This window comes from Aminobacter sp. BA135, assembly GCF_050859125.1.
In the GTDB taxonomy this organism is placed as follows: Bacteria; Pseudomonadota; Alphaproteobacteria; order Rhizobiales; family Rhizobiaceae; genus Aminobacter; species Aminobacter ciceronei.
In genome coordinates this window covers 227,221-342,563 of the sequence record NZ_CP139573.1, presented here as the reverse complement: position 1 = coordinate 342,563, position 115,343 = coordinate 227,221, and the positions used below count along the sequence as shown (strand labels likewise).

Sequence of the window (115,343 nt, the reverse complement as noted above, 5' to 3'; positions counted from 1 at the left end):
CGACATCTTCCTGGCCTTCTCGACCGCCAACCCGCAGCCCATGGCGCACCGTGCGCCGGCAAAGCTGAGCCTGGAGGTCGTTAATGACGAGAAGCTGGATCCGGTCTATGCGGCCACCGTCGACAGCGTGGAGGAAGCCGTGGTCAATGCTATGCTGGCAGCCGAGGATGCCGGTGGCACGGCCTTCGATCGCTTTCACATCCAGGCCATGCCGCATGATCAGTTGGTCGCTGTGATGCGCCAGTACGGTCGCATGAGATAGCAACAGCGACGGGTGCAGTCGTCGTCAGACGAACCCGCGCTTGCGCAACTCGGCTGAAACCTCGTCCCAACTGCTGCAGACGGCTGATGCGCCCGCGGCCATGAGCTCCGGGCCGTGGCTGTCATGGGTGTGGCCGCCGCCGATATAGCCGATCGCCGTCATGCCGGCTGCTACCGCGCCCTGAACGCCATAGCGCGAGTCCTCGATGACGACGGAACGGTCGGTCGCGAAGCCCATCTTCTCTGCGGCATAGAGGAAAATGTCGGGCGCCGGCTTGCCGTTCTTGACCATCGACGAACTGAAGATCGAGGGGCCGAAATAATGCGCGAGGCCGGTGACCTCGAGGCTGTGGTTGATGCGCTCGACCGACGAGGACGAAGCGACGCAGCGGGCGACCTCCAACCTGGACAGGAACGCGACGATATCAAGCGTCGATGCCAACTGTTCGGTGAACAGAGCCTTGGTCTCACCCCAGATATCGTCGGTGGCGTCGTCGGGCAGCAAATGGCCGGTGAGTTGGTGGATCTTGGCGATGATGTCGGTCTGCTTCATGCCGACGCAATGCGAAATCACCTCTGCCTCGATCTTGAGCCCGTTCTTGGCATAGGCGCGCACATAGGCAAGAGCGGCCAGCGGTTCGCTGTCGACCAGAACCCCGTCGCAATCGAAAATCACCAGGCTGTCGTTGGGCAAGTCGAACTCCAGGAAGATATGCGGCGCTCAGGCCGCGGTTTGTCGAAATGAGGCTGCTGCGGCCATGCCGCGCCAGCCGCGATGGTTTAAGATCTAGTCTCGGCCGATCGCCTCGGGCCGCGCTGAAGCCTGAAGCGCGCGCTGCATGGCGCTGCGCTCTTCAGGCAGGTCTGGAGCGAGCCAGTTGGGCTCGGCGCCAAGGAAGCGGTCGAGATAGGCGACAGCATAGCTCGGCATCTCCGCCGTGTTCTCCTTGTAGGACCACCAGGTCCTGAGGTCGTCGGCGCAGGCGTCGAGGGCAGGGGCTTTGCCGAACTCCTGTTCGAACAGCACGGCAATCGAGCAGACGCAGAAGTTCGTGTAGACGAAACCCTCCGGCCAGAACCTTACGACTTCGGGAACGGCATGCGCCGGTGTCGACGCGTCCTGAGGCCCCGCATTGTCGACTTGCACCGGCGCCTGCTTGATCAGTTCCTTGAGCGCGAGGCCGGCGGCGTAGACGATGAAGTCGGCGCGGTCGAGCTGTGCATACGATTTTTGGGCGTTTACGATCTCGACCCAGTCGAGGAAGATGCGCGTCAGTTTCTTCTCGTCGATGTCGAAGCGGATGCCATAGCGGGCGGTGATGGCACGCGCACTATTGCGGAAAGTCGTGCGGAACCAGCGCAACTGCCTGAGCCTGTGGCGGAGGTCGGGCACTAGCGCCAACTCGTTCTTGAAGATCAGGTCCATCGTCGCAGTGCTCCTGCCCTGCCCGAAGATACCATCGGCAGGCGAAATGCCCAATGCCGCTGTGGATCGAAACCACCATGCGGAGGTGTCCAAAGTTATACATATTGACATTCGTAAAGACAAATGTTCTTTGATTGATATGTGAGCGGCTCAGCATATCGCCGCTCCGGAGGACTTCGGGAGGAAGAGCCTTATGGCAATCTGGCAGTGGGGACTGCTGCTTCTGGGCGTCGTCTGGGCGCTCCAGTCGCTTGGCGTGTGGATCCAGATGCGGCACTACGCCGATGTCTTCAAGGGCATCACGGCCAAGTACCAGGATGGCTATGTCGGCGCCGGAAATTGTCGCGGCCGCCTCGGCAAGGGGACGATCGCGCTGATCGTGGTCACGCCGGACCTCAAGGTCCAGCGGCTGCTGACCATGACCGGGCGTTCGGTCTTCGCCAAGTTCAAGCGTCATGAAAATCTGGAGGGAATTTCCCTCGATCAGCTCCGGTCCAATCCCGCTGTACTGGGAGAGGGGGAAGCCGGTGTGGCGGAAGCCGTGAAGAAGGCGGTCGAACAGGTCGATCGCACACGGCTCGAGCCAAAGGGGTCCGGTCTGGCCGGCCTCAAGCCAGTGGGTACGTAGGGACCTGCACCTTCGGGCGCGATCTCTTGGGTGAGGATATCAAGGAGGAGAAATGTCAGTCCTATCTATGTTGGCGCAGCACGCCGACATGGCCGTCCAGAACCTGCACGTCGCGGGTTCGATGGCCACGGATGCTGCAATTCACGGCAAGCTCGCCGTCAAGGGAGCAACCAATGATCTCGTCGTGCTCGCCCAGGCGAGCGGCGACCTGACCGTTGAGCAGTTCAAGGAAAAGCTCAACACCGTTGCCCAGGAGGAGCAGCTCGGCTGGCTCACCAGCATCGGCAAATACTTCATCGGCATCTTCCAGAAGGGCGGCGAGGTTTTCGCCGGCTTCGTCACCGGCATCATCCCAACGCTTGTCGTGCTGATGACGGCCTTCTACGCGCTGACCGAACTGGTCGGCGAGGAGAGGGTGCATGGCATTGCCCGCGGCGCCGGCCGCATCGCGCTGACCCGCTACACGGTTCTGCCGTTGATCTCGGTGTTCTTCCTGACCAACCCGATGGCCTACACCTTCGGCTCGTTCCTGGAAGAAAAGCACAAGCCCGCCTTCTACGATGCGGCGGTGTCCTATGTGCATCCGCCTCTCGGCCTGTTCCCGCACATCAATCCGGGCGAATATTTCGTCTGGGGCGGCATCCTCGTTGCTCTGCTCGAGCTCGAGAAGAAGGGCGCTGTTCCCGGCGGCTACCACATCCAGGTCGCCATCTGGTACGCCATCGTCGGCCTCGTCGTCATCCTGCTCAAGGGCATGCTGACCGAGCGCATCACCGCCATCATGGCGCGCCGCCAGGGCGTCGAGCTGTAAGGGCGGGGAGGGGCACATGGCCAAGTCTTACAAGGCAGTAAAGATCTCCCGCGGCAAGAGCGGCTGGGGTGGTCCCCTGGTCGTCCAGCCGACGGACCAGCGCAACAAGGTCGTCTCTGTCACCGGCGGCGGCATTCATCCGGTCGCTGTGCGCATCGCCGAGATGACCGGCGCCGAAGCCGTCGACGGCTTCAAGTCGCCGCCGGTCGAAGGCGAGATGGCGGTGGTGGTCGTCGACTGTGGCGGCACCGCGCGTTGCGGGGTCTATCCGCGCAAACGCATCCCCACCGTCAACCTTACACCGGTGGGGCAGGCGGGTCCGCTCGCCCAGTTCATCACCGAGGACATCTACGTGTCGGGCGTCAAGGAAAGCGACATCACCATGGCCGACGGTTCGGAAGCAGTGACATCGGCAGGTTCTGCCTCCAACGCGAACAATGCCTCGTTCGCGACGGCGGCAAAGGCAGTCCCCGTTCCGACCAATGATGGCGGGTTCATCAACTTGATCGCCAGCGTCGGCCGCGTCATGGGCCGCGTCGTCAACATCTTCTTTAATGCCGGCCGCCGTACCATCGACCAGGTCGTCCGCAACGTGCTGCCGTTCATGGCGTTCGTGACGATGCTGATCGGCCTAATCCTCTACACCGGCATCGGCGACGTGCTTGCCCAGCCGATGGGACCGCTGGCCAACAACATCGTCGGCCTGCTGGTCATCTCGGCCATCTGCGGCCTGCCGTTCCTGTCGCCCATCCTGGGACCAGGTGCTGTCATCGCCCAGGTCATCGGCGTGGCGATCATCGGCCCGCAGATCGCCAACGGCACGATCTCGCCGGCGATGGCACTGCCGGCGCTGTTTGCCTACAACACCCAGGTCGGCTGCGACTTCGTGCCGGTCGGCCTGGCCCTCGGCGAGGCCAAGCCGAAGACCATCGAGATCGGCGTTCCCGCCGTTCTGATCAGCCGCCAGATCATGGGCCCGGTGTCGGTGCTCATCGCCTGGGCGGTCAGCCTGGTCGTGTTCTGATACCCTTGCCCGGCGGCACATGTTGCCGCCGGGCATCTTCCATCGCCGGTTGAGGCCGGCACCAAACATCGTCCAGGCAGGCATATCGGCCTGGATTCCATAGAAAGGCTTCGATCATGTCGGTTCATCTCAAGACGCACATCACGGCAATCGGACCGGAAGTGGCAGAGCTGGCCGAAGGCGGCGTGCTGATCCTGTTCGCTGACGGCGCTCCGCCGGAACTGGCCGAGGTGTCGGTGCTGCATAAGGCCGAAGTCGGGCCAAGCGACGCGGCCCCCGCCGTCGGGGCGTCAATAGCCATTGGCGAACTCCAGGGCACCATCACCGCCATGGGCGACAGCGCCTGGAACAAGGTGCGCGAGATCGGCCACGTGGTCATCAATTTCAACGGCGCTGCCGCTGCCGAGCGGCCAGGCGAAATCTGCGCCTCGGCGGTCGAAGGCGAGGTACTGGTCGCGGCTCTCAAGGCCGGCGCTGCCATTACCATCAGCCGCTGATCGCCGCGCGCTACGCCGTCCATACTGAACTGGAACAAGAGACCTGCCTATGGAACGCTCGACGATCGTCAGAGTGCATGAAGGGCTGCATGCCCGGCCCGCGACCCGCTTCGTCAAGCTCGCCAAGAGCTTCGAGAGCGAGGTCGAGATCATCAAGGATGGCAAGTCGGCCAGCGCCAAGAGCGCGGTCAAGCTGATGCTGCTTGCCGTTAAGGAAAACGACGAGGTCACGATCCGCACCAGGGGTGCCGACGAGATAGAGGCGGTGGAAGCACTGGTCGGCTATCTCGAGAACCCGCTCGCTGGGCTTGCCGAGGAGCAGGCACCGGCTGAGCCGGATGCTGCCGCTGCCGCTGGCGTGACCCTTAACGTCGAGCCGACCAAGCCGGTGGCATTCGAGGAAGAGGTATCGGGTGCATTGAAGGGTGTTGCCGCGAGCGAGGGCTATGCCGTCGGTGCCGCCTTCGCGCACTTCCCTCCGGAGATCAAGCCGGAACGCCGGACGCTTTCGGTCGGCGACATCAACGCTGAACTGGCCCGCTTCGCGGAGGCCGTCGAAGCCGTGCAGGTGCGCATGAACGCCTCGCTGGCATCGGACACGCTGTCGGCTAACGATCGCGGCATCATCGCTGCGCTGCGCGATATAGCGGCTGACGACGAGCTGCGCGACGAAGTGGTCGCCACCATCAACACCGGCAGCGACGCGGTCACCTCGGTCATCGGCGCCGCCGCCAAGATTGCCGCGCAGTTCGGTCAGGTCGACGACCCCTATCTCAACGCCCGCGCCGATGACGTGCACGCGGTCGGCCGCCAGATCTGCCTGGCGCTGCTCGGCCAGGCCGACCTCAGCCTCGACGACATTCCCGAGGGGGCGATCCTGATCGCCGAGGACATCGGCGCCTGGGACCTGGCACGCGCACCGCTCAAGCGCATTGGCGGCATCGTCTGCGGCCATGGCGGAGCCACATCGCACATCGCCATCATCGCCCGCGCCCATGGTATTCCTGCCGTGCTCGGCATGGGCGCGCAGGTGCATGAACTCGCCAAGGCACGCGAGATCGCGCTCGATGGCCATCGTGGTCATGTCGTCGCCGACCCCGATGGTGCGGTGCTCGACCGTTTCCGCGCCCGTATCGACGACGCCGCCCGCGAACGCGAGGCGCTGAAGGCATTCCGCGACACCACTCCGCGTCGCGCCGACGGCATGGTCATCGAAGTGGCTGCCAATATCGGCTCGCTGGAAGAGATAGATGCTGCTCGCGAGGCGGGGGCCATGGGTGTCGGCCTGTTCCGCACCGAGCTTCTGTTCATGCGCCATATGCACCTGCCATCCGAGGACATGCAGGCTGAGACCTATGCGGCGCTGGCCAAGGCCTTCGCGCCTCACCCTGTTATCGTGCGCACGCTCGACATCGGCGGCGACAAACCGATTTCGGGTATCGAGTTTCCCCTGGAGGAGAACCCGTTCCTCGGCTGGCGCGGCATTCGCATGTGCCTCGATCGGCCCGACATCTTCAAGCCGCAGCTGCGAGCGCTGTTGCGCGCAGCCGTCCATGGCAACGTCAAGGTGATGCTGCCGATGGTCGCCGACGTGTCGGAAGTGCGCGCGACCCGTGTGCTGATCGAAACCTGCAAGTCCGAACTTGCGGCGGAGAAGATGGCCTACGGCGAATTCCAGCTTGGCGTCATGATCGAGACGCCGGCTGCGGTTCTGATTGCGCCGGCGCTGGCGAAAGAAGTCGCCTTCTTCTCCATCGGCACCAATGACCTGACCCAGTACATCATGGCTGCTGACCGGCTTAACCCAACTGTCGCCAAGCTCAACGACGTGACCAATGTCGCTGTCATGTCGGCGATCGAGATGACGGCAAGGGCAGGGGTATCGGCGGGCATCATGGTCGGCATGTGCGGCGAGGCGGCCGGGCGGCCAGACCTGATCCCAGAGTTCCTGCGCATGGGCCTTACCGAGCTCTCGATGAGCCCGGCCTCGATCCAGCGCGCCAAGAAGCGGATAGCCGAGCTCGGCGCCTAGCCGGCTCAGGGCAGATGCGCGAGCAGCACCCGGAAGACGGCGCCAAGCTCCTTGATGGGTTCGGCGCTGTCGAGTGCGCGCAGGATGCGCTCGCGGCGAGCGTCCGTCGCCAGACCGGTGGCCTCCAGCAGGTCGGCGTCACTCATGCCCGACGGCGACAGCGTCAAGATTGCAGAGGCAAGAACCATCGGCGCAAGCGGCACGAGAGCAGGGGCCATAGCCTCGTCGCAAGACAGGGGCTGGCAGGCAAGCAGTTCGACAAATGTTGCGGCGGCAAGGTCGGCGACAGCTTCAAGCCGGTTCTCCGGGCTCGCCATGTGCATGGCGGTGAGCAAACCGCCATGCTTCTTGCGGACAGCCAGATGCGCCTGGCTGAAACCTGCTTCGTGAAGCGGCAAGCTATCGCCGGCTGCCTTTCGTGGCATGGCCTTGAAAGCTGCATAAAGGTCGCGGCGGAACAGGCGCTCGCCCTCGACCGAGCGTCCGTTGGCGAAATAGGTGTCGAAGCCATGCAGCCGGGCGCTGTCACCAGTGCGCACCATCGGCAGCAGTGTGCGCGAAACCGTTTCGGCGACCGTCAGCGTGTCGTCGACCACGCTTGCCGCACGGCCCAGCAGACGCTCGATCTCGGCCGGCGGCGCAAACGGCTCGGCCATCTGTGGCCGGCGTGGTCCGCCGGGATTGTCGTGGCGGCTCGCGCGGACAAGATGGCGCATATCGCGGAGGCGATCCTTGATGTTGACGACAACATCTTCCGATAGACTTCTCAGCATCTCGCGCATTCCCTGGCTGCCGCTGCGGCTCCCTGACAAAGCCGCAGACTCAAGGCATTGCAGCACTGTTTTGCACGGGGTGCAATTCAATCGCGACACCTCGCCGCTTGACCTTGCAGCGGTTCCTTGAAAAGTGATGTGAACTGAAACGGGGGGAGTGGCGTGAGCAAGGGTGTCAAAGGGTCGGTTGGAAAATCGCGTGCCGCCGAGACACCTCAGGATGTCGAGGGTTCCCCCACCGACAGTCGGGCCGACCGCCTGCGGGTCCGCGCCGCCTGGATGTACTTCATCGAACAGATGACCCAGAACGACATCGCCGAGGTTCTCGGCGTCGGCCGCGTCACCGTGGTGCGCATGCTGGCCGAGGCGCGCTTGCGCAACGAGATCAAGATCGCCATCGAAGGTGACCTGTCCGACATCGTACGCCAGGAGCGGGCGCTGGAGCAGAAGTTCGGCGTGCAGCGGGCGATCGTCGCACCGCTCTCCGGGGAGGGCGCCGATCCGATCCCGACGATTGGAGCGGCAACCGGCGCTTATCTGTCCGAGGCGATGAAGTCGGGCATGTCCGTGGGCGTCGGCTGGGGCCGCACGCTGACCGGCACCTTGCCTTACATCAGCGGCAAGCCACTCAATGATTTCCGCGTCATCTCGCTGCTCGGCGGCGTCGGCGTCGCACGCCGTACCAACCCGGCCGAGTTCGCCTGGCGCTTCGCCCAGGCCTTCCAGGGCGATGGCTATCTCATTCCGGCGCCTGCCGTGGTCGACAGCATCGAGACCAAGCGTGCGCTGATCGAGCGCTGCGGCCTGTCCGAGGTCTTTGCGCTGGCCGATTCGCTTGATGCGGTGCTGGTCAGCGTCGGCGACATCGCTTCGGCCTCGACCTTTTATCGCGGCGGCTTCCTGACCGAGGCCGAGCGCGAAAAGCTGGCTGCCAAGGGCGCGGTCGGCGATCTTCTGTTCCATTTCTTCGACCGCGCCGGCAAGCTTGTCGACCATCCCATCAACCAGCTCGGCATGTCGGTCGATGTCGACCGCATCCTGCGTGCGCCGTTACGCATCCTGACTTCGGGTGGCTCAGACAAGATCGACGCGCTGCTCGGCGCCATGAAGCTGGTCAAGCCGACGGTGCTGATCACCGATGAACACAGCGCAAGGCGGATGATCGAAGCGCCCTGAGCCATAAATGCCTGCCGTGCTTGCCATCCCCCGGTGTGGCCTGCATGATCTCGCCCGGCGGCTTGCTCGACGAGCCGACGGACGAACCGGATAGCTTTGCCATTGGAGGTCCCATGCCTGATTTCAACCCGGAGAATGTTCGCTCCCTGGTCAGCAAGGTCATGAGGGCGTCGCCTTCCGACGTCAGGCTTATCGCGCAGCGGCTGCATGACCACGCCGTCGAAGAGCGCATGTCGCCCGAGGCGGCGAGGGCTTTCGTCACTGAGCTCGGCTATGGCAGCCTCGAAGCCTTCTGCGCCGATATCGGCCTCCCCGGCCATATCGCCGAGCGCTGGGGCCGGTTCGGCGTCTCAGGCGAAATGCGCCAGGTATTCACCTTGCTTGCCGCGCAGCGCCGGAAAATGGCCGAGGCCATCGCCGAATTCGAGGCCATGACCCATGTCGGCATCGAGGATTTTCTGCGCGAAAGAGGGCTGCTCTAAGCTGCTGCCGCAGGCCTCAGGACAGCCAGGTCAGCGCGGCTGCGCTGTCGCTGTCGGTGATCAGCACATTGGCGTTGACGGCGGCAAGGGCGGCGCGAATGGCCGGGATCTTGCGCTTGCCGCCGGCGGCAAGCACCAGGTTCGGCACGGCGCTGACGGCCGCGAGATCGATCGCCATGACCCTGTCATTGACTTCGTGGTCGATCATCCTGCCGTCGGCGTCGATGAAATAACACAACATGTTGGCGACAGCGCCCTTGGCCTTGAGCGGGGCGACGAAGGATTGTGGCGATGCCGTGGCGGAAGATGGTGGCGTTTGCCGACATCTCTCCGACGGTCAGCAGGGCGACATCGGCCTTTGCCGCGCGTTTGCGCACGTCGAGCAGTTCCGGCTGGGCCCACAACAGGTCCCGCAGCTCGCGGCTGTGGGCGATGACCGGCGCGGTGATCTGGTAGCTGTCGACGCCAAGCGTCTCCGCAACTTTTGCCGCCACCGCCGACGGGTTGACCCATTGTGAGTGCGGCAGGCTGCCGACCAGGGCGACAACGCTCGCGTTCTTGAGCTGCCGGCGGTTGAGAAAGCCGATGCTGGAGTGAAGCGTCGCCCCGCCGCCGATCGCCAGCGTCATGCCGTCCTGCATCTGCTGGTCGAGATAGAGAGCCACCGAGTGGCCGATCGCCCGTTCCAGGTGTTCGTCGGCGGTGGGTGTCGGCACGACGATCGCGGCATCGAGGCCCCAGCGCTTTTCCAAAGCTCGCTCGAGTTCGACCTGCCTGGCGGTCTGGGCGTTGATTGTGGTCACCACCACGCCGTCGGCCGTGCAGGCGGCGAGCGTGCGCATCACCTTGACCCGGCTCACCTTCAGCTTGTCGGCAATCTGCTCCTGGGTCAGACCTTCGACATAGTACAGCCATGCGGTCTTCACCGCGAGGTCGGACGAGACCATGGCGGCACCTGGCTCGACCGGCATTTCCTGCTTCGTACGCATTCCTTGTCCGGTCTCCCCTCGGCGCCACAACGATTCTGGAGAATGGCTGTTCTGCAGTCTGGCGCAAGGGCCGGATGCCGGTTCCTAAGCCTGTTTTCATGCTCCAAATTTCGCAATGCAGCATGTTCATTTGTATTTGACACACAACAAATGATCATATCATAAATGTGTCAGCGTAATGTCACCCAAGTGTCAAACGCGCTGTGTAGGGAGGTCGTGGCACGCGGATCTGAAGCCGACTTGCCATTAGTGGACACAACAGGAGGTTTCATGAAAACGACATTCGCCAGGATGGCCGCAAGCCAGTTCGCCTTGGCAGTGGCGCTCTTTGCCGGAGCTGCCAGCGCTGAAACGTTGACCCTTTATACGTCGCAGCCGGAAGCTGATGCGACCAAGACCGTCGAGGCCTTCAAGAAGGTCCATCCGGACGTCGACGTGCAGGTCTACCGCTCGGGCACCAGCGATATCCTCGCCAAGCTCGCCGCCGAGTTTGCCGCAAACAGCCCGCAGCCGGACGTCCTGCTGATCGCCGATGCGGTCTCGATGGAACTGCTGAAGAAGGACTCTCGCCTGATGGCCTATGCCGAGGCCAAGCTCGATGGCTTCGCAGCGGACTCCTATGACGTCGACAAGACTTACTTCGGCTCCAAGCTGATCACGACCGGCATTGCTTACAACAGCGCAGCTGCCGAGAAGCCCGAGCATTGGGCCGATCTTGCCAAGCCGGCTTACGCCGACGGCCTCGTTATGCCGAGCCCGCTCTATTCCGGCGCCGCCGCCTACCTGCTCTCCGGCTTTACCGGCAATGCCGACTATGGCTGGGACTATTTCGACAAGCTGAAGGCCAACAACACCATCTCGGTTCGCGGCAACGGTGCCGTGCTGAAGTCCGTGGCCAGCGGCGAGAAGCCCTATGGTATCCTGGTCGACTTCATGGCCATGAATGCCAAGGCCAAGGGCTCGCCGGTCGAGTTCGTTTTCCCGTCCGAGGGCGTGCCTGCCGTCACCGAGCCGGTGGCCATCCTTTCGACGGCAAGGAACGTGGCAGGCGCCAAGCAGTTCGTCGACTTCATTCTCTCCGATGACGGCCAGAAGCTGGCTCTCGATCAGGGCTACCTGCCGGCCAAGCCCTCCGTCGGTCGGCCTGCCTGGCTGCCAGAAGGCGTCGAGGTCAAGGTCATGAACTTCGACGTCAAGGCGATCGTCGAGAAGATCGAAGCCGACAAGGCCAAGTTCTCCGGCCTGTTCGGCGGCTGATCGTCCGACCCGGAAGGCCTATCGGCCTTCCGGGTCCTTTCTCCAGATTTGAACTGGCCGATGTGCCAGTATCGCGCGGCATCCTTGTTAGCGAGTGCCGCCCTGCTTTCCGGAACCCGAAAATGTCTGTCAGGCTGAAACAAGGTCGCGGCCAGGAATGGGCCATGACGGTGGTGGTTGCCGCACTCATCGTGTTGCTGTCCATCCTGCCGATGCTACGCCTGATCCAGGAGATCCTTGCTCCCGGCGGGACGCTGTCCACCGCAGCGATCAGCGCCGGACTGACCAATGCGACGACCTGGGTCGCCACCGGCAACACGCTCGTGGTTGGCTTCTTCGGCACAGCTCTCGCCGTGATCCTGGGTACCTCCGTCGCGCTGCTCGTCACCCTCACCGACGTGCGTGGACGCAGCGCCTTCGTGCTCTGCTACGTCATGCCGCTGATGATCGCCCCGCAGGTGACGGCACTCGCCTGGCTGCAATTGTTCGGCCCGGCCAGCCCGCTGCTCAAGATGCTCGGCATCGCGCCCCCGCTAGGCAGCCGCAATCCGCTCTATTCGCCGGAGGGCATCATCCTGCTTCTCGGCGTGCAGTATGGCCCGCTGGTCTTCCTGCTCGTGCGCGCCGGTCTGCGCAAGCTGCCGCGCGAGCTGGTCGAGGCTGCCCGCGCCAGCGGCGCCGGCTGGTTCACCGTGCTGCGCACCATCGTGCTGCCGCTGATGACGCCGTCGGTCGTTGCGGCTGCGGCTTTGGCCTTCGTCTCCTGCGTCGGCAATTTCGGCATCCCCGCCTTCCTCGGCATCCCGGCCAACTATCTGGTGCTGCCGACGTTGATCTACCAGCGCCTCGCCGGCGGCGGCCCGGCCGTGCTCGGCGACGCCGCCTTCCTGTCGGTGCTGATCGGTCTCATCGCCATGGCGGGCATCCTCGCCCAGGAAGTGATGAGCCGGCGCCGCGACTACCGCATCAGCTCGACTTCGCTTGCTGCCGAACCCTACGAGCTTGGCAAGTGGCGGGTGCCGGTACAGGTCGCGATGTGGTGCCTGATCGTGCTGATTCTGGTGCTGCCGCTGTTCGGCCTGCTGCTTTCGTCGCTGGTGCCCGGCTATGGCATCCCGCTCACCGCTGCCACCGCCACGCTCGACAATTATCGCTTCGTGCTGTTCGAATATGGCGCCGCCAGGCGCGCTTTCCTCAACAGTTTCGCACTGTCTCTCTCCGCAGCCGCCTTCGCCGTGCTGGTCGCCATCCCGGTCGCCTATCTCGTCGCCTGGAGCGGCAAGAAGTGGGTCAAGTACCTGAACCTCGCAGTCGAGTTACCCTATGCCCTGCCGGGCGTGGTGCTGGCGATTGCGTCCTTGCTGATGTTCCTCAAGCCGATTCCGTTCACCGGCATCCAGATCTACAACACCGTCTGGATCATCCTTTACGCCTATCTCGCACGCTTCCTGGTCCTGGCGCTCAGGCCGACGATCTCCGGCTACCACCAGATCGACCGTGCGCTCGAGGAGGCGGCGCGGGTCGCCGGTGCCAGCCTGTTCACGCGCATGCGCACCATCATCTTCCCGCTCGTCGCACCGGCGGCCCTTGCCGGCGGTCTGCTCATCTTCATGACCGCACTCAGCGAGCTGACCGTCTCGGCGCTGCTGTGGTCATCAGGTTCCGAGACCATCGGTGTGCTGATGTTCTCTTTCGAGCAAGGCGGCGATTCCAACTACGCGTCGGCGATTTCTGCAATCACGGTAGCGATTACCTTCGTCCTGATGCTGCTGGCAAATCTGCTTGCCGCCCACCTACCCAGCGGAGTGCTCCCATGGCGGGACTGACCATCAACGGCGTTACCAAGACCTTCGGTGATTTCGACGCCGTCAAGGATGTCTCCATCGACGTCAGGGACGGCGAGTTCCTCGCTGTTCTCGGGCCATCGGGTTGCGGCAAGACTACGCTTCTGCGCCTCGTCGCCGGTTTCGAGAACGTCACCTCGGGCGACATCCGCATCGGCCGCGAAATCGTCTCGACCGCGCAAGGCTGTGTTCCGCCGGAAAAGCGGCGGGTCGGAATCGTCTTCCAGAATTACGCTTTATGGCCGCACATGACGGTTGCCGAAAACATCGGCTATTCGCTGAAGGTCGCCAAGGTCGATGCCGAAACGCGCAAGCGCCGGGTCGAGGATGCCATGGCGCTGGTCGACCTCAAGGGTTTTGGCGACCGCCGCCCCGCCAATCTATCGGGTGGCCAGCGCCAGCGCGTCGCGCTCGCCCGCTGCCTGGTGGCGGCACCGTCGCTGGTGCTGTTCGACGAGCCGCTGGCCAATCTCGACGTCCATCTGCGCGCGGCCATGGAGGACGAGTTCGCCGCCTTCCACAAGCGTACCGGCACGACGATCGTCTACATTACCCACGACCAGGCCGAAGCCATGGCGCTGGCCGACCGCATCGCCGTCATGGACAATGGCCGCCTGGCCCAGCTCGCGGCTCCTCGCGATCTCTATCGTGAGCCGGCCAACGAGATGGTCGCGTCATTCATATCAGAAGGCATCGTTATCCCGGCCAAGGTGCTGATCCCGGCTGAAGGCGGCCATGTCAAAGTCGATGTGCTCGGCCAGGAGGTCGTGGTCCGTTGCCGTGGTGACGAGACGCGATGCGCCGAAGCCAAGATTTGCTGCCGGGCGCCTGAAATCTCGGCAGCCGCCCCTGACGAGCCGGGCATCGACGGCACGGTCAGGCGCGCGGTCTACAAGGGCGGCGTGGCGCGCATCGAATTCGCCCCCGATGCCGATCCTTCGGTCGTGCTGCACTTCGAACAACCCGATCCCAATCCCTTCGAGGCCGGCGCCAGGGCCCGCGTCCGCATCGCTTCCGGCTGGCTCATCCCGGGCGGTGCCTCAGCATGAGCATGCGCATCGACCTCTGCGGTGGTTTCGGTGAGAAGGGACGCACCAGTGTCGCCCTGTCAGGCGGCGACCGACGCATACTGCTCGACGCCGGCATCAAAGTCGGCGCTTCCGGCGCGGAATACTACCCGGTGCTTCCTGCTGATGTCGGCGACATTGATGCGGTGCTGATTTCCCACGCCCACGAGGACCATGTCGGGGCGCTGAGCTGGTTGCTGGCGCAAGGCTATCGTGGTCGCATCTTGATGACGGCCGAGACGCGGGAGGAAGCTTCGGCAACGCTCGATGCCTATGCCGAGCCGGATGATTTCAAGCGCTTTCCGCTTCCCGAGGAACAGATAGAACTTTTTGAGCCCGGCGACAGCCTGATCATCGGTGGGTTGACGATAGCGACGGGCCGCTCCGGCCATGTCGTCGGCGGTGTCTGGTTCGCCGTCGATGACGGCAGCCGCAAGGTCGTCTATTCCGCCGACGTCGTGCCTGACAGCAGCGTGTTCGTCATGGATTCGATGCCGCGTTGCGACCTTCTTGTGTTCGATGCGTCCTATGGCGCCGATCCGGTCAGCGGTACGGCACGTGCGCAAGCCATCGCCGAATGGGTCGCGGCCCGGCCCGGCGGCTGCCTGCTGCCGACGCCGCTTTCCGGCCGCTCGCTCGAGCTGATGGCCATTCTCGATGGCCCCTTTGCCATCCATGCCAGCATGCGGGCATCGCTCGCCGTCCAGATCGAGGCCAGGGCGGCTCTTCATCCGACGATGGTCCCCCAGTTGCGGCAGCGTCTGGCCAAAGCCATTGACTGGCATGACGGCGATGCCTTGCCGGCCTGCCCGTTGCTCGCCGACGACGGCATGGGCAAGGCCGGGCCGTCGGCGATGCTTCTGCCGCTGGCGGACGCTGCCGGCTATCCCATCCTGCTCTCTGGCCACCTGCCGGCCGGTTCGCCGGGCGATGTGCTGCATGCTGCGGGTCGCGCCGACTGGATACGCATGCCGACGCACCCGACATTGTCGGGAAGCCTGGCCATCTGGGAAGGCGCTGGACGCCCGACAGCTTTCGGCCATTCTTGCCTGCCGGGCATGCTCGCAGAGCTTGCGCCCCACATGCCGTCGCTGCGCACAGGCCTGCGCACCGGCGACAGCTACACTCTCGCTGCTTGAGGTCCGCCATGAGAATCCTGATCTGCAACGACGACGGCGTCGCCTCGCCGGGCCTTGCCCGCCTGGTGGCGGCGGCAGAGACCATCAGCGACGATGTCTGGGTCGTCGCACCTGAGCGCAAACACACCGCCGCGGGGGCCTCTCTGACCATGGCCGAGCCGCTCACCATGCGTCGTACCGCCGAGCGCTGGTACTCGTGCTCGGGTCGCCCGGCAGACTGTGTCGTGACCGCCATGACCTGGCTGCTTGCCGGCGACGGCAGGCCCGACCTCGTGCTCGGCGGCATCAATGACGGCCGCAACGTCGCCGAGGATCTCGCCTACTCCGGTACGCTTGGCATTGCCCGCGAGGCGAGCTTCTGGGGCGTGCCGGCGATCGGCTTCTCGCAGGTCAAGTCGCCGGAAATCCGTGCCGGCGACGATGCCTGGCTCGGCGGCCTGATCGCCGGGCTCTGGCGCAGGCGGGCTGATTGGGTGCTGGAGGGCCATTGGCTCAGCATCAACCTGCCGTCGTCGCTGCCGGCCGAAATCCGCCAGCCAAGCGTCGGTCGCGACAAGATCGCCCGGCGCTCCGAGGTCGTCGAACAGGATGGCGACCGCACCGTGCTCGTGGTGCCCCGCGGCCGTGAAAAAACGACCGTCGAGGGTGATGAGAACAGCACTATCGACGCCGGCTACATCACCATCAACCGCATCAACTGGTTCGGCGAGACGCGCCTTGCCGAGGGTTTTCTGAGGGCGCAATAGGTCGACATCGAGGGGCGTGCGGTTCGTAGCGAGGTCACAGTCTCCGTCGCGCCAACAGCAAAAATATCGCCAACGCCCCGCTCATCAGGCCCAGTGCCAATGGCAGGCCCTGATGTCCGATCAGTTGCATGGTGAGGCCGGTCGCGGGCGACCCCAAGATGCCGCCGACGCCCCATGCCAGGGCGAAGCCTGCATTGCCGGCAATCAGCATCTGGCCTGAGAACCGCTCGCCGAGTTGGATCAGCGCCATCGTGTAGATGCCGAATGAAGCGCCGCCCCATATGAAAACGATCGGCCAGACCAGCCACGCATCGAAGACCAGCGGCAAAAGCAGGCAGCCGGCCAGCGACGCCAGGGCACAAAGCAGCATGGTGCGCGTCGCGCCAAACTGCTCGGCCAGCCGCCCGAGCAGGATCTGTACCAGGGCGTTGCCTGCAATGAAGCAGGTGATCAGCGACGCGATCCTGCCTTCGGCGCTGCCAAGTGCTGTGCCATAGATGGCAAACAGCGAGATGAAGGTCTGCTCGAAGGCGGCGGCGGTGAAAACCGCGAACAACAGCAGTGGCGCGCGTGCGAAGAAGCCGCCGATCGATGCGACGTTGCCGTCATGCTGCAGCTTCGGCATGCGCGGCACGACCGCAAGGACGATCAGGCCGCAGGCAAGGAATGCCGCGACGCCAACCATGAATGGCGGCCAGCCTTCCGTGCCGACAAGGCCCAGGGATAGCGGGCCGATGGCGAAGCCGCCCGAAACGATCGATGAATAGAGCCCCATGATGCGCCCACGACGGGATGCAGGGGTGATCGTCAGCAGCCAGGTTTCGCTGATCACGTAGAGCGGATTGGCGAAGAAGCCGAGCAGGAAGCGCAGCGGCATCCAGGCCCAGGCATCCTGCAGCAGGCCGATCGCCACCAGCGTGGCCGCTGCCAGCAGCGAGCACAGGATCGCCAGCCGTGCCGCGCCGACACGAGGCGTCAACGCTGGTATGACCGGCGAAGAGACGATGAACCCCAGCGGCGTCATCGCCGCCGACAGGCCGATCAGGCCCGGCGCCGTTCCCTTGCGTTCGAGGATGAAACTGAGCAGCGGATAGGTCAGTCCCTGTGCCACAGCAAACACCGTGACGGTTGCGATGACACCCGCCATTGCGGCCCATGGGATTTCTCGCTCAGATGTCGCGCTATTGCCCGTCATGCTGACCTCGAAACAGGACAGGGCGGCTCTGCTGCAGGTGTGTGGGGAACTGGCGGCCAGATGTCATCGGTCTTCCTCACGCCTGCCAGAAGTGCTTGGCGATCTCGGCCTCGACCTGTGGTGTCGTCAGGCCGATATCGTCGATCAGATGGGGGTCGGATCTCAATTTCTGCTCGAGTTCCCAGCGGAAACGTATGCGCCAGCGCCAACTGGCCATAGTGCCTGTCAGGGTTGCCCGCGTTGCGCAAGGCGAGCCGGATGTATTTGCGCAAACATCATTCATAACAACCTCCGCCCGGGTTGAGGGACGCTTGTCCGTCGATCTGGATGAGGCTGACTTCAACAGAAGACGAATGGCGTCGTCCTTAAGTCCCGCCAAATAGTTCCAAAAACTTCCAAACCGGCTATAGATGCGCTGCATGAAGGGAGTGCGTTTCGCCTTTGGTCCGTTCTTGCTTGATCCGGATGCCGGAACGCTGCTCCGGAACGACGATCCCGTAGCCGTCAGCCATCGCGGGATGAAGCTGCTTGCGGCGCTGGTCGGGCGGTCGCGCGCGATCCTCGGCAAGGCCGAGTTGATGGATGCGGCCTGGCCCGGTACCACGGTCGAGGAGGGCAATCTCACCGTCCAGATCGCGCAGCTCAGGAAAATGCTCGGTCCTAAGGCCGACGGCGGCGAATGGATCTCCACGGTCCCGCGCGTCGGCTACCGCTTCCTGGGCAGGGTCGAGCAGCTTGGCGAAGCCGGGCGAAAACCCTTGCCGCTGCCCGACAGGCCGTCGATTGCCGTGTTGCCTTTCGTCAATGTCGGCGACGGTTCAGAGCAGGGGGCTTTCGCGGACGGCCTGACCGAAGACCTGATCACTGACCTGTCCAGGGTTCCAGGCCTGTTCGTCATCGCGCGCAACTCGTCCTTTGCCTACAAGGGGAGGGCGATGGATGTGCGCACGATCGCAAGCGAGCTCGGTGTGCGCTACCTGCTCGAGGGCAGTGCCCGGCGCGCTGCCGGGCGGGTGCGCATCAACGTCCAAATGGTCGATGCGGTGAGCGGCGATCATCTCTGGGCGGAGCGCTTCGACCGCAGCCTGGAAGATATCTTCGCCGTGCAGGACGAGGTCACGGGCAAGATCGTCGAGGCGTTGCTTGGCCGGTTGCGCACCCCGCCACCGCGCGTCCGCCCCAAAAACCTCGAGGCCTATGATCTGTGCGTCCGGGCACGCAAGCTGATGGACGATTCACCGCAAGCGGCGCGTGAAGCGCATCTGATGTTGTCGCGCGCGATCTCGCTCGATCCCGGTTACGCCGAGGCCCATCGCTGGCTCGCCATGAACCATTGGATGGGATGGGTGCACAGCGGCGGACCGGCGGAAGCCGGCCGCAAGGACGCTTTGGACCTGGCGCGCAAGGCTGTGGCGCTCGATCCCGGCGACGCCGGCTGCTGCTGGGTGCTGGCATATCTGCTGGCCTACGACAAATGCTTCGCCGAGGCCGATGCGGAGTTCGCCAGGGCGATCGAGCTTGACCCGAACGAAGCCGACACCTGGGCTGCACTCTCCGACATCGCGATCCTTGCAGGACGGATCGAAGATGGCCTCGCTCACATCCACAAGGCGTTCCGGCTCAACCCGTTTCCGGCAGGCTGGTATTATCTGGTGCTTGGCCAGGCGCAGTATGCGGCCCGGGACTACGAGGCTGCCGCCGAGACGCTGCTCAAGGACGAGACCTATCGCACGAGCTCGCGCCGTTTCCTGGCGGCAAGCTTGGCCCAACTGGGCAGGCTCGACGAGGCACGTGCGGAAGCTGAACTGTTTCTTGTCGGCAACCCCGACTACACCACCCGCCACTGGGCCGCGACTGAGCCGTTCCGCGACGCCGCCACGCTTGCGCATTTCGTCGACGGTTTCTGCAAGGCGGGGCTTCCCGAGTGAGGCGCAAGTAGTTACCTGTCGCAATGTCGTCTGGCAAGTTCCATAAGATAGATTACGCGGCAAACTCGTGTAGCCGCAAAGTTAAAATGTCCTGTTTCCGCAAAGTTGGAATGTCACACTCCTTGCGTCTGACCGACGCCAAGGAGATTGCGGATGGGATTGATTGCGATGAGTGAACGCGATCTGCAGCGGATCGAGGTTTTGTCGAAGGTGGTCGACGGCCGCATGACGATGGTTTCGGCTTCGCATGTCCTGGGCTTGAGCACGCGTCAGGTTCGACGGCTGTTGGAGCGGATCCGGACGGATGGTGCGGCATCGATCCGGCACAAGGCGATCGGCCGGCCCTCGAACAACCGGATTTGTGACGGCGTGCGCGACTATGCCGTGGCGATCGTGCGCGAGCGCTATGTCGATTTCGGTCCGACGCTGGCCGCCGAGAAGCTGGCCGAGCGCGACGGGCTGACGGTGTCGCGCGAGACCTTGCGCCAATGGATGTCGGAGGCCGGTCTGTGGCTGTCGCGCAAGCAGCGCCGGACGTTTCATCAGCCGCGGTTGCGGCGCGAGGCCTACGGTGAACTGGTGCAAATCGATGGATCCGAGCATCGTTGGTTCGAGGATCGCGGTGCCCCATGTTCATTGCTGGTGTTCCTCGATGATGCGACCGGCAAGCTGATGCAGTTGCGCTTTGTACGCTCGGAAAGTGCGTTCAGCTATTTCGAGGCGCTCGCGTTCTATCTGAAGGCGCATGGTGCTCCGGTCGCCTTCTATTCCGACAAGCATTCGGTGTTCCGGGTGGCGAAGAAGGATGCCAAGGGCGGCCAGGGCATGACCCAGTTCGGGCGGGCACTTTGCGAGCTAAACATCGAGATTCTTTGCGCAAATTCCAGTCAGGCCAAGGGACGGGTCGAACGGATGAACCGGACGCTACAGGACCGTTTGATTATGGATCTGCGCCTGGAGGGCATCTGCGGGATGGACGACGGCAACGCTTTCCTGCCTCGGTTCATGGAGGGCTATAACCGGCAGTTTGCCATTACCCCTGCCCGACCTGATGATCTGCATCGGTCGCTGAGCCTCGCGCCGGATCGGCTGCGCGACGTCCTGTGCAAACGTGAGCAGCGCTATGTCGGCGCGCAACTGACCTTCTCCTACGAGCGCCAGCGGATCATGCTGGACGAGAACGAGGTGACGCGCGGACTGGTCGGGCGCTATGTCGAGACCTACGCCTATGCCGACGGCCGGCTGGATGTGCGCTGGAAGGGGCATTCCCTGCCCTACCGGGTGTTCGACAAGGATCAGCGGGTGACGCATGCGGCGATCACCGAGAACAAGCGGCTTTCCGATGTGCTGGCCTACATCAAGGAGCGCCAGGACGAGCGGCCGGCGCCGAAGGTGAAGACCAACAGCGAGAAGAATGGCTACAAACCGCGGGGTCGCAAGCCGGGCAAGCGGAGGGATTTCATGAAAGATCCCGCGATCATTGCTCGGCGGCGGCAGGCGCTTTCCCAGCAAAGTGCGGTGGAGCAAGGATAAACTTACCCGGCACGGCTCAATGGAGAGTGAGTTCGGATTGCATGTCGGAGTCTAGCTTTAAGCAGGCAGGCCACAACGGTGTCTTGTGGTAGGTTCCATCCTGCCAAATCGTCAGCCCCTCGCGATCTTCGTGCAGCAATCCCAGCCAGCACAGCGGTCGAATGATATCGTAGCGGAGCGCCGACCTTTCCGCCCAGGTTTCGACAGTCATTTCTGCTGGCTCCGGGTACGATTCGCTCGGATATAGCTCGTTCGCCAGGTCGTCCAACGAACAGCCCGTTTCTGCTTTCATATTGATAAGATTGAGAAAGACGTGCCACCAACGCATCCGATTACGGACGGCCTCCTGCGTCTGCCCGTAATGGATATAAGCATAAAGATAATCCGTCGCGATCAGATCGAAGAAGGCCTGCGGTCTCGCCAGAAAGTCTCGGCCGCGTTGGGTTGGTACCAGTACGTCCTTTCGCCGCCGCAGAAGCCGCAAGTACTTGACCATGTCACGGACGACCAAAAGCGGCGGCATATCGGCTTCGTTGAGAACCTTGTTGATGCTGTATAAGTCGTCCGACGTGTAGCCGGGCCAATCGAACTGAACAGCGGCCCAGTGGACGAACTTGCGGTTCATCGCCCCCGACGCGGTCAGGCCGATGCCTCCCTGGGTCTCTGCGTAGGAAACAGTCTTGGTCATGCCGCGAAGCAGCGGCGACAGCGCGGCTACATCGACATCACCCATCAGCTTGATTTCCGGAAGCACCGCGAGATCCTGCCCCTGCACATTCAGCTGCCTGCAACATCTACCAGGAACGCAATAATTGGAACTGAGAAAGCTAAAGCCGATGGGTGTCTCTCACCCGCCCCGCTCTGCCCTTGCAACCCGGACCAGCCGGTCAGAGCGGGGCTGATTGTCGTGCCGTGTGGCAGCCTGAAGTGACATTTCAACTTTGCGCCAATGCGGACATTTCAACCTGGCCGCCACAACTCGTTTGATGTTGCCAGGGTGGTGGCCGCTGACGGACATTCGGCCACGCCGCCTGCCATTGCGAGGCGTCCGGCGCGTGTCTAGGGCAGCCTGGTGAGCACCACGTCACGGCCGCGATCGCTGTTGAGCACGATCGCGTCGCTCCTGATGCGAACACTGTAGAGCCACGGCAGCACCCAGGGCGCGATACGCCATTGGTCGTGGATGTCGGTTTCGCTTGGGCGAGCGAGATACATGTCCGCATCGCATGCATCGAGCGAAAGCCGTGCCGTGCCAAAAGGCGATGTCACGCGCATGCTCCAGCGGCCGTCAACATTTTCGATGCTTGCGGTCAAACCGCTCTCTGTGCTGCTGTACGTGCCAGACGGGTAGCTCCCGGTTTGCCTTGGTGCTTCCACCCGTCGATAGCGCCTTGAACGGCCGAACGTTTCGGTTCGTATGGATCCGTCCGCTTCCAACCAAAAGACAAATGCCGGCAGCGAACCACGGGCATGGAACTTACCCACTTCCGGTTCCTCCAGTGCCGAGACGCCCATGCTGCCGACGATTGCCGGCAGTCCGCCCGACTCCTCGAGACCAAAGACGCGGCCGCCATCGTCGGATCGCCAGAACCCGTAACGGGTCTCGAGGGATGCAATGCCTTCTGGCGAGAGCAGGCCGCCGGGGCTGCGGCCAAGCACGATGTCGAGCACGTCGCGCGCGAGCCCAAACGATGAAAAATCGTCGTGGTTGGACAAGACGATGATCGAGATGTCGTCCGAGGTGTTGCGGAAAGATTCCGAACGCGAGCCGGCGATCCAGCCGCCATGGCCGACGAGCGGGACGCCCTTGTGGCACGTATTGACGAGGCCCAGCCCATAGGGCGACGCAACGCCGTTTATCGTCACATAGGGCTTTCCCATGCGCTCGATCATCTCGGCTGTGCCAACCTTTGGCTCCCGCAGGTTTTGCTGCCAGATGATCATGTCCGCCAAGGTCGACACCAGGCCGCCTTCCCCGCCGATCGCAATGCCCCAGGCAGATTTGAGCCACTGGCCTTGTGGGCCTCGCCGGTGATGATCCGCCAGACGGGGACGGATTTCGTCATCTCTCACCATCAGTTGCGTATCAGTCATCCCGAGGGGGCCGCTGATGTAGTGCTCAAGCGCCTCGTTGAAATTCTTGCCCGTTACCTTCTCGATCAGTTCGGACAGCAGGAGAAAGTTCGAATTGCTGTAGAGGAGGTCTGTCAGGGGTTCAAAATTGAGCCCCAGTTGCCATGCGACGATCGCCTTCGCCGCCGACCTGGAGGACGGCGCGGTGATTGGAATACCAGCCATGATCATCGAATCCAGGATGTCGCGAATGCCGCTGGTGTTCGATGCCAGATGGCCAAGCGTCACCCGGCTGCCCCAATCGGGCAGCCATGGAAAGTGATCTCGTATGCCGTCTTCTGCTTGAAAAAAAAAATCACTCTCCAGCATGAGGATCATCAGCACGGTGAACTGCTTGCTTTGGGACGCTATTCGCACAACCGAGCGGTCCGTCAGCGGCAGTCGATGGGCCAGGCTGGCAAGCCCCCTCGCCCGTTGATAGACAAGGCGGCCCTTGTGCAGAACAGCTACGGCGACGCCGGGGCCGTCGGGCGATGCTGCCTCGGAGATACATGCATCAAGCAATGCGACTTCGGTTGATCCGAGCGATCCCGAACGCTGAGAAACAGACATTTGATGTTCCGCTAATATTCCGCGACAAGAAGCCTGTCCCCGTGAGGAACGGGGACAGGCGGGTCCCTTACTTCTCCAGCGACACGTTCCAGAACGAGGCCCAAGGAGACGGCCAGAAACCCTTCAATCCGGGCGCCTTGGCCGAAAGTGCGCTAAAATTTCCAACCTTGATTATTGGTGCTTGCTCCATGATCAGCGACTGCACGGTGCCAAAAGCAGCAACGCGCTTCGCCGGATCGGCGGTGCCTGTCAGCGCCGTCATCGCATCCGCAATTTCTGGCGTGCTCCACCAGCCGACCGCCGTTGGAGAAAAGATATTGATCAGCGCCGGCTCAGCCAAGAACGGGCTGTGCGTGATGAAGATGTCCCACAATTCAGGATTCAGGATGCGCTGGGTCAGTGTCGCCCAATCGACGACCTCCATTTTCACGTCGAAACCAGCGAGCTTCAGGTATTCTGCAGCGACCAGCGCCATCTTGTAATGAAACTCGTACTGGCGACTGGTCAGAATCCGCAGCGGCGTCGGCGTCGTCAGCCCGGCGTCGGTGAGCAGCTTCTTTGCTGCATCGGCATCGCCGACATCATAGTTGCCCTCAACACCGACGTTGCTATGCCATTGGTATCCCTCCGGATACATTGCGCCCTCGACAGCAAAGAATTTCGGGTCGCCAAAGGCGGCAGCGAGCATATCGCTTTCGCTGAGGGCCGCCTGCACGGCCTTTCTCACCTTTACGTCAGCAAGAACGCCTTGCTTGGCATTCATGCGCATCATCAGCCAACCGGAGTTCTGCAACAGAACCGCCTCTGACTTGCTGTCGGCGAGCCGGCCCATTTGTTCGACGGGCAGCGAGTCCGTATATGCAAATTGCCCCGCAATGGCCCCTTCGAGACGGGTGGAGGCGTCCGGTGCCGGAACGAACCTGATCTCGTCGAGATAAGCGATCCTCGCACCAGCATAACCGGAGCCTTCCTCGGCGCGCGGCTTGTATTTGTCAAAGCGCGTCAGCTGGATGTATTGATCCGGCTTGCGCTCCTTGAGCTGATAGGGGCCGGTGCCGATGACCTCGACCATCGGGTCTGCCTGCTTTTCGCTGGGCAGCATGATCGCGGCGGAATTGTTGAATGCAAGCAGAGCCGGCAGTGCTGAATAGGGCTTGGTCAGGGTGATACGAATTGTCGACTGATCGACAGCCTCGATCTGCTTGACGGTCGGAGCGATCTGCTTACCCCGGCCTGCGAGCTTCATCCAGCGGTCCAGGGAAGCGACGACGTCTGCGGCGTCGAACTGGGTGTCGTCGTGGAAGACGACGCCCTGGCGCAGCTTGATGGTGTACACGGTCCCATCGTCGCTCACCTCGGGCAAGCTCTCCGCCAGCAGCGGCGCGACATTCCAGTTCTTGTCGAAGGTAAAGAGCGTCTCGAAGATGTGCTGGCTGATCATGCCGACGAGATCTGTCGACGTAACCATCGCGTCGAGCGTTGGTGGCTCTCCAACCGTCGCGACATTGATGATGCCACCTTTGGTTGGCTCCGCATAAGCCGCAGATGCGGTTGAAAGCGCGGCCAACGCAGAAACAACAGCCAGTCTCATCGTCATAATGCCAGTCCTCCCAGACTTCCAGTGTAATGGAATATATTCCATATTTTAGAGGCTAGGCTTTTGTCGGTTGTTGTCAAACCTTTTCTGCCGATCCAGTGGCATTGATGCTTGGGCCAATGCACGTCGATCCCTCTTCGCCGAGCTACTTCGGGGCGCGAAGGTTTGCCCGGTTAGGATCGGCCCTGATGGCATAGAACAGCGTGCCCACGCCCACACGGCCGTGAAGCTTGGCGTTGCGCTTCGGTTGTGGAGCGGCGCCGCGTCAGCGGTCCCTGATCTGGTGGAGCTGATGCCTGGACCGCGGCTGGATCTCGATATCGCTAGGCGACATGGCCTGCGTCTGGTCTTGCTGCCATGACCGAACCTGCCGAGATATATTGTATATATATACTTAAATTCATGTGCATCTTAAAAGCAACTTCGTGAATAGATGATAGTTTGATAATTGATCACCTCCGTAGGTCGCATGGGGGTGCGGTGTGGTCGTGTCAAGTATCTTTCCCGAGATGCAACAGACTGGTACGAATGGCTCAAAAGTACGGACTCTCAATTATTCAGTCTCAGGTGATACGGACTCTGATAGCTTTAAATCTTGGCAACAGCTTCTGGCGTCGCTGTTCAGGGTGACGCGGCCGTTTCATCGGCGAGAGCATGGTTTTTTCGCCTCGCTGACCGTTTACCACCTAGGCTTGGCGCTGGTTCTGCACGGAAAGAGCGATGCCGTGCGTTACTCGCGATCCGATGCCTGGACCCTGCGCGATGACTTGGATCATCTTTTCATCCATGTCTGCAGCCAGGGCGGCGGCCATCTCAGGCGCGCCGGCGAGAACAGGCGGCTGAACCATCTCGATGTCGGGATCGTCGACCTGGCAAGCCCGCTCGATTTCGTCGCCTATGCCAGCGAAAGCGTAAGCCTTGTGTTGCCGCGATCGCTCCTGTCGCCGACCACCGGCGAACTGGACAGGCAGCATGGCCGCATTCTGTTGCGGGACACCCCGGTTGGCGGTCTGCTTGGGCAGCACATCGTGACCCTGTGCCAGACGGCGCCACGGCTATGGCTCCACGAGGCGGTGGCGCTCGCTCGGGTGACGGCGAACCTGGCCGACACATGCCTGGGCATCGGCGCCGTCTCGTATCCGGCGCCCACGACGACGTCTCACGGCGGTCTCATGCGGTCCATCCGAGGTTACATCGAAGAGCGGCTGCATCAGCCGGACCTGGCGCCCGAAGAAGTGGCCTCAGCGTTCCTCATTTCGCGAAGCCAACTCTATCGGTTGTTCGAGACATCTGGCGGCGTCAGGCACTACATCAGCCGTCGCCGCCTTCGCCGCGCGCTGCTCGACATCTGCAGCCCGGCCCTTCGCCATAGGCGTATCGGCGACATCGCCTACGATCTCGGCTTCAGGAATGAGGCTCATTTCAGCCGGATCTTCCACGACGCCTTCGGCAGTTCGCCCCGTGCTGCACGCGCTGCCAGCAAGCGCGGCGATGCTGAATGGCTCGCGGTCGCCTCTCCCGCACCGGGCGGTAATCAGCTGGAGCATTGGCTCAAAGAGTTGATGGCTGGGTGACCTACCCACAGGCGCCTCGCGGTGGAGAGCCAGCAGAGCTTGCTGGGACAGACAGACATGTTTTTGGGACGCCAGCCGGAGGACGGGTCTCCGAAAATGCGACAGATTATATTTAGCGGCGTGGCGGAAGGTTACTTAAAATACTACGAAATATTCTTGGAGTTCCAAGAGTTTCGTGGGAGCGCGCTTCGCGGCGATTTCTGTTGTGTCTGATTTTTGTCAACCATAGTTCCAGGAGGCCAAAATGGCGAAGCTACACATCTACAAGAAGGTCGGGAATACATGGACGAAGATCGCCAATGGTGACGGCACCGTCAGCACCGACGAGCCGTTCACGGTTACCTTGTCGTCAGGGTCCGTCACCAGCGGAAACACCTACGACATCAGGCAAGGCCAGTCGGTGACCGGTGACCTGTGCAATTGCACTGCGGTCAACGGCAAGAACGCGACCTTCAGCGCGGCGGCGGCCGACGAGGTGGAGACCTACGAACGGGATGTCGCACGGCAGAGCCTGGCGAGCTTCTACGCGGCCCTGGACGCTGTGTCCAAGGCAGTGACAATCCTTGTCGATCTCGATGACCTGGCCACGCTCAAGACCAACAACTACGCCATGTGTTTTGCCAAGAAGGTCGCCTCCGGCAGCGACGGCGGCAGCTACAACGTCGTCTGGCAGTCGCTGACCAAATATGTCTACAGCACTGCCTTCTCGTGGACGCCTCAATTCTCGCTGTTCGGCACCAATGTCTTCGCCGACACGGTGACGGTCACGGCGACAACCAACCAGCGGGCGCTCGGCCTCGGCCAGCAGTGCCTGCTCGACGCGAACGGTATCCTGCAGCCGCCGGCGACCGGCGGTCCAGTCACCGGTGTCTCCATGCAGAACCAGTTCGGCCTGATCCACCCGGCGCTGAGCCAGATCTCGACGCTGAACGGTGTCCAGCAGACGACGCCGCTCTACGTGGCGCCCAGCGGCATGGTTCAGGGCTCGGTGACGCTGACCCCGATCGACACCGTGATGGTGTGGTTCCAGCAGGACATCGCCACCTCAACGATGTTCAGTTCGGCTCGCTCCATGTCCACCGAGATCGACCTCACCTCGACCAACACCGCCACCCGCCTCTACAAGGGCGGCCAGTGGTCGACCCCATCCTGACCTGCAAAGACTCCCGGGCGGTGCTCGTCGCCCGGGAGGTCTTTCGCGGCAACGCAATACCCCCTCACCATCGTTCGGCGCTCGTCGCACCTGTCATGAAACCATCATGCTGTTGTCATCGCGCTGAAATCTCATTGCCCCAAACGAGGACCGCAATTCCGTTCAGGCAAAGAGGTTTCCCATGTCACGCAAGCTCCTGCTTTTGACGTCCGCGCTGGCGGCGTCCGCAGCCTTCCCCGCTTATGCCGACCAGGCGTTCAACCGGATCGCCACCTTCCCGGTCGCAACCAATCTGCCGGCTGGCGTCGACGCCGCGACTCTGACCTCGTCGGAGATCATCGCCGCGACCGAAGACGGCATGACGCTGGTCTACTCCGACAGCCCGCTCGGCGCCGTCGGCTTCATCGACATCACCGACGCCAAGGCGCCGAAGGCTGCCGGTATCGTCAAGATCGAAGGCGAGCCGACTTCCGTTACGGTCCTGGGCGGCAAGATCTTCGCCGGCGTCAACACATCGAAGACCAAGCAGGAGCCTTCGGGCAACCTGACCATTATCGACCTCGCCTCCAAGGCAATCGACGCCTCCTGCGATCTCGGCGGCCAGCCGGACTCGGTGGCGCTGAGCAAGGACGGCAAGTTCCTCGCCATTGCGATCGAAAACGAGCGCGACGAAGAGCTGAACGAAGGTGCGCTGCCGCAGCTGCCGGCCGGCAATCTGAAGATCGTCTCGTTGAAGGACGGTACCGCCGACTGTGCGTCGATCAGGACGGTCGACCTGACCGGTATCGCAGCGGTTGCGCCGGAAGATCCGGAGCCGGAATTCGTCGCCTTCAACGAAGCTGGAGAGATCGCCGTCACGCTGCAGGAAAACAACCACATCGCGATCGTGGATGCAGCCTCGGGCAAGATCGTCTCGCATTTCTCGGCGGGCGAAGTGACGCTCGAAAACGTCGACACCAAGAAGGACGGTGCTCTGAGCTTCACCGGCAAGGTCGAGAACGCTGTGCGCGAACCCGATGCGGTGAAGTGGCTCGACAATGATCGTCTCGTCGTTGCCAATGAAGGCGACTACAAGGGCGGTGCGCGCGGCTTCACCATCTTCTCCAAATCAGGCGAAGTGCTCTACGAGTCCGGTCCATCCTTCGAATACCAGGCCGCCGCCGCCGGTCACTATCCCGACGGCCGCAACAAGAAGGGTATCGAGCCGGAAGGCCTGGAGTTCGCCCAGTTCGGCGGCCAGAAATACATCTTCGTTGCCGCCGAGCGGGCGTCGCTGATCGGCGTCTACAGAGACACCGGCAAGGAGCCGGAATTCGTCCAGCTGCTGCCCTCGGGCATCGGCCCCGAGGGCCTCGTCGCCATCCCGCAGCGCAACCTGCTGGTCACCGCCAACGAGACGGATCTCGGCGAGGACGGCCTCGCACGTTCGCATGTCATGGTCTATGAGCTCGGCGAAGGTGCAGCCAACTATCCGCAGATCGTGGCAGCTCCCAACGAAGACGGCACGCCGCTCGGCTGGGGCGCACTTTCGGGTCTCGCCGCCGATCCCAAGGAAGCCGGCAAGCTCTATGCGGTGTCGGACTCGGTCTACCGCTCGGCGCCGGCGATCTTCACCGTCGATACCACCAAGAGCCCTGCCCTGATCACCGCAAAGACCGTCGTCACGCGTGACGGCAAACCGGCGCAGAAGCTTGATCTCGAAGGCCTGGCACCGGATGGCAAGGGCGGCTTCTGGCTCGCCTCCGAAGGCCGTACCGACAAGCTGACCCCGCACGCCATCTTCAACGTCAACGCCAAGGGTGAGATCAAGGAAGAAATCGCGTTCCCGGCCGAGCTGCTGGCGCACGAGACCCGCTTCGGCCTCGAAGGCATCACCACGCTTGGCGAAGGCGACGACCTGACCCTGGTCATGGCGATCCAGCGCGAATGGGCAGACAACCCCAAGGGCCAGGTCAAGCTCTTGGCCTACAAGCCCAAGGACAAGGAATGGTCGGCGGTCCGCTATCCGCTCGACAAGACCGAGAAGGGCTGGGTCGGACTGTCGGAGATCACCGCCCATGACGGCAAGTTGTTCATCGTCGAACGCGACAATCTGATCGGCCAGGAGGCAGTCAACAAGCGTCTCTACTCGGTCGCGCTCGAAGGTTTTAAGCCGGCCAAGCTCGGCGGTGAGCTGCCGGTGGTGGCGAAGACGCTGGTGCGCGACCTGGTGCCGGATCTCAAGGCCGCGAGCAACGGCTACGTCGTCGACAAGGTCGAAGGTTTTGCCATCGATACGTCGGGTGAGGCCTTTGTCGTCACCGACAATGACGGCGTCGACGACTCCTCGGGCGAAACCCTGTTCATTCGTCTGGGCAATATCGCAGCGGTCAACTGATCGGATGACGTCAGTCGAAACGAAAAAGCCGCGGCATCGATGCCGCGGCTTTTTCTGCTGTCCGGCGTTGCGGAGGCTGGATGGTGTTCGTTCAATCGATCTGCAGGACCAGCGCCGGATGCAGCTTCTTCAGGTTCGGCAGCGACTTCGACTGCCATGGGATCTCGGAGCTGCCGCGCACGACGAGTTGCACATCTGGGTGTTTGCGCACCTCGATGGTGAACTTGGCCAAAAGGTTGATGCCGGATGAGTTGAGAAACTCGAGGTCGGTCAAGTTGAGTGTCATCGTCTCAGGCTTTTCAGCCAGAATGGCGGTCATGACAGCCAGCACCGGCGCATAGGCTTCGGAGCCGGCAAGCCGCATGGAGCCGTCGAAATAGACATCGCTGTTTTCGGTCCAGACGCGATAGTCATCGGTTCTTACTTCCATGTGCGCTTTCATTCTTTCCTAGTGAGTCTGCGAGATCGGGATCGTGGCGTAGGTCTCGACGTGCACCCGGTTGCTGGACTCAACCGGGCTGAAGATCCATGCCAGTCTGGCGCCATAGTCGCTCATCAGCGTCAGCAATCCAAGCCCCGAGCCGGTAGCATCGGGGTCGGCGGCATTTGCCTCGATTTGCTGGATCAAAAGGTCGCTCGGATCACCTATTGTAATCTGGGAAAGGAGCCTCTGAAACGTCGCCGCAGTCTTGTCGGCGACGACGTTGGAAACCTTCACCTTGAAGTTGTCGGAATCCATCGATGCTTCGACGATGATCTCACCCGGCTCGCGAAACTTCACTGCATTCTCGATCAGTTCGTTGACCAGATATCCGATGCTGTGACGCACTTCCTTGTAGTCGCTTCGCGACGCGTGAAAGGGCAGTGCGAAAAGATCGGCAATGAAATCCGAAGTCGTTGCGCAATGGTGCCATTTCAGGTCCAGTGGCCCGTCAAACAACCTGACGCGGCTGATGTTGTCGCGCATGCCCATCGCAATGTCGGCCGGTCCATACATAGTTGTCATGTGCTCACCTATGCCTCATGACGACGAGTGTAATATCGTCGTGTATCTTCCGTGTGCCGATATACGCCATCAGATCGTCGACAATTCCGGTCTTGATCTCTTCGGCGCTGCCGCCATAGCGCGAGCGTGCACTTTCGCTGAGCCGGTCGAGCCCGAACAGCTTGCCACCTGATCCCTCCGCCTCGGTCACGCCGTCGGTGTGGAGAATGATGACGTCGCCACTGCTGAATGGGATGTTGCGTGTCCCGACGAAGGGTGAGATGTCGCGTTCGAGGCCGACCGGCAGGCCGAGGTCGAGCGTGTCGATCCGCTCGACCTTGCCCCCGTCGCGGACGACAAGAACTTCTTCATGCTGGCCCGACAAGACCAGGCGCTCGTCTTCATAGTCGAGGAAAGCGAGCGACAGGTGCTTGTCCGAGTTGGTGCGTTCAAGGTTCTTGAAGATGGCGCGGTTCAGCCGGTCGAGGAATTGCCGGGGATTGTCCTCGCCGGTCTCCTGCAATGCGCGTGCGACCGACTGCACCATCAACATCAGCACGCCGCTCTCGAGGCCGTGTCCGGTGACGTCGCCGATGCCGATCTTCAGGCGATGGCCGTCCTGCAAGACGTCGTAGTAGTCGCCGCCGACCTCGTCTGCCGGCCGCATATAGGCCGCGATCTCGATGCCGGGGATCAGTGCCAGTTCGCGCGGCTTGGGCAACACCATCATCTGGATCTGGCGCGCGACGTCGAGTTCGGCGCCGAGACGGACGTTTTCGCTGCGCAGCTTTTCGTTGAGCGTCGAGATTTCGACATTGGCGTCTTCGAGATCCCTGGTGCGCGCGTCAACCAGCTGCTCGAGGTTCTCTGTGTGGAAGCTGATCTGCTCGGCCATGCGGTTGAAGGCCACACCGACCTCGCCCACCTCATCCTTCGACGGGATGTTGACGCGGACGGAATAGTCCTTTGCCTGCAGCCTCCTGGCGCCAGCTGCAAGCGCGCTGAGGCCTGCCGTGATGCGCTTGGACAAGCCAAACACTGCGGCAAACACGATCATCAGTGAAACGATGATGGCCAGGAGCTGATAAAGCAGAATCCGGTTGGTCGCCTTCGAAATGCTGTCCTGCGCTGCAAACAGCGCAGCATAGATCTCGCGCTCGGGCACGACGATGCCGACCGACATCGCCTGTTTTTCGATAGGCCCGGTGGTCCATAGGTTTGTCGGCTTCAGCCCCTTCAGGACAACGATGTAAGGGACGTCCTCCCCGTCCTTCTGCAAGAGGACATGCTGAATCGCACCGTCATTGCTGCTGTCGAGGTCGAGGGTTGCGATCGCTGGTTGGGTGCTGGCACGCAGAGAGCGCTCGAGGCCGGTAACCCCGTCCGTGCCCTTTTCATTTGAGGAAACCAGCCCGATCGTCGCTTCGCTCTTCGCGTTGATGGCGACCACATTGCCGTTCGGCATCGTGAGGAAGCCGAAACCCGTTTCGGCGATCTTGACGTTCTCGACGATCTCGGCGAGCTGGTCGAGGGTGATATCGGCGCCGGCGGCACCTGCCACGCCCGTGCGGTCGCGCGTCCACAGCGGATGGAAAAAGCTGACGATCAGCTTGCCGGTGATCGCGTCGGTATAGGGCGCGGTCTGGGTGATGTCGTTGTCAGGGATGAAACGCGACGCCGGATCGAGCGCCCATTTCTGCCACGAGCCATAGATGCCGGGGAAAAAGAACTCCCAGAATTCCGAATTGTTGTGGCCGGGATAGAGGCGATCGAAGGTCTGGGCCTGGTCCGTATAAGGCGCCGTCCTGAAGATCGGGCGCTCCTTTGGGCCAATGTAATACATCTGCAGCTTTGACGAACCGCTGGTCAGCAGGCTCGGCGCGACGAGGTCGAGCACCGCGCTGTTTTCAATCTCATCCTGGACCGCCGGCAGCGGCTTGTGGTCGGGGCCAAGCAGGTAACCCCAGACGCTGACCACGGAAGGTGCGCCTGGCAGGTTCTGCGCCCACTGTCCCTTGGTGTCATAGACCACATTCACCGAGGCTGCGGCCTGGTTTGCCAGCGTGGCGCCGACCTGCTTCTGCCGGTCAGGGTCGTCGATCTGCCCTTGTATGACGCCGGCAAGCGTCTTGACGTCGGCATGGACCCGGTCGAGCAACAGGTCGACCCGCGACGCCGTCGACTCGGCATATGAGCGGATATACTCCTGGTTTGCCGTCGTCAGGCCGGCGCCGACCTCGGAGGTCGCGTCCTGGGACAGCCGCTGCACGTTCCATAGCGCCAGGCCGCCGCTCATCAGCAGGTCGAACAGCACTGCTCCGCCCACCACCAGGACGAACTTCGCGCGGAAGGAATGCAGTCCGAAACGAGGGGTGTCCTGCATGTCCGTGCTCATAGTGGCTTCTGCCCTGAGGCAGCCCAGATTGGCCAACCGGCATACCCCTTCGGGTGGAGGGCGGCCGAGATGTGGTCCTTGAACCCTTGCCTGAACTGCTTGATGAACTCGCTGGAATCGCCGCGCTTGACGGCCATGTCGCCGGCATAGACGTCTTCCCATGCCGCGATCATGTCGGCAAAGTCCTTCGGATCGCCGTCGAGATTGGTGACCATGAACTGTTCGACGCGGATGTCGTCGAAGCCAGCATCGGCCAGATAGCGCCGGCTCTTGGGCCCGAGCTCGACGTCCATGTCGAAATGTTCGAACAGTTTGGCTACCTCGGTGTAGGTCCAGCGGATGCTTTCGCCGCGTGGTTCGCCCAGGCAGTGCGAGTTCTTCTCGTTGGTGATGTAGACCCGGCCACCCGGCTTGCAGATCCGGAACAGCTCCTTGAGGATTTGCGCCGGACGATTGAAGATCTGCAGCGAGTGCCGGCAGGTGACGAGATCGAACTGGTCGTCATCGAGCAGCATCTCGGAGGCATCGCCATAGGTGTATTCGATGCCGGTGATGTCGAACTCGCTGGCGACGTTGCGGGCGTAGGCCAGGCTCGACTTGGAGTGATCGAGGGCGACGATCCGCGACGGCTCGAACTCCTTCTGCACCAGCACCGCGAAATCACCGATGCCGCAGCAGATGTCGGCCATGACGATGCCCGGCCGCATGCCGTGACGCGGCAAGATAGAGCGTTCGTGACGCCAGGTCATCTTGGTCTGGGTCCGCAGGATGGGAATGAACCCACCCTCTTCTAGGAAGCTCTGGCCGGGGTAGAACTCGCTGTCATATTCCTCGACGGTGATACCCGGCTCGATCTTGCTGAGACGGCCGAATTTGCGCGTCGTCCAGCCGACGACGCTGGAGGTAATGACGACAAATCTCAGGTCCGGCCTGACCCGGCAGGCGTCGATGATGACGCGTGAAAAGGCATGGAACGCAGTGTTGTTCATCTGCGCGAGGCGTCTGACGTTGATGTAAAGCACGCCGCGGACGCTTTCGATGGATTCTTTCAGCAGGCCCAGGCTGGGCGCCAACTCGTCAATCGTTTGCGGGCGTACCGACCCGGCAAGCGAGAATTCCTGGTTGTTCAGGTCGAAATGCGCCTTGAAGCGCCCTGAAATACTGGAAGGGGCAGGGTGCGCAGTCAATTTGCCAGGCCCCCGAGCGGGAGGTCGACAACGATCGTGACCGTATCGGCATCAACCTCTTCAAGCCGAAGCGTGGCGTTGTAGTTGACGGTCAGTTCGAGAAGCATCACGTCGCGGCTGGGCGCGACATCGCCTGAAAGCGAACTCAGGTAACGCGCCTGCCGGTCGGCACCCTGGACCCGCGCAATGGCATCCTCCAGGAAGGTGTGCTCTTCCCGGCTGCAGGCAAACGTCAACTCGATCCGGTCGGTCTCGCCCAGGCGAGACAGCCTGCACTCGAGTGCTCCCCCAGAATGACGCGTCCTGAAAGTGACCTCCAGCAATTCATTCAGTGCGGACGAAAAGAGATTGGAGAAAAGAACGGAGTCTGGTCTGTTATGGCTGATAGTACGCGCAAGGTAACTCGAAATGTAGTCGCAATGCGCCCAATTCGAAAGGAAAGATGCGATCTCCATGTCGACCTGGATCATCGTGCGAAAACTTGGTTCCGCATTCGCATCTTTCGTAGGCATGTCACCCTCTTACCGTTCTGGCCGTGCAACAGGGTTGCTCGGCTTATCTGCGGTGTCCGGCCCGAAGTCGGTTCGCCGTCACACTATGCGTATGTATGGCCTTCTTCGCTTGCCCCGTCGAGGCAAGCTTGCAGGGTGTTGCCTGTCGTCATGATCGGTCTTGTTCTTGCGGCGCCTTCTGTTCCGCCGGCGGGCGGTCCGCAAACTCACCCGTCGCGTCCGCCCCCATCGGCCGCCCCAGGAAGTTGCCCTGCAAGCAATCGCAGCCCTCTTCGATCAGCCAGTTTGCCTGGCCGGCCGTTTCGACCCCTTCCGCGGTGACGCTGATACCCAGGCCGTGTGCCAGGCTCATGACGGACCGGACGATGGCCTGGCTCTTGCGGTCGGCCACCAGGTCCTTGATGAAATACTGGTCGATCTTCAGTGTGTCGAACGGGAAATTCTTGAGATAGCTCAGCGACGAGTAGTGCGTGCCGAAGTCGTCGAGGGAAATCCGGATCCCCAGGACGTTCAACGTGTTCAGCGTGTCGAGATTGTCGACTGTCTGCTCCAGCAGCACCGTTTCGGTGATTTCGAGCTCGATGCGGTCGGCGCGGATGCCGACCTTGTCGATGATGTGCGCCACGGTGTCGGTGAGCGAGCCACTCAGGAACTGCGCCGGCGACAGGTTGACCGCGACGTTCATGGACGATGGCCAGGTCATTGCCTGGCGGCAGGCCTCCTCGAGCACCCAACGGCCGATGTCGTCCATCAGGCCATCGGCCTCGGCGATCGGAATGAAGACGTTGGGCGGGATGAGGCCAACCTCGGGATGGTGCCATCGCAGCAGCGCCTCGAACCCGACTACCGTCGATGGCGGGCGGATGAGCGGCTGATATTCGAGATAGAGTTCCTGCCGTTCCAGGGCCATACGCAGGCTTCGCCTAAGGTTCTCCCGTTGCTCCAGAAGCAGCATCATCGAGCGATTGAAGGTGCGGGCGCAGCCACGGCCGTCGCGCTTGGCGGCGTAGAGGGCGATGTCGGCCGCCTTCATGAGCTCCTCGCTCTCGGCGCCGTGCTGCGGGCCGAAGGCGATACCGACACTCGCGCCGACAAACAGCGGGATGTCGTTGATGACGAAGGGCGCCTTGAAGGAATCGACGATCGCCTGAGCCAGCCGTTCGGCCGCCATGGGCTGCTGCTTGTTGGCCTGGATCACCGCGAACTCGTCGCCGGCATATCTGTAGGCCGCATCGCCGTCCTGGAGCGCGCCGCGGATTCGATTTGCCGCCAGCTGCAGCAAGGTGTCGCCAGTGCCATGGCCAAGCGTGTCGTTGACCGACTTGAAGTCGTCGAGATCAATCTGCAGCAGCGCCGACTTGTCCCGGGAATCGCCGCTTTCCGCCAGAACCTCGTCCAGGCGCTCGCTGAAGCGGCGGCGGTTCTGCAATCCGGTCAGCGCATCATGTGTCGCCTGATGCTGCAGAAGTTTGACGCGATCGGCTTCCTCGGTGGCAGCGCGGCCGTCATGACCGGTTTCCGCTGTCTCGATGATGCCGACGCCGTCGGCCATTCCGAAACAGAAAACCACTCCCGCCGGCTGGCCCGACAGCGCCTTGAGCTTGATTCGCGTCGACGAGCCATCGCGCGCGGCGAGCTGCATTGCCGCGCGAAGCTCGTTTTCGCCAAAGTTCGGATAGATCTCCCACGCCACCGCGCCCGGGGTCATGGCGTTTCCGCGAATGCTCTTCAGTCGGGCCGAGCAGTCGGTCAGCCGGAATTCGTGGTCATAAAACGATACGAGATCGGTGGTGTTGGCGAGGAAACCTGCAAGGCGTGCATCGCGGGCCATCGAGAGGTTCGAGGGCCCCTGCCCTCCGCCTCTTTTGTCCCCAGCCTTCGGATACCCAAACCAATTCCAAAAGCGGTACAAGTCCGCATCTCCTTACCGCATGACGTAAAGTTAGCACAGCGGAACAAGGGCTTGCAAACGGCTGGCGAGCAAACTCCACAACCATCCATGGCGTCTGCGGATGCGCGACATATCGCTAACAAATGCAGAATAGCTTGCTTGCCGCTGTTGCGAATTGCCGCTTCCGGCTCACAAAGCAGGAAGCTGGAAGGAACTGTTAACCACTCGCTTCCTATTGCTCGGGAGACGTTTCATCAGCGAGTCTTGAGCATGGGAAGCACGCGTTTGCCTCGAGTGAATTTTTCGAACCAAGCCTCGCACGATGACGGCCCGGATCGCCTGGAAAACAAGGGGGACAGGACGCAGCTGCCGTCGGCAACCGACGGTCCCGGCTGGCAGGATTATTTCTTCCTGGCGCCCAATGTCCGCTTCACCCGCACGCCCGATTACGATGCCGCCAAACGCCAGGCCTATGAGGCGGCAGAGGCTGCACACAATGAAGCGCAGGCGAACGCCGCAACCAGCCAGCCGCAGATGGCCGAGCCGGTGGCATCTGCACCGGTCGCCAGCCCCGCCCCAGCAAGGCCGGCAACCGTGACGACGGGGGCCCAGGTCGTTGAGGCCCTGCAGGCGCAGATCGCCAGCAGGATTGCAGTGCAGGCGGTTCAGGCACCCTCGCCAGTGCCAGTCACCCCCATGCAGCCCGTCGCCACACCAACGCAGCCGCCAGCCAGATCCGCCGGCGCCGGTGAGGTTCCTGCGGCCCAGCAGAAGAAGGCCCGCTGGTCCTATCTTTCCGATCATGCATTTTTTGAATTGATGGCTCCGCACGCGTCAGACGGCCCTTCGCCGGCAGCGGTGGTCGTTGCGCCGCGCCAGGCCCCGGCGCCGGTCCGGGTGGCCCAGACACCGGTCGTCACACGGCAAGTCGAACTGTCGGCTGCGGAACTCACGGCCCTGTTTCGGGTGATCGAGTGCATTCCGACCCAACAGGTCAGCACGGCGCCTGCGGCGCCAGCCAACTCAAATGAGGCGAAGATCGAAGTTCCCGCGATCGCCGAGCCAGCTCCGGTCATCGCAACCGCGTCAGAGCCAACCAGGCCGGAGACGGTCAACATCACCATTGCCGAGTCGCAGGCCTCCGTCCGCCCGGTGTCGCCCTTGCCGCTGATGGGCAAGATCGTGCCGGCGACCACCGGGGAAGCCTATCAGCTTCCCTCCGAAGAGTTGTTGCAGCTGCCGCCGGCAGGCCAGGGCTTCTACATGTCGCAGGAGCGGCTGGAGCAGAACGCCGACCTGCTGGAAAGCGTTCTCGAGGACTTTGGCGTGCGTGGCGAGATCATCCATGTTCGCCCGGGCCCTGTTGTGACGCTCTACGAATTCGAGCCGGCGCCGGGCGTGAAATCGTCGCGCGTGATCGGCCTTGCCGACGACATCGCTCGCTCGATGAGCGCGATCTCCGCGCGTGTCGCGGTCATCCCCGGCCGCAACGTCATCGGAATCGAACTGCCCAATGAGACGCGCGAGACGGTCTATTTCCGCGAGCTGATCGAATCGGACGGCTTCCGCAACACCGCCTGCAAGCTGGCGCTCTGCCTCGGCAAGACGATCGGCGGCGAGCCGGTCATCGCCGAACTCGCCAAGATGCCCCATCTGCTCGTCGCAGGTACCACCGGCTCGGGCAAGTCTGTCGCCATCAACACCATGATCCTGTCGCTGCTCTATCGGCTGAAGCCGGAAGAGTGCCGCCTGATCATGGTCGACCCGAAGATGCTGGAGCTCTCCATCTATGACGGCATCCCGCATCTGCTGACGCCTGTCGTCACCGATCCGAAGAAGGCGGTCACGGCACTCAAATGGGCAGTGCGCGAGATGGAGGATCGCTACCGCAAGATGGCGCGGCTCGGCGTGCGTAACATCGACGGCTACAACGAGCGTGCCGCGATCGCCCGCGACAAGGGCGAAACGGTGGTGATGCAGGTGCAGACCGGCTTCGAGAAGGGCACCGGCGTGCCGCTGTTCGAGGAGCAGGAAATCGACCTTGCCCCGATGCCCTATATCGTCGTCATCGTCGACGAGATGGCCGACCTGATGATGGTCGCCGGCAAGGAGATCGAAGGTGCGATCCAGCGCCTGGCGCAGATGGCACGTGCCGCCGGCATACATCTGATCATGGCAACCCAGCGACCCTCGGTCGACGTCATCACCGGCACCATCAAGGCCAACTTCCCGACCCGCATCTCGTTCCAGGTGACGTCCAAGATCGACAGCCGCACCATCCTTGGTGAGCAAGGCGCCGAACAACTGCTCGGCCAGGGCGATATGTTGCACATGGCCGGAGGCGGCCGCATCGCCCGCGTCCACGGCCCGTTCGTCTCGGACGCCGAGGTCGAGCATGTCGTCAATCACCTCAAGGCACAGGGACGTCCCGAGTATCTCGAGACCGTCACCGCCGACGAGGAGGACGAGGTGCCGGACGTCGATGACAGCCCGGTCTTCGACAAGGGCTCGGTCGCTGCCGAGGACGGCGATGCAATGTATGACGAGGCGGTGAAGGTGGTGCAGCGCGACAAGAAGTGCTCGACTTCCTATATCCAGCGCCGCCTCGGCATCGGCTACAACCGTGCTGCATCTTTGGTCGAGCGCATGGAAAAGGAAGGCCTCGTCGGCGCGCCGAACCATGTCGGCAAGCGCGAGATCATGGCCGGTCGCCGTGACCACGCGCAGACAAATGACGATCAGGAGTGATCGCAGGCCTGGTTGAAAGACGGGGCGGTGTGAACCGACCCGTCCTTGCTCGCGGCTACTTGATGGCCTGCAGCTTGTCGATGGCGGCGGTGAAGCCCGCCAGCGACACCGGGATCGCCACCGCCTTGCGCGTGACCGATTCCATGCCAACGTTCAGATTGGTGCCTGCCTTCATTGCCGTGATCAATTCCGGCGTCAGTGGTGCCGCGGCATAAGCGCCGTTCTGGTCGCTCGTCTGAATCGCGACGGTCACCTTCTCACCCTGGTCGATCTGGTAGGACGCGCCGGAGGGCAGGAACAGGCCATGCGGCAGCGCAAGCAGCATGGCTAGGCCGCCTTTGTCGTTTTCCTTGCGAATAGTGACCGTCAACACACGCTGACCTGTCTTCGACTCGGTGAGGTTCTGCGACACCTGGCATTGTAGTTCGTTGATCGTCGCACCGCTGGCGCAGTTGACTGCCCAGGGATTGGCGTCGGCCGGCTTGGCGTCTGCGGGCTTGGCTTCCTGCGCGAATGCGCTGCCGGCAAACAACAGTCCGACTGCGGCGGCCATCATGTTGATGATGCGACCTTGCTTTGTTGTTCGCGTGAACGTGGAGCGCATATTGCTTGCCTTTTCTGGGAAATCGACTTGGTGAACTGCGCGAAACTTATGCGCAAACAATCATATTAGGTGTTGCTTGACGGCAACATCTTTGTTTTTTGTGTGTGTACACGCGTTGGTAGCAAAGACTCCTCTTGCAAGTGCCGGGCATTGGCAGATCAATCGCAGCAACCAAGAACGCCCCCCTTGGATGGATGATCTATGCATTCGCGTTTGTTCCTGCCCGGAAACGCAAGACAAGCAGTGTCTAATGTACCGCCCGCGACCGCGACGCATGTTTCGGTCGAGTATAGGCTGTCGCGCAGCGCTCGGGGCTTGTTGCGGACGTCCGCCCTTTCAACGATCGCGTTGGCCTTGTCGGGCATGGCGGCCTTTGCCGAGGAAGGCGGGCTGTGGCAGCCGCAAGTGCGCGCCATCATCGGCGCCAACAATGACGGCGCCACCGCGGCGCTCGAAGGTTTCGTTCCGCTCAAGCAGACAGCCGAATCGGTCCTGTTCCTCGATGTCAGGGCCAAGCACGATTTCGAGGACGGTTTTGGCCAGGACTTCGGCATCGGCATCCGCCGGATCGTCAATCCGGACCTGATGCTTGGCGGCTATGCCTACATCAACACCCAGCGACAGGACGGACACCAGTTCACCGGCGCCACGCTGGGTCTCGAAGCGATCACGACCAATTTCGACGCGCATGTGAACGTCTTCCTGCCGATCAGCGGAGACCGGGCAGAACAATCGACCAGCTCCAGTCTGTCGATGGTCGGCAACCAACTGCTCGAGCAGATATCGGTCATCGACCGGCGCAATTATGCCGCATGGGGCATCGAGGGTGAGATCGGCGCGCAGGTGCCGGTCGAGCTGCCCGAGAACCATGCGCTTCGGCTCTCCATCGGCGCCTACCATTTCGGCGACCCCGACGGCGATGACGATAGCATCACCGGCGGCAAGGCGGCTTCGAATATCAGATCGGCGACGTCTTCGGCAGCGGCGCGTCCCTCGCCTTCGCCGGCGAGGTGCGCAACGACAATCGCGACGATACGCAGTTCGCCGGCAGCGTCAGGCTGACGATCCCGTTCAATGCGGGCGGCGAGGCCCAGGGTGACGCCGAGGGACCGGAGCCGGTCTATGCGGTCAGCGAAGGCTTGCGCAAGCGGGTCAACGAGCGCTCCGCGGCGACATCGGTGTCCGTATCGAGGGTGGCGAAAAGCTCGTCGGCTCGTCGACGCGGGTGGCGATAAACGCCGCCACGGGCTCGGCGTTCGGCAAATTCTTCTCGCCGACGGCGCCAACACGCTCGGCTCGGTACGTTAGGCGATCCGACGACCCTGGATGATGCCGTCACTGATGCGGGCGCCAACGGTTTTGTCGTCGTGCTTGGCGGCAGCGGCAACCTGCTGACGGCGGGCGTGACACTGGCCAACGGCCAGACGGTCATCGGCGGTGGTGAGAGCGTCACCGCCCAGCTGTTCGGCGGCGGCACCGGTTCCTACAATCTCGGCGGCAGCAACGGCACTATCGCCGGCACAAACGCCGGCAACAACGTCATTACGCTCGGCAACGGCAACACGCTCCGGGGCATCACCATCACAGGCGGTGCCGACGGCATCTTCGGCAACAACGTCAACGGCGCGACCCTGACCAGCGTGACCGTGAGCGGCGCCGGCGGCCATGGCGCCAACTTCACCGGCACGTCGACGGCATCAAGGGTTCCAATTTCACCTCGACCGGCAATGGCCTCGATGGCCTGCACATCGTAGGCAACGGCACCTACAATTTCACCGGCACCACGCTGCTGCAGGACAATGGCGACGATGGCCTGGATATTGCTGGCCAGGGCACCTACAGCTTCGCCATCCTGAATGCGCAGGGCAATGCGGACGCCGGCATCTACGTCGCCGGCACCTCCGTTGCGGGCAGCTTCACAACCACAGGCGGCACCGTTTCGGGCAATGGCGGCATCGCCGTCTTCATCGACCCGATCACGGCCCATGTGACCCTGAATTCGATCAGCCATACCGGCGGCACGTCGGGCGTGGTGCTCGACAACTCGCCGGCAGCTTCACCGTCACCGGCAGACGACGATCTCGAACACGTCTGGCCGGCGATCGACATCGTCAATTCGCCGGCGTCGATCCGTTTCGGCGACATCAGCATCACCAATCCGGGTGGCGACGGCATCTCCTTTGCCGGCGTCAATGCCACTGTCGTTGCCGGCAACATCGTCATTTCGGGTCTGGGCCTCGGCACCGGTCTCGATTTCTCCGGCAGCAGGACGAATTTCACCGCCCAGTCGGTCGACATCACAGGTACCGGCGCCGGATCGATCGGCATCGATCTCGCCCAGACCGTCGGCGGCTCGACGATCGTCATCACCAATGGCGGCGTCATTGCCAATGTCGGCACCGGCGTCCGCCTCGGTATCTCCGGCTCGCTGGTCAATTCTGCAAATGCCCAGTTCACATTCGGCGGCGGCTCGATCTCGGGCGTCACTGCGTCGCTCGACGCGCGCGGCCTCAACCAGACGCTCGGTAGCTATGCCTTTGGATCGACGACCTTCGTCGGGCCGCAGCTCTTCGACGCCCAGAATCTGATCTTCGTCGGCGCCTCGGCCACCGGTTCGGGCACAGGCTCGTCGCTGCTGGACCTGGCCTCGATCGCCACCGCCGATGCCAACACCGACGGCACGGCGATCTTCGTGCTGGTCAACCGTGGCACGGACATCAACGACGCCGACGGCTTCTCGCTCAGTGCCGGCCAGACACTTGCTTCCTTCGGCAACGGACGACAGTTCTCGCTCGGCGGCGTGCCGATCAACGTGACCGGCGCCAACGTCCAGCACAGCACCACCATATCGGACGCCGGCGGCGCCGCGACACTGACAAACACCGGTGGCGGCGACACGGTCACATTGGCCAACAACACGTCGCTGCTCGACTTCAACTTGTCCAATGCAGGCGGCGGCAACGGCATCTATGGCAACAACGTCACCAACGTCGCACTGACGGGGCTGACGATTTCGGGTGCCGACCTCAATGGTGTACTGCTCGCGGGTACCAGCAGTGTCACGGGTTCCAACCTGACGTCGTCGGGCAATGGCGGTGCCGGTCTCTCGCTCCAGGGTGGTGGCACCTACGCCTTTACCGGCACGACCACGCTGACCGGCAATACGGGTAGTGGACTGCTGATCGGCAGTGGCTCCGGCAGCTACAGTTTCGACACGCTCAACGCGACGGGCAACGGCTCCAGCGGCGTCGTTGCCACCGGCACGTCGGCGGGTCTGCTGACGATCGACGGCGGAACCATCTCCGGCAATGCATCTTCCGGTTTCGACACCACAGGCCTCGGCCTCGATGTCACGCTGAGCAGCCTGAGCCAGACCGGTGGCGCGACCGGCATCAACCTCAACGGCGTTTCCGGAAGCTTCGCCGTTTCCGGCACGACGACGACTTCCAACACCACCAGCCACGGTATCTCGATCGTCAGCAGCTCGGCGACGGTCGGCTTCGCGGGCGCAGTCACGATCAGCAATGCCGGCGGAAGCGGCATCCTGCTCGACGGCAACTCGGGCGCAGTTGGCTTCGCCGACGTGACGATCAGCCAGCCAAGCGCCAATGGCATCGACGTCCAGGGCGTCAACGGAACGATCAATTTCCAGAACATCGACGTTACCGGCGTCTCGGCTACCGGAACAGGGCTCGACCTGTCGGGCAGCAGCTCGACCTTCACGGCAACGACGCTCGACATTGCCGGAACCGGCGGCACCTCGACGGGTATCGACCTCTCCGGCACCTCGGGCGGCACCGTCACGATCGGCAGCGGCGTTATTTCGGGCGTCGGCACCGGTGTCCAGATGGGCCCCAATGGGGCGATCGGCGCGACTGCGAACACCACTTTCTCGTTTGGCGGCGGCTCGATCACCGGCACTGTCGCCTCGCTCGATATGCGCGGGCTTCTGGCCGGCAGTGGCACCTACGCCTTCGGCACGACCGCTCTGGTCGGTCCGCAACTGTTCGACACGGCCAATCTGATTTTCGTCGGATCGTCCAACACCGGTTCGGGCAACGGTTCGAGCGTCAACGACCTCATCAACGCCGCCGCCGCCGACGACCTGACTACTGACGCCAACACGATCTTTGTCTTCGTCAAGTCTTCGGCACTCGATCTCATCAACACTGACGCCGATGGCTTCACGCTTGCCAACGGCCAGTCGGTGGTGTCCTTCGCCAATGGCGCGACGGTCGACCTGGGAGCGCCGCCTGCCAACGTCACCGGCGCCAATGTCGTCACCGGCGCGACCCAGGTGGATCCCTTCGGCCATGGTGGCGCGGTTCTCAATAACGCCGCCGGCAGCGCCATCAACCTAGCCAATGGCAACCTCGTCCAGAACCTCACCGTCAGCAATGGCGGCTCGGGTGCTGCCATCGACGGGACGAGCATCTCGGGCCTCAATGTTGCCGGCGTCACGATCGCCAGCGCTGTTACCGGACTCGACCTGACCGGTGCTGCCGGCGCGATCGGCGTGCAGAACCTTGCTATCCAGTCTGCCCAGACCGGCATCCTGCTGGCCAACACGGCTGCCACCGTTACCTTCACCGGCGCCAATACGATCGGCAGCGTCAGTGGCACCGCACTGTCGTTCAACAATTACAGCGGCACGGCGACCTTCGCCAATCTCGACATTTCGGGCGCATTCACCGGCATCAACATCGCCGGCGGCTCCACCGGCACGATGAGCTTCGACGCGGCGAGCTCGATTGCCAACAGTGCCGGCATGGCGTTCAACATCGATAGCTCGACGCCCGACCTGACCTATAACGGCACCATCAACCACAGCAGCGCGGCAAGCGCTGTGCGCGTCAGCTCCATGACCGCAGGCAGCGCGACATTCGGAGGTGCAATCACCGCCAGTACCGGCGTGGCCAATGCCATCGACCTCACCAGCAATGCCGGCGGCACGATCAATTTCACTGGTGCCCTCAACCTGACCACGGATGGCGGCTTCGGTTTCAGGGCCATCGATGGCGGCACGGTGTCGGTGACGGCGGCCGGCAACACCATCAGCACCGGCGCCGGCGTGACGGAACGCGGCATCCAGCTCGGCGGCACCGGCCTGACGATTGGCACTGGCGGAATCAGTTTCGCCAGCGTGACCGTCGACGGCTCCGGTGGCACAGTGCCGACCGGCATCCTCATCGAGAACACCAGCGGCGGCAACGTCACCTTCGGTACCGTCAACATCAGCCGTGCCATGGGCGACGCCATCCGGCTGACAAATGTTCAGAGCGGCACCTATACCTTTGGTGGTACGACCACCATAGCAATGGTTGGCGGAACGGGTCCGGGCTTCGCCGTCCAGGGCAGTGCCGCCACCATCAACGTCAACAACCTGGTCACGTCCAATGTCGCCGGCGCCGACGTCAGCCTGACCAACAACACCGGTACGATCTCGATCGGCGGTACCATCACCAACGGCGGCTCCGGTGACGGCGTCGTCGTTTCGGGCGGCAGCGCTGCGATCACCATCGGAGCCGCGATCTCGAGCTCGGCCGTCCTGGGGGGCAATGCCGTCAAGATCGACGGCATCACAGGCGGCTCGGTTGCGTTCACCGGTCCTGTCACCTCGACCAGCTTCGGCAACCTGTTGACCATCGGCGCGACGACTGCGCCGACCGGCGGCACGATCAGCTTCACCGGTTCGGCACTGACCGCGAGCGGCGGCGGAACGGTGACGATTGCCGGGCTCGGCGCCGGCGCGACCTTCAACGCCAGCGCGCCGCTGTCGATTTCCAACACAACCGGGACCGGCTTGCTGGTGACCAATGTCGCCGGCAGCGCCACTTTCGGTTCCGTCACGGTCAGTGACGCCGCGACCGGCATCGGTCTCGGCAACAACACCGGCACTGTTGCATTCGGCGCTACCAGTGTGACCAATGTAGGGCTGGGCCAGACCGGTGTCAGCGTGTCCGGGACCAATGCGGGTACGGTGTCCTTCGCCAGCCTCGGCATCGCCATGTCCGGCAATGGTGCTACCGGCACCAGCTTCGCCAATGCGGTGATGAACGGGACCTTCACCGCCACTGACTTCGACCTGACCAGCGACAGTTCGCTCGGCACGACGGCAGTGGATTTGTCCAACACCACCGGCACGGGTACCATCCAGCTGGGCGACGCGGGCGCGCCCGGCAACACGACCGCTGCCACCATCGGCGGCAGCGGGAACGGACCGGCGATCGGCTTTCAATTCACCAGCACGACGGCGGTCAACTTCATTTATGGCGATGGCGAGGGAACAGTCGACAAGCTGTCGACGGTGAAGGCCGTCGACATCATGGCCTCGACTGGCGCCTTCCCCGTCGCCGGAACTTACAATTTCAAGGACGTCGACGGCGCCAATGGCGGTTTCGTCGGCGATATCTCGGAGGCGCAAGGGCCGACGGTCTATTACGTCGACCAGAACGGCACCGGCAACGGCACGGCTGCAAATCCGGGATCTATCGAGGGCGCGGAAGCTTCGGGCGCCGACGTCATCGTCTTCATCGACACGTCGGTAAACGGCACCAGCGACTTCATCGACATGATGCTGGCGCAGCAGGTCGGTGCCGGCAACAACACCTTCAACCTGGCCGATGGCCAGGTGGTGATCGGACTTAAGGCAGGCGAATCCGTCGACACGGCGCCGCTCGGCGCCGTCGGCGGCGGCCTCGGCAATGCGTTCAGCTTCAGCGGCATCAGTTCGTCGACGATCATCGACGCGCCCAGCGGTATCGACACCGTGCTGCCGACCCCTGACCACCGCCAATGGCAACACGATCAGCTTCACCGGCACCGCCAGCATCGACAACGTCATCATCGCCAACACCGGCGCCGGCATCGGCATCCAGGGCAGCGACATCACCAAGCTGATCCTCAGCCGCGCCACGATTGCTGGCGGCAGTGGAGGCGCGCTGTCGCTGGCCGATGGGGCGGCAAACGGCGAAATCGCGCTGTCGGATCTGATCCTGTCGGCGACGGGCGGCAACATCGGTGTCGTCGATGGCGCAGTGGGCGCTGGCGTGCTGAAGGTCAGTGCCTTCTCCGACATTACGCTGCTGGGCAACAACGGTGAAATCGGTGGTTTCATTCTCGGTGGTGTCGTGTTCGACGGCAATGCAGCGACCGCGGGTATCGACCAGGTCGACGGCGGGGCATTCGTCGCGGGCACCGCGACCAATCGCGTCGGCGGCTACGGGCTCATCCTGGACGACAACATCTCCGGCAACTTGAAGTTCGGCACGACGAACATCGCCGTCCAGCAGGCCTTCAATGCGATTTTCACAGGCAATGTCGCGCTTGGCATCTACGCCAGCGCCCTCGACGGCTCCTCAAGTACCATCGACTTTGGCGCAGCCACCATCGACGTCGCAGGCGGCGGCACGGCAGGCAGCTTCTTCAATGGCGCCCATATCTACGCCAATAGCACCAACAAGATCGGCTTCTCTGGCGCCACCAGCTTTACCGGCACGAACGGCGTCGGCGGCATCTCTGCCAACGAGACGTCGGCAGTTGGCGGTGAGCTCTTCTTCGGTAGCGCCAGCAACACGTTCAACGTCAACGGTCCCGCGCTCGATGTCTCCAACATCTCGCTCACCAATGGGGCGGCTGGTTCGGCGCAGTTCGGCTCGATCAATGTGACCGGCGGCCAGAACGGCATCAAGCTGGTCGATCTGATTGCCTCGCCGACGGTCCAGTTCAATGGCCCCGTCACGATTGCCAACACCACTGTCAACGCGATCCAGCTCGACAACGTCGCCAATGGCGTGTCGGTGACCTTCGCCGGGACCGTCGGGATCACCAATGCCGGGCAAGGCGGCGTCAAGTGGCAGCGCTCCGCCGGCAGTACCGATACGCTGACTTTCGCCGGTGGTCTCGACATCCAGAACAATGCTGGGGTCGGCTTCAATGCCGCCTACGGCGATGTCGTGCTGTCGGGTGCTGCGACCAGAAACATCGCCACGACGAATGGGCGTGCGCTGGTCATCAACGGCGCCAACTTCAGCAACGGTGCTGCCGGCGCGGCCGAGTTCAACAATGTCAGCGCCAGCGGCTATCTCAGCGGTGGCGGCATCGACATCAATGCCGGCTCCGGCGCCGTCCGCTTCGGCGGGACGGTGACCCTGTCACCGGATGCCGCCACGGTCGGAACCGCCTTCGGCGTCAGCATCGGTGGGGCCAGCACGGGCACCTACACCTTCGCCGGAACCACCACCATCACCGGCGGCAACGACGACAACGGTGTCTACATCAGGAACACGGGCGCCAGTCTGATCGTCGATTTCACCGGCCCGCTGAACGTGACGACCGGCCTGAACGCTGTCGATCTCAGCGACACGACAGGCAACCTCGCCTTCTCGATCCAGCATGCGTCGAGCAGCTTGGCCACCACGACCTCGACCGGCACCGCGTTCCTGGCGGTCGGCGGCAGTGGCACGATCAGCAGCGCCGCCTCTATCTCCAGCGTCGGTCTCGGTGCGTCGATCAGCGGCCGCACCGGCGGAACCGTCACTCTGTCGGGCAACATTACCCAGGCGCTCCGCGGCGTCGAGGTCAATGGCGGCACCGGCGGAAGTGTCGTCTTCTCCGGCACGCAGAAGACGCTCAATACCGGCACCTTGAACGCCGTGCGTGTGTTCTCGCCGACGGCGGTCAGCTTCATCAATGGTGGCCTCGACATCGACACCACGACGGGCACGGGCATCAGCGTCAACGGCACCGGCGGCACCGCGAGCGTCACCGTCTCCGGCGCCGGCAACACTGTTGACACCGGCTCCGGCACGGGCGTTGCCGTCACCGGCGGCGCCGGTGCAGTTGCCGTCGACATCAATTCGACGATCGCCTCGACGAGCGGTCTGGCGGCCAATGTCCAGGGCGTCACGTCGGGCACGGTTACGCTGTCGGGCAATCTGAATGCAGCTGGCATCGTCGTAAATGCCAACACCGGCGGTACCATCGACTTCTCGGGCACGATGAAGACCCTGACCTCTGGAATCGCGAACGCCGTCAACCTGACCAACAACACCGGCGCGACGATCAATTTCAGCAATGGCGGCCTGGCGATCAATTCCACAAGCGGCAGCGGCTTCAGCGCCAGCGGCGGCGGCACCATCAGTGTCGGCACCGGCGGCAATGCCAACACGATCGCCACGACGACCGGCACGGCGCTGAGCCTCAATGGAGTCACAGTTGGGACCAGCGGCCTGAGTTTCGCGTCCGTTACGGTGAATGGTGCGGCCACAGGCATTTCGCTGACCAATGTCGCTTCGAGCGGTGGCGGCGTCATTGCGCTGGGCACCGTGAACCTGCAAGGGATCACCGTGCGTGGCGTCGACGTCTCCGGCACGCTCGGCGCAGCGACATCCTTCAATGACCTCGACATCGGCCTGAACGGTTCGGCCATTGCCTTCGACCTCAATGGCGCGACAATCAATGCGGCGGTCACGGCCAACGATTTCGATGTCACCAATTCGGCGGCGGCCGGCACCTCGATCGGCGTCGATCTTCGCGGCGCCACTGGCGCCCAGACCGTCCGCCTGGGCGATGCCGTGGCGGCTGGCAGCAGCTCGAGCATCGCCGGCGTCAACACCGGCATCTTCCTCAACAGCACGACCAACCTCGCCTTCACCTATGGTGATGGCGAGTCGACTACAGACCAGTTGTCGACGATCTCGGCCAATGTTGCGATCGACGCCAGCAGCGCGCCGGCAGCCGGCAGTTACAATTTCCAGGATGTCAATTTCCAGGCCAGCCCGGGCCTCGGTTTCGGCATCGGCAAGGTCTACTTCGTCGACAGCGATGGCGCCACCGGCGGCGGCAATGGCTCCGGCGTCGACGGCGCCAATCCGATGACGCTGGCTGCGGCCGAGGCGGTCGCGACCGTCAACGACATCATCGTGCTGATCAACAACGGCAACGTCATCACGGCAGCTGGTACCAACGCCGACAACACGCTCAACCTGGCTGCCGGCACGCAGGTGCGCGGGTTCGGCAATGGCGCGATCAACCTCGCGATGACCGTGCCGAGCACGATCCAGCTCGCCAGCAACACGATCTCCATCGCGGCGGTCGGTAGCGGTGCCGCGACGCTGACCAGCAGCGCCGGCAGCAACGTCATCACGCTGGGCGCCAGCGGCAACATCATCGACGGCTTCATCCTCGACGGCAGCCCGGCAACTGCGGCGCGCGGCATCAAGGACAACGGCGCTGGTGCTTCCGGCACCACGATCTCGAACATGACGATCAGGAACTTCCTGACCGCTGGTATCGAGATCACGCCTTCGTCCAGCACGACGATCAACAACGTCACCTTCTCGGACAACGGGTCCGACGCGATCCTCAATGCCTCGAACACCACCATCACCAATGTGACCAGTACCAATGCTACCGGCATCGCCTTCGACATCCGCAATGCCAGCGGCACGACGACGCTCGGCAATATCTCGATCACCGGTGCCGGTACCGGCGGCATCTCCTTCGGCGGCGCCTCCGGCCCTGCCGGCACGATCACCGCCACCAATGTCGACATCGGCGGCGCCAACGCCCTTGCCATAACCGGCGGCAATGCCGCGATCAGCTTCGATGCGGCAAGCTCCATCGCCAACAGCTCGGGCACGGCGGTGACGATCGCCAACCGCACCGGCGGCAGCTTCAGCTTCGGCGGCACGGTCGTGGCCAATGGCGCGGGGAGCGGCATCAGCGTCTCGGGCGCCACGGCGGCAAGCGCGGTCAGCTTCACCGGCACCGTCGACCTCGGCACCACGACGGCCATGACCGGCACTGCCGTTGCCATCAACAACAACGGCCAAGCCTCGACGATCAGCTTCGCCAATCTCGACATCGTCAGCAGCGGCACGATCGGCTTCTCGGTCAGCAATGGTGGCACGGTCAACGTCACCACCGGCACGATCAACGCCACCTCGGCGCAGGCCGTGTCGCTCAGCGGCGTCGCCGCCACCGCCACCTTCACCACGGTCACCTCGACCGGCGGCACCAACAATGTCGGCCTGACCAACGTCACCGGCACGGTCAATCTGGGCACGGGCGCGCTGTCCGGAGCCTCGGGTGCCGCGTTCTTGGCCAGCGGCGGCAGTGCCAACGTCAGTTATGCCGGCACCATTACCAAGACGACCGCCGGCAATGTCGTCAACATCGCCAGCCGTACCGGCGGCACGCTGACCCTGTCGGGCAACGTCAGCGCGACCGGTGGCTTTGCGAACGGCATTTCAGTGAGCAGCAACAGTGGCGGCACGATCAACTTCTCGGGCTCTACCAAGACGCTGACGACGGGCGCGAACTCCGCCGTCAGTCTGGCGAGTAACAGCGGCACGACGATCAACTTCACCGGTGGCGGGCTGGCCATCTCTACCACATCAGGCGCCGGCTTCAGCGCCACGGGCGGCGGCACGGTCAGCGTCCAGGGCTCGAACAACACCATCGCTTCGACGACCGGCACGGCGCTCACCGTCACCAGCACGACCATCGGCGCAAATGACCTGACCTTCCGCAGTATTTCGTCCAATGGTGCCGCCAATGGCATCGTGCTCAACACCACGGGTGCTCTTGGCGGCCTGACGGTGACCGGCGACGGCGGCAGCAGCAACAACGGCTCGGGCGGTATCATCCAGAATTCGAGCGGAGACGGCATCAGCCTGAACAACACCGCGCAGGTGCGGCTCGCCCGGATGAACATCACCAACAATCTTGGCAGCGGCATCGGTGGTTCCACGATCAACGGGCTGCTGATCGAGCGGTTCAACATCAGCGGCAACGGCAACGACGCTGGGACCGACGAATCCGGCATCAATGTTTACGAACTGACCGGCTCCGCATTTGCCGGCGCCAACGCTACCGGGATTATCGACTCGGTGATCAGCAACAACAATGAGTTTGAAGTACAGATCACGAATACCGCGGGCACACTTAGCGATTTCCGCCTGACCAACAACACGATATCCAGCGACGGGTTGCCTATCAACGGCAACGGTGTCTCTCCGCATGGCAACCTGGTCAACTTCTTGGCGCTTGGCAGCGCCAACATGACGCTCAATACCAATGGCGGCACTTTCACGGGCAATTGGAATGCCGCTACCCCCCCTGTCACTATTACCGCGACTGCTATTCATACCGATCATTCCGGCAGCAGCGGACTGATGACGGTCAACGTCAATGGTGGCACGTTCACCAACAACAACGTCGCCGTGAGCGTGTCGTCGGCAAATGGCGGCAATCTCGATTTCGACATCAATGGCGTTACCGCCACCGGCAATCGTGCACATGGTCTCAATCTTTTTGTTGGTGCGTCGAGCACAGGAGCGGTCACCGGAACCTTCCGCAACAACATCATCGGCACGGCAGGTGTCACAGGATCGGGTGCCGACCTCGGCTTCGGTATTCGTGTCCAGAACGAGGGCAGTACCACAACTGCAAATGCGGTTACGGTATTGATCGAAAATAACACAGTGCGCGAACTTGCCAATTTCGCGGCGATCAATGTCAACCAGGGCATCGTCGGCCAGGCGTTTACCCGCACCCAGAACGTCACGGTCCGGAACAACATTATTTCCGATGTAGACAACAGTCGCGGCATCACCATCCAGCAGAACAACAGCACGGCCCCGGGCATCATGAACGCGACCATTCATGGCAACACGTTTGCCAATGTAGCTGGCCAAGCCGGCGACGGGACCGAGATCCGGCTTCGCCAGTTGGCTGGTGGAACGTTCAATCTGGTTCAGCTCAGCGCGGCTGATCTCGCAACGCTGAACGGGCTCACCCTGGCGGATCTTAGCATTGGAGGGACAATCACCTTCGGGGCGGCGCCACCACCGCTGCCTTGACCGGCATTCATCTCTTGCCCGGATGGTCCGGATTGGGTGAATAGTGCCTAAGATGGCTTGAAATATAATTTCGGTAGTTGATAGAATAGTTTTCTTAGTAGACAGTTCTAATTCTTGATTCTAGGTTGAAATGGATTGAGGAGAGATCATGGCGGAACCATTTCTATCGGAAATTCGCATCATGTCCTTTGCGTTTGCGCCCAGGGGTTGGGCATTGTGCAATGGACAGCTTCTTCCGATAAACCAGAACCAGGGATTGTTTTCTCTTCTGGGTACGACGTTCGGCGGCGATGGCCGGGTGAATTTTGCCCTGCCGGACTATCGCGGTCGCCTGCCGATCCATGTCGGCTCCAACCATGCACTGGGTGAACGTGGTGGTGAGCCGGCGCATACGCTGTCGATTTCCGAAATACCCACTCACACCCATGTTCTCAGCGGGTCCAGTTCGCAAGGTGACGCCGTCAATCCGCGACCGCAGAACACCAACGGCACGGTGTTTGCCAAGGACCCGGGCAACACCTACTCGGCGAGCGCGCAGAGTTTGGTGGCTTTGAAAGCCGGCAGCATCAGCAACATCGGCGGCAGCCAGGCGCATCTCAACATGCAGCCGTTCCTGACGCTCAGCTTCTGTATCGCCCTCCAGGGCATCTTCCCTTCGCCGACCTGAGGAGGCAAAGCCATGGCACAGCCCTATGTTGGCGAGGTTCGCATGTTTGCCGGCAATTTCGCGCCGGCGGGATGGATGTTCTGCGAAGGTCAGCTGCTGCCGATCTCCGAGAACGAGACGCTGTTCAACCTCATCGGTACGACCTATGGCGGCGACGGTGAGAGCACGTTCGCGCTGCCCGATCTGCGCGGCCGGGTGCCGCTGCATCAGGGCAATGGATTTATCCTGGCCGAGACCGGCGGCGCCGAGGAGATCACGCTGACCATCGGCCAGATACCCGCGCACTCCCATCCCTTGCTCGGCTCGACCGTCAATGGCGCCCAGCCGGCACCCGAAGGTAACGTCCTGGCCAGCTCGACTGTGATCACGCCCTACGCTCCGGAGACGGTGACTGTAGCTATGGCGCAAGCCTCGGTGGGATCGGTCGGCGGCAGCCTGCCGCACACCAACTTCCAGCCCTATCTCTGCATCAATTTCATCATCTCGCTTTTTGGAATTTTCCCGTCGCCGACCTGAGAGGAAGCAATGGCCGACCCCTTCGTCGCCGAAATCCGTATTTTTCCCTTCAACTTCGCGCCCAGGGGGTGGGCGTGGTGCGACGGCCAGTTGTTGCCGCTGTCGCAGAACACCGCCCTCTTCTCATTGCTTGGCACGACCTATGGCGGCAACGGCAAATCCAATTTCGCCTTGCCCGATCTGCAGGGACGAACGCCGATGCACCCCGGCCAAGGACCGGGGCTGTCGCTGCACGATCTCGGCGAAACAGGCGGTGAAGAGACGGTGACCCTGATCGAATCCGAAATCCCGATGCATTCGCACACTTTGATGGCGACGAACGAAGATGGCACGCAAGGCTCGCTGACGGCAGACGTCACCGTGGCCAATTCGATTGGCGGCAAGCTTTACCAGACCAATGTCTCAGCCAATTTGACATCCATGAATGCCAATGCTCTCGCACCCGCCGGCGGCGACGCAGCACACAACAATCTGCAACCATACCTCACCTGCTATTTCTGTATCGCGCTGCAGGGCGTCTTCCCGCCCAGAGGATAATGAATTCCGAGCCACGCAGGACCAACATCATGGCCAAGAAAGCAGCTCCCAAGTCGAAGGCGCCTGAAGGTGCCGGCAAGAAGGCCGCCCCCGCGGCTGCGAAGAAGCCAGCCGCTGCCAAGGCGCCTGCCGCAAAGACGGTGGCCGCGCCGGTGGCGAAGAAGACAGCGGTGAAGTCGGCACCCGCGTCGAAGGCGAAATCCGCCGCCGCGCCTGCTCCAAAGAAGCAAGCGGCAGCCAAGGCAACGGCCTCGAAGGTCAAGGCTGCCTCTGCAGCAGCGGTCAAGCCCTCCAAGGCTCTGGCCGTGCGGCCGAATAGGTCGAGCGCCCCGGCACTGCGGCACCTTCCGCCGGGCGTGAAATTCTTCGAGCTGTCGCGCCTGATGGTCGTCGCCATCGACGGCGGCAGCAACCTGGTCCAGAAGGCGCAGAACGGTCCCAATGGCCCCTGGGCCAAGGCTTGGACGCCGGTCGCGCCGGGCACCTACGCCATCATGGCGACAGGCTTGACGCGCGATGGCCGGGTCGCCGTGGTGGCACAGCCGTCCGGCGGCCCGCAACTCGTCTTCATCACCGAAGACGCCAACCAGGTTGGGCCGATCGAGAAATGGAACCCGCCAGTCAACATCGGCGCGGTACCGGGCGCAACAGGCTATCAGAGTATGTCGATGGCACGGGATGCCGACGGTCTGATTGAGATCTTTGTCGTCACCGCCAATGGCCAGATCTGGTGGATACGCGAGAATCCGCCGAAGCTGGTCGAAAAGACGGTCACCGTCACGCCGCCCGGTACCGACAAGCCGATCACCGTGACCGTCCAGGAGCAGGCGCCTCCGGACAAGCCGTGGAGCGACTGGCAGCAGATACCCGCAGCGTGGTCGCCATATCGGCCAAGCGCCAGGGCGACGGGCGCATCGTCCTGTTCGGCATCAATTCGGGTCTCAACCTCTATCGTTGCCAGCAATCTGTCGCGCGCACGACGGCCGTCGCCCAGTGGACGCCTTGGTGATGATGAACACGTCGACGACCGGCACGTTTGTCGCCATGGCGCCGGTGATGGGCCCGGCGGCGGGCTCAATTTCTTCGGCCTGACCAGCAATGGCCAGGTGGTGCACACAAGGCAGCAGCCGGCGGGATCGGATACGTGGACGCCATGGGCGACGCCGGGCTTCTCGCGCACGCCCATCTACACGCTCGCCAGCGGCATTCAGGGCGACAACGATATCGTGCTTGTCGGCAGCGACCGCAGTTTTGTTCATCAGTTCAATGCGCAGAACAGCGCGCGCACCCAGAACTGGACCGGCTGGCGCGATTTTTCCAATTCTGACGGCAATGTCGAGTTCAAGCTCGACTACAACACGCGGATGGCCGGCTGATGCTCTTCAGCCATGCGACGAGATCCCCGGCCGGAGGCGGCCTGTGGCCAAGCGCCAGACCGCATTCGACAGCACGGAATGGGACCTCGACTGGGATCAACTGGCCGATGGCGGCATCCGCCGCTTCTCGGTCGTGCGTGACCTGACGCCGCCGGTCTGATGACTGCAATTCTGAAGGGCAAGGCCGAGCTCGTCTCGGCAGGGAGTCTGTCGTTCTGGCGTCGTTCTCGCCAGGCGGGTCTGAGTTTCCGGCCGGCCGGCGATCAGGACCTGTCGTTCCTATCGGCGCTGTATGCTTCGACGCGATGGCAGGAGCTCGAGCGACGGGATGGTCGGAGGGCCAGAAACAATCGTTCCTGGCACAGCAGTTCGCCGCCCAGCACCATCACTACATCAAGCATTATCCCGGTGCCGAACGGCTCGTCATCCATCATGCCGGCCGTCCCATCGGCCGGCTCTATCTCGCGCGCTGGCAGGATGAGCACCGTATCGTCGATGTCGCTTTCGTAGCCGAGGCCTGCGGCCAGGGCTACGGCACGGCTGTGCTGGGCGACGCGCGCTCGACGAGGCTTTTGCGGCGGCAAGCGCGCCTCGATCCACGTCGAAAAGAACAACCCGGCGAAGCGGCTCTATCTCAGGCTGGGTTTCACCGTCGTCGAAGACAAGGGCGTCTACGACCTGATGGCGGCGTTTCCGCCTGGCCGGCAGCCGTCATGACGCTTCAGTTGAACACGGCCTCGTAGAACACGGCGGTCGCGTCAGCCGACACCGGCACGATGAAGATGTCGTCGGCGAAATCGGTGCCGACGAAGCGGTACGTCGCCTGTTGCAGGGCCGCCTCGCGCGGCCCTTTGAACTGCAGCGAAAAACGCCGCCCGGACGTGCGCTCGAGGACAGCGGTTTCACCGCTTCCAGTTCGAGCTGCAACTGCGTGCCGCCGGCGTCGACTGTGAATGTCTGCCCGACAGACAGAGCTTTCGAAATCCGAAGCCGAAATCATCTCTGGTCCGCCCTGTAGTGTACAATCCGCGAAGCACCCAATCTTGCTGCTTGCCAGTGTCCTGTCCATAGTCGCAGTACAGTTTCGCGACGTTGCCAACGCATCAAGCACATATCAAGACGATCGCACTATCGCCACGCGATCCGAGCCGCCGGAGGACTTGACCGATGACTGAACCGATGACCGAAACCAAAGCCGTGGAAGGTACCGCGGCCGCCGGCCTGCCGCTGTTCTATTCCAGACCCGAGGCGCTCAATCCGGGTCGGCACGGCTCGCTCGGCCTGACGGCGCGCAGCGATTTCTCCTTTGCCCGCCAGGCGCATGCGATCCCGGTGGTGGCATCGGAAATGCCGGCGGCGATGCGTTCCTATCCGATCGTCTTCATCGGGGCGGCCAAGGCGCCTGTCGTCATCACCGGATTGCGCCAGAACGAAAACCTGTTCGTCGAGGCAAGCGGCAAGTGGCTCGAGCCGCATTACATTCCGGCCTATGTCCGCCGCTACCCCTTATCCTCGCCGACGACTCCGGAACGGGCACCGGCCGGCTGACCTTGTGCGTCGACCGTGCCAGCGAGCGCGTCACCGAGGTATCCTCCAGCGCCGGCAAGGTCGCGCCGTTCTTCAATGCGGCCGAAGCCAGCGAGGCAAGCAAGCAGGCGCTCGCCTTCTGCAACCAGTTCCAGATCGATTTCAATGCCACCCGTGCGATGGTGGAAAAGATCGACGCCCACGGCCTGTTTGCGCCGCGCCAGAGCACGGTCACGCTCGAAGGCGGTGAAGTGCTCAACGTCACCGATTTCCAGGTCATCGACGAGCCGGCATTCAACAAGCTATCCGACGAAGCCTTTCTCGATTTGCGCAGATCGGGCGCGCTCGGGCTGGTCTATTGCCACCTTGCGTCGAGCAACAGCTGGACCTCGCTCGTCTACCAGGCTTCGCTGCGGCGGCTCGTCACGGGCGTCTGATTTTTCACGACGAAGCTGGGAGCGTTGCGCGGCTCTCTTTTGGAGGGCGTCGGCGCGACCCGTTGCGGTCGACCGGCCACGGAACAAATTCCTGTCTGCACCGTTGCCATCTGGTTGCAGAAGGAAAAGTCATGGCTGACACCCCCAAAACCGAAGCTGCTGGTATCGACGGCATCCAAAGTCGGTCGAAAAACAGATCTCCGAACTGCGTAAGGAGATCGCCAAAATCAACAAATCCCTTACCGACCGCAGCCTGGACATTGTCGCGGAAGCACGCGACACGGCGCACAGCGCAATTGAGGGGGCGTCGACGCGGACGTCGCGAGCGGCCCGGCAGCTTCGCTCGCAAGCCCAATCTGTCTCCGAGGCCGCCCGCGAGAATCCGGCCACGACCGGTGCCGTGATTGGTTTGGCAGGTTTGGTCGGGTTCATGATCGGCTTTGCGGTCGCGAAAGGCTCAAACGATCAGGGTGGCCGCTGGTATTGAACGATCACAGCGCCACCAGCCGCCGCCGGCCATTCCACTCAGTTCCCATAGGAGAACCACATGGCTTCATCCGTGCTCATCGGTATCCTGATCACGTTCCTGGTGATCATACTTGTGCTTTATCTGGTTCAGCGCCTGCCCATCGACGCCAAGATGCGGCAGATTGCGCAGATAATTGTGATCATTATCGGTATCATTTCGCTGCTTAAATACTTGGCAGTCTTTTAGCCGGCTGTGCCACGACAACAAAAAGCGGCTTTTGAGCCGCTTCAGACTGCTGACAAACCCCTGGCGAGAGTTGGGGTTTTGTGATTCAGTGGGTGATGTTGAAGCGAGCTGGCCCTGAACAAACCGCACTTGAGATCGTCACGCTTGATCAACTGGTTCCAGTTGATCACCTTCTGCGCAAGATCGATGGTGTTATCGATTTCTCGTTCATCCACGATCTGACAGCGCCGCTTTACTGCGCCGACAATGGTCGCCCGCCACTCGGGTCGCCCGCCACTCGATCCGACCTTGATGTTCAAGGCGCTGTTCATCGGCTACCTGTTCGGGGTGCGCTCGGCGCGCAATTGGTGCGAGAGATCGAGGTCAATGTCGCCTACCGGTGGTTCCTGCGGCTGAAGCTGACGGACAAGGTGTTCGACGCCTCGACATTGTCGCAGAACCGCCGCCGGCGCTACCAGGACGAGACGATCGCGCAGGCGATCTTCGACCGCATTGTCGAGCAGGCGATCGGGGCAGGCTTGGTCGACGGCACGGTGCTCTACACCGACAGCACGCACCTGAAGGCCAATGCCAACAAGGGCAAGTACGACCTTGCCATGGTCGCCAAGTCGCGTGCCGACTACTGGGGCGAACTCGACCGGGCGATCGATGCCGAACGGGCGCTGCACGGCCAGAAGGCGCTGAAGGAGCAGGAGCGGCAGCCTGCGGTGAAAGAGACGAAGGTCTCGCGCACCGATCCTGAGGCAGGCTATATGGTGCGCGAGGGCAGCCGAAGGGCTTCTTTTATCTCGATCACCGCACGGTGGATGGCGGCTTCGGCATCATCACCGACACGTTTGCCACGCCGGCCAACGTGCATGACTCGATCGTCTATCTCGACCGGCTCGACCGCCAGGTGGAGCGTTTCGGCTTCGACGTCACGGCGGCGGGGCTGGATGCCGGCTATGCCACGCCAGGCATCGCCAAGGGCCTGGAGGACAGGAACATCCAGGGTGTCGTCGGCTATCGCAACCCGCCCCGGCCAAAGCCTGGCAAGATGAGGAAGGGCGCTTTCGTCCATGAGCCGGACCTTGACGGCTATCGTTGCCCGCAGGGCCAGTTGCTCACTTACGCCACCACAGATCGCGGCGGTTATCGCCACTACAGGAGCGACCCGACGATCTGCCGCAACTGTCCGCTGCTGGCGTCTTGCACATCAAACGCCAAGGCCGAGCGCACCATCACGCGCCATGTCTGGCAGGATGTCCGCGAGCGGGTCGATGCCAACCGCTTAACCGCATGGGGCAAGGCGATCTATCGACGCCGCAAGGAGACGGTCGAGCGATCCTTCGCCGATGCCAAGCAGCTCTTCGGCCATCGCTATGCACGCTTCCGAGGGCGAACACGCGTCGCCTGCCAGTGCCTGATCGCAGCCGCCGCCCAAAACATGAAAAAGATCGCAATCAGCCTCTGGCCAAAGCCAAAACCAAGCCTCGCATGAGGCCAAAGCGGGCTCGCAACGGCCCTGGCATCTGCTCCCCGAAATCAATCCAAAAGCTCAATCAACCGCAAAACAAAACCCCGCCGAAATTCGACGGGGTTCGTCAGCAGTCTGAAGCGGCTTTTGAGCCGCTTCTTGTCAGCATCGGGCGCCATGCGCCAAACGTATCAGCACCGCCACCTATCTGGTCAGCCCGTCGCCTTACAGCACGTGGGACAGGAACTCGCGCGTGCGCGGCGATTGCGGGTTTGCGATCATTTCGCGCGGTTCGCCGCGCTCCTCGACGACGCCGCGATCCATGAAGATCAGCTGGTCGCCGACCTCGCGGGCGAAGCCGATCTCGTGGGTGACGACGACCATGGTCATGCCGCTCTCGGCCAGGTCGCGCATGACCACCAGCACCTCGCCGACGAGCTCCGGATCGAGCGCCGAGGTCGGCTCGTCGAACAGCAGCACCTTTGGGTTCATCGCCAATGCTCGCGCGATCGCGACGCGCTGCTGCTGTCCGCCGGAAAGCTGGCGCGGATAGGCGTCTGCCTTGGCGGATAGCCCGACGCGCTCGAGCAGCGCATGGGCCTTGTCCTTGGCTTCGGCCTTGGACATGCCCTTCACCATGATCGGCGCTTCGATCAAATTCTCCAGTGCGGTCATGTGCGAGAACAGGTTGAAGGCCTGGAATACCATGCCGATGTCGGCACGGCGTTGGCACAAAAGCTTGTTGTTGACCTCGTAGAGCTTGCCGTGGCGCAGGTCGTAGCCGACGAATTCGCCGTCGACCAGGAGCACGCCGCCGCTGACCTCTTCGAGATGGTTGATGCAGCGCAGGAAGGTGCTCTTGCCCGAACCCGACGGTCCGATGACACAGGCGACAGAGCCGGTCGGCACGTTGAGGTCGATGCCTTTCAGCACTTCAACTGCGCCGAAGGACTTGCGCACGCCGCGTGCGAACACCATCGAATTGTCGGGAACGCCGAAGCGGGCCTGGTTTTCTGCTTTCGATGTCATGCTGGCTGTGCCACCCGTCCGAACCTGAAGGCGCGTTTCAGCGTGTCGCCGAAGGACGCGCCCTGCTGCAGGTCGCTTCTACCGTAATATTGCTCGATGTAGTGCTGGCAGATCGACAGGATGGTGACGACGAACAGATACCAGAAAGCCACGACGATCAGCAGCGGGATGGTCTCGAAGGTGCGCGCATAGATGCTCTGCGCGGCATAGAGCAAATCGTTGACGGCGATGATGGTGACCAGCGATGTCGTCTTCAGAAGGTTGATCGTTTCGTTGCCGGTCGGCGGCACGATGAAGCGCATTGCCTGGGGCAGCGTGATGCGGCGCAGGATCAGCCGGTGGTTCATGCCGAGACTGCCGGCAGCCTCGGTCTGGCCTGAAGCCACCGAGTTGATGCCGGCGCGCACGATCTCGGCCATGTAGCCGGCTTCATGCAGCGACAGCGCGATGACGGCCGCCACGAAAGGTGTCATGAAATCGTTGGTTTTGACCGTGAACAGCGTGCCGATGAAGGGCAGCGTCAGCGAGAACTCGCGCACCACCAGTGCCAGGTTGAACCAGAAGATCAGCTGGATCAGCGCCGGTGCGCCGCGGAAGAACCAGATGTAGGCGCTGGCAAAGGCGTTCAGGATGCGGCTCGGCGACAGCCGCATGATGGCGACGATCGTGCCGATGACGATCGCCAGCACCATGATGGTGACGGTCAGCACCAGCGTCTGGCCGAGGCCGCGCATGATCGAGGGGTGGAACAGGTACTTTCCGACTGTCGGCCAGTCGAAGGCGGGATTGGTGGCCAGCGCCTTGAGGATCAGTCCGAGGATAGCCAGCGTGATCGCTGTGCCGACCCACAGGCCATAGTGGCGCAGCGGCACGACTGTCAGCGCCTCCGGCGGCGGCGTTTGCGTTTCGGCCCGGTCCATTCAGCCGCCCTCCCAGCAGTGCTGATGGCCGGCGAAGGTTCCATGTCCCTCGCCGGCCTTTCGTATTACTTGCGGATCTTGTCGGCGCTGTCGACGATATAGGCTTCGTCGATCATGGCGCTGGTCATGCCGTACTTGGCCATGATCGTCTTGTAGGTGCCGTTCTTGATCAGCTCGTTGACGCCGGCGGCCAGCATGTCGGCCGTTTCCTTGTCACCCTTGGGGATGGCGATGCCGAGCGGTGCGACGTCGTAGAGACCCGGAACGACCACCATCTGCCCCTTGCTGGTCACCTCGAAATAGCCCGATGCGGTAGCGTCGTCGAGGCGGGCATCGATACGATCGGAGAGCGCGGCCTGGATGATGTCCTTACCCTCCGGGAAGATGCTCTTGGCAATCTCCGGCAGTCCTTTTTCCTTACACTCGGCGCTCAGGCGGTCGGCGATGAAGTCCGACACCGCGCCGCCGATGACGCCGACCCGCTTGCCGCAGAGATTGTTCTCGCCCTGGAACTGCGAGGCTTTGTCGGCGGTCGTAGACGCAACGATGCCTGACTTGATGAACATCACGAAGTCGACCTGCTTCAGGCGCTCGTCGGTGGCGGCGAAGGTTTCCCACGCGACCTTGAAGCGGCCGGCGGCGAGGCCCGGCACCATCGAGGGGAAGGGAATGCGGGTGACTTCAAGCTCGGCGCCGAGCAGCTTGGCGGTTTCCTGGGCCAGCTCGATGTTGATGCCGACCTGCTTGCCGTTTTCGTCGATGAATTCGAACGGCGCGTATTCGAGGGTGTTGGCGATGATCAGCTTGCCGGTGTCCTTGACCTCGGCCGATTTCGGCAGTTCGGCGGCGGTCAGCGCGCCGGCAAAAGTCACCAGGGCGGTTGCAGCCGTTGCGGCCAACGTTGCGCCGCGCAGAAGCGAAAAATGATGCACTTTGTTCCTCCTCATGATGCTGAGATGGCCGGCGGCGGCTGCCCCTGGCTTCGTCCCCGTGACCGCCCTCCCCTCGATGGAGCGCGCTTCTTGCCGTCGGCGTTCACGTCAGAACCAATTCTGATATTGAAATGTATTTTTATGGCCGCTGAATTGTCAAGCGAGCAGCCCCGGCCCTGTCACAGAAATCGCCGCGGCAGAACGGACCTCGATATCGCTTCGTGCTTCACCCGCCACGATCAGAACCGAAGCGAACGCAGCCCGACCGTGCGGTCGATGATCAGGATCGCGGCAAAGGTCATGAAGATGCTGAGCGAGGCGATGGCCGCTGCGGTCGGATCGAAGTTGAAGCGCAGGTAGTCGAACAGTTCGAGCGGCAGCGTGTTCTTGCCGAGCGACTTCAGCAAAAGCGAAATGTTGAAGATGTCGAAGGAGATGACGAAGGCAAACAGGCAGCCGGTGATGATGCCGGGCTTGATCGCCGGCAGCGTCACGCGCCGGAAGGTCATCCAGCCGCCGGCACCGAGGCTGCGCGCCGCCTCTTCCTGCGAACGGTCGAAGTTGAACAGCGCCGACGACACGTTGAGGAAGACATAGGGGAAGGTGACGACGATGTGGCCGATCTGGATGCCGATCGAATAGTCGGTGCCGATCCGGATTTCGTAGAAATAGAACAGCAGCGCGATCGCCGTCAGAATCTCCGGCACCAAAAGCGGTGCGGTCATGATCAAGCGGATGAAGTCGCGGGCCATCGTTGCGTGGCGTGCAACGTAGATCGCCGCCAGTGTGCCGATCACGCCATTGACGACCGTCGATGTCGCGGCGATCTGGATCGAGTAGAGCGTGGCATCGAGGAAGCGCTTGTTGGAAAACAGCGCCTCGAACCAGCGCAGCGAAAAGCCCTCGAGCGGGAACGCCAGGAACTCGCCCGAGTTGAACGACAACAGCACGACCAGCACGATCGGGAACATCAGGAAGATGTAGATCGCCGTGACCAGCGCGGTGAACAGGCGGTCCCAGATGGTCTTTTCGACGCCGTTCGACGAACCTGTCATGGCAGTCTCCGCATCGCGCGCGCCGTGAGCCTGAGATAGAGCCCGACGAAGATGACCGCCACCGCCGCCATGATGATGGCCAATGCCGCCCCCGCCGGCCAGCGGAAGTTGTCGACAAGGTATTGCACCACCAGCACCGACATGGTGCGGCCGCCGGTGCCGCCAAGCATGGCGGGCGTGACATAGGCGCTGATCGACAGCACGAACACCAGGATCGTGCCGGCCTGGATGCCGGGCATGCTGAGCGGCAACGTCACCTTCCAGAAGGTGCGCATGCGCGAGGCGCCGAGCGAGCGCGACGCCATGGCAAGGTCGGGACTGATCGCCTGCAAATTGCCGAGCAAAGGCAGGATGATGAAGGGCAGGAACACATGCGTCAGCGCGATGGTGACGCCGAGCGAATTGTTCATCAGCTGCAGCGGGAAGTCGATCAGGCCGGCTGCCTTGAGCGCCTGGTTGGCAACGCCGTTGTTGGACAGGATGATCATCCAGGCAAAGGTCCTGACGACCAGCCCGACCAGCAGCGGCGACAGCACGAATATGTAGAGCAGGCTGGTCCAGCGCGAGCGCGACTTGGCAAGGTGATAGGCGACGGGATAGCCCAGCAACAGCGAAATGACGGTGACGGTCGCGCCGATCAGCAAGGTGCGTCCGAGGATGCCCCAGATGTAGAAATCGCCGAGCGCCGTCGTGTAATGCGCCAGCGTGAAGCCGTCGCCATAGACGGCGCGGGTCGATGCTTCGCGCAGGCTCATGGTGATGATCGTCAGGTAAGGCAGCGCGAAGAAACCGATCAGCAGCACCAGCGCCGGTACCACCATCCAGGCAGCACTGCCACGGTTGCCCCGGCTCTCCAGGCGAGGTGCCGCCTCGATCGCGCTCATGATGCGAGCACCCAGCTGTCGCGTGCGGCAAAACGCAAGGCGACCTGCTCGCCAATCTCGAGCGGGTTGCGGCCATTGACGTCGACGATCATGCGGTCGCCGCTGGTGAGCCTGACGGCCAACTGGTTGGCACTGCCCTGATAGACCGAGTTGATCACCGATCCGGCGAGCACGTTGTCGTTGTCACCCGTCTCCCCTGTCCCTTGCCTGCGGGTGTCGATGTTTTCCGGCCGGATCATGATCTTGACCTCGGCCCCCCTGGCGAGCCCCGCCGGGCCAGTCGTGCCGATACTGCCGCAAGGCGTGTCGACCTTGTAGCTGTCCGGGCCGAGCGCTTCGGCGATCTTGCCCGCTATGGTGTTCGACCGGCCGATGAAGCCGGCAACCGATTGCGACGCCGGCCGCTCATAGATGTCGCGCGGCGAGCCGAACTGCGAGATCGCGCCGGCGCTCATCACGACGATCTTGTCCGACATCACCATCGCCTCGGCCTGGTCGTGGGTGACATAGATGCTGGTGATGCCGACGCGCTGCTGCAGGTCACGAATGAAGAAGCGCATCTCGTCGCGCAAGGTGGCGTCAAGATTGGCCAGCGGCTCGTCGAGCAAAAGCACCGACGGCTCGATGACCAGCGCGCGGGCCAGCGCCACGCGCTGCTGCTGGCCGCCGGAAAGCTCGCGCGGATAGCGCTTATCGTAGCCTTCGAGGCGCACCATGGCGAGCACGTCGGCAATGCGCCGCTGGCGATCAGGCACGGAAACCTTGCGGACCTCGAGGCCGAAGCTCAGATTCTCGGCCACCGTCATGTGCGGAAAAAGCGCGTAGGACTGGAATACCATGCCGATGTCACGCTGCTCCGGCAGCGCGCGTGTCACGTCGCGGTTTCCGAACAGGATGCGGCCATCGTCGGGCCGTTCGAAGCCGGCGATGCAGCGCAGCGTCGTTGTCTTGCCGCAGCCGCTGGGGCCGAGCAGCGAGACAAACTCGCCCTGGGCAATCGGGATAGAAATATCCTTCAGGATGTGCAGGTTGCCATACCGCTTGTTGATACGGTCGATGGTCAGTGCGGTCATCCGGTGTCCTCGCGCGGTTCTCGGCCGGGAGGTGGGGGCATCCCTCCCGGCCATTACGTCGATGCGATCGCGGGGTGGCTTTACGCCATCTCCCGGTTCCAACGGTCGGCAATGTCTGCCGCCTTGTCGACGTAGCTGTCCCAGTCGTAGCTCTTGATCTCGCCCATGCGCGGGCCGACGATCGGCGTGCGTGCCTTCATCGCGTCGTCGACCGAAGACTCGCTGTTGCTTGGCGAGGTGTAGAAGGCCTTGGCCATGTCCTGCTGGACCTTGGCGTCGAGGATGTAGTTCAGATAGGCGTGCGCGGCGTCCTTCTCGGCCCCGGTCGCGACCAGGTTGAACGACTGCTCGAAGGCAAGAACGCCTTCCTTGGGAGCGACGATGGCCACCGGGGCGCCCTTGTCCTGCAGCGTCATGATCTCGGTCCAGTCGACCGGCGCGATGATGGCGTCGCCGCGGATCAGAGCCGTCGCCACCTCGCCGCTCCACGAGGCCTGGGTGAAGGGCAGCAGTTCCTTGATCTTGGCAAATGCAGTGTCGAAATCGTCCGGGCCGCTGCCGAACAGCTCGGCGACCAGGCGCAGGAAGAGGACCGCACCGGTGTTGCCGATCTGGTACAGCCCGGTCTTGCCCTTGAACTCGGGGTTGTCCCAGAGGTCGTGCCAGGAGGTGGGCGCGGTCTTCACAAGGTCGGTGCGGTAAGCGAGACCGATCGGCGAGACGATGGCGCGGATTCCTTTGGCGTCCTTGTTGACGAATTGCGGGAAGGTCTTTGCCGCGTTCGGCACCTTGGCGAGGTCGAACGGCTCGAAGAAGCCTTCGGCGCGCAGCACGGCGGCGATGTTTTCGTTGCCCATGAAGATGCTGTAGGGCGAGCGGCCGCCGCCGGCGCGGATCTTGGCGACGAAATCCTTGCCGAGCCCGACGTCGAGCTGCGGCTGGATGCCCGTTGCGGTCGTGAGGCCGGGCAAGAGCTTCTCTTCCCAGAACTTGGCCCATAGCCCGCCATAGGTCGGAACGACCAGTGGCGATTGCGCCGCGGCAAGCCGTGGCAGGGTCATCGAGGCAATAGCCGTCGTCATACCGACGGCGAATTCACGCCTTGTCAGCTTCATCGGAAATTATCTCCCATGTTCCCACTGAAGTTCTTATGGTGGCTTGCGTCGCGGGTCGAAAGCGCAGCCCTGTTGGATCGAAGGCTTGCATTTTCCGGCCAGGCGGTCAACAATTTAGATATTGTTATATTGAAATAATAAAAAGCGGCAACGAGGGAGAGCATACGGGCATGGAGGACGCCAAGCAGGCAGTCCAGGCGACCAAGAGCCTGGCACATCAGATCGCGACGTCGTTGCAGCAGGAAATCGTGCAGGGCACGCTCAGCGTCGAGGCGCGGCTGCCGTCCGAGGCCGAGATCGCGCAGCGCTTCGGCGTCTCGCAGCCGACAGTGCGCGAAGCGCTCAAGATTCTTGCGGCAAAGAAGCTGGTGCGTTCGAAGCGCGGCCCCAATGGCGGCGTCTTCGTCAATGCGCCATCGCTCACCGCCGCCAGCCAGATGCTGCAGGAGATGACCACATGGTTCGTCGGGCTCGGCGTCTTCGGGCTCAACGAGATCGTCGAGGCGCGGTTGTTGCTCGGCCGCACCTGCGTCCAGCTCGCCGCCGAACGCGCCACATCAGAAGACCTCGAAACGATCGAGGCGACGCTGGAGGCGTTCGAGCGTGACGACATTTCCGACGAGGAGTTTTGCCGGCTCGACGTCGCCTTCCACCACGCCATTGCCCAGGCCACCGGCAACAACGAGCTGCGCTTCATCATGCTGGTCGTCAACGACTCGCTGATCCCGGCAACCAACATGATCTCCTTCCGCTTCCGCGAACGCGGCCGCGTCGTCTCGCTGCACGCCGATATCCTGGAAGCGCTGCGCGCCCGCGACGCCTCGGCTGCCACGGCGGCCTTCGAGGAGCTCATTGCCTATCAGTCCAGCGTCTACGAAAAGGCGCTGTCGGCGCGCCAGGGTGACGGCGCCCAGCGGCAGGAAGCCTGATGGGCCAGCTCGTGGCACCGGGGCAGAAGCTGGTCGAACAACAGCTTGCCGACGGGCGCCGTGTCTACCGCAGTTCGATCCCCCTGCCAGACGAGCTGCCTGATATTCTGGTGCGGCTTGCCAGATGGGCGAAGGAGCAGCCTGACAAGGTGCTGTTGTCAGAGCCGCGGGAAGGCGCCAGGCGGTCGATCAGCTATGGCGAGGCACTTGCACGCGCCCGTGCCCTGCGGCAGGTGCTGACGGGCCGCTATGGCCTGCGCAAGGGCGATTGCGTGGCGACATTGGCTCCGGCCGGCATCGATGCGCTGGTGCTCAAGCTCGCTTGCCTGTCCGGCGGCTTCGTCCATGCGGCGCTGCCTCCCTTTCCTTTCCGCGATGGCGTTGAAACCGAAGCGACAAGCTCGTTTCTCGAAAACGCCAGGCCCCGGCTGATCGTGGCGCCGTCAGGTCATCCGGCCATCCAGGGCATGGACGCCGTTTCGCTCAACGACCTTGCAGTCGATGGCAGCGACATGGCCACGCCCGGAGTGGACGAGTCCGTGTCGCCGGATGACTGGGCCGCGATCTTCTTCACCTCCGGCAGCACCGGTGCGCCCAAGGGCGTGCCGATCACGCGAGGCATGGTTTCGTCCAACCAGGCCGCCATCGCAGCGATGTGGCCGTTCGTCGTGGAAACGCCGCCCGTGCTCGTCGACTGGCTGCCATGGCACCACGTCTTCGGCGGCCTCGACAACATCTTCAAGGTGATCTGGAACGGCGGCGCGATGCATGTCGACGCCGCACCCGGCCCCGCGACGATCGAGGCAACGGCAAAGCTGATGGCCGATGTCTGCCCGACCATGCACATCGCCGTTCCGCTCGGGCTGAGGCTCCTGCTCGACCGGCTGGAAAACGACGATGCCGGCGCTCTTGCCCTGACGCGGAATCTGCGCGCCATCTTCTTTGCCGGCGCAGGTATCGATGCCGATTTGTGGCGCCGTCTCGCCGCCTTTCGCGACAGCCATGGCGATTTCCAGGTTCTCTCAGGTTATGGCGCGACGGAAGCGGCTTCGACGATCACGCTGTCGCCGGCGCCGCTCGAGCGTCCGGGTGAGCTTGGCCACCCCTGCCCGGCCACAGCGTGGCGCTTGTCGACATCGACGGCCGCAGTGAGCTGCGCGTCTCTGGTCCCAACATCGCGCCCTGCTATCTGATCGAGGGCCGACGAATTGACCTGCCGATGGACGAGCATGGCTTCTATCGCAGCGGCGACGCCGCCGTTCTGCGCCTGCGCTCGGACGGTGTTGCCGTGTTCGGCTTCGATGGCCGTCTCGCCGAGGATTTCAAGCTGTCGAGCGGGGTCAAGGTGCGCACCGGGCCGCTGCGCGCCGGCCTTCTGGCGCAATGTGCGCCGCTTGCCGACGACATCGTCATTTCGGGCGAGAACCGTGACCGCCTCGTGGCGCTGGTGTTTCCCTCGCCGGCGGGCAAGGCTCGTCCCAACGAACTCAGCGCGCGCATTGCCGCCTGGAACGCCGCCAATCCCTCGGGGTCGACCGCGATAGCCCGTTTCGATCTCGCAACTGCGCCGGCCGATCGCAGCAAGGGCGAGCAGTCGGACAAAGGCCAAATCGTCCAGTCGCGCTATCTGCGCAACCACGCCGACCTGTTCGAGGCGCTTCAGGCAGGTGGCGGTCAGGCACCCGTGGGCGCCTGACGCCTTGAAAGCCTAGTCCAGATCGCGGAACGGCTTTTCGCGGATGTCGAGGAATTCCTTCAGTGAATGCTCCTTGAGCAGCCGCATCCAGTAGCGACCCTCTTCCGAGGCATGCAGGATCGCGGTGGTTTCGCGATTGTAAGTCCAGGAGCTCTCGAGACCGGCCGTCTGCTGCTGGTGGTTGAGCGCTGCCTTGGCGAACTTGATCGCGGCACCCGGCATGCGCGCACATTTGCGCGCCAGCTTTTCGGCTTCCACCCTCAATTGGTCACGCGGGACGGCCTTGTTGACCAGATGGATGCGCGCGGCCTCGCGGCCGTCGATCAGGTCGCCTGTGTACATCAGGTGGCGGGCATGGATCATCGGCACCGTCCAGGGCAGCATCAGCGTCGGTGGCGCCGAGACATGGCGAACTTCGGGCTCACCCAGCATCGCGTCCTCGGCGGCGACCGTCATGTCGCAGCACATCATCAGCTCCAGCCCGCCGGCTAGACAATAGCCGTTGACGGCGGCAATGATCGGGATCGGCGCCTCGCGAATGAGCTTCATGCGGCGCATGTTGGCGCCGATGTCCTCGCGCCAGGCTTCCGCATCCATCTCGAAGTCCTCGCCGCCGAGGTCGAAGCCGGCGGTGAAGGCGCGCCCGGCGCCGGTGATGATGACGGCGCGGATCTCGGGATCCTTGACCGCCCGGGCGATCGACGCCTCGAGCGCGTCGCCGAGCTCCTGGTTCATGGCGTTCATCTTGTCGGGGCGGTTGAGCGTCAGGGTGACGAACGCATCCTCGGCGTCCTTCTCCCAGATAACGACGTCAGTGCTCATGGTCTCCCCTCCCCTCAGGCGATTTCGATGACGACGCGGCCGCGGACCAGGCCGGCGACGATGCGTTTGGCGAGGTCAGGCAGTTCGCTCATCTTGTGGGTCTCGGTCATTGCCGCAAGCTTGGTGCGGTCGAGATGGTCGGCCAGCGTGCGCCAGGCGCGCTCCCGCTTCGCCTGCGGCGCGAATACGGAATCGACACCGATCAGCGTCACGCTGCGCAGGATGTGCGGCATCACGGTGCCGGGCAGGTCGTGGCCGCCGGCCAGCCCACAGGCCGCGACAGCGCCGCCATAAACAGTCTGCGCCAGCGCGTTGGCGAGCGTGGTCGAACCGACGCTGTCGACGGCACCGCTCCAGCGCTCCTTCTGCAGCGGCCTGACCTCACCGGCGAGTTCTGCCCGGTCGAGGAAGGCAGTTGCGCCCAGCGAGCGGAGATAGTCATGCGTCTCGGCCCGGCCGGTCGAGGCAACGACGATATAACCCTTGGAGGACAACAGGCTGACGGCTGTCGAGCCGACGCCGCCGGCAGCACCCGTCACCAGCACCTCGCCCTTGCCGGGCTGGATCTTGCCCCAGTCTTCGAGCGCGTCGACGCACAGGGCCGCAGTGTAACCCGCGGTGCCGATTGCCATCGCCTGTTCCATGGTGAAGGCATCAGGCAGGCGGATCAGCCATTCCGGCTTCAGCCGCTGAAAGCGTGTGTACGCACCCCACTCCGTTTCCGACATGCCCCAGCCATTGGCCACGACCTTGTCGCCCGCCTTCCATGCCGGTGAGCGCGACTCGACGACAGTGCCGGCAATATCGATGCCTGCGACCATCGGCAGGCGGCGCGCGATACGGCCCTTGCCCGAAATGGCGAGGCCATCCTTGTAGTTGAGGCTTGAATAGGCGACCTCGACCAGCACGTCGTTGTCTGGCAGGTCGGCTTTGGTGATCTCGCGGAAGCCGGCGCGCGGCTTGCCGTCGACATCTTCAAGCATCAACGCCGTAAAAGTCTCGCTCATGAAAGTCTCCAGGAAGTCATGGGGTAATCTCCGGCTTAGCCGCGCTTGGCCTCGCGTTCGGCGCGCCGCGTCAGGCTGAGCGCATAGCTGTCGCGAACATAGGCGAGCAGCTCCGACAGCACGGCGGTGGCATCGCTTGCGTCACGCGCCTCGATGGCGCCAGCAAGCTTTTCATGGAAATCGGCGACTGTGCTGCGCTCGCGCACATGCGAAACGATCATGTTGGTGATCGGCATGAACGCCTCGACCACCGTGTACATCATCAGGCTGAGCGGGCCGTTGCCCGCCGCCTGTACAACGGCGCGGTGGAAGCGCACGTCTGAGGCGCAAAAATCCTCGTCGCTGAGCAGCTTGGAACGCTGCAGCGTGATCTCGGCGCGCATCGCGGCAAGGTCTGCGTCGCTGCGTCGCTGGCAGGCAAGCCGGCAGCAGATTGCTTCCGTTTCCAGCCGCGCGCTTATGATCTCGTCGATGTCGAAGGCGCCGACGCCGACAAGCAATGTCGCGGCCCCCGTGATCGCCGATGACAGGCCCTCCGGATCGGGGCGGCTGACGAAGGTGCCTCCGGTCGGCCCACGCTGCGAGCGTATCAGGTTCTGTGCCGCAAGCCGCTTCAGCGCCTCGCGCACCGTCGGGCGCGATATGCCGAAGCTCTTGGCGAGGTCTTCTTCGGTCGGCAGGCGTTCGTCGATCTGCAGGCGGCCGTCGAGAATGGCCGCGCGGATCTTGTCGGCGACCTGCCGGGCCACGCCAGTGCGAACCACGTCCTGATATTCGATCGGCATTCGCCCTCCGTCGGTGCTGCCTTGCGGCCGCCTCCGTTTCGATATGAAGATAAACAATATAGGTTTGACAAATATTGCAAGCGAAATAAGCTTGACCGAGACAGCGCCCGGAAATGGCTTCCTCCGGGCCATCCAGGCGCCATGACACCCAAGAGCGATCAGGTTCTATCCCTCCTCCAGGCACGGCTCGACAAGGCCGCCATCCTGGCAGGCGACGCCATCGATCCACGCTACAGCGACGATCTTGCCGGTGAGCGGGGCGCCCGGCCGGAGCTTGTGCTGCGGCCACGCGGCACCGACGAGGTCGCCGAGATCCTGAAGGTCTGCAACGACGCGCGCCTGCCGCTGGTCGTCCAGGGCGGCCGCACCGGACTGTCGGGCGGGGCGAGGGTGCTGGCAGGCGAGGCAGTGTTGTCGCTCGAGCGCATGACCACCTTGCAGGAGGTCGAGCCGACGGCCGGAACCATCGTTGCCGATGCAGGCGTGCCGCTGCAACTCGTGCAGGAAAAGGCCGACACTGCGGGCCTCGTCTTCGGCGTCGACATCGGCGCACGCGGCACCGCCACCATCGGCGGCAACATCGCCACCAATGCCGGCGGCATTCGCGTTCTGCGCTATGGCAGCTTCCGCGCCCAGGTGCTGGGGCTTGAGGCCGTGCTCGCCGATGGTAGTGCTCTGTCCTCGCTCAAGGGGCTCGCCAAGGACAATTCGGGCTACGACCTCGGCCAGCTTTTCATTGGCAGCGAAGGCACGCTCGGCGTCGTCACCCGCGCCTGCCTCAGGCTGCATCCTAGGCCCGTGACGCAGTCCGCGGCCTTCTGCTCCTTGCCGTCGCTGGGCGCGGCCTTCGGCCTGCTCACATTCCTGCGTGCCCGCCTCGGCAACCTGCTGTCAGGCTTCGAAGTCATCCTGGCGCCGCTGATGGGTGACATGGTCGCAGCGCTCGGCTTCACCGCGCCGGTCGCCCTGTCGACACCGGTCTACGTGCTCGCCGATATCCAGGGCATGAGCCCGGGAACCGACGAGGAGGCCTTCATCGAGACTTTGTCGCAGGCAATCGAGGACGGACTGGTCGAGGACGTCGTGGTCTCGCAGTCGGATCGCGAGTTTCATGCGCTGTGGACGCTGCGCGATGACGTCAATCGCTTCCTGTTCGCCGAAGATGCGATGCTCAGCCTCGATGTCAGCCTGCCGCTGCCTGAAATGGGCGCCTTCCTCGATATGGCGCGTGCGGCCCAGCGGCAGGTCGACCCGGCGGCGCGGGATTATGTCTTCGGCCATCTCGGCGACGGTAACCTGCATTACGTCGTGCGAACCGACAGGCCCGACCAGGTCGCCGGCGCGGTGTTCGATTGCGTCGCGAAAAGCGGCGGCTCGATCTCGGCAGAGCATGGCATCGGATTGGACAAGAAGGCCTATCTTCATCTGACGCGCGCGCCGGCCGAGCTCGCGGCGATGCGCCGCCTGAAGGCCGCGCTCGACCCCAACAACATTCTCAATCCGGGCCGCATCTTCGACATGCCCCCTGCCCTGCCCAACGTCTGAGTGCCGCAATGACAGCTGTGACTTCTCCTGAAAATGGCGCCCGCCCGGTCGACATGCCCTCGGCGCTCGACGAGCGCTACACGCTCGAACGCGGCCGCATCCTGGTTTCGGGCACGCAGGCGCTGGTGCGCCTGCCGATGGTCCAACGCCAGCGGGATCTGGCCGTCGGGCTCAACACCGCAGGTTACGTCTCGGGCTATCGCGGCTCTCCATTAGCCGGATTCGATCGCGAGATGGCCAGCGCCCGGAAACATCTCAAGGAAAGCCATATCGTCTTCCAGCCCGGTCTCAATGAGGACATGGCGGCGACCGCGGTGTGGGGCACGCAGCAGACCGGCATGTTCCCCGGCGCGCGCTACGACGGCGTCTTTTCCATGTGGTACGGCAAGGGCCCGGGCGTCGACCGCACCATGGATGTCATCCGCCACGCCAATGCCGTCGGCACCAGCAAGCATGGCGGCGTGCTGTTGCTCGTCGGCGACGACCATGGCGCGGTGTCGTCGACCCTGCCCCACCAGAGCGAGCACAACCTGATCTCGGCCATGGTGCCGCTTCTGTCGCCGGCCGGCATCAGTGAATATATCGACTACGGTCTGCTTGGCTGGGCCATGAGCCGCTATTCCGGTGCTTGGGTCGGCTTCAAATGCCAGACCGAGATCGTTGAGTGCTCGGCAACTGTCGACCTCGATCCGACCCGGCTGGAGATCGTCACGCCAGACATGCCTCTCCCCGCCGACGGCCTGTCGATGCGCTGGCCCGACGGACAGCAAGCGATGGAACGGCGGCTCGAGACCAAGCTTGCCGCGGTGCTCGCCTTCGCCCGTGCCAATCGCCTCGACCGTCAGGTCTGGCCCTCCCCTGCTGCACGGCTCGGCATTGTCTCGACCGGCAAATCCTGGCTCGACCTCAAGGGTGCACTGGCACTGCTCGGCATCGACGAGAGCCGCGCCGCCGAGCTTGGCATCCGCCTTTACAAGGTTGGCATGGTCTGGCCGCTTGAGCCGGAGGGCCTGCGCGAATTTGCCGACGGGCTGGAGCAGATCCTCGTCGTCGAAGAAAAGCGTCCGGTCATCGAGGAGCAGATCAAGTCGCAGCTGTTCAACCAGCCGGGCGACCGCCGGCCGCAAGTCTTCGGCAAGACCGGGCCGGACGGCTCTCCACTCCTGCCCTCGATCGGCGAGATTGGCGCGCTCTCGGTGGCACGTGCCATCCTGCAATGGCTGGGCACTGATGACGCAGGCCTCGCGGCCCGCGCCGTACAGCTGTCAACGGTTGGAGCCCCCTCCCCTGCCGAACCGGATCTGCTCAACCGCGAACCCTATTTCTGCTCAGGGTGCCCGCATTCGACATCGACGGTTCTGCCCAAGGGCAGCCGCGCCTCCACCGGAATCGGTTGCCACATGATGGTGATCGGCATGGAGCGCGACACCTCGACCTTCACCCAGATGGGTGGCGAAGGCGGCTCGTGGATCGGCCTTTCCCCCTTCACCGACGAGAAGCACATCTTCGTCAACATGGGCGACGGCACTTATTTCCATTCCGGTCTGCTGGCCATCCGCGCCGGCATCGCCGCCAAGGTCAACGCCACCTACAAGATCCTCTACAACGATGCGGTCGCCATGACCGGTGGCCAGCGCCATGACGGCGAATTGTCGGTGCCGTCGATCGTCGGCCAGGTGCTCGCCGAGGGTGCCAAGCGGGTCGTCGTCGTCTCCGAGAGGCCGCAACTGCTGGCCGGCCTGCTGCCGCGTGCGGTCGATGTGCGGCATCGCGACGAGCTCGACGAGGTACAGCGTGAGCTGCGCGACGTCGAAGGTGTCACCGTGCTGGTCTACGACCAGGTCTGCGCCGCCGAAAAGCGCCGCCGGCGCAAGCGTGGCACCTATGCCGTCTCGCCCAAGCGTGCCTTCATCAACGAACTGGTCTGCGAAGGCTGCGGTGATTGCTCGGCGGTCTCGAACTGCATCTCCATCGAGCCGCGCGAGACCGAGTTTGGCCGCAAGCGCGCCATCAACCAGTCGAGCTGCAACACCGACCTCAGCTGCACCAAGGGCTTTTGCCCGAGCTTTGTCACCGTCGAAGGCGGGCGCCTGCGCAAGCCGCGCGCCAAGGCTGCCGGCGGCGTCGACGCCGGCCTGGCCGAGCCCAGCCTGCCCAGGTTGGGCGATGCGCCCTACAGCCTGCTGCTTACTGGCATCGGCGGCACAGGCGTCATCACCGTCAGCGCCATCCTGTCACAGGCAGCCCATCTCGACGGCCTGTCACTGGTGACGCTCGACCAGACCGGCCTGGCACAGAAGAATGGTGCCGTCGTCTCGCACATTCGCCTGGCGCGACAGCCCGAGATGCTCAACGCAGCCCGCATCGGCCCCGGCGAGGCCGACCTGGTGCTCGGCTTCGATCTCGTGGTCGCTGCATCGCAGAATGCCGTCGCCACTTTCGGCAAGGGCCGTACCAGGGCCGTGGTCGACGACCACTTCGCCCCGACGGCGTCCTTCGTCAAGGACACGACGATCGACTTCCGCGAAAGCGCGACGCTGCGGCGGCTGCGCACTGCCGGCGGCGAGGACGCGCTCACCACACTTCCCGCAATGAAGCTGGCAACCGGGCTGTTCGGCGATGCGATCGCCGCCAACATGTTCCTGCTCGGCCATGCCTGGCAGAAGGGCCTGGTTCCGATCGGGCGCGAAGCGATCGAGAAGGCGATCGACCTCAACGGCGCCGGCGTTGCCATGAACCGCGCTGCTTTTGCCTGGGGTCGGCGTTCCGTCGATGACATGGACTTCGTCAGCCGGCAGGCTGGGACGGCACCTGCTTCGGCGCCCGAAGCCAAGTCGCTTGATGAGATCGTCGCGCAGCGCGTCGTGTTCCTCACCGGGTATCAGGACGCGGGATATGCCGAGCGCTATCGGACGCTGGTCGACAAGGCGCGGCAAGCCGAGGTGAGAGTGGCTCCGGGGCAGGCTATGTTCGCGACGGCCGTTGCCAAGGCCGCATTCAAGCTGATGGCCTATAAGGACGAATACGAGGTAGCGCGGCTGCATCGCGATCCGGCCTTCCGGCAAAAGCTCGCCGAGCAGTTCGAAGGCGACTTCAAGCTCCAGTACAATCTCGCGCCGCCGATGCTGACCCGTACCGATCCGCGCACCGGCCATCCCGCCAAGATCGCCATCGGCAGCCGCTGGATCGAGCCGGCCTTTTCCGTGCTGGCTCGCCTCAAGAGCCTGCGTGGCACCCGCTTCGATCCATTCGGCCGCACCGCCGAGCGCAAGATGGAACGCAAACTGGCGGCGGACTACTTCACGCTGGTCGAGGCGCTTGCCGCCCGCTTGTCGGCTTCAAACCTGGCAATGGCGACAGAGATCGCCAGCCTGGCCGAGACCGTCCGCGGCTATGGCCACATCAAGCTGGCTGCCGTCGAGCGTTACGAAAAGCGTAAGCTCGAACTGCTCGCTGCATTTGATCAGGCCACAGCCCTAGGGCAGGCGGCCTGACGAGCCTGGTCCCATCAACAGCCTGAATCGACCACGGCTGATCGATTCAGGAGTTTCATTGGACGGTGGGTTCGCCGCGCGCGATTCTGCCGTCCATGCACAAGCCGAGCCCCATCCTGCACCTCCAGCGTCGTGATCCGAGCCGTAACATGGCGCGGTTCTATTGCCTGTCGGTTGAGCGTTCGCTGTTTGGCGACGCGGTGCTGGTGCGCGAATGGGGCCGCATCGGTACGCTGGGCCGGAGGCGTCTCGATCTCTTTGCCAACGTTGCCCAGGCGCAGGAGGCGATGCGCCGTTTGGTGGTTTCCAAGGTCAAGCGCGGCTACAGTTCCGTCGGTTGACAGCTGTCAACGACGATGTGCCGGGACCGAAACGGTCCTCGACGGTCGCCGTTACGCCTCCGTCACAATGGTTAATTTCCGTTAACTATAAACAAGTTGACTCGACTCGCCCTCTCCAGCACCCTTGTTACGCTAATTGGTCGTAATTCGATGCGTCCAGCGTAACCGCCTCAGAAAACCGTTATCCACGCTCCGGCACGTTAAAATGTGCGAAGGCGTAACCCGGATTCGGATTCTGCAGCGAATCGGCGCATAAATCTTAACGAAGCCTGACGGTGCGTCGCTTACGCATGCGCTGGTGGGCGAGAGGGGACTAAAGACTTGGTTGGGGCAGTTCAAGCACGGGCGGAAAACGCGAGCGACGAGGCCGAGGTCATGGCGACTGATCGTGCCATTGCGCGGGACGCCGAGATGTTGTCGGCGCAATTGCAGGCAATGCGCGACCGGCTGTTTTCGCCGACATCGAAGAAGGTCCTGCGCAAGTTTTCGAGCGGCGAAGCCGCACGTCTGATCGGTGTCACCGACGGCTATCTGCGCCAGCTCTCCATCGCAGGCGAAGGGCCGCAGCCCGAAACCGGGGCAGGGGGGCGACGCTACTACGCACTCGACGACATCAACGGGCTGCGCCGGCATCTGGCCGAGCAGAACCCCACCAAGGCGCGCCATTATCTGCCGCGCCGCGACACCGGGCGTGGCGAACACCTTCAGGTCATCGCCGTCACCAACTTCAAGGGCGGTTCGGGCAAGACCACGACCAGCACGCACCTTGCCCAGCACCTTGCACTGGCCGGTTACCGGGTGCTGGCGATCGATCTCGATCCGCAGGCTTCGATGTCGGCACTGCTGGGCTACCAGCCGGAACTCGATCTCGACGGCAACGACACGCTCTATGGCGCGATCCGCTACGACGAGGAGCGCCGGCCGCTGACCGACATCATCCGCCGCACCTATTTCGACGGGCTCGACTTCGTGCCCGGCAATCTTGAGCTTCAGGAGTTCGAGCATACGACGCCGCAGATGCTGGCGGCGCGGCAGGCCGGCGACAACAAGGCGATGTTCTTCGCACGTGTCCAGGAAGCGCTGCAGACCGTTGCCGACAATTACGACGTCGTCGTCATGGACTGCCCGCCGCAGCTCGGCTTCCTGACCCTGTCGGCGCTGTGCGCGGCGACCTCGGTGCTGGTGACCATTCACCCGCAGATGCTCGACGTTGCCTCGATGAGCCAGTTCCTGTTCATGACTGCCGACCTTCTGTCGGTGGTGCGGGAGGCCGGCGGCGAGCTGAATTTCGATTTCATGCGCTACCTGATCACGCGCTACGAGCCAAATGACGGACCGCAGACCCAGATCGTCGGTTTCCTGCGCTCGCTGTTCGGCGATCGGGTGCTGACCGCGCCGCTGGTCAAGTCGACCGCCTTTTCGGATGCGGGCCTGACCAAGCAGACGCTTTACGAAGTGTCACGTGAGAGCTTCAGCCGCGCCACCTATGACCGCGCCATGGAGTCGTTGACAGCTGTCAACGACGAGATCGAGAGCCTGATGCTCAAGGCATGGAACCGGGCGGCGTGAGGGAGGCTGGCATGGCATTGAACCGCAAGGACCAGCTCAAGGCGCTGTTCGGTACGGTCGAACCGGCGCCTGTGGCCGCAACTCCGACTGAGAAGGCGCCTGAGACGAAAACGGCTGAGCCGGATACCACGCGCCAGCGCAGCGCCTCTGGAGCCGTCAAGGCCATGGGCCTGTCGCTCGGTGGCCTGTCCAAGGAGATCGAGGAGGCGCGCAGGCTCAAGGAAAGCCTCGATGCCGCCGAACGTGTAAGCCAGGTCGACGCGTCATTGATCGAGGCGTCGTTCGTCGCCGACCGGCTCGACCATGGCGCGCAGGATCCGGATTTCGACGCGCTGGTCAGCAGCATCGAGACGTCTGGGCAGCAGGTTCCGGTGTTGCTCAGGCCGCATCCCGACAAACCGGGGCGCTACCAGACCGCCTACGGCCATCGCCGCGTGCGCGCTGCCGGGAAGCTCGGCGTTCCCGTCCTGGCCATCGTCCGGCCGCTCTCCGACGTCGAGCTGGTGCTCGCCCAGGGTAAGGAAAACAGCGAGCGGCGCGACCTCTCCTTCATCGAGCGGGCGCTGTTCGCCCACGAGCTGATCGCCAGAGGCTTCGAGCGCGCCGTCGTTCAGGACGCGCTGTCGCTGCACAAGGCCGAGATGACGCGCTTCCTGCAGGTGGCAGACGCGGTGCCTGAACAGGTCGTACGTGCGATCGGCGCGGCCCCCAAGATCGGCCGTCCGCGCTGGATGGCACTGGCCGAGCTGCTGAAGAGCGAGGCGGCTCGCGTCAAGGCCGACGACGAGGTCACCAGCCAGCGCTTCCTTGCTGCAACGAGCGACGAACGCTTCAACATGTTGTTCATGCGCCTGCAGCGCAAGACGCAGCCAATCGCCGGCGCCGCGCGCGAAATCCGCGATGGCAAGGGCAGGGCGGTTGCAAGTCTGACTGTTTCCAAGGGCAAAGCCAGAATCGATTTTCTGGAAAAGGCAGCGGATGGGTTCGCAGACTTCCTCGATGAGGAGTTGCCCAAGCTGTTGGAGAGGTTCGAACAGGAGCATGGCCGCTCGGCCGGGCAAGACTAGGTTTGTCCACAACCAGCGGCACGAGCGTTTGCCTCAGCGCAGCGCCACCCGTGGGTGATGGAGCGTAAAGCGTAGGTTCCAACGCGTAGAGGATCTGAAACAGAAGGATAATCGGCAAGAAAAAGGCCCCCGAAACGTCGCCATTCCGGAAGCCCTCATCAATGTAGCAATTGTGAGAGAATCATTTCCGGACCGACTTGTCAACCACTGGACGCGTTCCGGAATGCCTTCGGCTTGCCTCGACTGAGGTAAAACAAGGATGACTGAGCATATCTCGACGACGCCCTTTGGGCGGCGGTCGTTGTCGCTTGCCATGGTGGCAGGTCAGATGGCGGCCGACAGCTGCGCGCCTGGCGCCAGCTCAAACAAATGGCAGGTGTTCCGTGCCGTCTGCGAGGCCAAGCAATTGCTTGGCGCCAGCGATCGCGCCCTTGCCGTTCTCAACGCGCTGCTGAGCTTCCATCCCGACACGGATCTCGTGGAAGGGGAGGGGCTGGTGGTGTTCCCGTCCAATGCCCAGCTGGCGCTGAGGGCGCATGGTATGGCGCCGGCGACGCTCAGGCGGCATCTGTCGGTGCTGGTCGACTGCGGCCTGGTGGTGCGCCGCGACAGCCCCAATGGCAAGCGTTATGCCCGCAAGGGCTTTGACGGTGCGATCGAGCAGGCCTTTGGCTTCGACCTGACGCCGCTACTGGCACGTGCGGCAGAATTCGAGCGCATGGCAGAGGCAGTGAGGGCTGAGCGGCGGGCGCTTCTGCTCGTCCGCGAGCGCATCACCATCCTGCGTCGTGACATCGCCAAGATGATCGCATTCGGCCTCGAGGAGGGCATTGCCGCCGATTGGCAGCGCCTGCACCTCAGCTATCGCGACATAGTGGCGGCTATTCCGCGCACGGCGAGCCGGCTTGAGCTCGAGCCGATCGCAGCGGCGCTTGCAATGCTTGCCCAGGAGGTACGCAAGGCGCTGGAAACGCACATAAAAACTGAAGAAACAAGCGCCAATGAGTCTCATTCCGAGCGCCACATACAGAATTCAAATACACATCCTCATGAACTTGAACCCGGCCTCGAAAAAGGCCAAGGGACGGCCGCTGCGGTGAAACCGGAAACCAGGAGCCAGCCGCCAACGGGTTATCCGCTTGGCATGGTGCTGCGTGCCTGCCCTGACATTGCCGATTACGCACGAAACGGCATTTCGGGCTGGGCGGATCTGGTGGAAACGGCAAATCTGGTGCGCGGCGCCCTCGGCGTCAGCCCGGATGCGTGGAACCAGGCCTGCGAGGCGATGGGGGCGGTGGATGCCGCGATCATGGTGGCGGCGATGCTGCAGAAGGGCGAGGCCATTTCCAGCCCCGGCGGCTATCTGCGCAGCCTGACGGCGAAGGCACAGGCCGGAGAATTCTCGATCGGGCCGGTGCTGATGGCGCTGCTGCGCGGCAGGGGAGGGGCACAGGCCAAAGCGGGATAGATCAGTGCAGCTTTGCGAGCTCAGCTGCGACCACGGTCAACGGCATCGCCTCGACGTCGTGGGGCAGCGGATAGGTCTCCGTGCCGGGGTAGATGAGGATGCGGCGGTCTGGCCTGATGTCTTCGGCTGCTAAATGGAAACCTTTCTCGACCTTCGGTGACAGGCTGCGTTTGATTTCGATCGCCCACACGGCTGCGCCTGGCAAGGTGAGAAGGACGTCGATTTCGGCGCCGGCCGATGTGCGGTAGAAATTTATGTCAGTGCCTTCGGGAACTGCTGCCGACAGGGTCTCGATGACGAAACCTTCCCAACTGCCGCCGGCGACAGGATGACCCAGAAGCTGTTCCTGTGTGCCGAGACCCAGCAGTGCATGAGTGAGGCCGCTGTCGCGGACGTAGATCTTGGGCGATTTGACCAAACGTTTGGAAACATTGGAGTACCAGGGCTCGAGGCGGCGGACGAGCAGCAGATCGACAAGAAGGTCGAGATATGAAGCGACCGTCTTGCCATCGATGCCCAGTGCCCGGGCAAATTCCGCGGCATTGAGCAAGCCAGATTGGTGGTGGGCGAGCATTGTCCAGAAGCGGCGCACGGTTTCAGCCGGAATGCGAGGCCCGAGCATAGGTATGTCGCGCTCCAGATAGGAGCGGATGAAATCCTGTCGCCAGCGCAGGCTGGCTCGGTCATTAGGCGCAAGGAAGCTTTCAGGAAACCCCCCACGCACCCAAAGAGAGGAAAGGTCCCGTGGGGCAACCTCCAGGCCATCGAACGGGTGCATTTCTAGATAGGCAATGCGGCCGGCAAGCGTCTCGCTCAATTGCTTCATCAGATCGATGGAGGCCGATCCGAGCAACAGGAAACGTCCGGTCCGCAAGCCAGCACGGCGACCGCGGTCGATTAGGCCGCGCAGGTTCTGAAACAGCCCTGGGAGCCGGTGGACTTCGTCGAGGATGACGAGCTTGTCTTCATGTCTTGTGAGATAGAGTTCGGGCTCGATCAGCTTGGCGCGGTCGGCAACAGATTCGAGGTCCAGATAAATTGAAGGCCTCGTCTTGCCGATTTCCAGCGCAAGCGTGGTCTTGCCGACCTGGCGGGGTCCCAGCAGCGCAACGGCCGATGACGTGTCGAGCATTTCGAGGACTTCAGGGGTAATTCTGCGGACAATCATCCTTGTATTTATGGAGCATGGATCCATAAATGCAAGGTAAATCTCGCTAATAGCAGGGTGATGGAGTGCTGCAGAGGGAGCTCACAGCGGCTACTTGCGGGGTGGAGCTGAACTGCAGCGCAATAGGGGAGGGGATCGCTGATGCCTATGGTCATAACTGATATGGACGCTCGCGCCGCTTAAGCGGGCGAGGAGGGCCGTTCCCTCAATTAGAGTCCGCTTGCCTTGGTGAGGTTGACGCGGAAGCGGTCGCGGCGGCGCTGGTATTTGCGGGTCATTTCGGCACTGGCATGGCCGAGCTGCTTCTGCACGTAACGCTCCTCGACTTCGGCCGATGAGGCAAGGCCAGCGCGCAGCGAATGGCCGGCAAAAAGCCTGGTCCGTTCCGCCTCGGTCAGGTCGCCGCGCACGCCGGCGGCGAGGGCCGTGCGTTTGACCAGGCGGGCGACTTCCTGGTCGTTGAGCCGCTCAGTGCCGACCCTTTTGCCCTGGCCGGTGATACGGCGAAACAATGGGCCATGGCCAATGCGGGCAAGGTTCAGCCATGTCTCCAAAGCCACGACAGGGCAGGTGATGTCGGCCGAACCGCGGCCAATTTCGACCTCGCGCCAGCCAGTCTTGCCGCGCAAGGTGACCAGGATGCCCTTGCCGGGAAAGATTTCGATCCAGCCGCGGCCGTCCTCGGTCTGGTCGCTGCTGCAGTCGAGGCCGACGATCTCCGAGCGGCGCAGCGCCCCGGTGAAACCGAGCAGCAGCATCGCGCGATCTCTAAGGCCGCGCAGGGTCCCCCTGTCGAGCGTCTCCAGCATCGCGATCAGATCTTCGGGCAGGATCGCTTCCTTCTGCCGCGGAGGGCGGGCATGGGCATTGCGGATGCCGGCCATGACGGTAGCGATGGCACGGTGTTTCCGGTCGAGCTTTTCGCCCCCGCGCTGGGCATAGTTCCAGGCGAGCGAGGAGAGACGTCTTTCGATGGTCGAGACGGATTTTTTGTCGCCGGTGCCGCTGCCTGAAGTGGCGCCGGAAGCGAGCGCGGTGATGTAGAGCCCAACGGTCTCGGGATCCGGCGGCATGGTGGCAAAACCCTGGCGCCGGGCCCAGTCGGAAAAATGCTTCCAGTCGGCGGCATAGGCGCGGCGGGTGTTGGCGGAACTGGCCGCCTCGACATAACCACGTGCCCGTTCGGCCAGATCGCCGAGCTGCCCTGGAAGGCCGCCTGCGGGCATAACTTCGGCAGGCAGGGCAGGGGAGGGGTTTCCGTCACTCGTAACGATGACAGCTTCCGGCTCGCTCACCGCTTCTGCCTGCCGGCCCATTGCCATCACGACATCGACGATGTCGGGCAAATCGTCGAGGGAAACCGCGTCAGCGGGGCCGTTTCCGTCCAAAACAGCGTTTTCCGACGTGCGCTCTCGTCGAGGAGAGTGCAGTTTGCTACGGTTTTCCGGATTTTGCTCGACATGAGAGGCCATTTCGGCAGTAGGCCATTAAATGAACGATAATGCAAGATTATCGTTCATTTGATGTGGTCGACAGGCTGTGCGCTTTAAATGCAAGAAATCGAAGGTAACCGCACAGCGGAGATACGCTATGCCCTTCGCTTTGGGGACACAATTTCTGGCCGCTGCTTGTTAGGGGTGCTACGGTTGAACCCGATCTGCCGATCTGCTTCAACCGTGATCCTAGTTCGCGCAGGGGACGTGAGATGGTAGGTTCTGACCGCATCGACGACCTGATCGCAGCGGTGCCTCGCGCCTTGGCGCTTCGCGCCGGTTTGGACCTTGGCATCTTCACCCAGCTCGGGGACAGCGCGTTGACGGCTGACAACCTCGGAGCCCTGTTCAACATCGACCCCGATCGTCTGTCGCGGCTCCTCTACGCGCTCGCCAGCATCGGTCTACTCGAAGTCGAGGATGGTCGATTTCGCAATGGAGCCGAAGCGTCGGCTTTTCTTGACGCAGCCAAGAAGACCTATCGTGGCGGTGATCATGCGCTCTTGCGCGAGCTCTGGGGAGCCGACCTGCTGACTGCAGAGTCGCTGCGACAGAGCCGGCCGGCCGCACTGCACGACTTTTCGCAAGCGGGGCCTGAGGCCGCCGCGGCATTCAGCCGAAAGCTGGCGCCAGGCGCCGTGATTTTCGGCCGATACCTGGCCCAGGAGATTGACCTCTCCGCGATCGGATCGGTGATCGACATTGGCGGAGGCCCCGGGACCATCCTCGTTGGGCTTCGCGAGCGATGGCCGCAGATCGCGGCGACACTGATGGAGCTTCCAACGGTTGCAGCGGCCGCGCCAGAAATCCTGTCGGAGTATGGTGTCGATGACGTGGTTGTCGAAGAGGGGGACATCACCGTTGCGCCATCAATCGGTCGGCACGATCTGGCGATCCTGAAAGCCGTCGTTCAGGTCCTTCCGCCTGATCAGGCACGCCGTTCGATCCTGAACGCGGCGCGTTGCCTCACGCCAGGAGGCGAGATCGCGATTGCCGGCTGGGGTGTCGTCGACGACGACCGCCTCGGCCCGCCTGAAGGTGTCTTTCTGAACCTCACCTTCTTGAACCTTTATCGCCACGGTGAAGCGTACACCGAAGGCCAGTATCGCGCGTGGATGACCGAGGCTGGATTCGGGGATATATCCAGGTCGCGCCTGGCGGACGGCTGCACGTTGTTTCGTGCTCGCCTTGCGGGCTGATCCGTCGGCTTTCACGATTGATCGGCCTGCTTTCGACCTTGGATGGCCTCAGCGCGGACTGACAGCCGCCGGCGCCGAACGTGACGTTGGAACGCGGCGTGCAAGCATCTGCCCGGGCCGCCCTCGTCGTCTTACCTGCCCTCGGAAACGTCAGGTCAAATTGCGGCCTTATGCCAGGTCGATCAGCGCTTCAGCGGTCTTTGCGCATGTGGCCAGGTGCGTTGCAAATCCACCATTCAGCGTGGCGCGAATTGAAAGCACCCTGTCAGTTCCGCACGAGGTGAGCAGGCCCATTTCCTTGCCGCGCATGTCGTCGAGCGCGATGCCGATCATGCGATGGTCGATCTCTCCGGGGATGGCCTGACCGTTCGCATCGATAAACCGTCCGCAGACGACTGCCTGTGCACCTTTTGCAAGATAGGCGTCGAGCTGCTCGAGGTTCACGACTTCGCTACGAACGACATGGCTGTCAGGACCGCATGAGCCGGCAGCAAACAGCGTCTTGTTGCAGGTTCTGATGGCCTCCAGCTGACCGGCAATAAGCGGATCTTCCTTCAACAGACGCGCAAGTTCGGGATTCTGGACAATGAGCGGCGCATGAAGGTTGATGCATCTTGCGCCCAGCTTTTGCGCAAGGTTTGCCGAACAGGTCTCTGCCGCAAAACCCAGGGGTGTCGCGCGCGATCCGACCAGCTGGATGATGTCGAGATCGGGAATTGTCGTCGACATCGCCGCTTCGGAAACATTGAAGACGGTTTCGCCCCATGACACGCCGAGGCGGTCTCCCGGCTGCAGCAAAGCCGGCAACCAATCGGCTGTTGCCTGGGCAAGTCTGTCGAGCGTAGCGACGGGATCATCCTCGGCCGTCGGAACAACCAAAGCGTCCTTCAGGCCGAACTTTCGTTTCAACTGCTCTGACAATTCGCGTTCAAGAAACACAGATGATCGAAGCGACACGTGCACGTATTCACGGGCCCTGGCTTCTGCGAGATAATTGACGACCGTGCTGCGCGAGATGCCCATCCGTTTGGCGATCTGCGCCTGGTTCATCTCGTCATGGTAATAGCACCAGGCAGCCTCGATGATCTGCTGTTCAATCCGCCCGCGAATGCTTCCAGTGTTACGGTGGCTATAATGCATGTTGCTGATTGGCCCTGCGACGAAAAGCGATCATTAGTACGATAAGGGCAAGCACATAAGGTGTGGCCTCGGTGAATTGTTGCGGCAACCCCAGACCCTGCATGCGGAAGCCGAACGCGTCGACGACACCGAACGCCACGGCCGCGGGCAGTACCCGGGGCAGCCTGGCTGAGCACATCATCATGATCACCAGTGCAATCCAGCCGCGGCCGGCGCTCATGCCCTCGGTGAAGAGCGTGACATTGGAAATCGAAAGCTGGGCTCCGCCCAGGGCGCAGAGCACGCCGCAGATGGCGAGCACGCCGGTCTTGGTACGCTTGGGTGATGCGCCGACGGTCACAAGTGCTGCTGCGTTTTGCCCTGCTGCACGCACCCGGAGCCCGAACGAATGGTTGTTGAGCAGATAATGGACGACAAACACGAGGATGACGGCAAGCCAGACGAGGATGGATTGGCCCGTCAGGAGGGCCCCCAGAACGGGAATATCGGCGACAGGGCCCAATTCGATTCGTGGCAGTTCGGCAATCCGTGGATCATCGAACTGGCCCGATACGCCGAACACGGCGCGCAGCAACAGGGCCGTCAGCCCAACAGCCAGCACGTTGAGGCCGATGCTGACGATGATGTCGTCGCCGTCGCGCCAAACTGCGAAATAGGCGAAAACCAGGCCTGACGCGGCCCCTGCCGCCATTGCAACGGCCAGCCCGCCAAAGGATGATCCCGAATAGTAGCTGCCCAGCACGGCTGCAAATGCGCCGATCAGCATCATGCCTTCCAGGGCGATGTTGAAGACGCGGGCGCGTTCGCACAACACACTGCCGATGGCCGCCAGAAGAACCGGCGTGAAGAAACGAGGAATGGACTCAATGAAAGCGCCGTCGAAAAACATAGTGCTGCTAGTGCTCCCTGCCTTTTGCGCCTGACATCAACTGGCCGGCATACCCCGCCAGGAACAGCATGATCACCGCTTGAACCACCTGACCGGCTTCACGTGGGATGTCTGCCGCGCGCTCCATTCCGATTGCGCCGGTTGCGAGAACGGCAAAGACGAAGGCGGCCATTGGAACAAGGCTCGGAATGACCGCTGCAAGCAGAACGGCGGCGATGCCGGTCCAGGCATAAAGCGGTACGGTCAGCATTCCGTCGACATATCGTTGGGTCATGCCGAAGACGACCACGAACCCCACCATGCCGGCCAGCGCGCCGCTGAGCATCAGCGTGCGGTAGAAGAGTCGCCGGGTGGGGTAGCCGGAAGCTTGCGCGAAGGCGAAGCTGAAACCCTGCATGCGGGTACGGTAGCCGAAGACGGAGCTTCGCTCGAACAGGATGACCAGCAACGCGGTCACCCCGATCAGGATGAAGCCATAGTCCAGAAGTGTCCCGGTAAAGCGCGGCAGGCGCGCTTCTGCAAGGATCGGGTAGCTCTGCGTCGTTCCGCTGGCCACGTCGCGAAACGGATGCGACACGCAGTAGGACGCGATAAAGGAGGCTGGGTAGTTCAACAGCAGCGTGCCGATCAGCAACGGCACCTTGAAGGCACGGTCCAGAAAACCTGCCAGCATCGCCCAGAGCGCGGCGACAGTCATCGCGGCCAGGAGTGCTGCAATCGCCACGACAAGCGGCGGGCCTGGAAGGTAGACGCCGACCAAGGCAGCAACCAGCCCGCCCAGGACCATTTGCCCCTCCGCACCGATATTCACCAGGCCCGCGCGGAACGACACCAGGACCGACATCGCAAGTCCCAGCAGGATCGCAAAGCGGCCAAGCGTCGTAAAGAAGTTGAAGTGGTTCCGCCCGCCGAACGCGCCGGAGAAGAAGCCCGAAACGGTATCGTGGGTTTGCGGTAGCGCAAAGAGGATGAGGGTCGCGGCCACAAGGGCAAGTGGAAGCAGGAACATGTTGGTGCTTTTGGACATATGTCTCATCCTGATTGTCCCGACATCGCTGCGCCGACCGCAAATGAATCGAGTTCTTCACGGTCGAACACCCTGGTCAGATTGCCGTCGAACATCACGCCTACGCGGTCACTGAGTGCAAAAAGCTCTTCCAGGTCGCTGCTGATGAGCAGGATCGCGCAGCCTGTTGCCGCGAGCTTGAGGATTTGCCGATGGATCGCCTCGATGGCGCCGACATCCACGCCCCAGCATGGGTTCTCGACGACGAGGAAACGCGGACTGGCCGAAAGTTCCCGCGCCACGACGACCTTCTGCTGGTTTCCGCCCGAAAGACTGCCGACCGCCTGCCTGATCGACGGCGTGCGAATGTCGAAGCGATCCAAGAGATGACGCGCAAATTTGCCGATCGCGTTGCGGCGCAGAAAACCGGCTATCGAAAACTCCGGCTTGTGCTCTTGTCCCGAGATGAGGTTCTCGGCAACCGTCCCGCGTCGGGCAAGCGCGACTGACATGCGGTCTTCGGCGATATAGCCGATCCCGGCGCGCCGCCGCTCCGAGATATCGTACCGGGCGACATCGGTTCCGTCGAATACGAACTGTCCACCGGCATTGGGGCGCAGGCCGACGAGCGCATCGGCAAGTTCTTTCTGGCCGTTGCCGGACACGCCGGCGATGCCGAACACCTCGCCCGCGCGTATGTCGAATGTCACTCTGTCGAGGGCGGGCTTGTCCCCCAGGCTCCGGACCGTCAGATCACGCACCTTGACGATGGTGTCATCGCGAATGGACGGCTCCTTCGCAACGGATTCGATCTTGCGCCCGACCATCAGTTCCGCCAGTTCGGCCTGCGAGGTTTGGGTGGTCGTTCGCTCCGCGACAAGCTTACCGCGCCGCATCACCAGCACCCTGTCGGCATTCTCCATGACCTCGCCCAGTTTGTGGGTGACGACCACCACCGATGCGCCCTGGACGCAAAGGCGCTTGAGCATCGCATAGAGGGCAAGAGCCTGTTGCGGCGTCAAAACGGCGGTCGGCTCGTCGAGGATGAACACCGACGCGCCGCGGTAAAGCATCTTGATGATTTCAAGCTGCTGGCGCCCGACAACGGGGAGCTTTTCAACGGTCTCGTCGAGATCGAGAGCAAAACCGAACTCGTTCAGGATCTTCGACACCGCATCGCGGTGCTGGGCAAAGGGAACCATGCCGAACAGGTCGGCCTTTTCCTGCCCGACAACGATGTTCTCCAGAACAGTCAGCTCCGGATAAAGCTGGAAATGCTGATGAACCATGCCAAAGCGCGCGGCGATCGCATCGCTTGCCGATGAAAACTTGCGGGCCTGGCCATCAACTTCGATAGATCCGCTGTCGGGCTGCACCAGCCCGAACAGGACGTTCATCGCGGTGGTCTTGCCTGCGCCGTTTTCGCCGATCAGCGCCAGCAACTCGCCCTTGCGGATGTTCAGGGAAACCCCATCCAGCGCCTTGAGGGAGCCGAAGGATTTGGAAACATCCCTCAACCCGCAAACGCTGGAACGGTGAACGGTTTCAGTTGTCATGGCGCTGTTCCTGTCGTCACTGTGCCGTAAGGGGGTCGGCCACCTTGACTTCGCCGGCAACGATCTTGCTGGCGATCTCCCTGATCGACTTGACGACATCGGCATGGCCGGCGATTTCACAGCCACTTTTGGCAAGCTCGTCATCGCCGAGCAGGGCGACGGCACCAACGCCCTTCTCGGCCAGACCATAGGACGCGAAATGGGCATCGGCGCCCGCGGCAATCGCCTCGATGGATTGCTTGATCGCCTGGTCGACGCGCTTCAGCGCGGAATCGTACATCGCGCCCTTCGCCGCGGCACACAGGTTGGAATCGACCGTCATGATCTTGAAGCCCTGTTCCGTGGCGGCTTCAAAAACACCGAAACTGCCGCCCGCCGCGGCCGCATAGACAACGTCGGCGCCGGCTGCGTGCAGCGACAGTGCTTGCTCCTTGGCGCGAACAGGATCGGCGAACGGGCGTTGCCCGCCAACCCAGCGGGTCTCCACCTTGATATCAGACTTGGCATAGGCCGCCCCGGCAGCGAAGCCGCCGGTGAACCGGCGCATGAAGGGGGTGTCGATGGGCCCCACCGCACCCACGACGTTGGTCTTGGTGAGCATGGCTGCCATGGCGCCCATCAGGAATGACGCCTCGTGCTCTCTGAAGACAGCACAATGAAGGTTGGCCGGACGGTCGCCCTGAGGGCAAGCGTCGATCAACAGGAAGTCGGAATCGGGAGCCGTCGGCGCCACCTCGACGACAGCGTCGACGGTGTCAAATCCGATCGCGACGATGATGTCGGCGCCTTCATTTGCCGCAGCGTAGAGGTTCTCGGCGATCGCTGATGGGCCATCGCTCTCGAAAACCTTGACCTTGGCTCCGGTGGTCGCTGCCGCTGCCATGATGCCGTCGCGCCCCAGGGCCAGGAAGGCGTTGTTCCCGATCGGGTTCGGCGTGACGTAGACGAATGTGCTTTCGGCTGCGGCCGGCGCTGCCCATGCAGATGCCGTGATGACCGAAGCAACGAAGCTTGCGACAGAAATTTTCATTGAATTACCTCCTGGGCCGCTTTTTCCCACCGGCGTCTGGCCGCCCTTGTCGACCTCTCCGCCGGCACTTTCAGATTGTTGAACCTGACAAGCTCGAGACCTCCCTCGGCACGTCGAGCTTGCGCACAAAGCCCAACATTTCAGCAAATGTCAACACTGTTGGATTTCGTATAATTTTCTTATGGACAACCTCATGTGACGCTGGTAGGTCAATTGTCACCATAGCCGACAACTGAGCAAACAGGTGATCCATGAAAGACATGATCGCGGCCTCCGTCGCCAAAATCCGGTCCCTTACGGACGTTCGCCCCGAGATCGCGCTGATCCTCGGTTCCGGACTGGGTGACCTGGCCGCGGCAATCGACGGCGTGGAGATCCCTTATGCCGAGATCCCGCACTTTCCCGTCTCCACCGCGCCCGGCCATGTCGGCGCGCTGATCGTCGGGACGCTTTACGGCCGCAAGGTCGTGGCCATGCGCGGCCGCGTGCATCTTTATGAAGGCTACACGCCCCAGGAAACCACCTATCCGATGCGCGTCATGGCGGCGCTTGGGGCGCATACCGTGGTGCTGACAAACGCTGCCGGCGGATTGCAGGACGATATGCAGGTGGGCGACGTCGTCGTCATCGACGACCAGTTTTCGCTGCTGATTGCCTGCGGCATGGATCCGCTGATCGGCAAAAACGATCCCGAGATCGGCGAGCGCTTTGTGTCGATGAACCAGGCCTATGCGCCGGAGCTGATCAGGCTGGTGCGTGAGATCGCCCCCGAGGTCAAACAAGGGGCCTATGCCCATGTCACCGGCCCGTCTTTCGAACCGCCGGTGCTGATCCGCATGCTTCGCAGCACGGGTTGCCGCGTCGTCGGCATGTCCACTGCCCCCGAAGTGGTTGTGGCTCGTCATATGGGTGTGCGGGTGATGGCCTTGTCCGCCGTCACCAACATTGCCGTGGCATCGTTGGAGAGCCAGCACGTCACCAATGCCGACGAGGTCTGGGAATCGATCCAGGTGATCGCGCCGAAAATCCGGAAGATCCTGGAAGCGGCAATCCCGCGACTCTAGCGCGAACGTATCAGCCGCCGACACCGGATTCCGGCGTTCGGTTTTGGGCGTGCGGCTGCCGCGGACAAGCGGTGTCCGGCGGCGTGAAAATATTGAATGGAGGCATAGGTATGAGTTTTCGGGCAATTGAGTGGTTGCAGGAGACGAACACACTTCGGCTGATCGACCAGAAGCGTCTGCCGGAGGAAATCCGCTATCTGGACCTGACAACGCCGGCATCCGTGGCCGACGCAATCCGCGACATGACGGTGCGCGGCGCACCGGCGATCGGGGTCGCCGCCGCATTCGGCATTCTTCAGTCAGCCCAGTCCAATGCGACCGAAAGCCTGGAACTGCTCAAGCAGGACTTGACCGAGGCCGACAGGGTCCTGCGCGCCTCGCGTCCGACCGCGGTCAACCTGTTCTGGGCCTTGGACCGGATGAAAGGTGTCTGGCAGGCAGCGGGCAATGCCGAGGAATTGCGCCTCGCCCTGCGCGCCGAGGCAACGGCGATCGAAGCCCAAGATGTCGCCGTCAACCGGGCCATCTCGGAGCACGCGCTCAAGATCCTGCCGCAGGAGGTGACGTTCTTTCATCACTGCAACACCGGATCGCTGGCGACGGTGGAGCTGGGCACCGCGCTTGGGGTCATTCGGTCCGCGCACGAGTCCGGCCGCAAGGTCATGGCCTATCTCGACGAGACACGGCCGCGACTCCAGGGCGCAAAGCTGTCCTCCTTCGAGCTGATGCAGTTCGGCGTACCGCATGCGATCGTCGTCGACGGCGCGTCCGCCCATATCATGCGCACGCAGAAGGTCGACCTGGCCATCGTCGGATGTGATCGCGTCGCGGCAAACGGCGACACCGCCAACAAGATCGGAACCTACAATCTGGCGCTGGCAGCCCAAGACAACGGCGTGCCGTTTTACGTTGCTGCGCCGATGTCGACGATCGATTTTGACACCGTCTCCGGCGACGACATCGAGATCGAGGAGCGCGACGCCTCTGAGATCACCGAGATCAACGGGATTGCGATCGCGCCTGAAGGCGCTCCGACCTTCAATCCTGCCTTCGACGTCACCCCCAACCGGCTGATTGCCGGGATCATCACCGAGCACGGCATCGCGCGTGCGCCGTTCGCGGAAAGCCTGATGAGACTGCGGGACCGCAACAGCTAACTCCTGAATTGGAAGCGACAGATGCAGAACCAAAAATCCACTGAAGAGGTGGCGCTGGGAATACGTCGCCGTGTTTTCGAGCATTCGATCCGGAACAATGGCGGCTATCTGAGCCAGGCCTGCTCGGCGGCAGAACAACTGGCCTGGCTTTACAATGAAGAGCTGAAGCTGGGCGAACCGACATTGCCGATGATCCCGAAGCCTTTCGCGGGCGTCCCCTCGCCGTCGAACCCGGATTATCATACGGGAGCCGGCTACAACGGCCCGGCCGCACCGGAATACGACCGACTGTTCATCGCCCCGGCGCATTATGCGCTCGTCGCCTATGCGACACTCATCGAAGTCGGACGAATGGCGGCGGAAGGTCTCGAGATGTTCAACCTCGACGGCTCCAGCGTCGAGATGATCGGGGCCGAGCACTCACCCGGCATGGAGGTGCATAACGGCACGCTCGGCATCGGCCTGTCTACCGCTTCCGGGCTGGCTTACGGACGCAAGCTGCGCGGCGAACCGGGCAACACATGGGTCTTCATGTCGGATGGCGAGGTCCAGGAGGGCCAGACCTGGGAGGCCGTTCAGGCCTGCGCGCATCATGGCATCGACAATGTCAAGGCGATCATGGATGTGAACGACCAGCAATGCGACGGCGCGATGTCTTCCGTCATGGACGTGGGCGACATCCGTACGAAGTTCCTCAATTTCGGCGCGGCGTGTTTCGAGGTCGACGGGCATGATCTGTCGGCCATTCGCGACGCCGCCAAAGAGAACCACGACGGACGCCCGCTCGTCATTCTCGCCCGCACCTCGCCATACCGCACCATGCCGATCCTGGAGGAGCGGTTCCCGCGGCTTCATTACGTTCGCTTCAAGTCGGAGCAGGAACGCGCCCGTTTCAATCATTCGATCGCGGCGGATCTTGGCGTCGATCCTGTCGATTACGCCCACTGACGGAGAGCTGACATGGAAATGGTATCACGTCCCTATGCCTCCGCGTTCGAGAAGTTCGCTGCCGGCAATCCCGACATCCTCTGCCTCTCGGCCGATCTGACCTCGTCCTGCGAGATCGACGGGTTCCGGGACCGGCACCCGGATCAGTTCCTGAGCCTCGGCATGGCCGAGCAGAACATGATGAGCTTTGCCGGCGGGCTAGGCCTGGCCGGGTTCCGCCCCTTCATCCACACCTTTGGCGTCTTCATGTACCGGCGGCCATACGACCAGCTCATGGCTTCGATCGCCTATCCCAGGCGCAAGGTGCGGATGATGGGCTTCCTGCCGGGTGTAACGACACCAGGCGGCATGACGCACCAGTCGATCGAAGACATCTCGGTGATGCGCTCGATGCCCAACATGACGATCCTGGAAACGGGCGACGCGACAGAGGTGGAGTCGATCTGCGAGGCCGCCGATTCGATCGACGGCCCGGTCTGGTGCCGGGTACTGCGCGGTTCTGTGCCCCGGCTGTTCGACACGCCGATAAAGGTGGGTGAAATGCGGGTCCTCTCCGAAGGCAGCGATGTGCTGGTCGTGACCTCCGGCATCTGCACCGAAGAGGCCATGCGTGCCCGCGCTGCTTTTGCCAAGGCCGGACTGTCCATCCGGCATCTGCACCTGCACACGATCAAGCCGTTTAACGCACAAGCGCTGCTTGATCATATCGGCAGCGTGAAACATGGCGTCATCACGCTGGAAAACCACGTGACGGAAGGTGGCATCGGCAGCCTGGTGGCTGAAACCATGGCCGATGCCGGTGTCGGCAAGCGCCTCGTTCGCCTCGGTCTGAAAGACACCTATGCCCATGGCGGTTCACGCCCCTATCTGATGCGCTATTACGGTTTGGACGCGCTCGCGCTGGTGCGCGGCATCGAGGACCTGATGGGCGAGCAGTTCGGGATCACCGAAGCGGATCTCGATGCGGCGCGCGTCGAAAGCGTTCATTCGCTCGTCAAGGCAGAAGCGCTCTGATGGACCGGTTCGAAGTCAGCTATCGCCTGGTTGCGAACGACCGGAACGAGGCGCAGTCGCTTGCCGAAGCGGTAGCGCTCGAGGACACGTTGGAAATTCCCCGCGACGTGGTTCCCGCCGGCTACATCGAGGATGTAGTGCTGGGCCGGGTCGAGGCGGTCGACCAGACGGACGAGACTGCCTGGTCGGCGCGGATCAGCTATCACATCGACGCCGCTGGCAGAGAGCTGCCGCAACTGATCAATGTGGTTTTGGGCAACGCTTCGATCCTGAAAGGGGTCAAGGCACTCCATCTGTCCCCGAATGCGGATATCGATGAGCGCTTTCCCGGTGCGCGTTTCGGGGCCGACGGGTTGCGCCGGCTGACGGGGCGTGCCACGGGCGGCTACGTCTGCCCTGTCATCAAGCCACAGGGGTCTTCAGCCGAAACCCTGGCGCGGCTTTGCTATCTGACCGCGCGCGCCGGGGCCGATATCATCAAGGAAGATCACGGCCTCGCCAACCAGGACGCAGCTCCCTTTCGCGAGCGTGTCCGGCTTTGCGCGGCGGCGGTGGCCCGGGCGAATGCCGAGCGCGCCGAAGAAGGCGATCATACGCGTGCGCTCTACCTGCCCAACATCGGCGGCCATGGCGATCAGGTGCGCGACCTCGCTTTCTACGCCAAGGAAGCCGGCGCCGGCGGCATCCTGCTCATCCCGGGCCTCTTTGGTTTTGATGCGATGAACCGGCTGGCGCAGGATCCGAGTTTCGGCCTGCCGATCATGGCCCACCCGAGCCATCTGGGCCCTTATGTCCTGTCGCCGGATCATGGTTACAGTCATGGCATGCTGTTCGGCGAGATGATGCGTCTCGCCGGCGCCGATATCTCGGTCTTTCCCAACCATGGCGGCCGTTTCGGCTTTTCCGTGGAAGAGTGTGCAGAGATCGTCACCGCCTGCCGCTCGGATGGCGGCATCGGCCGTCCCATCCTGCCCAGCCCCGGCGGTGGCATGTCGATCGACCGTCTGCCAGACATGATCCGGCTTTACGGACATGACTGCGTCTATCTCCTGGGCGGAAGTCTGCTGCGTTACGGCGACAGGATCGGTGACGCCATCCGTGAGATGCGCGCAGCGCTTGGATCATGAGCGTTAGCGCTGTGCCATGAGCGCCTGCGCGAACAAGAAGCGAAGCCAACGCATCCATCCTGTGCAAGGTCGGGAGTAGGGACCAATGCCGAAGTTCACTGCAGCCCACTGGGGCAGCTATCGCGTCACGGAGCAAGGGCTTGTCCCGGTCGAAACCGATCCGCAGCCGGCGGATGCAGGGCGCGCATGGCTTCGCACGAGCCAGGATGCGAGCATGCGTGTCGCCCGGCCGGCCTTTCGCAGGGGCTGGTTGAACGGGCGCGACAAGGATCGCTCTGGGGACGCGCAGTTCGTGGAGCTGCCCTGGGACGAAGCGCTTGATATCGTGGCGGAGGAAGTCCGGCGGGTCATCGCCGCGCATGGCAACAGCGCGATCTATGCCGGCTCCTATGGCTGGGCCAGCGCCGGGCGTTTTCATCATGCGCAATCGCAACTCAAGCGGTTTCTGAATTGCATCGGCGGCTACACCTATTCGAAGAACACCTATTCCCACGCAGGCGGGGAGGTGCTTTGGCCGCATGTCATCGGGTCGACCAACCTTGACCTCGTGAATTCGCTGACCACCTGGGACCAGATCACCGACAATTGCCAGCTGCTCGTTGCCTTTGGCGGGATTTCTCCGCGCACGGCGCAGATCTCTTCCGGCGGGACGTCCACGCATCAGCTGCGGGCCTGGCTCGACAGGGTGCGCGACGGCGACTGCCGGCTGGTCAATATTTCGCCGGTGGCAGGCGACCTGGAGGGCGCCGAATGGCGATCGATCCGTCCGGGTACGGATCTGGCGCTGATCCTTGCGCTGAGCCATACGATCCTGTCGCGCGGGCTTGAGAACCGCGACTTCCTGGCACGCTGTACCGTCGGGTCGGATCGGTTTCGTGACAGCGTGATGGGGCTGTCGGACGGCGTGCCCAAGACGCCCGAATGGGCGGCCCCGATCTGTGACATTCCCGCGCCGGAGATCGAGGCGCTGGCCCTGGCGATGAGTGAGGCGCGCACCATGCTGTCCATGGCCTGGAGCCTGCAACGCCAGGATCGAGGCGAAGCGGTCATATGGGCGGGTCTCAATCTTGCCTGCCTGCTCGGTCAGGTCGGGCAGCCGGGTTGCGGTTTCGGTTTTGGCTACGGCTCGATGAACACGAATGGCCGTCCGGTCCGTCGCTGGAAATGGCCGAGCATGCCACAAGGGATCAATCCGGTTGCCGATTTCATTCCCACTGCCCGCATCACCGACATGCTGGAAAGTCCGGGTGTGCAGTACCGATATGACGGCGGCACCTACACCTATCCCGATGCGCGGCTTGTCTGGTGGGCGGGCGGCAATCCGTTTCACCACCATCAGGACCTGAACCGCCTGGCGCGCGCCTGGCGCAACCCCGAAACGGTCATCGTCAATGACTTCGTCTGGAATGCCACTGCGCGCCGGGCCGATATCGTCCTGCCTTGCACCTCGCCGCTGGAGCGGGACGACCTGATGCTGCAAAGCAAGGATCCGGTGGCGATCTTCATGTCGCGCGTGCTTGATCCGTTTGGCGAGGCCCGCTGCGACTATGACATCTTCGCCGGCCTGGCGCAGCGGATGGGAGTAGGCGATGCCTTTACGGAGGGGCGTTCCCAGGACGACTGGCTGCGCCATCTGTGGGCGGAGGCGCAACGTTCCGCCGCTGCCCGTGGCGTGACGCTGCCCGGCTTCGACGAGTTTCGAGACGTCGGCTGGATCGACATTCCAGACAGCGCCTACAGCGAAACACTGTTCAACGCCTTCGTGCGTGATCCCTCGGCAAATCCGCTGAAGACACCCTCCGGCAGGATCGAGATGGCCAGCGTCACTATCGGCGCAATGGAGATAGCGGAGCTTTCGGACACGCCCGAATGGCACGAGCCTGTCGAATGGTTGGGGCGGGCACAAGCGGATGAACTGCACCTGATCTCACCACAACCGCAGCACCGGCTGCACGGCCAGAACGATGCTTCGGCCGAGATCTGCTCCCACAAGGTTCGGGGACGCGAGCTTTGCCGCCTGCATCCCGACACGGCCGCGCAGCGCAGCCTCGGCGAAGGCGACGTGGCTGAAATCCACAACGCACGCGGAGCCTGCCTGGCAGCTGTCGCGCTGGACCCGGACATGCGCGCCGACTGTGTCGCCCTGCCCACCGGCGCGTGGCTGGATGTGGTCGAGATCGACGGCAGACCGGTCGATGTCCACGGCAATCCCAACGTGCTGACGCTCGACAAGGGATCGAGCGAGCTCAGCCAGGGCACTTCAGCACACACCACGCTTGTACGGGTCAGGAAATGGGGCTCGAACCTGCCACCGGTAACGGTCTTCGATGGTCCACGTTTCGAGCGATGAAGGTTTGCGGCGCAGAATTGGTGGTCGGCCAACGCTCTTGAATGGTGGCTTCGGCGATATTGAAACTGGCGTTGGTTTCCCAGCGCCAGCTTCGGTCCGAATGAAGGGCCTGCACCGCTTTGCCGCCTCGTCCGGTTCCTGTCCGGCCCGTTGCTACTGGATACGCTTGGCTTCCAGGATCGCACCGTTCGAAATGCCGCTGCGCCGCAGCACCAGCCGCCTGACTGCGACGTAGAAGACCGGCGTCAGGATCAGGCCGAACAGCGTCACCCCCAACATGCCGGCAAACACGGCAACACCCATGGCGTGACGCATCTCGGCGCCGGCGCCCGTTGCAATGACCAGCGGCACCACGCCGGCGATGAAGGCGAGCGACGTCATCAGGATCGGGCGCAGGCGCAGGCGCGCGGCTTCGAGCACCGCGGCCAGGGGATCGCGCCCCTTCCTTTCCTCCTCATGGGCGAACTCGACGATGAGAATTGCGTTCTTGGCGGCGAGGCCGACAAGGACGACAAAGGCGATCTGGGTGAAGATGTTGTTGTCTCCGCCCGACAACCACACCCCTGAAATGGCGGAAAGCAAGGCCAGAGGCGCGATCAGCAGGACCGCGAAGGGCAAAGACCAGCTGTTGTATTGCGCGGCCAGAATCAGGAAGGCGAGCAATACGGCGAGCGGGAAGACGATCATGGCGGTGTTGCCTGCCTGCTTTTCCTGGAAGATCAGATCGGTCCACTCGAAGGCCATGCCGGCCGGCAACGTCTCCTTCATGATCCGTTCGATGGCATCGGTGGCCTGGCCGGACGAATAGCCGGAGGCCGGTCCTCCGGTTATGTCGACCGAGGGATAGCCGTTGTAGTGCATCACGCGATCGGGGCCGGAGCTTGCCGCAACGGTTGCCAGGGTTGCCAGCGGCACCATGTCGCCTGAGGCATTGCGGACCTTGAGACGCGCGATGTCGTCGACCTCGGCACGGAACGGCGCGTCCGCCTGGACGATGACACGATAGGTGCGGCCGAAGCGGTTGAAGTCGTTGGCGTAGAGCGAGCCGAGATTGACCTGCAGGGTTTCGAAAATCCCTGTCAGCGGCACATGCTGGGTCTTTGCCTTGACGCGGTCGATGTGCACCTGGACCTGTGGCGCGTTGACCTGGAAACTCGCCATGATGCCCGCGAGTTCGGGGGCTGCGGCAGCCTTGGCCATGACTTCGCCTTGCACTTTGGCAAGGGCGTCGAGGCCGAGGCCGGCGCGATCCTCGATCTGGAGCTTGAATCCGCCTGTCGTGCCGAGACCGGGCACAGGCGGAGGCGGGAAGATGCCGACGAAGCCGTCGGGGATCTGGCTGTACTTGCCCATCAGGCGCCCGGCGATGGCGTTGGCCGACAGCGACGGATCCTTGCGCTGGTCGAACGGATCGAGCATGGCGAAGACCACGGCCGCGTTGGGCAGGTTGACGAATCCGTTCACCGAGAGCCCGGGGAAAGCGACGACGCTTTCGACGCCGGGCTCTGCCAATGCGATTTTCGACATTTCCCGGACCACGGCTTCGGTGCGGTCGAGCGAAGCGCCTGACGGCAGCTGGGCGATGCCGACGAGATAATACTTGTCCTGCGCCGGCACGAAACCGCCGGGGATGTTCTGGAAACCAAGATAGGTCGCGCCCAGCAATCCGGCATAGGCCAGGAACACCACGCCGCTGATGCGGATGGCGCGTCGTGCCGTTCCGACATAGGCATTCGAGGCGCTGTCGAAGAAGCGGTTGAAGACCCGGAAGAACCTTCCGAACAGGACATCTATGACGCGGGTCAGCCAGTCGCGGCGGCCTTCGCCCTGGTGCGGCTTCAAAAGCACTGCCGCGAGCGCCGGCGACAGCGTCAGCGAATTGATCGCCGACAGCACGGTCGAGATGGCGATGGTGACGGCGAACTGGCGATAGAACTCTCCCTGCAGGCCGGACAGGAACGCTGAGGGAATGAACACCGCTGCGAGCACCGAAGTGATGGCGATGATCGGCGCCGTGACCTCGTCCATCGCCTTGCGTGCCGCCTCCTTTGGTGTCTCGCCCAGTCCCATGTGCCGCTCGACATTCTCGACAACGACGATGGCATCGTCGACCACGATGCCGATCGACAGCACCAGGCCGAACAGCGACAGCGTGTTGAGCGAGAAACCGAGCAGGTACATCACCGCCAGCGTGCCGACGAGCGAGATCGGCACGGCGACGAGCGGGATGACCGAGGCACGCCAGCTCTGCAGGAACAGCACGACGACGATGACGACAAGGGCGATCGCCTCGAGCAGGGTCTGCACGACGGCCGCCAGCGACGCCCGGACAAACACGGTCGGGTCATAGGCGATGCGATACTCCAGCCCCTCGGGGAACCCCGCCTGCAGGCGCTGCATCTCGGCACGGACCACGCTCGAGACATCGAGCGCATTCGCCCCCGGACGCTGGATGATCTGCATGGCAACTGCCGGTTCGCCGTCGAGCAGGCTGCGCAGCGCATAACCGTCGGCGCCAAGGCCAATGCGGGCGACATCACGCAGGCGCACGACCTGGCCGTCCTCGCCTGTCTTGACGACGATTTCGCCGAACTGCTCCTCGCTGGTCAGCCGCCCCGCAGCACTTACGGTGACCTGGTAGCTGGCCTCTTTCGACGGCTGTTGGCCGACGGCGCCGGCGGCGACCTGGACATTCTGCTCGCGGATGGCAGCGACCACGTCGCCAGCCGTCATGCCACGCGCCGCCACCTTGGCCGGGTCGAGCCAGACGCGCATGGCGTATTCGCCGGCGCCCCAGACGATCACGTCACCGACGCCGGGCAGGCGGGCGAGCGTGTCGCGCACCTGCAGGCTGGCGAAATTGGAGATGTAGAGCGGATCGTAACGTTTGTCCGGCGACACCAGGTGAACGACCATCAGGATGTCGGGCGAGGTCTTCTGGGTGACGACGCCGATGCGTTGGACTTCCTCGGGCAGGCGCGGCAGGGCTCGCGACACGCGGTTCTGCACCTGGATCTGCGCCATGTCGGGATCGGTGCCCTGGGCGAAGGTCACGGTCAGCGTCATCCGTCCGTCGGTGGCTGCCTGCGAGCTCATATAAAGCATGCCTTCAACGCCATTGATCGACTGTTCGAGCGGCGAGGCGACCGTTTCGGCGATCACCTCGGGACTGGCGCCCGGATAGCTCGCCGATACCTGGACGGTGGGCGGGGCGACGGCGGGGTATTCGCTGAGCGACAGTCGGCACAGGGCCAGCGCACCGGCAATTAGCATCAGTGCCGAGAGCACGATGGCAAAGATCGGACGGTTGATGAAGAAGTGAGGCAGGTTCATCGACGTGCCTCGATGCTCGAGCCGTCAACGGTGGCCGCGACGGGCGCCATCGCGATCCGGTTCGGCGTCACCTGCATGCCCGGCCGCACCAGTCCCTTGATGATGATCGTCTCGCCGCCGCTGAGGCCGTGTTCGACGACGCGCAGTCCCTCGGCCATCGCGCCCAGTTCGACCGGCCGATACTCGACCATGTCGCCGGCTGCCAACACCAGCACGTAGCGGCGCCCCTGGTCTGTGCCGACGGCCTGGTCGTCGATGAGGACGGTCTCGCGGGCGGCACTCGTGGCAAGCCTCACCCTTGCAAACAGGCCCGGCGTCAGCCGGCCGTCGGGGTTCGCCAGCACGGCGCGGGCCCTGATCGTACCCGTGCTGCGATCGACGCTGTTGCCGAGAAAATCGAGGGCGCCGGCGTGCGGAAAGCCGTCCTCGCCGGTCAGCCCGACGGCAACGGGCGCCGGAGATGCGACTGCCGCTCCTTCAGGCCGGAAGCCCAGATAGGTTGCCTCGTCGATGTCGAAATAGACCTGGGCAGGGTCGACCGAAACGATCGTCGTGAGCAATGTCGCTGTCCCTGGCGAGCCGGCAACCAGGTTACCCTCGGTCACCAGAACCCGGTCGACACGGCCCGAGATCGGGGCGGTCACGCGGGTGTAGGACAGGTCCAGTCTCGCTGCAGCAACAACGGCCTTCGCCTCCTCGACCTGGGCTTCCCGCTCGCGTTTGCGCGAGACGTCATCGTCCAGCGCCTTCTCGGAGATTGCACCCTTCGGAGCAAGTCGCTGCGAACGCTCGAGGTCGACCTTGGCCTGCTCGAGCAGCACCGTTGCTCGGCGCAGTTGCGCCTCGGCACTCTGGAGCGCGACCTCGAACGGTCGAGGGTCGATCTGGAAAAGCAGCTGGCCTCGTTCGACGAGCCCGCCCTCCGGCACGCTGACCGTTTCGATGACGCCGCCGACCCGGGGACGCAGCTCGACGGTCCTGGCAGCGGCAATGACGCCGGTGAATTCGGACGACGGGGCAAGCACGCGGGTGACGACATCGGCCACGGGCACCTGCGGCGGGGGCGGCGGCGCGGTCTCGCCGGAGGCCAGCGCCTGCCTGACATAGGTTGACCCATCGCCTGCCTGCATGAGCCATCCAGCGGCGCCGAGGGCCACCGTGGCCCACAGCAACATTCTTGTTTTTCCAGTCATTTGACAGCGCCTCGCAGAGAGATGCGCGACGCCGGTAGCGACGCCGCTTGATGATTTGCGGCGACGCTAAGGTTTTCGGTGACTGGAAGGTCAACCGGCTTTGTTGTCGGCCATACGCCTTCACTTCTTTCGACGTGAAGAGAACCGCTGGACGCAGCGAGCGTCCGCTGACCGCCTCCCAGCTGCAGCCGAAAGGACCGTCGCAAAGATCGCGAATTGACGCCTTGACTTTCCAGCGACCGGAAAGAGCAGCCTTCAATCACGGCTCGAATGCCGACGAACATTGGAGACGGAAAATGCCCGACTGAAATCGACGATAACCTGCTGCCAGGTGGCAGGTCGCAACTCCGGTCATCCGACCGCAGTCAAACCCTCACAAAAAACACTGGTGCGCGCAGCAGTCCGGACATCCCAGCGATGCCGGGCAACGCCCCACCATTGTCCAAGAAACAGAAAGACCTCCCAAATGAAGTCCATCCTCCTCATTGCCGCGTCCATCGCTTTCACCGCCGGTACAGCTTTCGGCTCCTCAAGCGACGGCGTCATCGCCAGCTACAACCACGACGTTCGCGTCATCACACTCGAAGACGGTAGGAGCTTCACGGTGCCGCGCGATGTCGCCGTGCCCGCGCTGCAGGCCGGCGAGAAAGTGTCGATCCAGCTGAATGGCGAAGGAGACCGCGTTACCGCCGTGCTGAAGTCGTACTAGTCGTATCAGCCCGGACGGGGACAAGCGCCACGGAATCCCCCGCCCCGTGGCGCTTGTTTCGTGCCGACCGGGAGCCGGGAGGTCCTGACTTTTTTGGCGTCCTTTTGCCGGCTCAGGGAATTCTAACGAGCACTACCTGGTGAAGCTCTGTGCGTTGCCGGCATCGACGTTGATGATGTTGCCGGTCGACTTCGCCGACATGTCGGACGCAAGGAAGTAGACCGCCTCTGCGATATCCTCGGGAAAGACCGAGCGCTTCAGCATCGAGCGCTTGCGATAGTGCTCCTCGAGGTCGTCGGGCTGCATCGAATAGGCTGCCGCGCGCTGCTCGCGCCATTCTCCGGTCCAGATCTTTGAGCCGCGCAGCACGGCGTCGGGATTGACGGTGTTGACCCGGATCTGATGCTCCGCGCCTTCGAGCGCCAGGCAGCGCGCGAGGTGGATCTCGGCCGCCTTGGCCGTGCAGTAGGCTGCTGCATTGGGTGAGGCGGCCAGTCCATTTTTCGAGGCGATGAAGACGATGTTGCCACCGATCTGCTGCTGCTTGAACAGTCGGAACGCTTCGCGCGACACCAGAAAGTAGCCCTTGGCGAGGATGTCCATGTTGCGGTTCCACATGGCGAGTTCCGTGTCCTCGATCGGCGCCGAGGACGAGATGCCGGCATTCGAGACCAGGATATCCGTGCCGCCGAATTCGACGGCACTGTCGGCATAGGCCGAGGCCACGCCTGTTTCGTCGGTGACGTCGAGGCGGACCGGGCGCACGAAGTCCTTGCCGAATGCCTTGCCGAGTTCGTCATGCGCGGTGGCAAGTGCGGCCTCGTCAATGTCGGCGATGACGACGCAGGCGCCTTCGCGCAGAAGCCTGACGGCCGTCGCCTTGCCGATGCCGCCGGCACCGCCGGTGACGAAGGCGATCTGGCCTGCCAGCGACTTGGGTTTGGGCATGCGCTGCAGCTTGGCCTCCTCGAGCAGCCAGTACTCGATGTCGAAGGCTTCCTGCTCGGGCAGGCCGACATAGGTCGACACCGATGAGGCACCGCGCATGACATTGATGGCGTTGACGTAGAATTCGCTGGAGATCTTGGCCGTTGCCTTGTCTGCGGCGAAGGTGAACATGCCGACGCCTGGCATCAGGTAAACCACGGCGTTGGGGTCGCGCACGGCAGGCGAGTCTGCGTGCTTGCAGCGATCGTAATAGGCCTGGTAGCCGGCACGGTAATCGTCCAGTGCCTTGGGCAGCGCTGCAATCACTGTGTCCACATCAGCCTTCGCAGGATCGAAGTCGATCACCAGCGGCCTGATCTTGGTGCGCAGGAAATGATCTGGGCAGGAGGTGCCGAGGGCCGCGAGATCGCGCAGATGGTGCGAGTTGACAAACTCGAGCACGGCATCGCTGTCGTCGAAATGACCGAGCTTGCGCACGCCCTGCTGCGAGATCATGCCGCGGATGCGCGGCATCAGCTGTGCTGCGATAGCCCGGCGATCGTCTGCCGGCAGCGACGTCGCGACCGCGCCGCCGAAAGCCGATTTGCCCCTTGCCTCGCTTTCGAACCAGCCGATCGCCTTGTTGATGGTGTCGATGGTGGTGGAATAGCACGCCTTGGGCGTGTCGCCCCAGGTAAACAGGCCATGGCTTTCGAGCACGACGCCCTTGGCCGAAGGGTTCTCCAGGCAGAATTTTTCGAGCCAGAGCCCGAGTTCGAAGCCGGGGCGCTTCCACGGCAGCCAACCGATCTCGTCGCCGAAGATTCTTGATGTCAGAGCCTGTGAATCCTTGGCGGCCGCGATCGCGATGATCGCATCGGGATGCATGTGGTCGACGTAAGCCCTTGGAACATAGGCGTGAAGCGGGGTGTCGATGGAGGCGGCGCGGGGATTGAGATTGAAGGTGCAGTGCGGCAGGTAACCGACCATCTCGTCTTCATGGGCAAGGCCACGATAGAGCCCCTTCAGCGCGCGCAGCTTGTCCATATAGAGCGTAGCGAAACCGTCGAGCTTGATCGACGCGCTGTCGCCGCCCGAACCCTTGACCCACAGAACCTCGACTTCTGTGCCCGTCAGCGGGTCCTTCTGCATGATCTTGGACGAGGTGTTGCCGCCACCATAGTTAGTGACGCGCTTGTCCGAGCCCAGGATGTTGGAGCGATAGACCAGCCGCTCCGGCTCGCTCATGGCGGCCGCCCTGGCGTCGTCCCACAGATTTGCAAGCCGCTTGGCGTTGGTGTCGGGCATGTCGGATTCCTCCCGGCGCGAGATCGGGCGCCGCTCTCGTTTGGCCGTAAAATCAGGCCAAGCTATGCGGTTTGTCAATCGCAAAAAGATTGAACTTGATCATTGTGCACCGCATCATGATCTAGTTGCAGCGCGATATGAGCTATTTTCGTCACAATTCGCTTGCGCATCAATTGGATTTGCGTAAGTTAGCTCATGGCACTGCCTTTTCGCGAAGCCATGGGAGGTGTTTTCGTGAACGACCTGGTCCGCCAGCGACAGATCGTCGAGCTTTTGCGCGACCGGCCCTTTGCGTCGGTGCGTGATCTGCAAGAGCATCTAGGCGTTTCCGCAGCCACCGTGCGGCGTGACATCGACAAGATCGATGAGGCCGGCGGTGCCCGCAAGGTCTATGGCGGCATCTCGGCACTTGATGGCGCGGCGCAAGGCACGGCCTTTGCGCGTCCTTATGACGAGAACCGTGATCTGGCCGTCGAGCCCAAGCGCCTGATCGCCGAACTGGCCGCGACCATGGTTGCGGACGGCGACGCGGTCATCGTCAACGGCGGTTCGACTTGCTTCCATCTCGGCGTCAAGCTGGCCGACCGCAATGTCCGCCTGTTCACCAACTCCATGCCTTTGGCGGGTTATCTCGGCGAGCACGGCAAGTGCAGCCTGACATTGGCGGGCGGCGAATTGCATCGCGAGCCAAGGGTCATCTATTCGCCGTCGCAGCCGATCAATTTCTATGCCTCCAAGTTCTTCCTCGGCGCGCAGGGCATAAGCCCTGACGGCCTGCTCGAATCGCATCCGCTGATGGTGCGCTCGATCCAGGAGCTCAGTCACAACGCCGACCAGATCGTCGTCCTCGCCGACAGCCGCAAGTTCACTATCCATGCGCGCAACGTCGCCCTGCCGCTGACACGGCTGGCCATGGTCATCACCGATGACGGCCTGTCTGACCAGCATGCCAAGATGCTCGAGGGCGCGGGTATCGCACTGCGCATCGCGTCCAACGGGGGCGGGGCATGAGCGGGGCGCTGGCGGTCTTCGATCTCGGCAAGACGAACTCCAAGCTGTTCGTGTTCTCGCCCGATGGCACGCTGCTCGACGAACGCCGCACCAAGCCGGTCTGGCATAGTTATCGCGGAAAGAGCGTGCTCGACGACGAGCGCCTGTTTTCCTGGATGAACCATGAGCTGGCCGAGGTTGCAGCGGCCCATGACGTGACCCGGATTATGGTCTCCGCTCACGGATGCGCTTTTGCGCTGGTGCGCGGCAATGAGCTGCTGCATCCGATCCTGGACTATGAACAGGAACTGCCGGAGGCGATTGCCGGCAAGATCGACCCGATCCTGCCAGACTTCTCCGAGACCTACACGCCCTGGCTGCCGCTGGGCTTCTCCATCGCCCGTCACATCTACTGGCTTGAGGTCGAAGAACCCGAAGCGTTCGCCTCCACGGAGGCGATCCTGTGCTATCCGCAATATTGGGTCTGGCGCTTCAGCGGGCGCAAGCTTTCCGAATGGTCCTATCTCGGTGCGCACAGCCAGCTTTGGGCACCGCTCGAACGAGACTACAGCTCGCTGGTCGAGCGGCTCGGCTGGCGTGATCGCTTCCCCGCGATAGCGCCGGCAGGTGCGATCGTCGGAGAGGCCAGCGTCACCATGGCGGATGGCAGCACCCGGGCGATCGCCGTGCATAACGGCGTGCATGATTCCAACGCGGCGCTGGCCTATTACCGCATGACCGGGCTGCACGATTTCACGCTTGTGTCGACCGGCACCTGGGTCATCATCATCAATCTCGACTGTCCGCTCGGCGCGCTCGACCAGGAGCGCGACATGATCGCCAATGTGACGGTCAATGGTGAACCGGCGCCGTCGCTGCGCTTCATGGGCGGGCGCGAATACGACCTCATCAGCGACAACTGGAACAAGTCGATCTCACAGGCCGCAGTCGAGCACGTGATGGAGCGTGGCATCTTCGCCATACCGTCATGGGCGGCCGGCGGACCTTTCCCCGAGACGAAGGGACATATCGTCGGCGGCGACGTCAGCGGCGAGGAGAGGGCGGCGGTCGCCGCACTCTATGTCGCCATGATGACCGACCTGTCGCTCGACCTGATCAAGTCGGAAAATCTCCTGGTCATCGACGGTGGCCTGGCGAAGATCGACCTGTTCACCGCCATGCTGGCGCAATTGCGCCCGACGCAGACGGTCGTGCGTTCGATGAGGAGCGAAGGGTCGGCAACGGGCGCCGCGCGGCACTGGCCTTCAAGGCGCTTGGTCTGAAGCCGTTCGGAGACGAGACCGTGCCGGTGTCGGCGAGCCAGATTCCCGGTCTCGACACTTACCGCGCTCGCTGGCGCGAACTGGCCGACGGCGCGCGCGCCGCTGCCAGGGCGGCAAGGCCTGATGCGAAGGAGGCGAGCCGATGAGCAATTCGACCGCCTATGTCAGCCTCACCGGCATGTCCAAGTCCTTCGGCGGCGTGAAGGTGCTGAAGGACGTCAGCTTCGACGTCCGCCCCGGCGAGGTGCATGCGCTGCTGGGCGAAAACGGCGCCGGCAAGTCGACTTTGATCAAGATGATGTCCGGCCTCTATACGCCAGACGCCGGCACCATCACCGTTGACGGCAGGGAGTTGAAATTCTCCACGACGCGCGACGCCGGCGCGGCGGGCATTGCCACCGTCTACCAGGAGCTGCTTTTGTTTCCCGAGCTGTCGGTGGCGGAAAACGTCTTCCTCGGCAACTATCCGCGCACGGCCACGGGCATCATCGACTGGGCCGAGGTGCGCCGCCGTACCCGCGATCTGCTCGACCAGCTCGACACATTCGACCTCGACGTCGACACCAAGGTTCTGAGCCTGTCGGTCGCCCAGCGCCAGCGCGTCGAGATCGCCAAGGCGCTGAGCAAGAATGCCCGCATCCTGATCATGGACGAGCCGACCGCGTCGCTGGTCGAGTCCGATGTCCAGCGGCTTATGGCGGTCGTCAGGCAGTTGCGCGAACGTGGAGTCGGCATCGTTTATGTCAGCCATCGCATGCCCGAGATCTTTGCGCTCGCCGATCGCGTGACCGTGCTGCGCGACGGCGCCCATGTCGCCACCAGGGACATCGGCGAGGTCGACGAGAACCAGCTCGTGTCGATGATGGTCGGCCGCTCGATCGAAAGCCTGTTCCCGAAAGCGCAAGCCAGCATCGGCGGCACCGTGCTTCGGGTGACGAAGCTCAATCACGGCCGTCATGTGCGCGACATCTCGTTTGCTTTGAGGCGCGGCGAAATCCTCGGCATTGCCGGTCTGGTCGGCAGCGGTCGAACCGAACTTGCACTGACCCTGTTCGGCATGACGCCGGCAACGTCGGGTGAGATCGAAATGGAAGGCAAGGCGGTGCGCATCGGATCGCCACGCCAGGCGCGCGATCTGGGCATCGCCTATGTGCCGGAGGACCGGGGCCTGCAGGGTCTCGTCAAGGCCATGGCCATCCGCAAGAACGTCTCGATGGCAACCATCGAGCGGCTGTCGTCGGGCATTTTCATCAAGGCCGGCGAGGAGGCACAGCGCGCGCTGGACGCGGTCAAGCGGCTCAGCATCCGCTGCCGCAACATCGGTCAGCCGGTCGGCGAACTCTCTGGCGGCAACCAGCAGAAGGTGGTCATCGCCAAATGGCTGGAGACCATGCCCAAGGTGCTGATCCTCGACGAACCGACGCGCGGCGTCGATGTCGGGGCCAAGGCCGAAATCCACACCATCATGGGAGAGCTCGTGAAACAGGGCGTGGCCATCATCATGATTTCGAGCGAGCTGCCTGAGGTGCTCGGCATGAGCGACCGCGTGCTGGTGATCAGCGGCGGCCAGATCACCGGCGAGATCGACCGCGCCGACGCCACGCCCGAGCGCGTCGGCGCCGCCATGACCGCGCATCGCAGCGGTGAGGCGGCATGATGACGACGACCGTCGAAGCGACCGCCCGCTCACGCACGGCCCCTCAGCGCCCCGGCTTCTTCAAGCGGCTTTTCGCCGAATACGGCCAGGAGATTGTGGTGCTTGCCGCCATCGTCGTGCTGTTTGCCGTGGTCACGATGGTCAATCCGCGCTTCATCAGCGCCAACAATTTAACCACCATCTTCTCCGGCAATGCCTATATCGCGGTTGCCGCCATCGGCATGGCGATGGTCATCGTCACCGGCAACATCGACGTTTCGGTCGGCGCGCTGATCGGCGTGCTCGCGACAATCTCGGGGTCGCTTGCGGTCGCGGGCTATCCGATCTGGTTCGCCTGGCTGGCGCCGGTGGTTGTCGGCATGGCGGTCAATGCCATCATCGGCATCCTCGTTGCTTATGCGAGGATACCATCCATCGTCGTGACGCTCGGCGCGCTGTCCATTCTTCGCGGCGGCCTGATCAGCGTCACCGGCGGTACCTGGATCACCGACCTGCCGCCCGACTACCTGATCGCCCAGAAGCAGATCTTCGGACTGCCGGTGCCGCTGGTGTTCATGGTGGTGCTGACGCTGCTTGCCGCATTCTGGATGCGCTATACCGCCTTCGGCCGCTCGCTCTATGCCATCGGCGGCAATGCCGAGGCGGCCCTTGCCACCGGCATCCCGATTGCGCGCCGAACCGTCGCCGTCTTCGTCATCCACGGCGCCTTTGCCGGCCTCGCCACCATCCTGTTCGCCACCCAGTTGCAGGTCATCCAGTCGACCGTACCGCCAAATCTGGAACTTACCGTCATCACAGCTGCCGTCATTGGTGGCGTGTCGATCCTCGGTGGTTCGGGCACGGTGATCGGCTCGACGCTGGCGACCATCCTGTTCGCCACCATCGGATCGGCGCTGATCTTCGTCAACGTCTCGGCCTACTGGCTGCGCGCCGTCATCGGCCTGCTGATCCTGGCAACCGTTTTGGCCGACATGCTGCGCCGTCGCGGCAGAGGGGCATGAGATGAAGCTGAAATCCCTCATCCGTCACGAAACCTTCCTGGCCGTGCTGCTGGTCGTCGTCCTGATCGTGTTGTCGTTCCAGTCGGACCGCTTCTTCACCGTCGACAACCTGCTCAACCAGGGGCGGCTGATGACCGAGATCGGGCTGATCGCGATCGCCATGACCTTCGTCATCGCCACCGGTGGTATCGACCTGTCGGTCGGATCGATCCTTGGCCTGACGGCGATCCTGACTGGCGTGTTCTGGCAGAATGTCGGCCTGCCGCTGCCGGTGGCGGCAACCGCCGCCATTGCAGCGGGAACCTTTGCCGGCTTCGTCAACGGGGTCATCATCACGCGCTTCCGCGTGCCACCGCTGATCGCCACGCTGGCCACGCTCGCACTTTATCGCGGCCTCGCCGAGGGTATCAGCCAGGCACGCTCGGTGCGCGGCTATCCCGAATGGTTCTACGTGCTGGGTCAGAAGGACGTGCTCGGCGTGCCGACGCAACTGTGGATCCTGCTGTTCGCGGCCGTCGTTGCCTCGGTCATCCTCGCCTATACGACCTGGGGCCGCACGGTTTACGCGGTCGGTTCCAACGAAGTCGCCAGCCGTTTCTCCGGCCTGTCGGTCGAGAAGACCAAGTTGGCGCTCTACACCGCCTCGGGCTTCGCCGCAGCCGTTGCCGCCGTCATCTTCGTCTCCCGCGTTTCCACGACACGCTCGGACATGGGCACCGGCATCGAGCTCGACGCCATCACGGCTGTCGTGCTTGGCGGCACCTCGATCTTCGGCGGGCGCGGCACGGTTATCGGCACCATCATCGGCCTTTGCCTCATACAGGCGCTGAAGAACGGCCTGTCGCTTGCCGGCATCAAGGGTGATGGCACGATCATGCTGATCGGCGCCGTACTTATCCTGGCGATTCTCGCCAGCAATCTCTTCGAGAGGAGCGGCACTCGAACCTAGGGAGAGCAACGTCCTTCACTGCCGCTCTACAGTGTCCGGACGATCAATGGAGGATGGAATGCGTAACGTAGTACTTTCCGCGCTCTTGGCCTTGTCGTTCTCGACAAGCCTCAGCAATGCCCAGTCTGGCTGGACGGGCGGCGACGACCTGCCGACCAACCCGCTGGCCTGCGACGCCACGCCCGCGACCGCAGCCGCCAAGCCTTATGACGGCGGCCAGCCGACCAACGCGCCCGACCGCAAAGGCAAGACGATCAAGGTCGTCGACGTGCCGAAACTGGTCGGCATCGGCTACTTCAACGCCACGTCCAAGGGCATTGCCGACGCCGCCAAGGAAATGGGCTCGATGGACGCCAAGACCGACGGTCCGTCCAAGGCCAATATCGACGACCAGATCACGCTGATCGACAACTACATCACCTCGGGCGTCGACGGCATCCTGTTCGCCGCCAACGATCCGGTCGCCATCGCCCCCGTGCTGAAGAAGGCGCTCGGCGCCGGCATCAACGTCGTCGGCTACGACGCCAACTCGTCGCCCGATGCCCGCCAGTGGTTCGTCAACCAGGCCGAGTTCAACGGCATTGCCAAGGCGATGGTCGACTCGATGGCCGCCGAGATCGGCGATGAAGGTGCCTTCGCGATCGTCACCTCGACCTTCACCACGCCCAACCAGGCGCGCTGGATCGCCGAGATGGCAGCCTACCAGACCAAGTGCCATCCCAAGATGAAGTGGCTCGAGACGGTCGAGGCACAGGAAGACAATATCCTGTCCTTCAATCAGTCGAATACGCTCATCAACAAGTATGGCGACGAACTGAAGGGCATCTTCGGCATGACCAGCGTGGCGACGCCGGCCGCCGCCGACGCCGTGACCCAGGCCAAGAAGTGCGGCAGCGTCGCCGTCGTCGGCCTCGCCACCCCGAACGCGATGAAGCCCTATGTCGGCGCCGGTTGCGTCAAGTCGGTGGTGCTGTGGAACCCGGTCGACCTCGGCTATGCCGCAGCCTACGTGCTGCGTGCGGTCGCCGACGGCACGCTGGCTCCCGGTGCGACCTCGGTGAAAGCCGGCAAGCTGGGCGATCTCTCGGTCATCAACGGCTCGGAAATTCTGCTCGGCGCACCGACCGTCTTCAACAAGGACAACATCGGCAACTTCGACTTCTGAGATCGAAACGGGAGACGGCCATCCCCCCGGTCGTCTTCTGATTTCGGGGTTGGCCGGCAGTGCGCTGCCGGCCAACTTCACCCCGCATTTGAAAGGACCGTCGCCATGCCAGAAGCGGCCGGCTGGCAAGCCGAACTCGAACAGCTGAAAGCCGTCTCTGCCCGCATCGGCGGCGACCCGCTGCTGACGCAGGGCGCCGGCGGCAACACCTCGCTCAAGGTCGGCGGTACGCTCTGGATCAAGGCCTCCGGCACCTGGCTGGCGCATGCGCTGGAGCGCGACATCATGGTGCCGGTGGAAATGGCACCATTGATCGCGGCCGTCGAGGCAATCGATCCCGCTGCCGAACAGGCGCATCAGTTCACCATCGCTGCTCTCAACAGCTCGGGCCTGCGGCCGTCCATCGAGACGACGGTGCATGCGCTGATGCCGCAGCGCGTGGTTCTGCACGTTCATTGCGTCGACACCATTGCGCAGGCCGTGCGCGATGACTGCGTCCAACAGGTTGGCCCGCGCCTCGCGGGGTTGAACTGGGCTTGTGTGCCTTATGCGCGGCCGGGCTTGCCGCTGGCGCTCGCCATCTCGGAACATCGCGGCCAGCGGCCCGACGTGCTGATCCTTGGCAATCATGGTCTCGTCGTCGCGGCCGATACGGTGGCGGGGGCGGAGGCCTTGCTTGAGGATGTCAAGGCGAGGCTGCGTGTTGCACCGCGCAGCGCTCCTGCGCTCGATGCTGCTCGCCTCGCTCAACTCGCCGACGGTACGAATTATCGCCTTCCGTCGGCCGATGCCGCGCATGCCGCTGCGACCGACCCCGTGAGCCTGGACCTGGCGGCCAAGGGCAGCCTTTACCCGGACCACGTGATCTTCCTTGGAACCGGCTCCGTCATCGCCCGTGACGGAGAAGACGTCGCTGCAGTGGTCGCACGCTTGGGCACGTCGCCGGTCTCGATCCTGTTTCCCGGAACGGGTATACTGATGCGCAGGGATGCGACGCCGGGCGCCGATGCTATGGCCCGCTGCCTCGCCGATGTCCTGGCACGCGTCCCGGACAATGCGCCGGTACGGGTGCTGACACCGGAAGAGCATCTGCAGCTGACCGACTGGGATGCCGAGAAGTACCGGCAGGACCTCGCCCGCAAGGCCGCGGCCAAGAAGATCGCCTGAGATGAGTACCCCGCTCGCCATCGGCATCGACCTCGGCACGTCAGGTGCGCGCGCCGTGGTGATGACGCCCGGCTTCGAGATCGTGGCGCAGGGCGCGGCCAAACTCGCGGACTTCGGCGCCAACCCGCGCGACCCGAAAATCTGGTGGCAGGCTGTCGAGGTGGCGTTGAAGGCTG

General features: G+C 63.1%; 93 protein-coding genes and 2 pseudogenes (2 of these 95 only partly in view). 56 read left to right on the top strand and 39 right to left on the bottom strand.

Going from position 1 to position 115,343, the window contains the following annotated elements:
• A protein-coding gene (locus SLT36_RS29545; protein ID WP_432288622.1) for a P1 family peptidase crosses the window boundary here: on the top strand, positions 1 to 262 show its 3' end. It extends 866 nt beyond the left edge of the window; 262 of the gene's 1,128 nt are visible here — the last part of the coding sequence; the start codon falls outside the window, past its left edge; its stop codon occupies positions 260 to 262.
• 24 nt (positions 263 to 286) lie between these two features.
• On the opposite strand, the gene SLT36_RS29540 is transcribed toward SLT36_RS29545, so the two are convergent.
• Positions 287 to 955, bottom strand: a complete 669-nt coding sequence (locus tag SLT36_RS29540) for an HAD family hydrolase (RefSeq protein ID WP_432288620.1) — start codon at positions 953 to 955, stop codon at positions 287 to 289.
• Positions 956 to 1,048: 93 nt separating this feature from the next.
• Complete coding sequence (locus SLT36_RS29535; protein WP_432288618.1) at positions 1,049 to 1,687, bottom strand: hypothetical protein; 639 nt, start codon at positions 1,685 to 1,687, stop codon at positions 1,049 to 1,051.
• 193 nt (positions 1,688 to 1,880) lie between these two features.
• Here SLT36_RS29535 and SLT36_RS29530 point away from each other — a divergent pair, with 193 nt between their 5' ends.
• From SLT36_RS29530 to ptsP, 5 genes are all read left to right on the top strand, one after another.
• Entirely contained in the window at positions 1,881 to 2,315 is a 435-nt protein-coding gene (locus SLT36_RS29530; protein ID WP_432288617.1) for a transcriptional regulator GutM, read from the top strand.
• A gap of 52 nt (positions 2,316 to 2,367) precedes the next feature.
• The gene (gene srlA / locus SLT36_RS29525) at positions 2,368 to 3,126 is read left to right on the top strand and encodes a PTS glucitol/sorbitol transporter subunit IIC (protein WP_115734428.1); all 759 of its coding nucleotides are present in this window, start codon (positions 2,368 to 2,370) and stop codon (positions 3,124 to 3,126) included.
• Positions 3,127 to 3,142: 16 nt separating this feature from the next.
• A complete protein-coding gene (srlE, locus tag SLT36_RS29520; RefSeq protein WP_432288616.1) occupies positions 3,143 to 4,150 on the top strand; it encodes a PTS glucitol/sorbitol transporter subunit IIB in 1,008 nt (335 codons plus the stop codon).
• A 116-nt stretch (positions 4,151 to 4,266) separates the two neighbouring features.
• Complete coding sequence (locus tag SLT36_RS29515) at positions 4,267 to 4,647, top strand: PTS glucitol/sorbitol transporter subunit IIA (RefSeq protein ID WP_432288614.1); 381 nt, start codon at positions 4,267 to 4,269, stop codon at positions 4,645 to 4,647.
• A 49-nt stretch (positions 4,648 to 4,696) separates the two neighbouring features.
• A complete protein-coding gene (ptsP, locus tag SLT36_RS29510) occupies positions 4,697 to 6,679 on the top strand; it encodes a phosphoenolpyruvate--protein phosphotransferase (RefSeq protein ID WP_432288612.1) in 1,983 nt (660 codons plus the stop codon).
• Positions 6,680 to 6,684: 5 nt separating this feature from the next.
• Here the strand turns inward: ptsP and SLT36_RS29505 are convergent, their stop codons facing one another.
• Positions 6,685 to 7,452 carry a hypothetical protein gene (locus tag SLT36_RS29505; protein ID WP_432288611.1) on the bottom strand — a complete coding sequence of 256 codons (768 nt, stop codon included), beginning with the start codon at positions 7,450 to 7,452 and terminating at the stop codon, positions 6,685 to 6,687.
• Between the two features lie 162 nt (positions 7,453 to 7,614).
• Here SLT36_RS29505 and SLT36_RS29500 point away from each other — a divergent pair, with 162 nt between their 5' ends.
• Both SLT36_RS29500 and SLT36_RS29495 read left to right on the top strand, forming a co-directional pair.
• Positions 7,615 to 8,628 (top strand): sugar-binding transcriptional regulator, encoded by a 1,014-nt coding sequence (locus tag SLT36_RS29500; protein ID WP_432288610.1) that lies wholly within the window; start codon positions 7,615 to 7,617, stop codon positions 8,626 to 8,628.
• Positions 8,629 to 8,741: 113 nt separating this feature from the next.
• Positions 8,742 to 9,110 (top strand): hypothetical protein, encoded by a 369-nt coding sequence (locus SLT36_RS29495; protein ID WP_067968536.1) that lies wholly within the window; start codon positions 8,742 to 8,744, stop codon positions 9,108 to 9,110.
• 16 nt (positions 9,111 to 9,126) lie between these two features.
• Here SLT36_RS29495 and SLT36_RS29490 read toward each other — a convergent pair whose 3' ends face one another.
• Positions 9,127 to 9,351, bottom strand: a complete 225-nt coding sequence (locus SLT36_RS29490) for a sugar-binding domain-containing protein (protein WP_432288608.1) — start codon at positions 9,349 to 9,351, stop codon at positions 9,127 to 9,129.
• A complete protein-coding gene (locus SLT36_RS29485) occupies positions 9,296 to 10,099 on the bottom strand; it encodes a sugar-binding transcriptional regulator (RefSeq protein ID WP_432288607.1) in 804 nt (267 codons plus the stop codon). Before SLT36_RS29485 ends, SLT36_RS29490 begins: the two co-directional genes overlap by 56 nt.
• A gap of 270 nt (positions 10,100 to 10,369) precedes the next feature.
• Between SLT36_RS29485 and SLT36_RS29480 the strand changes: the two genes are divergently transcribed.
• From SLT36_RS29480 to SLT36_RS29460, 5 genes are all read left to right on the top strand, one after another.
• Positions 10,370 to 11,356, top strand: a complete 987-nt coding sequence (locus SLT36_RS29480; RefSeq protein ID WP_432288605.1) for an ABC transporter substrate-binding protein — start codon at positions 10,370 to 10,372, stop codon at positions 11,354 to 11,356.
• A 122-nt stretch (positions 11,357 to 11,478) separates the two neighbouring features.
• On the top strand, positions 11,479 to 13,182 hold the full coding sequence (locus SLT36_RS29475) for an ABC transporter permease (protein ID WP_432288604.1): 1,704 nt from the start codon (positions 11,479 to 11,481) through the stop codon (positions 13,180 to 13,182).
• Complete coding sequence (locus SLT36_RS29470; RefSeq protein WP_432288603.1) at positions 13,170 to 14,249, top strand: ABC transporter ATP-binding protein; 1,080 nt, start codon at positions 13,170 to 13,172, stop codon at positions 14,247 to 14,249. Before SLT36_RS29475 ends, SLT36_RS29470 begins: the two co-directional genes overlap by 13 nt.
• Positions 14,246 to 15,406, top strand: a complete 1,161-nt coding sequence (locus SLT36_RS29465) for an MBL fold metallo-hydrolase (protein WP_432288601.1) — start codon at positions 14,246 to 14,248, stop codon at positions 15,404 to 15,406. The genes SLT36_RS29470 and SLT36_RS29465 overlap by 4 nt, the downstream gene beginning before the upstream one ends.
• Positions 15,407 to 15,414: 8 nt before the next feature.
• Positions 15,415 to 16,152 (top strand): 5'/3'-nucleotidase SurE, encoded by a 738-nt coding sequence (locus SLT36_RS29460; protein WP_432288599.1) that lies wholly within the window; start codon positions 15,415 to 15,417, stop codon positions 16,150 to 16,152.
• A gap of 34 nt (positions 16,153 to 16,186) precedes the next feature.
• Here the strand turns inward: SLT36_RS29460 and SLT36_RS29455 are convergent, their stop codons facing one another.
• Together SLT36_RS29455 and SLT36_RS29450 are read right to left on the bottom strand one after the other, a co-directional pair.
• Positions 16,187 to 17,347: an MFS transporter gene (locus SLT36_RS29455; RefSeq protein ID WP_432288597.1), complete on the bottom strand. Its 1,161-nt coding sequence runs from the start codon at positions 17,345 to 17,347 to the stop codon at positions 16,187 to 16,189.
• A gap of 76 nt (positions 17,348 to 17,423) precedes the next feature.
• On the bottom strand, positions 17,424 to 17,630 hold the full coding sequence (locus tag SLT36_RS29450) for a DUF1127 domain-containing protein (protein WP_432289212.1): 207 nt from the start codon (positions 17,628 to 17,630) through the stop codon (positions 17,424 to 17,426).
• A 136-nt stretch (positions 17,631 to 17,766) separates the two neighbouring features.
• Here SLT36_RS29450 and SLT36_RS29445 point away from each other — a divergent pair, with 136 nt between their 5' ends.
• Together SLT36_RS29445 and SLT36_RS29440 are read left to right on the top strand one after the other, a co-directional pair.
• On the top strand, positions 17,767 to 19,275 hold the full coding sequence (locus SLT36_RS29445; RefSeq protein ID WP_432288596.1) for a winged helix-turn-helix domain-containing tetratricopeptide repeat protein: 1,509 nt from the start codon (positions 17,767 to 17,769) through the stop codon (positions 19,273 to 19,275).
• Between the two features lie 153 nt (positions 19,276 to 19,428).
• Entirely contained in the window at positions 19,429 to 20,808 is a 1,380-nt protein-coding gene (locus tag SLT36_RS29440; RefSeq protein WP_432288594.1) for an ISNCY family transposase, read from the top strand.
• Between the two features lie 16 nt (positions 20,809 to 20,824).
• Here the strand turns inward: SLT36_RS29440 and SLT36_RS29435 are convergent, their stop codons facing one another.
• The 3 genes from SLT36_RS29435 to SLT36_RS29425 form a co-directional block, all read right to left on the bottom strand.
• Positions 20,825 to 21,562: a hypothetical protein gene (locus tag SLT36_RS29435; RefSeq protein ID WP_432288592.1), complete on the bottom strand. Its 738-nt coding sequence runs from the start codon at positions 21,560 to 21,562 to the stop codon at positions 20,825 to 20,827.
• Positions 21,563 to 21,867: 305 nt separating this feature from the next.
• A complete protein-coding gene (locus tag SLT36_RS29430; RefSeq protein ID WP_432288591.1) occupies positions 21,868 to 23,493 on the bottom strand; it encodes a serine hydrolase domain-containing protein in 1,626 nt (541 codons plus the stop codon).
• Between the two features lie 67 nt (positions 23,494 to 23,560).
• Positions 23,561 to 25,090 carry an ABC transporter substrate-binding protein gene (locus SLT36_RS29425; protein WP_432288589.1) on the bottom strand — a complete coding sequence of 510 codons (1,530 nt, stop codon included), beginning with the start codon at positions 25,088 to 25,090 and terminating at the stop codon, positions 23,561 to 23,563.
• Positions 25,091 to 25,782: 692 nt separating this feature from the next.
• Between SLT36_RS29425 and SLT36_RS29420 the strand changes: the two genes are divergently transcribed.
• The 3 genes from SLT36_RS29420 (at position 25,783) to SLT36_RS29410 (ending at position 30,194) form a co-directional block, all read left to right on the top strand.
• Positions 25,783 to 26,664, top strand: coding sequence for a helix-turn-helix domain-containing protein (locus SLT36_RS29420; RefSeq protein ID WP_432288588.1), 882 nt, complete (start codon positions 25,783 to 25,785; stop codon positions 26,662 to 26,664).
• Positions 26,665 to 26,908: 244 nt separating this feature from the next.
• Entirely contained in the window at positions 26,909 to 27,817 is a 909-nt protein-coding gene (locus SLT36_RS29415; RefSeq protein ID WP_154384410.1) for a hypothetical protein, read from the top strand.
• A 181-nt stretch (positions 27,818 to 27,998) separates the two neighbouring features.
• Entirely contained in the window at positions 27,999 to 30,194 is a 2,196-nt protein-coding gene (locus tag SLT36_RS29410; RefSeq protein ID WP_432288586.1) for an esterase-like activity of phytase family protein, read from the top strand.
• A 91-nt stretch (positions 30,195 to 30,285) separates the two neighbouring features.
• Here SLT36_RS29410 and SLT36_RS29405 read toward each other — a convergent pair whose 3' ends face one another.
• The 6 genes from SLT36_RS29405 to SLT36_RS29380 form a co-directional block, all read right to left on the bottom strand.
• Entirely contained in the window at positions 30,286 to 30,624 is a 339-nt protein-coding gene (locus SLT36_RS29405) for a slr1659 superfamily regulator (RefSeq protein ID WP_182574733.1), read from the bottom strand.
• A gap of 18 nt (positions 30,625 to 30,642) precedes the next feature.
• Positions 30,643 to 31,200 carry a slr1658 superfamily regulator gene (locus tag SLT36_RS29400; RefSeq protein ID WP_432288584.1) on the bottom strand — a complete coding sequence of 186 codons (558 nt, stop codon included), beginning with the start codon at positions 31,198 to 31,200 and terminating at the stop codon, positions 30,643 to 30,645.
• Between the two features lie 4 nt (positions 31,201 to 31,204).
• The gene (locus SLT36_RS29395) at positions 31,205 to 33,562 is read right to left on the bottom strand and encodes a SpoIIE family protein phosphatase (RefSeq protein WP_432288583.1); all 2,358 of its coding nucleotides are present in this window, start codon (positions 33,560 to 33,562) and stop codon (positions 31,205 to 31,207) included.
• Positions 33,563 to 33,570: 8 nt separating this feature from the next.
• The gene (locus SLT36_RS29390) at positions 33,571 to 34,761 is read right to left on the bottom strand and encodes a methyltransferase domain-containing protein (RefSeq protein ID WP_432288581.1); all 1,191 of its coding nucleotides are present in this window, start codon (positions 34,759 to 34,761) and stop codon (positions 33,571 to 33,573) included.
• Positions 34,758 to 35,273 (bottom strand): ubiquinone biosynthesis methyltransferase UbiE, encoded by a 516-nt coding sequence (locus SLT36_RS29385; RefSeq protein ID WP_432288579.1) that lies wholly within the window; start codon positions 35,271 to 35,273, stop codon positions 34,758 to 34,760. The genes SLT36_RS29390 and SLT36_RS29385 overlap by 4 nt, the downstream gene beginning before the upstream one ends.
• 148 nt (positions 35,274 to 35,421) lie before the next feature.
• The gene (locus SLT36_RS29380) at positions 35,422 to 37,104 is read right to left on the bottom strand and encodes a putative bifunctional diguanylate cyclase/phosphodiesterase (RefSeq protein ID WP_432288577.1); all 1,683 of its coding nucleotides are present in this window, start codon (positions 37,102 to 37,104) and stop codon (positions 35,422 to 35,424) included.
• A gap of 330 nt (positions 37,105 to 37,434) precedes the next feature.
• On the opposite strand from SLT36_RS29380, the gene SLT36_RS29375 reads away from it, so the two are divergent.
• Positions 37,435 to 39,912 carry a DNA translocase FtsK gene (locus tag SLT36_RS29375; protein ID WP_432288576.1) on the top strand — a complete coding sequence of 826 codons (2,478 nt, stop codon included), beginning with the start codon at positions 37,435 to 37,437 and terminating at the stop codon, positions 39,910 to 39,912.
• 55 nt (positions 39,913 to 39,967) lie between these two features.
• On the opposite strand, the gene SLT36_RS29370 is transcribed toward SLT36_RS29375, so the two are convergent.
• A complete protein-coding gene (locus tag SLT36_RS29370; RefSeq protein WP_432288575.1) occupies positions 39,968 to 40,516 on the bottom strand; it encodes an invasion associated locus B family protein in 549 nt (182 codons plus the stop codon).
• Positions 40,517 to 40,879: 363 nt separating this feature from the next.
• Here SLT36_RS29370 and SLT36_RS29365 point away from each other — a divergent pair, with 363 nt between their 5' ends.
• From SLT36_RS29365 to SLT36_RS29330, 8 genes are all read left to right on the top strand, one after another.
• Positions 40,880 to 41,578, top strand: coding sequence for an inverse autotransporter beta domain-containing protein (locus SLT36_RS29365; RefSeq protein WP_432288574.1), 699 nt, complete (start codon positions 40,880 to 40,882; stop codon positions 41,576 to 41,578).
• A gap of 305 nt (positions 41,579 to 41,883) precedes the next feature.
• Entirely contained in the window at positions 41,884 to 42,270 is a 387-nt protein-coding gene (locus SLT36_RS29360) for a hypothetical protein (RefSeq protein ID WP_432288572.1), read from the top strand.
• A 4,950-nt stretch (positions 42,271 to 47,220) separates the two neighbouring features.
• On the top strand, positions 47,221 to 53,382 hold the full coding sequence (locus SLT36_RS29355) for a right-handed parallel beta-helix repeat-containing protein (RefSeq protein WP_432288571.1): 6,162 nt from the start codon (positions 47,221 to 47,223) through the stop codon (positions 53,380 to 53,382).
• Between the two features lie 148 nt (positions 53,383 to 53,530).
• Positions 53,531 to 54,049 (top strand): phage tail protein, encoded by a 519-nt coding sequence (locus SLT36_RS29350; RefSeq protein WP_432288570.1) that lies wholly within the window; start codon positions 53,531 to 53,533, stop codon positions 54,047 to 54,049.
• A gap of 12 nt (positions 54,050 to 54,061) precedes the next feature.
• Positions 54,062 to 54,565: a phage tail protein gene (locus SLT36_RS29345; protein WP_432288568.1), complete on the top strand. Its 504-nt coding sequence runs from the start codon at positions 54,062 to 54,064 to the stop codon at positions 54,563 to 54,565.
• A 9-nt stretch (positions 54,566 to 54,574) separates the two neighbouring features.
• Positions 54,575 to 55,102: a phage tail protein gene (locus tag SLT36_RS29340; RefSeq protein WP_432288567.1), complete on the top strand. Its 528-nt coding sequence runs from the start codon at positions 54,575 to 54,577 to the stop codon at positions 55,100 to 55,102.
• Positions 55,103 to 55,131: 29 nt separating this feature from the next.
• A complete protein-coding gene (locus SLT36_RS29335; protein WP_432288566.1) occupies positions 55,132 to 56,478 on the top strand; it encodes a hypothetical protein in 1,347 nt (448 codons plus the stop codon).
• A 305-nt stretch (positions 56,479 to 56,783) separates the two neighbouring features.
• Positions 56,784 to 57,221, top strand: a complete 438-nt coding sequence (locus SLT36_RS29330; protein WP_432288564.1) for a GNAT family N-acetyltransferase — start codon at positions 56,784 to 56,786, stop codon at positions 57,219 to 57,221.
• Here SLT36_RS29330 and SLT36_RS29325 read toward each other — a convergent pair.
• Positions 57,200 to 57,478: a DUF6916 family protein gene (locus tag SLT36_RS29325; protein ID WP_432288562.1), complete on the bottom strand. Its 279-nt coding sequence runs from the start codon at positions 57,476 to 57,478 to the stop codon at positions 57,200 to 57,202. The two genes, SLT36_RS29330 and SLT36_RS29325, sit on opposite strands and share 22 nt — an antisense overlap.
• Positions 57,479 to 57,645: 167 nt before the next feature.
• Between SLT36_RS29325 and SLT36_RS29320 the strand changes: the two are divergent.
• Both SLT36_RS29320 and SLT36_RS29315 read left to right on the top strand, forming a co-directional pair.
• Positions 57,646 to 58,442: pseudogene (locus SLT36_RS29320) on the top strand (SapC family protein).
• 547 nt (positions 58,443 to 58,989) lie between these two features.
• Entirely contained in the window at positions 58,990 to 59,157 is a 168-nt protein-coding gene (locus tag SLT36_RS29315; protein WP_192320067.1) for a Thivi_2564 family membrane protein, read from the top strand.
• A gap of 41 nt (positions 59,158 to 59,198) precedes the next feature.
• Here the strand turns inward: SLT36_RS29315 and SLT36_RS29310 are convergent, their stop codons facing one another.
• Complete coding sequence (locus SLT36_RS29310) at positions 59,199 to 59,456, bottom strand: hypothetical protein (protein ID WP_432289227.1); 258 nt, start codon at positions 59,454 to 59,456, stop codon at positions 59,199 to 59,201.
• On the opposite strand from SLT36_RS29310, the pseudogene SLT36_RS29305 reads away from it, so the two are divergent.
• Both SLT36_RS29305 and SLT36_RS29300 read left to right on the top strand, forming a co-directional pair.
• Positions 59,404 to 59,591 (top strand): annotated as a pseudogene (locus tag SLT36_RS29305) (transposase); the annotation flags it as partial. The gene SLT36_RS29310 and the pseudogene SLT36_RS29305 overlap by 53 nt on opposite strands.
• A 368-nt stretch (positions 59,592 to 59,959) precedes the next feature.
• On the top strand, positions 59,960 to 60,637 hold the full coding sequence (locus SLT36_RS29300) for a transposase (RefSeq protein WP_432289201.1): 678 nt from the start codon (positions 59,960 to 59,962) through the stop codon (positions 60,635 to 60,637).
• A gap of 201 nt (positions 60,638 to 60,838) precedes the next feature.
• Here the strand turns inward: SLT36_RS29300 and SLT36_RS29295 are convergent, their stop codons facing one another.
• The 7 genes from SLT36_RS29295 to SLT36_RS29265 all read right to left on the bottom strand — a co-directional run bounded on the left by SLT36_RS29295 (position 60,839) and on the right by SLT36_RS29265 (position 67,621).
• Positions 60,839 to 61,642, bottom strand: coding sequence for an amino acid ABC transporter ATP-binding protein (locus tag SLT36_RS29295; RefSeq protein ID WP_432289199.1), 804 nt, complete (start codon positions 61,640 to 61,642; stop codon positions 60,839 to 60,841).
• Positions 61,639 to 62,562, bottom strand: a complete 924-nt coding sequence (locus tag SLT36_RS29290) for an amino acid ABC transporter permease (RefSeq protein ID WP_067968357.1) — start codon at positions 62,560 to 62,562, stop codon at positions 61,639 to 61,641. The genes SLT36_RS29295 and SLT36_RS29290 overlap by 4 nt, the downstream gene beginning before the upstream one ends.
• Positions 62,563 to 62,627: 65 nt before the next feature.
• The gene (locus tag SLT36_RS29285; protein ID WP_432289197.1) at positions 62,628 to 63,509 is read right to left on the bottom strand and encodes an ABC transporter substrate-binding protein; all 882 of its coding nucleotides are present in this window, start codon (positions 63,507 to 63,509) and stop codon (positions 62,628 to 62,630) included.
• A 224-nt stretch (positions 63,510 to 63,733) separates the two neighbouring features.
• Positions 63,734 to 64,549 carry an ABC transporter permease gene (locus SLT36_RS29280; protein ID WP_432289196.1) on the bottom strand — a complete coding sequence of 272 codons (816 nt, stop codon included), beginning with the start codon at positions 64,547 to 64,549 and terminating at the stop codon, positions 63,734 to 63,736.
• The gene (locus tag SLT36_RS29275; RefSeq protein WP_432289194.1) at positions 64,546 to 65,433 is read right to left on the bottom strand and encodes an ABC transporter permease; all 888 of its coding nucleotides are present in this window, start codon (positions 65,431 to 65,433) and stop codon (positions 64,546 to 64,548) included. The genes SLT36_RS29280 and SLT36_RS29275 overlap by 4 nt, the downstream gene beginning before the upstream one ends.
• Positions 65,430 to 66,506, bottom strand: a complete 1,077-nt coding sequence (locus SLT36_RS29270) for an ABC transporter ATP-binding protein (protein WP_432289192.1) — start codon at positions 66,504 to 66,506, stop codon at positions 65,430 to 65,432. The genes SLT36_RS29275 and SLT36_RS29270 overlap by 4 nt, the downstream gene beginning before the upstream one ends.
• Positions 66,507 to 66,586: 80 nt before the next feature.
• Positions 66,587 to 67,621: an ABC transporter substrate-binding protein gene (locus tag SLT36_RS29265; protein WP_432289190.1), complete on the bottom strand. Its 1,035-nt coding sequence runs from the start codon at positions 67,619 to 67,621 to the stop codon at positions 66,587 to 66,589.
• Positions 67,622 to 67,791: 170 nt separating this feature from the next.
• Here SLT36_RS29265 and SLT36_RS29260 point away from each other — a divergent pair, with 170 nt between their 5' ends.
• The 3 genes from SLT36_RS29260 to SLT36_RS29250 are packed head-to-tail and all read left to right on the top strand — an operon-like array spanning position 67,792 to position 70,246.
• Positions 67,792 to 68,550 (top strand): FadR/GntR family transcriptional regulator, encoded by a 759-nt coding sequence (locus SLT36_RS29260; protein ID WP_432289188.1) that lies wholly within the window; start codon positions 67,792 to 67,794, stop codon positions 68,548 to 68,550.
• Entirely contained in the window at positions 68,550 to 69,743 is a 1,194-nt protein-coding gene (locus SLT36_RS29255; RefSeq protein WP_432289186.1) for an AMP-binding protein, read from the top strand. The genes SLT36_RS29260 and SLT36_RS29255 overlap by 1 nt, the downstream gene beginning before the upstream one ends.
• Positions 69,671 to 70,246, top strand: a complete 576-nt coding sequence (locus SLT36_RS29250; protein WP_432289184.1) for a hypothetical protein — start codon at positions 69,671 to 69,673, stop codon at positions 70,244 to 70,246. Before SLT36_RS29255 ends, SLT36_RS29250 begins: the two co-directional genes overlap by 73 nt.
• A gap of 12 nt (positions 70,247 to 70,258) precedes the next feature.
• Here SLT36_RS29250 and SLT36_RS29245 read toward each other — a convergent pair whose 3' ends face one another.
• From SLT36_RS29245 to SLT36_RS29235, 3 genes are read right to left on the bottom strand one after another with little or no spacing between them, the layout of a single operon-like run.
• A complete protein-coding gene (locus SLT36_RS29245) occupies positions 70,259 to 71,068 on the bottom strand; it encodes an enoyl-CoA hydratase/isomerase family protein (RefSeq protein ID WP_432289182.1) in 810 nt (269 codons plus the stop codon).
• Positions 71,069 to 71,082: 14 nt separating this feature from the next.
• Positions 71,083 to 72,075: an MDR family oxidoreductase gene (locus tag SLT36_RS29240; RefSeq protein WP_432289181.1), complete on the bottom strand. Its 993-nt coding sequence runs from the start codon at positions 72,073 to 72,075 to the stop codon at positions 71,083 to 71,085.
• Between the two features lie 35 nt (positions 72,076 to 72,110).
• A complete protein-coding gene (locus tag SLT36_RS29235; protein ID WP_432289179.1) occupies positions 72,111 to 72,860 on the bottom strand; it encodes a FadR/GntR family transcriptional regulator in 750 nt (249 codons plus the stop codon).
• Positions 72,861 to 73,001: 141 nt separating this feature from the next.
• Here SLT36_RS29235 and SLT36_RS29230 point away from each other — a divergent pair, with 141 nt between their 5' ends.
• The 6 genes from SLT36_RS29230 (at position 73,002) to repC (ending at position 82,344) form a co-directional block, all read left to right on the top strand.
• Positions 73,002 to 74,405, top strand: coding sequence for an FAD-binding oxidoreductase (locus tag SLT36_RS29230; protein WP_432289177.1), 1,404 nt, complete (start codon positions 73,002 to 73,004; stop codon positions 74,403 to 74,405).
• A gap of 8 nt (positions 74,406 to 74,413) precedes the next feature.
• Positions 74,414 to 77,899 (top strand): indolepyruvate ferredoxin oxidoreductase family protein, encoded by a 3,486-nt coding sequence (locus SLT36_RS29225; protein ID WP_432289175.1) that lies wholly within the window; start codon positions 74,414 to 74,416, stop codon positions 77,897 to 77,899.
• 65 nt (positions 77,900 to 77,964) lie between these two features.
• Positions 77,965 to 78,240 carry a WGR domain-containing protein gene (locus SLT36_RS29220; RefSeq protein WP_432289173.1) on the top strand — a complete coding sequence of 92 codons (276 nt, stop codon included), beginning with the start codon at positions 77,965 to 77,967 and terminating at the stop codon, positions 78,238 to 78,240.
• A gap of 375 nt (positions 78,241 to 78,615) precedes the next feature.
• Positions 78,616 to 79,809, top strand: coding sequence for a plasmid partitioning protein RepA (gene repA, locus SLT36_RS29215; RefSeq protein ID WP_432289171.1), 1,194 nt, complete (start codon positions 78,616 to 78,618; stop codon positions 79,807 to 79,809).
• 11 nt (positions 79,810 to 79,820) lie between these two features.
• Positions 79,821 to 80,876 carry a plasmid partitioning protein RepB gene (gene repB, locus SLT36_RS29210; protein WP_432289169.1) on the top strand — a complete coding sequence of 352 codons (1,056 nt, stop codon included), beginning with the start codon at positions 79,821 to 79,823 and terminating at the stop codon, positions 80,874 to 80,876.
• Positions 80,877 to 81,135: 259 nt separating this feature from the next.
• On the top strand, positions 81,136 to 82,344 hold the full coding sequence (repC, locus tag SLT36_RS29205; protein WP_432289168.1) for a plasmid replication protein RepC: 1,209 nt from the start codon (positions 81,136 to 81,138) through the stop codon (positions 82,342 to 82,344).
• A gap of 1 nt (position 82,345) precedes the next feature.
• Here repC and SLT36_RS29200 read toward each other — a convergent pair whose 3' ends face one another.
• Positions 82,346 to 83,512, bottom strand: coding sequence for an ATP-binding protein (locus SLT36_RS29200; RefSeq protein ID WP_432289166.1), 1,167 nt, complete (start codon positions 83,510 to 83,512; stop codon positions 82,346 to 82,348).
• A gap of 209 nt (positions 83,513 to 83,721) precedes the next feature.
• Positions 83,722 to 84,834, bottom strand: a complete 1,113-nt coding sequence (locus tag SLT36_RS29195; RefSeq protein WP_432289210.1) for a site-specific integrase — start codon at positions 84,832 to 84,834, stop codon at positions 83,722 to 83,724.
• A 383-nt stretch (positions 84,835 to 85,217) separates the two neighbouring features.
• Here SLT36_RS29195 and SLT36_RS29190 point away from each other — a divergent pair, with 383 nt between their 5' ends.
• Positions 85,218 to 86,204, top strand: coding sequence for a methyltransferase (locus SLT36_RS29190; protein ID WP_432289164.1), 987 nt, complete (start codon positions 85,218 to 85,220; stop codon positions 86,202 to 86,204).
• A gap of 168 nt (positions 86,205 to 86,372) precedes the next feature.
• On the opposite strand, the gene SLT36_RS29185 is transcribed toward SLT36_RS29190, so the two are convergent.
• The 5 genes from SLT36_RS29185 to SLT36_RS29165 are packed head-to-tail and all read right to left on the bottom strand — an operon-like array spanning position 86,373 to position 91,825.
• On the bottom strand, positions 86,373 to 87,344 hold the full coding sequence (locus SLT36_RS29185; RefSeq protein WP_432289162.1) for a sugar-binding transcriptional regulator: 972 nt from the start codon (positions 87,342 to 87,344) through the stop codon (positions 86,373 to 86,375).
• Complete coding sequence (locus SLT36_RS29180; RefSeq protein ID WP_432289161.1) at positions 87,334 to 88,233, bottom strand: ABC transporter permease; 900 nt, start codon at positions 88,231 to 88,233, stop codon at positions 87,334 to 87,336. Before SLT36_RS29180 ends, SLT36_RS29185 begins: the two co-directional genes overlap by 11 nt.
• A gap of 7 nt (positions 88,234 to 88,240) precedes the next feature.
• A complete protein-coding gene (locus SLT36_RS29175; protein ID WP_432289159.1) occupies positions 88,241 to 89,260 on the bottom strand; it encodes an ABC transporter permease in 1,020 nt (339 codons plus the stop codon).
• Between the two features lie 5 nt (positions 89,261 to 89,265).
• Positions 89,266 to 90,795, bottom strand: coding sequence for an ABC transporter ATP-binding protein (locus tag SLT36_RS29170; protein WP_432289157.1), 1,530 nt, complete (start codon positions 90,793 to 90,795; stop codon positions 89,266 to 89,268).
• Between the two features lie 16 nt (positions 90,796 to 90,811).
• Positions 90,812 to 91,825, bottom strand: coding sequence for a BMP family ABC transporter substrate-binding protein (locus SLT36_RS29165; RefSeq protein ID WP_432289155.1), 1,014 nt, complete (start codon positions 91,823 to 91,825; stop codon positions 90,812 to 90,814).
• Between the two features lie 251 nt (positions 91,826 to 92,076).
• On the opposite strand from SLT36_RS29165, the gene SLT36_RS29160 reads away from it, so the two are divergent.
• From SLT36_RS29160 to SLT36_RS29135, 6 genes are all read left to right on the top strand, one after another.
• Positions 92,077 to 92,889, top strand: a complete 813-nt coding sequence (locus SLT36_RS29160; protein WP_432289153.1) for a purine-nucleoside phosphorylase — start codon at positions 92,077 to 92,079, stop codon at positions 92,887 to 92,889.
• A 110-nt stretch (positions 92,890 to 92,999) separates the two neighbouring features.
• Positions 93,000 to 94,046, top strand: a complete 1,047-nt coding sequence (gene mtnA, locus SLT36_RS29155; RefSeq protein ID WP_432289208.1) for an S-methyl-5-thioribose-1-phosphate isomerase — start codon at positions 93,000 to 93,002, stop codon at positions 94,044 to 94,046.
• Positions 94,047 to 94,067: 21 nt separating this feature from the next.
• Positions 94,068 to 94,994, top strand: a complete 927-nt coding sequence (locus SLT36_RS29150) for a transketolase (protein WP_432289151.1) — start codon at positions 94,068 to 94,070, stop codon at positions 94,992 to 94,994.
• A 12-nt stretch (positions 94,995 to 95,006) separates the two neighbouring features.
• Positions 95,007 to 96,008: a transketolase family protein gene (locus SLT36_RS29145; RefSeq protein ID WP_432289149.1), complete on the top strand. Its 1,002-nt coding sequence runs from the start codon at positions 95,007 to 95,009 to the stop codon at positions 96,006 to 96,008.
• Positions 96,008 to 97,135, top strand: a complete 1,128-nt coding sequence (locus SLT36_RS29140) for a RuBisCO large subunit C-terminal-like domain-containing protein (protein ID WP_432289148.1) — start codon at positions 96,008 to 96,010, stop codon at positions 97,133 to 97,135. Before SLT36_RS29145 ends, SLT36_RS29140 begins: the two co-directional genes overlap by 1 nt.
• Before the next feature lie 214 nt (positions 97,136 to 97,349).
• Positions 97,350 to 99,485, top strand: coding sequence for a molybdopterin-dependent oxidoreductase (locus SLT36_RS29135; RefSeq protein ID WP_432289146.1), 2,136 nt, complete (start codon positions 97,350 to 97,352; stop codon positions 99,483 to 99,485).
• A gap of 153 nt (positions 99,486 to 99,638) precedes the next feature.
• Here SLT36_RS29135 and SLT36_RS29130 read toward each other — a convergent pair whose 3' ends face one another.
• Both SLT36_RS29130 and SLT36_RS29125 read right to left on the bottom strand, forming a co-directional pair.
• Positions 99,639 to 102,818, bottom strand: a complete 3,180-nt coding sequence (locus SLT36_RS29130) for an efflux RND transporter permease subunit (protein WP_432289144.1) — start codon at positions 102,816 to 102,818, stop codon at positions 99,639 to 99,641.
• Entirely contained in the window at positions 102,815 to 103,993 is a 1,179-nt protein-coding gene (locus tag SLT36_RS29125) for an efflux RND transporter periplasmic adaptor subunit (RefSeq protein WP_432289143.1), read from the bottom strand. Before SLT36_RS29125 ends, SLT36_RS29130 begins: the two co-directional genes overlap by 4 nt.
• A 484-nt stretch (positions 103,994 to 104,477) precedes the next feature.
• On the opposite strand from SLT36_RS29125, the gene SLT36_RS29120 reads away from it, so the two are divergent.
• Complete coding sequence (locus SLT36_RS29120; RefSeq protein ID WP_432289141.1) at positions 104,478 to 104,720, top strand: DUF1344 domain-containing protein; 243 nt, start codon at positions 104,478 to 104,480, stop codon at positions 104,718 to 104,720.
• Between the two features lie 132 nt (positions 104,721 to 104,852).
• On the opposite strand, the gene SLT36_RS29115 is transcribed toward SLT36_RS29120, so the two are convergent.
• The gene (locus SLT36_RS29115) at positions 104,853 to 106,955 is read right to left on the bottom strand and encodes a bifunctional rhamnulose-1-phosphate aldolase/short-chain dehydrogenase (protein ID WP_432289139.1); all 2,103 of its coding nucleotides are present in this window, start codon (positions 106,953 to 106,955) and stop codon (positions 104,853 to 104,855) included.
• A gap of 234 nt (positions 106,956 to 107,189) precedes the next feature.
• On the opposite strand from SLT36_RS29115, the gene SLT36_RS29110 reads away from it, so the two are divergent.
• The 8 genes from SLT36_RS29110 to SLT36_RS29075 all read left to right on the top strand — a co-directional run.
• Positions 107,190 to 107,966: a DeoR/GlpR family DNA-binding transcription regulator gene (locus SLT36_RS29110; RefSeq protein ID WP_067968385.1), complete on the top strand. Its 777-nt coding sequence runs from the start codon at positions 107,190 to 107,192 to the stop codon at positions 107,964 to 107,966.
• Positions 107,963 to 109,228: an FGGY-family carbohydrate kinase gene (locus SLT36_RS29105; protein WP_432289137.1), complete on the top strand. Its 1,266-nt coding sequence runs from the start codon at positions 107,963 to 107,965 to the stop codon at positions 109,226 to 109,228. Before SLT36_RS29110 ends, SLT36_RS29105 begins: the two co-directional genes overlap by 4 nt.
• 142 nt (positions 109,229 to 109,370) lie before the next feature.
• Positions 109,371 to 110,885: a sugar ABC transporter ATP-binding protein gene (locus SLT36_RS29100; protein WP_067967180.1), complete on the top strand. Its 1,515-nt coding sequence runs from the start codon at positions 109,371 to 109,373 to the stop codon at positions 110,883 to 110,885.
• Entirely contained in the window at positions 110,882 to 111,886 is a 1,005-nt protein-coding gene (locus SLT36_RS29095) for an ABC transporter permease (RefSeq protein WP_067967181.1), read from the top strand. The genes SLT36_RS29100 and SLT36_RS29095 overlap by 4 nt, the downstream gene beginning before the upstream one ends.
• Before the next feature lies 1 nt (position 111,887).
• Positions 111,888 to 112,835, top strand: a complete 948-nt coding sequence (locus SLT36_RS29090) for an ABC transporter permease (protein ID WP_432289136.1) — start codon at positions 111,888 to 111,890, stop codon at positions 112,833 to 112,835.
• A gap of 58 nt (positions 112,836 to 112,893) precedes the next feature.
• Positions 112,894 to 114,000 carry an autoinducer 2 ABC transporter substrate-binding protein gene (locus tag SLT36_RS29085; RefSeq protein ID WP_432289135.1) on the top strand — a complete coding sequence of 369 codons (1,107 nt, stop codon included), beginning with the start codon at positions 112,894 to 112,896 and terminating at the stop codon, positions 113,998 to 114,000.
• Between the two features lie 105 nt (positions 114,001 to 114,105).
• The gene (locus tag SLT36_RS29080; protein ID WP_067967192.1) at positions 114,106 to 115,167 is read left to right on the top strand and encodes a class II aldolase/adducin family protein; all 1,062 of its coding nucleotides are present in this window, start codon (positions 114,106 to 114,108) and stop codon (positions 115,165 to 115,167) included.
• A gap of 1 nt (position 115,168) precedes the next feature.
• Positions 115,169 to 115,343, top strand: the beginning of a protein-coding gene (locus tag SLT36_RS29075; RefSeq protein WP_432289133.1) for an FGGY-family carbohydrate kinase. 1,103 nt of this gene lie beyond the right edge of the window; only the first 175 of its 1,278 coding nucleotides appear in the window; the start codon lies at positions 115,169 to 115,171; its stop codon lies off the right edge, out of view.

What these genes read in the sequence shown, in the direction of transcription:
- SLT36_RS29535 (WP_432288618.1), bottom strand. Translation starts at nt 1,687, where the DNA reads ATGGACCTGATCTTCAAGAACGAGTTGGCGCTAGTGCCCGACCTCCGC.
- SLT36_RS29530 (WP_432288617.1), top strand. Translation starts at nt 1,881, where the DNA reads ATGGCAATCTGGCAGTGGGGACTGCTGCTTCTGGGCGTCGTCTGGGCG.
- srlA (WP_115734428.1), top strand. Translation starts at nt 2,368, where the DNA reads ATGTCAGTCCTATCTATGTTGGCGCAGCACGCCGACATGGCCGTCCAG.
- srlE (WP_432288616.1), top strand. Translation starts at nt 3,143, where the DNA reads ATGGCCAAGTCTTACAAGGCAGTAAAGATCTCCCGCGGCAAGAGCGGC.
- SLT36_RS29515 (WP_432288614.1), top strand. Translation starts at nt 4,267, where the DNA reads ATGTCGGTTCATCTCAAGACGCACATCACGGCAATCGGACCGGAAGTG.
- ptsP (WP_432288612.1), top strand. Translation starts at nt 4,697, where the DNA reads ATGGAACGCTCGACGATCGTCAGAGTGCATGAAGGGCTGCATGCCCGG.
- SLT36_RS29505 (WP_432288611.1), bottom strand. Translation starts at nt 7,452, where the DNA reads ATGCTGAGAAGTCTATCGGAAGATGTTGTCGTCAACATCAAGGATCGC.
- SLT36_RS29495 (WP_067968536.1), top strand. Translation starts at nt 8,742, where the DNA reads ATGCCTGATTTCAACCCGGAGAATGTTCGCTCCCTGGTCAGCAAGGTC.
- SLT36_RS29490 (WP_432288608.1), bottom strand. Translation starts at nt 9,351, where the DNA reads ATGTTGTGTTATTTCATCGACGCCGACGGCAGGATGATCGACCACGAA.
- SLT36_RS29485 (WP_432288607.1), bottom strand. Translation starts at nt 10,099, where the DNA reads ATGCGTACGAAGCAGGAAATGCCGGTCGAGCCAGGTGCCGCCATGGTC.
- SLT36_RS29480 (WP_432288605.1), top strand. Translation starts at nt 10,370, where the DNA reads ATGAAAACGACATTCGCCAGGATGGCCGCAAGCCAGTTCGCCTTGGCA.
- SLT36_RS29475 (WP_432288604.1), top strand. Translation starts at nt 11,479, where the DNA reads ATGTCTGTCAGGCTGAAACAAGGTCGCGGCCAGGAATGGGCCATGACG.
- SLT36_RS29470 (WP_432288603.1), top strand. Translation starts at nt 13,170, where the DNA reads ATGGCGGGACTGACCATCAACGGCGTTACCAAGACCTTCGGTGATTTC.
- SLT36_RS29465 (WP_432288601.1), top strand. Translation starts at nt 14,246, where the DNA reads ATGAGCATGCGCATCGACCTCTGCGGTGGTTTCGGTGAGAAGGGACGC.
- SLT36_RS29460 (WP_432288599.1), top strand. Translation starts at nt 15,415, where the DNA reads ATGAGAATCCTGATCTGCAACGACGACGGCGTCGCCTCGCCGGGCCTT.
- SLT36_RS29455 (WP_432288597.1), bottom strand. Translation starts at nt 17,347, where the DNA reads ATGACGGGCAATAGCGCGACATCTGAGCGAGAAATCCCATGGGCCGCA.
- SLT36_RS29450 (WP_432289212.1), bottom strand. Translation starts at nt 17,630, where the DNA reads ATGAATGATGTTTGCGCAAATACATCCGGCTCGCCTTGCGCAACGCGG.
- SLT36_RS29445 (WP_432288596.1), top strand. Translation starts at nt 17,767, where the DNA reads ATGAAGGGAGTGCGTTTCGCCTTTGGTCCGTTCTTGCTTGATCCGGAT.
- SLT36_RS29440 (WP_432288594.1), top strand. Translation starts at nt 19,429, where the DNA reads ATGGGATTGATTGCGATGAGTGAACGCGATCTGCAGCGGATCGAGGTT.
- SLT36_RS29430 (WP_432288591.1), bottom strand. Translation starts at nt 23,493, where the DNA reads ATGTCTGTTTCTCAGCGTTCGGGATCGCTCGGATCAACCGAAGTCGCA.
- SLT36_RS29425 (WP_432288589.1), bottom strand. Translation starts at nt 25,090, where the DNA reads ATGACGATGAGACTGGCTGTTGTTTCTGCGTTGGCCGCGCTTTCAACC.
- SLT36_RS29415 (WP_154384410.1), top strand. Translation starts at nt 26,909, where the DNA reads ATGGCGAAGCTACACATCTACAAGAAGGTCGGGAATACATGGACGAAG.
- SLT36_RS29410 (WP_432288586.1), top strand. Translation starts at nt 27,999, where the DNA reads ATGTCACGCAAGCTCCTGCTTTTGACGTCCGCGCTGGCGGCGTCCGCA.
- SLT36_RS29405 (WP_182574733.1), bottom strand. Translation starts at nt 30,624, where the DNA reads ATGGAAGTAAGAACCGATGACTATCGCGTCTGGACCGAAAACAGCGAT.
- SLT36_RS29400 (WP_432288584.1), bottom strand. Translation starts at nt 31,200, where the DNA reads ATGACAACTATGTATGGACCGGCCGACATTGCGATGGGCATGCGCGAC.
- SLT36_RS29395 (WP_432288583.1), bottom strand. Translation starts at nt 33,562, where the DNA reads ATGCAGGACACCCCTCGTTTCGGACTGCATTCCTTCCGCGCGAAGTTC.
- SLT36_RS29385 (WP_432288579.1), bottom strand. Translation starts at nt 35,273, where the DNA reads ATGCCTACGAAAGATGCGAATGCGGAACCAAGTTTTCGCACGATGATC.
- SLT36_RS29380 (WP_432288577.1), bottom strand. Translation starts at nt 37,104, where the DNA reads ATGGCCCGCGATGCACGCCTTGCAGGTTTCCTCGCCAACACCACCGAT.
- SLT36_RS29375 (WP_432288576.1), top strand. Translation starts at nt 37,435, where the DNA reads ATGGGAAGCACGCGTTTGCCTCGAGTGAATTTTTCGAACCAAGCCTCG.
- SLT36_RS29370 (WP_432288575.1), bottom strand. Translation starts at nt 40,516, where the DNA reads ATGCGCTCCACGTTCACGCGAACAACAAAGCAAGGTCGCATCATCAAC.
- SLT36_RS29365 (WP_432288574.1), top strand. Translation starts at nt 40,880, where the DNA reads ATGGCGGCCTTTGCCGAGGAAGGCGGGCTGTGGCAGCCGCAAGTGCGC.
- SLT36_RS29355 (WP_432288571.1), top strand. Translation starts at nt 47,221, where the DNA reads ATGCGTTCAGCTTCAGCGGCATCAGTTCGTCGACGATCATCGACGCGC.
- SLT36_RS29350 (WP_432288570.1), top strand. Translation starts at nt 53,531, where the DNA reads ATGGCGGAACCATTTCTATCGGAAATTCGCATCATGTCCTTTGCGTTT.
- SLT36_RS29345 (WP_432288568.1), top strand. Translation starts at nt 54,062, where the DNA reads ATGGCACAGCCCTATGTTGGCGAGGTTCGCATGTTTGCCGGCAATTTC.
- SLT36_RS29340 (WP_432288567.1), top strand. Translation starts at nt 54,575, where the DNA reads ATGGCCGACCCCTTCGTCGCCGAAATCCGTATTTTTCCCTTCAACTTC.
- SLT36_RS29335 (WP_432288566.1), top strand. Translation starts at nt 55,132, where the DNA reads ATGGCCAAGAAAGCAGCTCCCAAGTCGAAGGCGCCTGAAGGTGCCGGC.
- SLT36_RS29330 (WP_432288564.1), top strand. Translation starts at nt 56,784, where the DNA reads ATGGCAGGAGCTCGAGCGACGGGATGGTCGGAGGGCCAGAAACAATCG.
- SLT36_RS29325 (WP_432288562.1), bottom strand. Translation starts at nt 57,478, where the DNA reads ATGATTTCGGCTTCGGATTTCGAAAGCTCTGTCTGTCGGGCAGACATT.
- SLT36_RS29315 (WP_192320067.1), top strand. Translation starts at nt 58,990, where the DNA reads ATGGCTTCATCCGTGCTCATCGGTATCCTGATCACGTTCCTGGTGATC.
- SLT36_RS29295 (WP_432289199.1), bottom strand. Translation starts at nt 61,642, where the DNA reads ATGACATCGAAAGCAGAAAACCAGGCCCGCTTCGGCGTTCCCGACAAT.
- SLT36_RS29290 (WP_067968357.1), bottom strand. Translation starts at nt 62,562, where the DNA reads ATGGACCGGGCCGAAACGCAAACGCCGCCGCCGGAGGCGCTGACAGTC.
- SLT36_RS29285 (WP_432289197.1), bottom strand. Translation starts at nt 63,509, where the DNA reads ATGAGGAGGAACAAAGTGCATCATTTTTCGCTTCTGCGCGGCGCAACG.
- SLT36_RS29280 (WP_432289196.1), bottom strand. Translation starts at nt 64,549, where the DNA reads ATGACAGGTTCGTCGAACGGCGTCGAAAAGACCATCTGGGACCGCCTG.
- SLT36_RS29275 (WP_432289194.1), bottom strand. Translation starts at nt 65,433, where the DNA reads ATGAGCGCGATCGAGGCGGCACCTCGCCTGGAGAGCCGGGGCAACCGT.
- SLT36_RS29270 (WP_432289192.1), bottom strand. Translation starts at nt 66,506, where the DNA reads ATGACCGCACTGACCATCGACCGTATCAACAAGCGGTATGGCAACCTG.
- SLT36_RS29265 (WP_432289190.1), bottom strand. Translation starts at nt 67,621, where the DNA reads ATGAAGCTGACAAGGCGTGAATTCGCCGTCGGTATGACGACGGCTATT.
- SLT36_RS29260 (WP_432289188.1), top strand. Translation starts at nt 67,792, where the DNA reads ATGGAGGACGCCAAGCAGGCAGTCCAGGCGACCAAGAGCCTGGCACAT.
- SLT36_RS29255 (WP_432289186.1), top strand. Translation starts at nt 68,550, where the DNA reads ATGGGCCAGCTCGTGGCACCGGGGCAGAAGCTGGTCGAACAACAGCTT.
- SLT36_RS29245 (WP_432289182.1), bottom strand. Translation starts at nt 71,068, where the DNA reads ATGAGCACTGACGTCGTTATCTGGGAGAAGGACGCCGAGGATGCGTTC.
- SLT36_RS29240 (WP_432289181.1), bottom strand. Translation starts at nt 72,075, where the DNA reads ATGAGCGAGACTTTTACGGCGTTGATGCTTGAAGATGTCGACGGCAAG.
- SLT36_RS29235 (WP_432289179.1), bottom strand. Translation starts at nt 72,860, where the DNA reads ATGCCGATCGAATATCAGGACGTGGTTCGCACTGGCGTGGCCCGGCAG.
- SLT36_RS29230 (WP_432289177.1), top strand. Translation starts at nt 73,002, where the DNA reads ATGACACCCAAGAGCGATCAGGTTCTATCCCTCCTCCAGGCACGGCTC.
- SLT36_RS29225 (WP_432289175.1), top strand. Translation starts at nt 74,414, where the DNA reads ATGACAGCTGTGACTTCTCCTGAAAATGGCGCCCGCCCGGTCGACATG.
- repA (WP_432289171.1), top strand. Translation starts at nt 78,616, where the DNA reads ATGGCGACTGATCGTGCCATTGCGCGGGACGCCGAGATGTTGTCGGCG.
- repB (WP_432289169.1), top strand. Translation starts at nt 79,821, where the DNA reads ATGGCATTGAACCGCAAGGACCAGCTCAAGGCGCTGTTCGGTACGGTC.
- repC (WP_432289168.1), top strand. Translation starts at nt 81,136, where the DNA reads ATGACTGAGCATATCTCGACGACGCCCTTTGGGCGGCGGTCGTTGTCG.
- SLT36_RS29200 (WP_432289166.1), bottom strand. Translation starts at nt 83,512, where the DNA reads ATGATTGTCCGCAGAATTACCCCTGAAGTCCTCGAAATGCTCGACACG.
- SLT36_RS29195 (WP_432289210.1), bottom strand. Translation starts at nt 84,834, where the DNA reads ATGGCAATGGGCCGGCAGGCAGAAGCGGTGAGCGAGCCGGAAGCTGTC.
- SLT36_RS29190 (WP_432289164.1), top strand. Translation starts at nt 85,218, where the DNA reads ATGGTAGGTTCTGACCGCATCGACGACCTGATCGCAGCGGTGCCTCGC.
- SLT36_RS29185 (WP_432289162.1), bottom strand. Translation starts at nt 87,344, where the DNA reads ATGCATTATAGCCACCGTAACACTGGAAGCATTCGCGGGCGGATTGAA.
- SLT36_RS29180 (WP_432289161.1), bottom strand. Translation starts at nt 88,233, where the DNA reads ATGTTTTTCGACGGCGCTTTCATTGAGTCCATTCCTCGTTTCTTCACG.
- SLT36_RS29175 (WP_432289159.1), bottom strand. Translation starts at nt 89,260, where the DNA reads ATGTCCAAAAGCACCAACATGTTCCTGCTTCCACTTGCCCTTGTGGCC.
- SLT36_RS29170 (WP_432289157.1), bottom strand. Translation starts at nt 90,795, where the DNA reads ATGACAACTGAAACCGTTCACCGTTCCAGCGTTTGCGGGTTGAGGGAT.
- SLT36_RS29165 (WP_432289155.1), bottom strand. Translation starts at nt 91,825, where the DNA reads ATGAAAATTTCTGTCGCAAGCTTCGTTGCTTCGGTCATCACGGCATCT.
- SLT36_RS29160 (WP_432289153.1), top strand. Translation starts at nt 92,077, where the DNA reads ATGAAAGACATGATCGCGGCCTCCGTCGCCAAAATCCGGTCCCTTACG.
- mtnA (WP_432289208.1), top strand. Translation starts at nt 93,000, where the DNA reads ATGAGTTTTCGGGCAATTGAGTGGTTGCAGGAGACGAACACACTTCGG.
- SLT36_RS29150 (WP_432289151.1), top strand. Translation starts at nt 94,068, where the DNA reads ATGCAGAACCAAAAATCCACTGAAGAGGTGGCGCTGGGAATACGTCGC.
- SLT36_RS29145 (WP_432289149.1), top strand. Translation starts at nt 95,007, where the DNA reads ATGGAAATGGTATCACGTCCCTATGCCTCCGCGTTCGAGAAGTTCGCT.
- SLT36_RS29140 (WP_432289148.1), top strand. Translation starts at nt 96,008, where the DNA reads ATGGACCGGTTCGAAGTCAGCTATCGCCTGGTTGCGAACGACCGGAAC.
- SLT36_RS29135 (WP_432289146.1), top strand. Translation starts at nt 97,350, where the DNA reads ATGCGTGTCGCCCGGCCGGCCTTTCGCAGGGGCTGGTTGAACGGGCGC.
- SLT36_RS29130 (WP_432289144.1), bottom strand. Translation starts at nt 102,818, where the DNA reads ATGAACCTGCCTCACTTCTTCATCAACCGTCCGATCTTTGCCATCGTG.
- SLT36_RS29125 (WP_432289143.1), bottom strand. Translation starts at nt 103,993, where the DNA reads ATGTTGCTGTGGGCCACGGTGGCCCTCGGCGCCGCTGGATGGCTCATG.
- SLT36_RS29120 (WP_432289141.1), top strand. Translation starts at nt 104,478, where the DNA reads ATGAAGTCCATCCTCCTCATTGCCGCGTCCATCGCTTTCACCGCCGGT.
- SLT36_RS29115 (WP_432289139.1), bottom strand. Translation starts at nt 106,955, where the DNA reads ATGCCCGACACCAACGCCAAGCGGCTTGCAAATCTGTGGGACGACGCC.
- SLT36_RS29105 (WP_432289137.1), top strand. Translation starts at nt 107,963, where the DNA reads ATGAGCGGGGCGCTGGCGGTCTTCGATCTCGGCAAGACGAACTCCAAG.
- SLT36_RS29100 (WP_067967180.1), top strand. Translation starts at nt 109,371, where the DNA reads ATGAGCAATTCGACCGCCTATGTCAGCCTCACCGGCATGTCCAAGTCC.
- SLT36_RS29095 (WP_067967181.1), top strand. Translation starts at nt 110,882, where the DNA reads ATGATGACGACGACCGTCGAAGCGACCGCCCGCTCACGCACGGCCCCT.
- SLT36_RS29090 (WP_432289136.1), top strand. Translation starts at nt 111,888, where the DNA reads ATGAAGCTGAAATCCCTCATCCGTCACGAAACCTTCCTGGCCGTGCTG.
- SLT36_RS29085 (WP_432289135.1), top strand. Translation starts at nt 112,894, where the DNA reads ATGCGTAACGTAGTACTTTCCGCGCTCTTGGCCTTGTCGTTCTCGACA.
- SLT36_RS29080 (WP_067967192.1), top strand. Translation starts at nt 114,106, where the DNA reads ATGCCAGAAGCGGCCGGCTGGCAAGCCGAACTCGAACAGCTGAAAGCC.